Origin of the sequence: Nocardioides sp. (genome assembly GCF_047606145.1) — a bacterium.
GTDB lineage: Bacteria > Actinomycetota > Actinomycetes > Propionibacteriales > Nocardioidaceae > Nocardioides.
On sequence record NZ_JASGET010000139.1, the window covers coordinates 1 to 115,343 of the forward strand.

Genomic DNA, 115,343 nt, shown 5'->3' on the forward strand with positions numbered 1-115,343 from the left:
GGCCGAGCGGGCCCCCGGCGAGCGCCTCGAGACCGAGCTCGCCGGTGCCGCCGGCGGGACCGGCGAGCACGGTGCTGTCGGCGGCGCCGGCCGAGTGACCAGTGCCGCTCATCTGGAGCAGTACCTGGCGATGCCGCGGGTGCGGCTGATCATCGACGGCTACAACGTGAGCAAGGCCTGGTGGGCCTCGTCCCCGCTGGAGGCCCAGCGGATCAGACTGCTGCAGTCCATCGCTCCGCTGGTCGCGCGCACCGGCGCGGAGACGACGGTGGTCTTCGACGCCGCCGGCACGACGACCCGGCCGGTGGCGGCCGCGCCCCGCGGCGTCAAGGTCGTCTTCAGCCCGGTCGGCGTGATCGCCGACGACGTGATCCGCGACCTGGTCGCGGCCGAGCCGGTGGGCCGAGTGGTGCTGGTGGTCACCGACGACCAGGAGATCATCGGCGACGTACGCCGCGACGGTGCCCGCGCCGTGCCGGTCGCCGCGTTGCGCGGGCTGCTCTGACCCGCTCGGACAGGGCCGCGGGAGGACGCGACACGCCGGTTCGACACGCCGGAGCAGAACTGTCGGCGGTGGCTGGGAGCGTCACCGCCATGACGACACGAATCGACTGCGACACCTGTGTGGTGCGCGGAGCGGCCTGCCACGACTGCGTGGTCACCGTGCTGCTGGGGCCGCCGCCCGAGCTGGTCATCGACGAGGACGAGCGGCGTGCGCTCGACGTGCTCGCCGGCGGTGGGCTGATCCCGCCGCTGCGGCTCGTCGAGCCGGTGACCGCTCCGGCCCACCTGGCCGATCAGACCCTGGCCGATCAGACCCTGGCCGACCCCGATCTGCCCGGCACCATGCTGGGTTCCTGAGAGCCGGGCCGAGCGGCCAGGCAAATCTTCGTCCACAAAACGCCGGAGGGGATTGGCGGGCACGTGCCCCACTCGGTTACGGTGGTCGGCACCTGGTGCTCGTGGAAGTGGACAACCCGTCCGCGCGGGCACCGCGTCGAGTCTCGGCCCAACTTGGGGTGGGCCGGGAGCCGGGGAACCAACGGTGCCGCCAGCGGCACCATCTGGGGTGAATCCGCCACAAGGGGCTTCCGGTCGGTCCGAACGGGCCGGCCGAGGCAGGGAGTGGCGGTAGGGCAAGTCGTGTCCGAATCCGTCAGCTCACCCGGTAGACGTACGACATCAGCAAGGAGACCGCCCGCTCGTGGTGAACGAACGGAAGCGCCTGCTCGTCGGCCTCGCCGGCGTCACGGCGCTCGGTATCGCCGGCTTCATCCCCGCATCGTCCCCCGCTCAGGCGGCGCCCTCGATCACGGATGTCCAAGACCGCGTCGATACCCTCTACCACCAGGCCGAGGAGGCGTCGGAGAAGTACAACTCCGCTCGCCTGCGCCTCGCCGACCTGCGTAGCCAGCTGCACGACCTCAAGGCCGACCAGAAGCGGCAGGAGAAGAAGCTCAGCGGCGTCAAGTCCCAGCTGCGGGACTCGGTGCTGCAGGACTTCGAGGGCTCGACCGGTTCGCCGATCAGCCAGGCCGTCGTCTCCGACGACCCGAAGAGCTTCCTCTCCGACCTGAGCACCGCATCGTCGTACTCCGATCTGCAGAACGACCTGCTGGAGAACTACAACAGCCAGGTCGAGGCGCTCAACGTCCGCCGGAAGGCGACCGAGAAGCGCGCCGACGAGGTGGCCGACACCAAGACGGAGCTGAAGTCCACCAAGGACACCATCAACTCCCGGCTCGACGACGCCAAGGCGCTGCTGTCGAAGCTGAAGGACAAGGAGCGCGAGGAGATCCTCTCCCGCGACTCGACCCGGGTGCCGACCGACACCACCGCCTCGGCCAGCGGCCGGGCGAAGGCCGCGATCGCCTACGCGATGGCCCAGGTCGGCAAGGCCTATGTCTACGGCGCCGCCGGCCCGAGCGCGTTCGACTGCTCCGGCCTGACCATGCGCGCCTGGGGTGCCGCCGGCGTCTCGCTGCCGCACTCGTCGTCCGCGCAGTACAGCAGCGGCACGCACGTCGCCGAGTCCGACCTGCAGCCCGGCGACCTGGTCTTCTACTACTCGCCGATCAGCCACGTCGGGATGTACATCGGCAACGGCCTGATCGTGAACGCCGAGAACCCCTCGGTCGGCGTGAAGGTCACCTCGCTGCACTCGATGCCGTACGTCGGCGCGGTTCGCCCGGGCTGACCGGATCGGACCAGGCTTGGCCCAAGCTCCGCGGTTGGCCGGCCGCCCACGCTGGTGGGCGGTCGGCCTTCCGCTGTTCGGGGTGCTGGTGGTCGCGCTGCTGGTCTGGCGGCTCCACGCCGGGGACGAGTACGTCGCGCCCTCGCCGGCCCACAGCAGCGCCGGCGTCGCAGACCAGGCCGGAGCCACCGAGTCCTTGAACCGGGTCGTCTCCGGCGTCGCGCATCACCGCGCGCCGACCGGCGCGGGTGAGGTGGCCACGGTGCTGCGCAACGCCGCCGCCCTGCATGTCACCGACTTCAGCCTGCGCTACCTCTCGGCGGACAGCGCGGTCGCCGCCGACGGCAGCTGGACCGGAGCGGTCGCCGCCACCTGGCGCTTCGCCGGGTTCGACACCAGCACGATCAGCGAGGAGATCGACGTCGACTTCGCGCCCGCGGCCGACGGGGGCGTCGCGATCACCGGCTTCGGCGGTGGTGCGGACCGCACCCCGGTCTGGCTCTCCGGTCCGGTGCGGGTGGCCCGGACTGCCGACTCGCTGGTGCTGGTCCGCGGCGGCGCGAAGGAGACCGCGGGCTATCGTCACCTGGTCGCCCGCGCCATCGAGGCGGTACGCGCCGTGGTCGCCTGGCGGCACCCGCGGCTGGTGGTCGAGGTGCCCGCCGACCAGAGCGGTCTGGAGCAGGCGCTCGGCGCCGACTCCGGATCGGACAGCGAGGTCGCCGCGGTGACGGCCACCGTCGACGGGTCCGGCAAGAGCGGCGTACCGGTGCACGTCTTCGTCAACCCGCAGGTCATCGGGCCGCTGCACGATCCCGGCGCCCAGGTGGTGCTCAGTCACGAGGCCACCCACGCGGCCACCGGGGCGGCCACCAACACCCACCGGCCGATCTGGCTGAACGAGGGCTTCGCCGACTACGTCGCGTTGCGTGACACCACGCTGCCGCTGACCACCACCGCCGGCCAGATCGCCAAGCAGGTGCGTCGGCACGGGGTGCCCACCCACCTGCCGACCACGGCCGACTTCGACTCCACCTCGGACAGCTTCGGCGCCGAGTACGAGGCGGCCTGGCTGGCCTGTCAGGAGGTCGCCGACCTGGCCGGCCAGGACGCCCTGGTCGCGCTCTACGACGAGTCCGGCCGGGGCGTGCCACTGGCCAAGGCCCTGCGCCGGACGACGGGGCTCGGCGTCGCGGAGGTGGTCCGGGCCTGGCAACAACGCCTGTCAGACTTGGCGTCGTGAGTCGGCCCCGAGACCCAGCCGACCCGCCCGACCCGGCCGACCCGGTGGTGCGCCGCACGGCCTGGTGCGTGCTCGGGGCCGGGGTGACCGCGTTCGTCCTGCTCGCGATCCTGCTGGTGCCCTGGCATCCCTATCCGGGCGGAAGACTCACCCTGCCGGCCGCGTCCTCGATCTTCACCCACGACGAGCTCGCCCGGGCCACCGAGTACTCCCATGTGGCCCGCTGGCTGGCGCGCGGCTCCCTGGTGGTCTCGCTGCTGGCCGCCGCGCTGCTCGGCTTCACCGGTCTCGGTCGCCGGCTCGACCGGCGGCTGCCCGGACCATGGCCGGTCCGGACCGTGCTCGCCGCGCTGCTGGTGGTCCTGGTCGGACGGCTGGTCACGGCGCCGTTCGCGGTGGCGCTGCAGCGACATGACCGCAGCGACGGACTCTCCCGGCAGTCCTGGGCCTCCTGGACCCAGGACCAGCTCGTCTCGACGGGGATCTACCTGGTCGCCGCCTCGCTGGCGCTGGTGGCGCTCTCGTGCTGCACCCGGTGGGCGCCGCGCCGCTGGCCGCTGGTGGCCGGTGCCCTGCTCGCGGTGCTGGTGGTGCTCGGCTCCTTCGTCTACCCGGTGCTGGTCCAGCCGCTGTTCAACGACTTCACCTCGCTGCCCGACGGTCGGCTACGCGACCAGGTGATGGCGCTGGCCAGGCAGGAGGGCGTCACCATCGACGACGTGCTGGTCGCCGACGCCTCCAAGCAGACCACCGCCATCAACGCCTACGTGACGGGCTTCGGCAGCACCCGTCGGATCGTGCTGTACGACACCTTGGTCGACTCGCTCCCGCGAGCCGAGACGCTCGCCGTGGTCTCCCACGAGCTCGCCCACGCCAAGCACGAGGACGTCGCCACCGGGACCGTCCTCGGCGCGGCCGGGGCCCTGGTCGCGGTCGGCCTGGTCGGCGTACTGGCCGGACGTCGGTACGACGGCCTGCGCAGCCCGGCGGCGGTTCCGCTGCTGCTCGCCCTGTTCGCCTTCGGCAGCGCGCTGGCCACCCCGGTGGAGAACGTGCTCAGCCGGCAGATCGAGACCCGCGCCGACGTCGACGGCGTGCGCACCACCGGGGACCTCGACGCCTTCATCGCCCTGCAGCGCGAGCTCGACGTCCGCTCCCTGACCGACCCGACCCCGCCGGCGCTGTCGCAGTGGTGGTTCGGCTCGCATCCCACCTCGCTGCAGCGGATCGCGATCGGCGAGCGGGTGCTGGCCGACTCGGACGGCTCCTGAGCGTCCGGATCAGGCCGTTCAGGCTCAGGGGCTCAGCGGTAGAGCGCCTCGACGTCCTCGCGGAACTCCCGCATCACCACGCCCCGCTTCAGCTTCAGGCTGGGGGTGAGCTGGCCGCCCTCCTCGGTCCAGGCGTCGGGGATGACCACGAACTTGCGGATCGACTCGGCGTGCGAGACGGCCTTGTTGGCGTCGTCGATCGCCGCCTGGACCTCGGCGCGCAGGTCGGGATCGTCGACCAGGTCGGCGATCTGCTCGGACTTGCCGTGCTCCGCGGCCCAGGTCGGGATCGACTCCGGGTCGAGGGTGACGATCGCGGCGATGAACGGCTCGCCGTCGCCGACCACCATGCACTGGTCCACCAGCAGATGGGCCCGCACCCGGTCCTCGAGCACCGCGGGGGCGACGTTCTTGCCGCCGGCGGTCACCAGGATCTCCTTCTTCCGGCCGGTGATCCGGACGAAGCCCTCGTCGTCGATCTCGCCGAGGTCCCCGGTGTGGAACCAGCCGTCCGCGGTCAGCGCCTGGGCGGTGGCCGCCTCGTTGCGCCAGTAGGCGGTGAAGACCTGGTCGCCACGGAAGAGCAGCTCGCCGTCGTCGGCGACTCGTGCCGAGGTGCCCGCCAGCGGCCGGCCGACGCTGCCGATCTTGAGCGCGTCGGGCAGGTTCACGGTCAGCGCCGCGGTGGTCTCGGTGAGGCCGTAGCCCTCCAGCACCGTCAGTCCGATCCCGCGGAAGAAGTGCCCGAGTCGCTCGCCGAGCGGGGCGCCGCCGGAGACGGCGTACCGGCAGTTCCCGCCGAGCGCGGCCAGCAGCTTGCTGTAGACGAGCCTGGCGAACACCGCGTGCTGCAGCCGGACCTTGAGCGGCATCCGGCCGCCCTCGAGCGCCCGGGAGTAGGCGATGGCGGCGTCGGTCGCCATGTTGAAGATCCGGCCCTTGCCGTCCGCGGCCGCCTTCTGTGAGGCCGAGTTGTAGACCTTCTCGAAGACCCGCGGCACCGCGAGGATGAAGGTCGGCCTGAACGAGCCGAGGTCGTCGAGCAGGTTCTTGATGTCGGGGGAGTGGCCGAGCCGGGTCCGGGACCGCACGCAGCCGATCTGGATGATCCGGGCGAAGACGTGGGCCAGCGGCAGGAAGAGCAGCGTGCTGGCGTCCTCGGTGTCGAAGAGCCGGTCCAGCTCGTCGACGGCGGCGCCGATCTCGAACATGAAGTTGCCGTGGGTGAGCAGGCAGCCCTTGGGCCGGCCGGTGGTGCCGGAGGTGTAGATGATCGTCGCCGGGGCATCCGGCCCGGCCGCCGTACGCCGCTCCTCGACCGCCGCGTCGGAGATGTCGGCGCCGAGCTTGATCAGGATCTCCACCGCGTTGTCGGCGAAGGACCACACGTGCTCCAGGTCCGGCAGCCGGTCGCGCACCTCGGCGATCCGGGCGAGGTGGTCACCGCCCTCGGCGACGATCGCCCGGACGCCGGCGTCGGCGAGGATCCACTCCACCTGCTCGGCCGAGGAGGTCTCGTAGACCGGCACCGTGACCGCGCCGGCGAACCAGATCGCGTAGTCGGTCAGGGTCCACTCGTACCGGGTCTTGGAGAAGAGCGCCACCCGGTCGCCGGGCTCGATCCCGGCGGCGACGAGCCCCTTGGCCACCGCGATCACCTCGGTCAGGAAGCCGGCCGCGGTCACGTCCTGCCAGCCGCCGGCGCCCGGCCGGTTGAACACGACCGCGGTCGGTGCCTCGGTCGCATTCGTGACGACGTCGTCGGTGAGGTTGCCGGTCTCCGGCAACCGGTACGACGCTGGCGTGGAGAACTCGCGCACAAGGGCCTCCGTACTCATCAGTAGTGTGCTCACCGGGAGGTTACCCGCACCCCGACCTGGCCGGTGATGCATGTCCCATCCGGTACGCTCGCGGAGCGGTCTCTTCCGGCCTCGACGAGGCGCCGGGCAGGGCCGCTGGCACCAGCCTATGACCAGACCACCCGGCCGCGGCCGGGCGTCCGTCCCGGACCGGCCGGGCCGGCGGATCCGGTCGCGACCCGACCTGACCTGAACCCCGACCCGAATCTGGACAACGAACCTAAGGACACCGATGGCCGACCAGACCACCTCCGCGATCGTCGTCGACGCGCCGCCGGCGAAGGTGATGGCGGTGATCGCGGACTTCGAGGACTACCCGGAGTGGGCCAAGGGGATGCGCTCGGCGACGGTGCTGAGCAAGGGCGCGGACGGACGCGCGGAGCAGGTCCGGTTCGTGCTCGATGTCGCGCCGATCAAGGACGAGTACACCCTCGCCTACGACTGGGACGAGGACCGGGAGGTGCGCTGGTCGCTGGTCGAGGGCAAGCTGTTGCGGATGCTCGACGGTGCCTACACGCTGCGCCCGGCCGGTGCGGGCACCGAGGTCAGCTACCGGCTCTCGCTGGACGTCTCCATCCCGCTGATCGGCATGCTCAAGCGCAAGGGCGAGAAGGTACTGATCGACACCGCCCTGCGCGGTCTGAAGACTCGCGTCGAGTCCCTCGGCTGAGCCGGCGACGCCGATCGGGACAGACGTGCGGATCCTGCTGTTCACCGGAAAGGGAGGCGTCGGGAAGTCGACGGTCGCGGCCGGGACGGCCGCGCTCTCGGCGGCCTCCGGTCGCCGTACGCTGGTGCTCTCCACCGACGCCGCGCACTCGCTGGCCGACGCGTACGGCGTGGGCGAGGTGGGCGGGGAGCTGGACCGCTCCCACGGTGAGCCGGTGCGGATCGCCCCCGGCCTCTCGGTGGCACAGGTCGACGCCCAGCGCCGTTTCGAGCAGTCCTGGTCCCAGATCCAGGGATACCTGCTCTCGGTGCTCGACGCCGTCGGCGTCGATCCGATCGCGGCCGAGGAGCTGACCGTCATCCCCGGTGCGGAGGAGGTCTTCGCGCTGCTCGAGCTGCGGCGGCAGGCCGCCTCGGGCGCGTGGGACGCCATCGTGGTCGACTGTGCGCCGACCGGGGAGACGCTGCGTCTGCTGGCGTTGCCCGAGGCGCTGGGCTGGTACATGCAGCGGGTGCTGCCGATGGAGCGTCGGCTGGTGCGTGCCCTCAAGCCGGTGCTCACCCGGGCCGCCGGCGTACCGATGCCGACCGACTCGGTCTTCGACGCGGTCCTCGGCCTGCACCAGGAGCTGACCGAGGTCCGGGACCTGCTCAGCGGCCCCGATGCCTCGGTGCGGCTGGTGCTCACCCCCGAGCAGGTGGTGCTCGCGGAGGCACGCCGGAGCTGGACGACGCTGTCGCTCTACGGCTACCGCGTCGACGGGGTGGTGGCGAACCGGGTCTTCCCCGAGGCGGGTCCGGATGCGTGGCGCGCCGGCTGGGTGGCCGCGCAGCAGCGGATCCTCGGCGAGGTCGCCGAGTCCTTCGACCCGCTGCCGGTGTGGCGCTCGATCTACCGGGACGCCGAGCCGGTCGGCGTCGAGAGCCTGCGAAGCCTCGCCGCCCAGGTCTACGGCGACCTCGACCCGCTCGCACCGCCGAGCTCCACCAGCCCGTTCTCGTTGACCCGTCGCGACCGCGCGGCGCTGCTGCGACTGGCGCTGCCGGGAGTGGAGCGGTGGTTCGCCAAGGACGAGGTGGCGCTGGCCCGTCACGGCGACGACGTGGTGATCACCGCCGGGTCCTATCGCCGGCTGCTCACCCTGCCCGAGGGGCTGTCGCGCTGGCAGGTCAGTGGAGCCCGGGTGGAGGCCGGTGAGCTGCAGGTCCGCTTCACCGCGCCCGAGTCGAGCGCGGGTGGAGGGGAGGACCGATGACCGAGCGACCGGACGCAGCCGGCGATGCGGGCGATGCGGGGGAGCCGGACGAGCTCGGCAGTGTTGCCGAGGAGGCGGCCAAGCTGGTCGCGGCGCTCGGCGAATGGGCCAAGGAGCATCGCGCGGGAGCAGGACTGGGCTCGCTCGGCGCCGCCTGGTCGGGACTGGCCGACGCGGTGGGCCAGTCCGGGTTGTCGGGGCTGTCCGGGTTGTCCGGGTTGTCAGGGCTGGCCGGCCTGGCGGCGCACTCGGGCGCCGAGCTCAACCGCAGCCTGGAGGAGCACCTGGCCACCGGTGCTCCGGAATGCCGGTACTGCCCGATCTGTCGCACGGTGCAGGTGCTCCGCGAGGCCGCGCCGGAGGTCCGCGCGCAGCTCGGCATCGCCGCGACCGCACTGCTGCAGGCGGCGGCGAGCGTGGCCGCGGCGGCGCGGCCGCAGCGGACGGCCGACGTGGAGCGCATCGACCTCGATGCCGAGCAGGATGCGAGCGTGTTCGAGGGGTTCGAGGACCCACCCGAGGCTTGGAACGATCCAACAGATGGTCCCGCCGATGACCCGGACGGTCGGGGGCGAGAAGATACTCCCCGACCGCGACCCGAGCCGGGGATCGGGGACCCGCACCAGGACCAGCATCACGAGGAGGACAAGTGAGCGCAGCTCTCGCCTGCGGCGTCGACGTCGGAGGGACCAAGATCCTCGGCGGTGTCGTCGACGAGTCCGGTGAGATCGTCGAGGAGGTCCGGGTCGTCTCGCCGGCGACCGACCCCGACGCGATCACCGCGGCGATCATCACCGTGGTCTCCGAGCTCAAGCAGCGCCGTCGGCTCTCCCACGTCGGCGTCGGTGCGGCCGGCTACATCGACAAGACGCGCAGCACCGTGCTGTTCGCACCCAACATCGCCTGGCGCGACGTCGACCTCAAGGCGATGATCGAGAAGGAGGTCGAGCTCCCGGTCGTCATCGAGAACGACGCCAACGCGGCGGCCTGGGGGGAGTTCGTCTTCGGTGCCGGCGCCGACGTGGACGACCTGCTGCTGGTCACCGTCGGGACCGGGGTGGGCGGCGGCTTCGTGCTCGACGGGGAGCTCTACCGGGGGGCGTTCGGGGTGGGCGCGGAGATCGGCCACATGCGGGTCGTCCCGGGCGGTGTGCTGTGCGGCTGCGGGAACCGCGGCTGCCTGGAGCAGTACGCCTCCGGATCCGCACTGGTGCGCGACGTACGCACCGCGGCGCAGGCGGGGTCGCTGCTGGCGGCCGGGCTGCTCGATCGTGCCGGGGGGGACCCGCAGGCGATCACCGGGCCGCTGGTCACCGAGGCCGCCCGGGACGGCGATCCGTTCGCGGTCGAGGCGCTGGCCAACCTCGGCACCTGGCTCGGCGAGGGCATCGCCTCGCTGGCCGCCGTACTCGACCCGGCGGTGGTGGCGATCGGTGGTGGAGTGGCGGACGCGGACGAGCTCCTGCTCGACCCGACCCGGGCGGCGTTCAACGCCCAGCTCACCGGCCGCGGCCACCGGCCGGCGCTGGAGATCCGCAAGGCCTCGTTGGGCAACCGCGCCGGGCTGATCGGCGCGGCCGATCTGGCGAGGCGCTGAATCGGGTGGGCTCACCGGCCGAGCTCTACATCGGGGTGGACATCGGCGGCACCAAGGTCCTCGCCGCCGAGGTCTCGGCCAGTGGCGAGGTGCTCGCCACCGCGCGCCGCACGACGCCCGGCCGCCGGGTGCGGGTCGAGCTGGTCGAGGACGCCCTGACCGAGGCGGTGCACGAGGTGGCCGACGGACGCCCGATCACCGGCGTCGGCCTGGCCGCCGCGGGCTTCGTGGACAACGCCGGCGAGCGGGTGATGTTCGCCCCGCACCTGCCCTGGCGCGGTGACCCGACCCGATCCCGGCTGGAGGCGCGCTGGGGCACCCTGGTGGTGCTCGACAACGACGCGAACTGTGCCGCGCGGGCGGAGCTCGAGCTGGGAGTGGCTCGCGGCGCGGGGGACGCGCTGCTGGTGACGATGGGCACCGGGATCGGCGGCGCCGTGGTGCTCGGCGGGACGCTGTTGCGCGGTCGCAACGGGATGGCCGGCGAGTTCGGCCACATGCAGGTGGTGCCGGCCGGGCTCCCGTGCGAGTGCGGTGGCACCGGCTGCTGGGAGCAGTACTCCTCGGGCAACGCCCTGGTCCGCTTCGTCCGTGCCCGGATGGACGTGCCGCATCACTCGCCGAGCATGCTCGAGGAGCTGTGCGGCGGCGACCCGGCGGGGATCACCGGACCGTTGATCACGCAGGCGGCCCGGGCCGGCGACCGACTCTCGCTCTCCGCCTTCGCGTCGGTCGGGGAGTGGCTCGGCATCGGCCTGGCCAACCTCGCCGCGGCGTTCGATCCCGAGCTGCTGGTCATCGGCGGGGGCGTCTCGGCCGCCGACGACCTGCTGCTCGACCCGGCCCGCGAGGCCCTCGCGGACTCGCTGGTCGCCGGCAGACACCGGGTCATCCCGCCGGTGCTCCGGGCCGCGTTCGGTCCCGAGGCCGGCGTGATCGGCGCCGCGGCCATGGCCCGCACCGGCTTCTGAGCGGCGCCTGCCGTCGGCGGGGTCTGTGCGATCTCCGGCCCGCTGCGCGAGTCAGACCCGGGCGCCGTCGTCCCACGGGTCGTCGGGCTCGCGGGGCATGGTCGCCACCAGATAGCCGAAACCGCCGAGGAACGCCACCACCAGGAAGCCGGTGAGCAGGGCCGGGATCTCGAGACCGGTGAGCATGTGGACGACGACCAGCACCACCGCGGCCACCGGCGCGCCGAGCACCCCGATCCAGGCCGCTGCTCGCTCCGGGGTCGTCCGCGGCAACGGTGGAGGCGGCGGCGGGACATACCGCTCGCTGTCCTCCAGATAGATCGGGGCGGGCTCCTCGTCCTCGTCGAACTCGACCACGAACAACTGCTCGAGCCGGCGCTGGCGCTCGTCGTCGGCCGCGGGGTCGTCCGCAGGCTCGGCGGTGCCGGTGCCGGTGTCGGTGTCGGTCAACACCGCCCGTTCGCCGTAGTTCTCCACGATCTCGCGCCAGGCCGAGTCCTCGTCCGACCCTCCGGCACCGGACCGGTCGGCACCCGCCTCGCCCTCGCCGCGGTCGTCGCTCTCATGCACGTCCTCAGCGTAGCCCGGATCCAGGCGCCACACCGGCCGGCGAAAGACGGGCACGGTCCGACCCGGCCCGGGCACGCGGAGACCGGCCTCGGCGGGGACGCCGTACCAGTCGTCTAGGCTCGGTCCCGGCGCGACCCGTGCGGCCGCCGTGGCATGTGGTGATTCCGTAGCGCCGATCAGAGAGGGGAAGCCCGGTGTCAGCCCGGATCTTCTACTGGCTGTTGAAATGGGTCTTCGTCGGCCCGTGGCTGAAGCTGGTCTTCCGGCCGAAGGTGGTCGGGCGGGAGCACGTCCCCGCCGAGGGGCCGGCGATCCTGGCCAGCAACCATCTCTCCTACGCGGACTGGCTCTTCATGCCGCTCTACCTGCCGCGGCCAGTCACGTTCGTGGCCAAGGCGGAGTACTTCACCGGCACCGGGATCAAGGGCAGGCTGCAGCGGATGTTCTTCTCCGGCGCCGGTCAGGTGCCGATCGAGCGCGGCGGCGCGACCCAGGCCGAGGGGGCCATCATCTCCGCACGTCGAGTGCTGGACGGCGGCCAGCTGTTCGGCATCTATCCCGAGGGCACCCGCTCGCACGACGGGAAGCTCTACCGCGGCCGCACCGGGATCGCCCGGATCGCGCTGCAGACCAAGGCGCCGGTGGTGCCGGTCGCCGTACTGCGCACCGACGAGATCGCGCCGCCGGGCAAGACGTTCGGCCGGCTGGTCCGGCCGACCGTCATCTTCGGTGAGCCGCTGGACTTCTCCCGCTACGAAGGGCTGGAGAACGACCGGTTCATCCTGCGAGCGATCACCGACGAGATCATGTACGAGATCCTGAAGCTCTCCGGGCAGGAGTACGTCGACATGTACGCCACCGACGCGAAGAAGGGCACGCCGAAGGATCCGAAGGCCGCGTGACCATCCACGCCGGCGATCCGTTCGAGCTGCCCGACGATCCGGTACGGCGGCTTCGCGGCCGTCTCGGCGGGCGCGTCTCGTTGTGGACGGCGGGTGAGGTCACCGCCGGCACCGGCGTCGTCGGAGAGCGGGCCGGACTGACGGTCACCTCCCTGATGATCGCGGGTGGCGAGCCGGCACACGTCCTCGGGCTGATCGACCCGGACAGCGATCTGCGGGAGGTGGCCGAGGAGACCGGAGGCGCGGTGGTCTCGTTGCTCGAGTCCCGACACCGACACCTGGCGGAGGCGTTCGGCGGCACGATGCCGGCCCCGGGCGGGCCCTTCCGGCTCACCGAGTGGACACAGACCCGGTGGGGGCCGCATCCGGCGGAGGTGTCCACCTGGGCCGGGATCCGGATCGAGTCGCTGGTCCCGGTCGGCTGGTCCCTGCTGGTCACCGGCGCGATCGAGGAGCTGGCGGTCGGCGACGACGCCGTGCCGCTGTTCCACCGGCGCGGCCGGCTGATCGGAGAGCAGAGCGGTGCCACCGGCGATGAATGAGACCGACGAGGCGAACCGGCTGGCCAGGTCGCTGTCGATCGCCGAGCGGCTCTACGGGCTGCCGCCGGCCGAGTTCACCGCCGCCCGTGACCTCGCCGCGAGGGACGCCAAGGCCGCCGATCCGAGGCTCGCCGCCGCGATCAGGGCGCTGCGCAAGCCGTCGACCGCTGCCTGGGTGGTCAACGTGCTGGTGCGTTACCGGACCGACCAGGTCACCGAGATGCTCACCGTCGGGGAGGCGCTGCGAGCCGCCCAGCAGGGCATGGACGCGGCCCGGCTGCGCGAGTTGACCAAGCAGCGCCGCCAGCTGACCGCGGCCGTCACCACCCAGGCCCGCGCGCTGGCCCGGCGGCACGGCCTGCGGGTCACCGACCAGGTGGCCGCGCAGGTCGAGGCCACGCTGAGTGCCGCCATGGTCGATCCCGGGGCCGCGGTGGCGGTACGCAGTGGCCTGCTGATGGCACCGATGAGCGCCACCGGCGTGGGCGAGGTGGATGCCGGCGCGGCGGTCGCCCTCCCCGGGGCGCTGAGCTTCGAGGGCCGCGGCTTCGCGGCGAGCCCGGTCGCCGAACCGCCAGCCGAGCCGCCAGCCGAGCCGCTGCACGCCGTACCGGACCTCGTCGCCCCCGATCCGGCCGAGCGTGCCGCCGCGGACCAGGCTCTGGCCGAGGCCGAGGAGGCGCTCCTCGCGGCGACCGAGGCACGCGACCGAGCCTCGACCGAGCACTCCCGGCGTCAGCGGCAGGTACGTGAGGCGCGCACCGAGCTGGACGAGGCACGTCGTCGCGTCGCGGAGCTCGAGCGGCGCCATGCGGCCGTCGAGGCGGCGCTCGCCGCAGCCGGCGACGAGCTCGACCGGCACCGGCGAGAGCTGCGGGAAGCCTCGGCCGCCGTCGAGCGCGCCCGGGACCGGCTCGCCGGTCTGCGCTGACCGAGCGGCGTTCGCTCGGTCAGCGAGGCGATGGCCGCAGGTCTGCGGAGACACAGCGGCCTGTCGGCGCCGGTCGAGTAGCCCGCGTGAGGAGCGAGGGGCGTATCGGGATCACGTCGCCGCGGGGGTCTCGATACGCTCGGCTCGCTACTCGACCGACGGCGGCCCGGGCTCGGGGGTGCGCTCGGCGGCGCGCATCGCGTCGGGGGCCTCCAGGGCGATGACCCGACCCGTCGCGACGATCTCGGCGTCGGCCGTCATGGTCAGCTCGACGGTGACCTTGCGGCCCTTGACCTCGGCGATCCGGCCGCGGACCACCAGCTCGGGGCCGAGCGGGGTGGGGGCACAGAACCGCACCTCCAGCGTGCCCGTCACGAACCGGACGGCGCCGTCGGCCCGCGGGTCCCGGCCGCGCTCCCGGGTCGCCGCCAACGAGGCCGAGCCGGTGCCGGAGCAGTCGAGCACCGAGGCGACCAGCCCGCCGTAGACATAGCCGGGCATGGCGGTGTGCTCGGGCCGCGGCACGAATCGGGTCTCGGTCTGCGCGCTGTCGTCCGGCGCCCACCAGGTCCGCAGCCGGAGCCCGGCCTCGTTGAGGCGGCCGCAGCCGTAGCAGGCGGCGGCCCGGTCGTCGTAGAAGTCCTGGATCGCGGGCCCGGGCATACGCATGAGGTGACCGTACGACACCGCGGAGCGCCGCTCGTCGGCTCCCCGCCGAGCCGGGCTCAGGCCCAGGCCTTGGCGCGCTCCACCGCCCTGCTCCACCGGGCGTAGTCGGCATCCGCCTGCGCCCGGACCGCGGGGTCCGGCTCGAAGGTCGCCGCCAGCGCCCAGGTGTCACGGATCTCGTCGAACGAGGACCACACCCCGGCGCCGAGCCCGGCCAGGAACGCGGCACCCAGCCCCGTCGTCTCCACGAACCTCGGCCGGGAGACCGGTACGCCGAGCTGGTCGGCCTGGAGCTGGCAGAGCAGGTCGTTGGCGGCCGCGCCACCATCCACCTTCAGCGGGCCGGGCGGCATCGGCAGGGTCGCCATCACGTCGCGCACCTCGAAGGCGATCGCCTCCAGGGTGGCCCGGACCAGGTGTGCCCGGGTGGTGCCCCGGGTCAGCCCGAGGATGGTGCCCCGGGCGTCCGGGTCCCAGTGCGGGGCGCCGAGGCCGGTCAGGGCGGGCACGAACACGACACCGTCGGAGCTGGTCACGGTGGCCGCGATGGCCTCGGACTCGGCCGCGGACCCGACGATCTGGAGCCCGTCGCGCAGCCACTGCACCGCCGCGCCGGTGACGAAGATCGAGCCCTCCAGGGCGTAGCTGAGCTCGCCGTCCGGGGAGCGCCAGGCGGCGGTGGAGAGCAGCCCCGCGTCGGAGCGCTCCGGCGTGGCGCCGGTGTTGACCAGGATGAACGACCCGGTCCCGTAGGTGCACTTGGCCTCGCCGACCTCGAAGCAGGCCTGGCCGAAGAGCGCCGCCTGCTGGTCACCGGCCATGCCCGCGATCGGCAGCCGCAGGTCGAGGAAGGCTCGGGGCTCGGTGACCATCGCCGTGCCCCAGTTGGGCACCAGCTCGGGCAGCGCGTCGGTGGGCACGCCGAACAGATCGCACAGCTCCTCCGACCACGCACCGAGCTCTAGGTCGAACAGCAGGGTGCGGCAGGCGTTGGAGGCGTCGGTGACGTGCCAGGTGCCGCGGGTCATCCGGGCGATCAGGTAGGAGTCGACGGTCCCGACGGCGTACCGGCCGGAGGCCACCAGCGCCCAGGTGTGCGGCTCGTGCTCGGCGATCCAGGCGAGCTTGGTGGCCGAGAAGTACGGGTCGAGCCGCAGGCCGGTCAGCTCGCGCACGCGCTCCTCGTGCGCGGCCATCTCGGTACACAGCGACGCCGTCCGCCGGTCCTGCCACACGATCGCCCGTCGCGGGGAGCCGAGCGTCTCCCGGTCCCACAGCACCACCGTCTCGCGCTGGTTGGTGATCCCGATCCCGACCAGATCGGTGCGATCGATGCCGCGCAGCGCCACCCGGCACGCCTCGAGCGTGGCCTGCCAGATCTCCTCCGGCACGTGCTCCACCCATCCCGGCCTCGGGAAGTGCTGGGCGAACTCCTGGTAGCCGCGGGCGACGATGGCGCCCTCGGCGTCGACCACCAGCGCGGTCACGCCGGTCGTGCCGGCGTCGATGGCGAGGATGCTCACCGCTCGCCCCGCACGATCGCCAGGATCCGCCGGTCGATCCAGGACAGGTCGTCGGCGACCCGCATCTCGAAGTTCTCCCGGCCGACCCAGGCGTGCACGTCGCGCGCGCCGGCGGCCGCCGCGAACGCCGCCAGATCGGCCTCGATCTCGGGGGTCACCGGCACCCTCTCCTCCTCGGTGGAGGCGGTGAGGTAGAGCTCGTTGAGCTCCAGCAGCCGGGCCAGCTCGGCGATCGGCTCGGGATGGTCGTCGACCCGCAGGTCCACCGCGATGTCGTCCCGACCGCCGTACCCGGCCCCCTCCCGTACGACGAGCAGCGCGGCGCTCTGCCGGCCGCGGCTGTCGCCGCCGGCCTCGTCGCCGGCGGCGAGGGCCGTCAGCAGCCGGTGTGCCAGCGGCTCGGCCGGGTCGCTCTCCCGCCAGGTCTGCTCGATCGCGTCGAGCACCTCCGGACCGGCGAGCACGTTGCCCTGGGCGGCGTACCCCTCGCCGATGGCCGAGCCGGCCCACTCCAGGCAGGCGGCCCCGGTGTGCGAGGCGGACCGGCCGTCCAGGTCGACGACGCCGACCTGGCGGTGGTCGCGGCCCTCGTCCTCCTCGAGCAGCCGTTGCAGCGCCACCTCCGCGGTGGCGCCGTCGTCCAGGTGGGCGAGGGCGAGCCCCTTGTAGGCGACGTTGGCCTCGGCCTGGGTCGCCACCGCGCCGACGCCGGCCACCGCGGCCGGCACCACCGCGCCGACGGCGAGGAACTTCGAGGCCACCGCGACTCCCCAACACGGCTCGGCGGTATCCGGGTCGATGGCGCGCGCCACGATCGAGAAGGTCATGAGGCGACCATAGTGAGGCGTGCCCGGGATGTGCACCCACGACGCGGCCCGGACGAATCGGGTGGGATCAAGCGGGACCGCGCACCGGGGTCGCCGGCCAACGTCCCCAGGCGCCCACCAGCGTGGGCGGCTTGACCAGGGCGCCGGCCGCGAGCTGGTCCGCGGCGAGCCGGTCGGTCAGGCTGTCGATCCCGACCTCGTCCGCGGTGGCGATCCCGGTGCTCTCGATGGCCGGCAGCAGCGAGCGCAGGGTGGCGCTGAGCAGTCGTGGCCCGGCGGGGTCGTCGGCGGCGAGGTAGACCTGCAGGCCGAGGCAGGTCGCGTCGGCTCCGGCCGAGGCGAGCACGCCGCCCACCCGGGCGCCGAGGCACGGGTCGTGGCCGGTGCGGCGGAAGGCCTCCACCAGCCAGTGCGCGGCGCGGGTGCTCAGCGGCAGCGGAGGCAGATTGCCGACCGCGGACATGTCGTACTCCAGGGCGAGCAGGACGCCGCCGGGTCGCAGCAGGCCGGCGTAGCGCCGCACCACCGCGGTCGGGTCGTCCACGTAGAGCAGGATCAGCCGTCCCACCACCGCGTCGAAGGTGCCGGCGAGCTCGGCGGTCAGGAGGTCGCCTTCCACGAACGAGACGTTGCCGACCTTGGCCCGGTTGGCGCGCCATCGGGCGAGGTGGAGAGCCTCCGCGGCGGCGTCGATCCCCACCACGGACCCGGTCGGTCCGACCCGGCGCGCGACCAGGAAGGCGACGTCGCCGGCGCCGGTGCCGAGATCGAGCACGCGCATGCCCGGCTCGATCCCGGCCAGGGTCAGGAACGCGGTCGTCGCCGGCGCCAGGACCTGGGCCTGCTGTTCGAGTCGCCGTAGCTCGTCCTCGCGGTGGCCGAGCAGGTACTCCCGTGTGGTGGGTGTCGCGGATGTGGCCGGTGTCGCGGGCGTGGCCGGTGTCGTGGTCATGACGGCAGCGTGCTCCGTCCCGGGCGGGAACGCTTGACGCCGGCATCTGGGCGGGATGGAGAGATCATCGGGATCCTCCGGGATTCCCTCCGCCCGAGGACGGGTGCATCATCAGCACGGAGGAGGACCGATGGCCTCGACGTACCGCTTCCTCGACTACGAGCTCGACGTGGCGCGGTTCGACCTGCGCCGCGATGGCCGCGTCGTGCACGTCGAGCCGCAGGTCATCGAGGTGCTCGCCTATCTGCTCGAGCACCGCGACCGGCTGGTCAGCAAGACCGAGCTGCTCGACGCGGTGTGGGGCGACCGGTTCGTCAGCGAGTCGGCGCTGGCGAGCAGGCTGATGCAGGCCCGCCGGGCGATCGGGGACGACGGTCATCGCCAGGAGATGATCGTGACCGTGCACGGTCGCGGCTACCGATTCGTCGCGTCGGTCTCCTCGACGCCGTCTGCGCCGGTGCCGTCGGCACCGACGTCGTCGGCAGCGACGCCGACGCGGATGGATCAGGAGGTCCGCTACTGCGTGGCGCCCGACGGGACCCATGTCGCCTACGCGTGCGCCGGCACCGGCCCGCCGCTGGTCAAGGCGGCGAACTGGCTGACCCACCTGGAGGTGGAATGGTCCAGTCCGATCTGGACGCACTGGCTGCATGAGCTGGCTCGTGACCACCGGTTGGTCCGCTACGACGAGCGTGGCTGCGGGCTCTCGGACTGGGACACCGCCGCCTTCGACGTCGACAGCTGGGTCGCCGACCTCGAGCTGGTCGTCGCGGCCGCCGGGGTGGAGGGTGCCTTCCCGCTGCTCGGCATCTCCCAGGGTGGCGCGGTCGCGATCGCGTACGCCGTGCGACATCCCGAGCGGGTCTCCCGGCTGGTCCTGGTGGGCGCCTACGTGCGCGGCCGGCTGGTCCGGGCGGCGAGTCCCGAGGAGCGGGAGGAGGCGGCGCTCGACCTCGAGCTCGGCAAGGTGGCGTGGCGGCGCGACGAGGACACCTTCCGGCAGGTCTTCGCCAGCCAGTTCCTGCCGGACGCGACCCCTGACCTGTGGCGCGCGTTCAACGACCTGCAGCGCGCGACCACCTCGACCGAGAACGTGGTCCGGTTCCTCGAGGTCTTCGCCCACATCGACGTCACCGCCCTGGCACCACGGGTGCGATGCCCCACCCTGGTCGTCCACGCCCGCGGCGACCTGCGGGTGCCGCGGGCCCAGGCCCAGGAGATCGCCGGGCTGGTCCCGGACAGCCGGCTGGTGACGCTGGAGAGCCGCAACCACATCCTCACCGCCACCGAGCCGGCCTGGCCGGGGTTCCTCGAGGAGGTGCGGCGCTTCCTCGCCGGCTAGCAGCTAGCACCCGGTAGGACGGCGACGGTGCCTCGTGCGGAGTTGTCGGGAGCCGCCACCGAACCATTCGTCGTCGGTGTGCGTAGGAGTACTCGACAGGGTCGCGACCGAGGATCCGGAGCGACCGACACCGACAGGGAGGTGGGCAGCATCGACGCCGACGACTTCGACGAGTTCGCGGTGGCCGCCTGGCCACGGCTGCGCTGGGCGGCGTACCTGCTCTGCCATGACAGCCATCTCGCCGAGGATCTGGCCCAGGCCACCCTGGTGCGCACCTATGCCTCCTGGCATCGGGTACGGCGCCGGGACGCCTACGCCTACGCCCGGAAGGTGCTGGTCAACCTCAACGTCGACCGGCTGCGGCGGCGCCGGCCCGAGGTCGGCCTCCCGACCGCCGACCCCGGTGACCACGCCGTCACGGCCGCGGACCGTGACGAGGTCGTCCGGCTGCTGCGGCCGTTGACCGAACGCGAGCGGCGGGTGGTGGTGCTGCGGCACTACTTCGACCTCAGCGAGGCCGAGACCGCCACCGAGCTCGGCATCGCCCGCGGCACCGTCAAGAGCACCCTGTCCAGGGCGCTGACCAAGCTCCGCGCCCACCACCCGACCACAGCCGAGACCACTCAGCGAGGACAGTCATGACCACGCCGTTCGACACCGAACTGCTCAGCCCACCCGCCGGAGCCGACCTCGGCACTCCGGACCTGGCCCGCATCCACGAGATGGGCCGGGCGCGCCGCCGGCTCCGTCGTGGCGGCATCGCTGCCGCGGCCGTCGCGCTCTCCACCGCCGGTATCGGCATACCGGTGCTGATCGGGAACGTGACCGATCGAGCGGACGACGTGCCGGTGACCACGTCGCCGGACCACGGCGCCCTCCTCGTCCGGGCCGGTCAGAGGCATCGACTCTCCGGCTGCGTCGTGCGTCTGAACGGTGAGCGAGTCACGGTCCGATTCTCGCGGGACGGGTCCACCGCCACCATCGTCACCGTCGATGGGACGGTCGTCCACCGGATGGACGTGCCGGTCGCCATCGCGACCCGGACCGGAGAGCACGGGCGGAAGATCTGCACCGTGGTGACCTCGGCACGACCGAAGACCAAGCCCTGAGGCACGGTGCCGGCCGGGCGGTCGGCCGCCGTACGCCGCCATCCGGAGAGCTTCTCCCTGACCCGCGCCTGACCTGCGCAGAAGCACCGGATCGGCCCGGGATCAACATTGGCAGGCGATGCATGCTGGCGCGTGCGGGCCGCGGTGTGTCTGGATAAGAGGCACACCTCGTCCACTCGGCGACGAGACCGGCACCGGGAGCTGACATGACCGATCTTGCGGAGCACCCCTCGACCCCGGCCAGTCCGGGCGCCTCCGAGCTCAGGAGGGTGATGGGCCCGGGCCTGCTGTTGCTGTTCATCGTGGGCGACATCCTCGGGTCCGGCATCTACGCCGTCACCGGCCGGCTGGCCGGGCAGGTCGGCGGCATCGCGTGGCTGCCGTTCATCGTGGCGTTCGTGGTCGCCACGCTGACGGCGTACTCCTATCTGGAGCTGGTGACCAAGTATCCCCAGGCCGCCGGCGCGGCGCTCTACGCCCACAAGGCGTTCGGCATCCACTTCATCACCTTCCTGGTGGCCTTCACCGTGGTGTGCTCCGGCATCACCAGCGCCTCGACCGCCTCCGGCCTGCTCTCCTCCAACCTGCTGCTCGGCCTCGGCGTCGACGCACCCGGCACCGGCGTGACGCTGGCGGTGGCGCTGGCGTTCATGGTCGTCCTGGCGCTGATCAACCTGCGCGGCGTGGGGGAGAGCGTGAGGTTCAACGTCGTGCTCACCCTGGTCGAGATGACCGCGCTGGCGATCGTGATCGGGATCGGCGTCTACGTCATCGGCCGGGGCGACTCCGACCTGCACCGGATCACCGTCTTCGACAGCCCCGAGGACAAGGGCCTGTTCATGGCGGTGACGGTGGCCACCGCGATCGCATTCTTCTCGATGGTGGGCTTCGAGGACTCGGTCAACATGGTCGAGGAGACCAAGGATCCCGAGCGGATCTTCCCGAAGATGATGCTGACCGGCCTCGGCATCGCCGCGATCATCTACGTGCTGGTGGCGGTCTCGGTGATCGCGGTGATCCCGGCCGGAGACATCGCCGACCCCTCCAACCCGGAGGCGGGGATCCTCATCGACGTGGTCAAGCTCGGCGCCCCCGGACTGCCGGTCGACGACATCTTCCCGTTCATGACGGTCTTCGCCGTCGCCAACACCGCGCTGATCAACATGCTGATGGCCAGCCGGCTGATCTACGGCATGTCCAAGCAGGGGGTGCTGCCGGCTGCGCTGGGCCGGGTCTCGCGCCGCCGGTCGCCGTACGTCGCCATCGCCTTCACCACACTGCTCGCCCTCGGGCTGATCACCTACGTCCGGCTCGGCTCGGAGAGCACCATCGTCGGTGCCCTGTCGGGGACGACGGCGCTGCTCCTGCTCGCCGTCTTCACCGTCGTCAACGTGGCCTGTCTGATCCTGCGGCGCGAGTCCGGCGGAAGCTTCCGGGCGCCCACCTGGATGCCGGTCCTCGGGGCCGTGCTGTGCGCCTACCTGCTCGGCCCGTGGGCCCGGCTGGAGGAGGACATGATCCAGTACAAGATCGCCGCCGGGCTGTTGGCCATCGGGATCGTCCTGTGGGGTCTCACCCGGCTGGTGCACAAGCCCGAGGGCGGCCACTTCGCCGACATCGAGCATCTCGAGGACGACCCCGCCGACTGAGACACAGTGAGACACCTTGAGACACGCTGAGACATGCCGGGTGCTCACGGCTTCGCCACCACGGTGGCGTCCGCCCGCGATCCGGCGGCCGCGCGCGGCGTGCGTGGCGTGCGCGGCAGGAAGTAGAGCGGCACGAAGGCGGTGAGCATCAGCACCGCGGCGACCAGATAGGCGTGCCCGAAGGCATGCACGAGGCCGTGTCGGAGGGCATCGTTGGCCAGCAGCGTCGACATGAGCGCCACTCCGCACGAGGTGGCGAGCTGGCGAGAGATGCTGACCATCGTCGTGCCGTGGGCGACCTCGTGGTGGCGCAGCGTGTGCAGTGCCGCGGTGAACAGCGGCATCATCCCGGTCCCCATGCCCAGGCCCATCACGAACAACGCCGGGATCAGATAGGTCCAGTACGGGGAGTCGGACGAGACCCAGGTCAGCGACAGCATCCCGATGGCGCTGAGCGCCAGTCCGAGCGGCGCGATCCGGCCGATCGGGATCCGGTCCGAGAGCCGTCCGGAGACCGTCATCGCCACCATCGCGCCGAGGCCCTGGGGCGCGAGCAGCAGACCGGACGTCAACGTCGTCTCGCCCCGGACCTCCTGGAAGTAGGTCGGCACCAGCAACAGCCCACCGAAGAACGCGGCGCTGAACAGGAACAGCGCGCCGACCGATGCCGACAGCTCACGATTGCGGAGCAGACGCAGGTCCAACAACGGCCCTCGGGAGCGCAGCGTGCGCACCACGAACGCCGACATGAGGGCGGCGCCGGCGATCATCGGCCAGTAGACCTTCGGGCTCGCCATCGTGTGATGATCCGGGACCGACGAGACGCCGTAGAGGAACAGCGCGAGTCCGGGAGACATCAGCACCAGGCCGACGAGGTCGAGCGACTCGGCCGCGTTCGCCCGGTCGGCGGGGAGCGCGAACCAGGCACAGACCAGGGTCACGACCCCGAGGGGGAGGTTGATCAGGAAGATCCAGTGCCACGACGCCGTCTCGATCAGCCAGCCGCCGAGAATGGGGCCGGCGATCGGGCCCAACAGCATCGGTACGCCGAGGATCGACATCAGCCGGCCGATCCGGCCGGGGCCGGCGGCCCTGGTGACGATGGTCATGCCGAGCGGCATCAGCATCCCGCCGCCGAGTCCTTGGAGCACCCGGAACCCGATCAACACCTCGATCGACGGGGCGCACGCGCACAGCACCGACCCGGCGGTGAAGAGGGCGACGGCGAGCATGAAGGGCCGCTTCGTGCCGAATCGACCGGCGGCCCACCCGGTCAACGGGATCACCGCCGCCATCGCCAGCGTGTAGGCCGTGACGGTCCAGGCCACCGCGGTGTACGAGGCCGGCCGGCCCGCGTCAGCGAAGGTGTGCTGGAACGTCGGCAGTGCGACGTTCACGACGGTGACGTCGAGGATCGACATGATGACGCCGAGGACGACGACGCCGGCGATCCGCAGCAGGGCGGCATCGATCGGCTCGGCCTCGCCGGACGGGGCGGTGGGCTCGGCTGGGACTGTGGGTGGGGACGGGACTGTGGGTCGGGACACCGATCCTCCTCGGGTTCGTGGTCATCCCAGCCTCGACCGATCGATCGCCGCAGTCGTCAGGCGTGGGGAGTCACTTCGGTCTGCGGAGGCGGTCGATCCCAGGCGGTCGGTGTCATCGTGGGGGAGTACGCCGGACGTCATCCTCGACGACGATGTCGCCCGGCGCGCTCCGCTCCTAGAGTGACCTCATGGGCCTCGACCGCAGACTGACCGCGCTGTACGCCGCGGGGTGGGCGGTGTCCGCCGTCCTGATGGCGGCGGTCTACCGGCAGTGGAAGGCACGACTTCGCGAGGCGGAGGAGCGGGCGGCCGAGATCGAGCGCACCCACCAGGAGGCGATCCGGCGCGAGTCGGCGGAGGAGCGGGTGCGCATCGCTCGCGACCTGCACGACTCCCTGACCCACAGCATCTCGGTGGTGAAGATCCAGGCGGCGGTGGCGGCGCATCTCGCCCGCAAGCGCGGCGAGGAGGTGCCCGAGCCGCTCCGCGCGATCGAGGAGGCGGCCGGGGAGGCGGCACGCGAGCTCCGCGCCACCCTCAGCGTGCTGCGCGAGTCCGCGAGCGATCACGGGCTCGAACGGCTCGGTCAGCTCGTCGCCCGCACCACCGCCGCCGGGGTGCCGACGACCCTGACCACGGTCGGGCTCCCCGACGGCTCGGCGGACCTGCCGAGCGAGATCAGCACCACGGCGTACCGCATCGTGCAGGAGTCGCTGACCAACGTCGCCCGGCATGCAGGGAACGCCTCGGCCTCGGTCACCGTCTCGCGCACCGACGGACTGCTCGTCGTGGAGGTGCGCGATGACGGCGACGGGTCTGCCGGCACCCCGCTGACGCCGGGACACGGGATCATCGGCATGCGCGAACGAGCCGCGGGTGTCGGCGGATCGCTGCACGTCGGCGGCGACGCCGAGGGGTTCACCGTGCGCGCCGAGCTGCCACTCGGGAGCCCCACGTGATCAGGGTGCTGCTCGTCGACGACCAGGCACTGATCCGCAGCGGACTGCGGGCTCTCCTCGACGCCGACGACGACATGTGCGTGGTCGCGGAGGCGGCCGACGGCCAGGCCGGACTGGCGGCGGTCCTCGAGCATCGACCGGACCTGGTGCTGATGGACATCCGGATGCCGGTGCTCGACGGCATCGAGACGACCCGGCGGATCGTCGCCGACCCGCGGCTGTCCGCGGTGCGCGTGGTCATCCTGACCAACTACGGGCTCGACGAGTACGTCTTCATGGCGCTGCGCGCCGGCGCGAGTGGCTTCCTGGTCAAGGACACCGAGCCGGAGGACGTGCTGCAGGCCGTGCGCGTCGTCGCCGGTGGGGAGGCGCTGCTCTCGCCGGCCGTGACCCGCACCTTGATCAGCGAGTTCGTCTCCCGGCCACCCACCACCGTCTCGACGAGCGCACGGGAGGCGCTCACCGCTCGGGAGCGCGAGGTGGTCACGCTGGTCGGCCACGGGCTGAGCAACGACGAGATCGCGGATCGGCTCGTGGTCAGCCCGGCGACCGCCAAGACGCATGTCAGCCGGGCGATGCTCAAGGTGTCGGCGCGTGACCGGGCCCAACTGGTGGTGTTCGCCTACGAGAGCGGGCTGGTCCAGCCCCGGGTCGAGCGAGGCTGAGGGCGGTGCCACCGATCCGGTCAACGGGATCAGCCTCGGTGGCCACCACCGCCGCGCCCACGATCCGGCCCACACACCCGCATGACCAACGGCACCCTCCGATTCCACCCACGAAGGTGAGTTCGGTGGCGCTCGCCGGACTCGTCATAGCGTCCGCTTGAGCCCGGCGTGGCTCTCCTGGTAGCCGAGCCGGGCGTAGAACGCCCGCGCCCGGTCGCGGGCCAGGTCGGTGGTGAGCTGGGCGAGGGTGGCGCCGCGGGCACGGCCGTGGTCGTGGGCCCAGGCGAGCATCGCCGTACCGAGGCCGTGGCCACGCGCGCCCGGCGCGATCCGCACCCCTTCGATCTGCAGCCGGGTGGTGCCGCCCCGGGAGAGCCCCGGGATGATGGTCAGCTGCATCGTCCCGACGATCTCCTCGTCCTCGTCGCGGACCACCGCCAGGTAGTGCGAGGAGTCGTGGGCCACCGCGTCGTAGGCGGCCTCGTAGCGGGCCAGTTCGGCGCCCTCGCGGGCTCGGCCGATCGGGTCGTCGCTGAGCAGCGCCACCAGCGCCGGTACGTCGGCCCGGGTCGCTCGCTGCACCCGGTAGGTGCGGCCGCCGAGCCGGAGTCGGCCGCCGACCGAGGCGCGGGCCCGGGCCCGTAGGCGGGAGACGAGCGCGTCGAGCCAGGCGCCGACATGGCGGCGGGCCTCGTCGGTGTCGGGGTAGCGACAGCGCAGGTGCAACCCGGTCTCGTCGAGCATGAACCACAGCATCACGCCGTCGGTCAGGATCCGGGCGCTGACGTACTGCGCCTCCAGCCCGGTCGCGTCCACCCGGACCGGGAGCCGGCGCAGGTCCAGCCAGGAGATCGCGAACATCCCGGGCGGCTCGGGCATGCCGCCCCAGGGACGCAGGATCTCCTCCAGCGGCCACGAGCCGAGCGCGACCGCCTCCCTGACCGCGGCGGCGCTGGCGGACGGGTCCGGATCACCCGACTCGAGCACCGAGTTGGTGATGAACCAGCCGACCGAGTCGTGCCAGATGGCGTCGTACCTGCTGTGCACCGGGAAGACCGCGCGTAGCGGCGTACCGGCGAGATCGTGGGTGACCGCGGTCATCGCGGCGACCACCAGCGCCAGCGTGGAGACGCCGTCCTCGCGCGCCTGCGCGGCGAACGCGGCGCTGTCGTCGACGTCGAGGACGTCGCGGACCTCGACCCGCTCACGCTCGGGGCCGCTCGTTCCCGGATCCGAACCGAACAGCGGCAGCGGGAAGCGCGGCATCGTGTCGCCGCTGGCGGCCAGCACCTCGGCCCAACGGCGGTGGATTTCCGGCGGTGCCGGGGGACGCTCGCGCAGCGCGAGGGTGTGCTCGGCGAACGCGGGCGTCGCGGCGAGACCGGGCTTCCGCCCGGAGCGCACCGCGCCGAGCGCGGTGAGCAGGTCCCGCGCGATCACCAGCATCGACCACATGTCCACGTGCGAGTGATCGGCCGCGACCACGATGGTCGGCTCGGTGGCCGTCTCGATCATGCACAGCCGATGCGAGGGCCGGTGGTACGGCGTACAGGCCCGGTCCAACACGTCGCGGAGCGCATCGTTGACCGCCTGCCCGGGCGCGATCGGATGCTCCACCCAGGCGCCGGCGGAGACCTCGACCTGATGGAGGGCCGGCTCGCCGTCGTCTCCGGGCACGAAGACCGAGCGCAGTGTGCCGTGTCGAGCGATCACCGCCAGCCAGGCGGCGGCGAGATCATCGGGTGGCACCGGCTCGGGCAGTCGCAGCGAGAGCGCCATCCACGATCCGGCCCGCTCGCCGGCACCGACGTGGCGGCGCTGGTCGAAGGAGACCGGCAACGATGCGCCGAGAGGACCCACCGTCACGTCGTAGCCGATCAGGCGACCGAACGGCACTCGGAGGTGGGCGACGTTGGTCAGCCGCATGTCGGTAGCCTAGTTGAGAAGTCATCCGGTCGACCCCGCCCCGCCGGGGCCGACCCGTCCGGGGCCGGTGGCCCTCGAGGAGTCGCCGTGTCTGTCTTCTCAGTCCCAGGTGCCGAGCTCGACGTCGAGCTGAGCGACGAGGGTGGCCATCCGGTGGTCCAACTGCACGGGCTGACCTCCTCGCGCAGGCGGGACCGATTGCTCAACCTCGACCTCGGTCGGGGGCTGTCCGGCACCCGCCTGCTGCGCTACGACGCCCGCGGCCACGGCCGCTCGACCGGCCGCCCGGTGTCCGACGACTACCGGTGGCCGGTGCTGGCCGAGGACCTGTTGGCGCTGCTGGAGAGCTGGTTCCCCGGCGAGCGGGTGCACGGCGTCGGTCCGTCGATGGGGTGCGCGACGCTCCTGCACGCGGCGGTGCTGGACCCCGACCGGTTCGCCGGCTTCACCCTGATGCTGCCCCCGACCGCGTGGGCGACCCGGGCGGCGAGGGCGACCACCTATCGCGCCGAGGCCGACGCCGTCGAGCGGGATGGGATGAAGGCGTTCCTCGCCGCGGACCGCGAGGAGAAGCCTCCGCCGGCCACCGTCGGCCGACCCGTCACGTTGCCGGAGATCCGCGAAGCGCTGCTGCCGAGCGTGCTTCGCGGAGCCGCCGCCAGCGACCTCCCGGACGCCGCCCGGATCGCGGCGATCGCCGTACCCACCACCGTCCTGGCCTGGATCGACGACCCCGGACACCCGGTCTCGACCGCGCAGGAGCTGGTCCGGCTGATGCCGTCGGCGGCTCTGGAGATCGCCGGTACGCCGGCCGAGGTCGACCGCTGGCCGGAGACGCTGCACGACGACGTCGCCAGGCACGGGTAGCGGCGCACCCGCGGCGTATCCGTGGAGCCTGGACTCCTGGCAGCTGCTTGGACCTGATCACGGTGGACCCGCTGATCTGCCACGGCGCCCCCACGGTCGGTGGCATGCGCATCCGAGTGCAGGACGTCTTGGAACCGCTCGCCTCCGGCATGACGTATGAGGAGATCCTCGCCGACTGCGACGAGTTGAGGCCGCGTCCTCGGCTTGATGGGCCTACTCCTTGTGAACGAGCGCCCCGACCGTACTGGGTCCGTGGTCGAGGAACCACCCGAGCTTGAGGCGGCCGGTCGCGTCGGGCAGGGCAAGTTGCATCGCGAAGGTGAGGCTGCCGCCGGGTGGGATCCTGCGGTGCCCGGCGCAGTTGAGCCGATACGTCTGGGTCGTCTTGCCCTTCCCGTACACGTTGGCGCTCTGGGTGTAGGAGGGGCAGGTCCGGAAGGTGATCGCCTTCCTCGATGCGTTCGACAGCGTGACGGTGTAGTCCAGCGTCGAGCCGGTGGCTGTCTCCGGGAGAGTCACATCGGCCCTCAGGCCCGCGTAGGTCGTCTCGTCGTCCTCGCTCGGGGCGATGAGGTCCACGCCCGAGCAGTTCGTGAGCGCGTCGGGGAGGGACGTGCCACTGACCGGGATGTCGTCGCCGCCAAGGCTGAGGGCGACGGGGTTGGTTGCCTGCTGGGCGTCGGCGGCATCGGTGCAGGTGGTGTCGAATCCGACGGAGAAGTCGAGACTCTTGCCCCGTGCGACCTGGCGCACCAGGTGTGGCGTGTCGCCGGTCGCGGCCGCCATCGTCACCGCGGCCTTGTCACCGATCGTGCTGGTGAGGGTGATCTCGTCGTTGGGCATCGAGCAGTCCGGGCCGTTGTCGGTCACGGTGATGTGGAGTCGGTACTGACCCATCACGACTTCGGGTGGTGTGCTGGAGGCCGCGAGCGAGGCGGCGCTGCAGGTGGCGGTGTCGCCTGTCTCTGCCCCGTCGTCCGAGGTTGCGGCCAATGGCTTCCAAGCGATAGCCGACTCGGTGGTCGGTGTCGTCGCCGGTGGCGTGCTGAGGTGGGCCGGACCGAGGTTCACGGCGATCACGACCCCTGCCCCCACCGCGACGACGGCCACAGCCGCGGCGGCCGTCTTCCGCACGCGTGCTTCGCAAGCCCTGACCGACCCCATACGGGTGAGATTGGTTCGGCCACTTGTTTGTTGCCGTGTCGAGTGACGGGTCCTCAGAACCCTTGGATGGTGAAGTCGAGTTCGGCCAGGGTCCGCACACGCGGTACGTCGGCCCCCGAATGACGACCGTGCCGGTCGAGCAGCACGCCGGCCATCCCCGCATCCCGGGCGCCGTGGACGTCCTGCTCGAGCGAGTTGCCCACCATGACGGCCTCGTCTCTGGTGACCCCGACCAGGGCGAGAGCGTGGGCGAATGAGCGTGGATCGGGCTTTCCGGCAGGAAGCATCGACGAGGCGACAAGTACGCCGACTTCCGCACTGAGGCCAAGACTGTCCAGCTTGAAGCGTTGGTGTTCCTCGTCGCCGTTGGTGAAGACGGCCGCGACGAGCCCCGCGGCGCGGGTGCGGCGCAGCGCCGGAACGGCGTCGTCGAAGACGGTCCAACCGGCTTCGTAGCGCGACAGGTATCCGGCGAACAGGTCGTCCGCCCGGACATCGTCGACGGTGACGCCCAGGAAGTCACGGACCCGTTCGCGTCGTTGTTCGGTGAAGGTCAGCTCACGCCGCTGGTAGCGCGCGTAGTTGCGGGCGGAGACGGCGACCCACCTCCCCGCCACGTCGTGGTCGGTGACCCCGAGTTCGGCCGCCCAGTCGATGACGGCAGCGGCCGAGGCCGTCGCCTGGTCCACCAGAGTGTCATCGAGGTCGAAGAGGACAGCCCGGAGCACTGGCAGAACCTAACACCCCGCCGAGTCTCGCCGTACGTTATTGATGCCCGGCCCCCGACGCCGCGCGCGTACCCTGGAGCGGTGACCGGCGACATCCCCACCCTTGAGCAGCTGCACGCCCTCGGAGCCGCCCAGCAGCCGACGTACGACGACCCGACCGCCCTGGCCGCGGCCGTGGCTCGGCTGCGGACGCTGCCGCCGCTGGTCTTTGCCGGCGAGTGCGACGAGCTCAAGGAGAAGATCGCCGCCGCGAGCCGCGGCGACGCGTTCATCCTGCAGGGTGGGGACTGCGCCGAGACCTTCGTCGACGCCACCGCCGACAACACCCGCAACAAGCTCCGGGTGCTGCTGCAGATGGCGGTCGTGCTCACCTACGCCGCCTCCGTGCCGGTGGTCAAGATCGGCCGGCTGGCCGGGCAGTACGCCAAGCCGCGCTCCAGCAACGACGAGACCCGCCAGACGCCCGACGGCCCGGTGACGCTGCCGGCCTACCGCGGCGACGCGGTCAACGGCTACGACTTCACCCCCGAGTCCCGGATCCCGGATCCGCAGCGGATGGTCGAGGTCTACCACCGCTCCGCGGCCACGCTGAACCTCGTGCGTGCCTTCACCACCGGTGGGTACGCCGACCTGCGCCAGGTGCACGCCTGGAACTCCGAGTTCGTCCGCAACTCACCGGTCGGCGCCAAGTACGAGGCGATGGCCGCCGAGATCGACCACGCGTTGCAGTTCATGCAGGCCATCGGCGCCGACCCGGACGAGTTCCACCGGGTCGACTTCTACTCCAGCCACGAGGCGCTGCTGCTCGAATACGAGCACGCCATGACCCGGGTCGACTCCCGCACCGAGCGGCCCTACAACGTGTCGGGCCACTTCGTCTGGATCGGCGAGCGCACCCGTCAGCTCGACGGTGCCCATGTGGAGTACTTCCGCCACCTGAGCAATCCGATCGGGTGCAAGCTCGGGCCGTCCGCGACCGCCGACGACGCGCTCGCGCTGGCCCGGCGGCTCAACCCCGACAACGAGCCCGGCCGGCTCAGCTTCATCACCCGGTTCGGCGCGGCCAAGATCCGTGACGGGCTGCCCGGGCTGGTGGAGAAGGTCACCGCCGAGGGGGTCAACGTCACCTGGATCAGCGACCCGATGCACGGCAACACCTTCTCCGCCTCCACCGGCTACAAGACTCGCCGGTTCGAGGACGTGCTCGACGAGGTCCAGGGCTTCTTCGACGTGCACCGCTCGCTCGGCACCGTGCCCGGCGGCATCCTGGTGGAGAACACCGGCGACGATGTCACCGAGATCATCGGCGGCGGCGAGGAGCTCGACGAATACGGGCTCGCCCACCGCTACGAGTCGGTCGTCGACCCGCGGCTCAACCGGGTGCAGTCGTTGGAGATGGCCTATCAGGTCGCCGCCATGCTTCGCCGACGCTAGCGCCCGCTGGCGGAGCTCCGCGGCGTCTTGCGTGCGGCCTGGGCGGAGTAACACGCTGTCCGATGCGCTACCGGGCCACTGCAACAGGCTGCCAGTGCTCCGAACAACGTGTGACCGCGCGTGACCCTCGATGACCGCCTCGCTCACCCCGCCGACCAGGCGAACTGCATGATCTCGTCGCCGTCCTGGAGCGCCGACCGGTTGCCGGTGTCGGTGAACCCGGTGCTCAGGTAGAGCCGCTGTGCGCGCCGGTTGTCGGTGCGGGTCCACACCGACAGACCGTCGAACTCCCGGTTCTGCAGGTCCCGGACCAGACTCGATCCCACTCGTGAGCCCCAGACCGCCGGGTCGACGAAGACCATTGAGATGTGACCGATCCCGGGCAGCGGTACGCCGTCCTCCAGATAGGTCTCGGCCAGCAGCATCCCGGCCGGCCGCTCCCCGTAGTGCGCCACCAGCAGCAGTTCGGCGGAGGAGATCTTCTCCCGGACCCGGGTCGCCCGCAGCTCGCCCGCCGGCCGCCAGCGAGCGGCGTTGGCGAGCCCCCAGATGCGCACGGCGAGATCCCGGTCGAGGTCGGTCTGCGCGCGGGAGACCAAGATCCGGGGCACCGTGTCACGATACCGGGTCCCGGACGCGGTCCTGGCCCGGCCTCAGCGGCTCAGCGGGCGAGCAGCCACACGCCCGCGGCGAGCATCACGATCAGGAAGCAGAGCAGCACCCACAGCGAGACCACCCACGCCGAGGGCTGGTCGGCGCGCTGGACTCGCACGGTGGCGTCGGCGGGCGGTGCCGCCGGCAGGTAGGTGTGGTCGGGGTGCGCGCTCGGCCGGATCGCGCTCTCGGCCAGCGAGCCCATCACCCGGTGCTCGCCGGTCCGAATGGCCGGACGCACCTGGGTCCGGTCCTCGGCGTACGACGCCGGGCCGGCCGCCGACTGCTCGTCGGCGAACAGCGGATAGCGCGCGCCACGCGGAGCGGAGGTGACCGGGGGCGCCACCACGGGTTCGCTCGGTGCTGGGTTGGCCGGTGCTGGGTTGGCCGGTGCTGGGTTGGCCGGTGGCGGGGTGCTCGGCGGCGCGCTGCTCGGCGGCGCGCTCGCCGTCTGGGCCCGGTCAGCCCGGTCGGTCGGGTCGGTCAGGCCCGCTGGGATCGGACGGATCACCGTCTCGTCACCGGCCGGTGCCGGCGCACTCGACGTGACCGGCGGCGTCCCGGCGTCCTGAGGGCGCGCGTCGGCGCCGCAGTAGGCGCAGAACCGGCCTGTCCCCAGCCGTTGGCCGCACTGTCCGCAGTAGGTCGCGCTCACGTCGCCTCCCTCACCTCGAGCCACCACCCTAAGGCTGGATGCCCAACCGACCCGAATGCCCGCCAGCCGAGTGCCGCATGACCGCGACGACCGAGCCCTGGCGAAGCCGAGCGGGCCCCGACCCGAGCCCTGGCCCGGGCCCCGACCCGAGCCCTGGCCCGAATCCCCTGGCCAACGGCGCCGGAGGCCCGGACCGCGATCGGCCGTCTCAGCCGCTCGGATGCAGCACCTCGCCCTCGATGCTGCGTCGTGGGCCGAGCTCGCTGAGCAGCATCGCGCCGAGCACCAGCAGTCCGCCGACGACCAGCCGGACGGTGGCCTGCTCGCCGCCGAAGAGCACCGCGAACGCGGCCGCGAACACCGGCTCCATCGACATGGTGATCGCGGCCGGCGTCGGGGCCAGGTGCGCCTGCGCCCAGGTCTGGGCGAGCAGGCCGAGGCCGCCCACGACGAGCGCCATGTAGAGCAGTGCAAGCCAGTCTGCCCTCCGGTCGGGCAGCACCACCCCGTTCCAGCCGGTGACCAGCAGGCACAGCGCTCCGATCACCAGCAGCTGCACGATCGAACTGCCCAGCGCCGTCTGCGGTGTGGACCAGGCGCTGAGCGCGACGATGTGCAGCGCGTAGAGCACCGCGGCGGCCAGCGTCAGGGCCTCGCCACCGCCGATCGAGACCCCGCTCAGGGTCAGGATGCCGAGACCCACGACGGCCACCATCGCGGCCAGCCAGGTCGGTCGTCCGATCGAGGCGTGCCAGAGTGCCGCGGCCAGCAACGGAGTGAGCACGACACAGCTGCCGGTGATGAAGCCGGAGACGGTCGCCGGGGTGCGCACCAGGCCCTCGGTCTGCAGGATCTGGGCGAGCCCGTACAGCAGGCCGAGCGCCACCGACCGGCGCAGGGCGGGCCGGGGGAGTCGCCGTACCGCGCCCGGTGCGATGGCCAGCAGGACCAGGCCGGCGATGGCGAAGCGCACGCCGAGGAAGTCGAGGGTCGGGATCCGCTGCACCAGGTCGTGGATCATGAAGAACGTCGAGCCCCAGCAGGCTGCCAGTGCCAGCAATGCCAGCGTCGCCCAGGTCGAGGTGGACGGTCGGGCGCGCATCACGTCCCTCGGCGAGGAGGTGGTACGGCGCTCATCGGGCGGAGTGGGCGCGCAGCTCGGCGAGCAGCGGCAGGTCCGGGTTGCCGACCTCGCCGGAGCCGGGGGTCTCCAGGATGAACGGCACCGACGCCGTCGCCGGATGGGCGAACAGCTCCCGGAAGGCTTCGGTGCCGATGTGGCCGGCGCCGATCCGCTGGTGCCGGTCCAGGTGGGCGCCGCGGACGTCCATCGAGTCGTTGGCATGGATCAGGCGCAGTCGGCCGGGCCCGCCGAGCTCCACGATCCGGTCGACGGTGGCGGTCGTCCCGCCCGGTTCGTCCAACGGGGCGCAGGCGGCGAAGACATGACAGGTGTCGAGGCAGATCCCCGCTCGGGGGTGCCGGTCCAGAGCGTCCAGATAGGCCGGCAGGTCCTCCACCCCGGCGCACAGCGAGCGGCCCTGGCCGGCGGTCGGCTCCAGCAGCAGCCAGGGCGCGGCCGGGTCGTCCGGATCGCAGAGCTCGGTGAGCAGCGGCAGCAGTCCCGCGCGCACCTGATCGAGCGCGGCGGCGTACCTCTCGGCCGAGGTGGCGGGGTCGGGATCGACGAAGGAGCCGGTGTGCACCACCACGCCCTCGACGCCGAGCTCGGCGGCGCGACGCAGGTGGTGCGCCACCATCGCCACCGACTTCTGATAGGTCGCCGGGGTCGGAGAGCCGAGATTGACCAGGTACGGCGTGTGGATGAAGGCGCGCAGGCCGCGATCCTCGAGCTCACGGCGGAAGTCCTTGTCCTCGGCCGGCCTGCCCGCCGAGAGCGCCCAGCCTCGCGGGTTGCCGACGAAGACCTGCAGGGTCTCGCAACCGAGCTCGTCGGCGGTCGCGAGCGCACCCCTGACCAGGCCCTTGCCGACCCGGACGTGGGTTCCGATGGGGTTGCGCTGACGAGGATCCACGGGGGCGGAGTCTAGACGGGACGAGGTGGGCGGTCTCGGGGCGGTCGCGGCACGACTCAGCTGATCCACACCGTGATGGTCGAGCCGTAGGGGAGCTTCTGGCCGGCGGAGTCCTGGTCCATCACGAACCCGAGCCCGAAGTAGGGCGTGTAGTGCCTGACGTCCACCGTGAAGCCGTCCGACTCCAGCTCGGACCTGGCGCTGTCGAGGCCGTGCCCACGCACCGAGGGCACCTCGACCAGATGCGGTCCCTTGGAGACGGTCAGGGTCACGGTGTCGCCGCGATGCAGCGTGCCTCCGGTGGGGTCCTGGCTGATCACCAGGCCGGCGGCCACATGGTCGTCGTACCGGTTGATCCGCCGGACCTCCAGGTGGCGCTTGCTCAGCGTCGCCTCGGCGTGATCGGCGTCCTCGCCCTGCCAGTGGCCGACCTTGATCGGCCGGCGGCCCTTGCTGACCACCAGGGTGACGGTGTGCCCGGGCCGGAGCACGGTGCCGGCCTTGGGCAGGCTCCGGATGACGTGCCCGGCCGGCACCGTCTCCGACCAGCGCTCGACCGCGGGCGCGACGTCCATCTTGACGGCCGTCAGCCTGTCCTGGGCCCGGTCGGTGGTCAGGCCGGCGACCTTCGGCAGCGGATACTCCTCCACCCCGCGGCTGACCACCAGCGTGACGGTGTCGCCGGAGAGCACCTTCGCCCCGCGGCCGGGCTCGGAGGAGATGACGCTGCCCTTGGCGATGCTGTCGGAGTAGGCGTGCTCCACCCGCACCGACAGTCCGTCGGCCTCGAGCCGCCGGGTGGCGTCGGCACGGGTCAGATCGGCCACCCCGGTGAGCCGGTCGTAGCGCCCGTCGGTGTACCACCAGCCGCCGGTCACGGCACCGGCCAGCACCACCAGAGCGAGCAGGACCAGGGCGAGTCGCCGTCGTCGCCGCGGGCGGCCGGCGCCACCGCGGGCAGGCATCGAGCCGTCGCCTCCGCCCCCGCTGCGGCGGTCCCCGGTGCCTCCGTCGGTGTCTTTGTGGGCGTCGTCATCGGTGGCCCCATCGGCGAGGGGGATACGACGAAGCTGCTCGGTGACGAACGCCGGCGATGCCAGCTCGTCGGCGCGGAGGTCGTGCTCCCGGGTCGCCTCGCGGGCCAGCTCCAGGGTCGACTCGGCTGCGCTCTCGCCTGAGTCCCCGGTGCCGTCGGAGCCGGTCCGGGCGGCGGGCCTCAGGTCGGCGGTCAGCTCGGGGTCGTCGGCGAGTCCCGCGGCGAGCGCCTGGGCCACCCGCCAGGCGAGATGCGCGAAGACGCCGGCGTCGGCCGGCCGGAGCGCCCGGTCTCGTGCGGTGGCGCGGGCGACCAGGGCGTCGACGTACGGCGGGATCCCCGGGACGAGGGTGGACGGCGCGGGCACGTCGGTGTGGACGTGCTTGTAGGCGACCTGGATCGGGGTCTCGCCGAGATGTGGCTTGCGACCGGTGAGCAACTCGAAGAGCAGGACGCCGGCGCTGTAGACGTCGGCACGGGCATCGGCCCGACCCTCGGTGACCAGCTCCGGCGCGATGTAGGAGACGGTGCCGATCAGCACGCCGGTGGAGGTGTGCTGGGTCTCGGCGCTCACCGCGCGGGCCAGACCGAAGTCGGCCACCTTGACCTGACCCGGGCGGGTGCCGACCAGGACGTTCTCCGGCTTGACGTCGCGGTGCACCAGTCCCGCCTGGTGCGCCGCGGCGAGTGCGCTCAGGACCGGCTCGAGCCGGGCCAGGGCCGCGGCCGGCGGCATCGGGCTGTGCCGGGTGATGATGTCGCGCAGGGTCTGCCCGGGGACGTACTCCATCGCCAGGTAGACCACGCCGTCGTCGTCGCCCTGGTCGTAGACCGCCACCACGTGCGGGTGGGAGAGGCGGGCCGCGGCGCGGGCCTCGCGCACGAACCGGGCGGCGAAGGTGTCGTGCTCACCCATCCCGGGGTGCATCACCTTGATCGCGACGGTCCGGTCCAGCCGGAGGTCGTGGGCGACGTACACGCTGGCCATCCCGCCGCGGGCGATCCGCTCGGTGAGGCGATAGCGGCCCTCCAGCACCCGTCCCACCAGGGGGTCGGGTGCGTTCGCCGCGCGTGGCGCGGCGGCTGAGCGGGCGTCCCGTTCAGTGCGCACGTCGGTCCTCCTGCGTCCGGCCGGGGCTGAGACCGGTCTCCCATGGTACGAACCGGAGGGCGGGAATCCCGGCTTCGACCCGCACGCCCGGGAGATGTCACAGTTGGACCATGACCGACAAGCCGCTCGCGGAGCAGGACCTGGGCACGCTGGTGACCGACTGGATCGACTGGGCCGAGGCCGCGCGCCGGCTGGGCGTCACGGTCGGCAAGGTGCGCACCATGATCCGCGACCACGAGCTCGCCGCGGCGGTGCCGCCCGGGGTCCGGGGACAGCGGATCCCGGCCGATCTCATCGTCGACGGGCTGCCGGTCAAGGGGCTGCCCGGGCTGCTGACCGTGCTGCACGACGGCGGGTACGACGACCGGGAGTGCATCGCCTGGCTGTTCCTGGACGCCGACCTGCCCGGCCGGCCGATCGACGCGCTGCGGGAGAACCGCGGCTCGGAGGTCAAACGCCGTGCCCAGGCGATGGCGTTCTGAGCACGGTTCTGGGTCCAGAGCATGACCAGGGACTGAGACCGCTGACTGCGATGTGAGATTCCCGGTGGTGGACGGCGGCTCGTGGTGCCGTCCCACCTGCCTAGAATGGCGGGCATGACCGAGCAGCCCACCCGCATCTCCGACCTGCTCGGCAGCGGGCAGCGGTCGTTCTCGTTCGAGTTCTTCCCGCCCAAGGACGAGGCCGGCACCGACCAGCTCTGGGACGCCATCCGGGCCCTCGAGCCCTACCGGCCGACGTTCGTCTCGGTGACCTACGGTGCCGGCGGCAGCACCCGCGACACCACCATGCGGGTCACCAGCCGGATCGTGCGGGAGACCGGCATGACGCCGTTGGCCCATCTGACCTGCGTGGGCCACACCGTCGCCGAGATCGAGCACGTGCTCGACGCCTACGCCGAGGCCGGCGTCGAGAACGTGATGCTGTTGCGCGGCGATCCGCCCGAGGGACCGCGCGCGGAATGGACGCCGACCCCCGGGGGCCTCACCTACGCCCAGGACCTGGTCGAGCTGGTCGCCGCGCGTGGTGGCTTCGACATCGGAGTGGCGGCCTTCCCCGAGGGCCACCCCGGCGCCTCGTCGCGGGACGCCGACGCCGACGTGCTCGTCGCCAAGGCGAAGGCGGGCGCGGACTTCGCGGTGACCCAGATGTTCTTCCGGGCACAGGACTACTTCGACCTCGTCGAGCGAGTCCGGGACCGCGGGGCCGACCTGCCGATCCTGCCCGGCATCATGCCGATCCTGAACCTGGCCGCGATCCGTCGCCAGGGTGAGCTCATCGGTGCCGCCGTCCCCGATGACGTGGTCGCCCGGCTCGCCGCTCACGGCGAGGACCGAACCGCGGTCCGCGCCGCCGGGATCGAGCTGGCCGCCGAGCTCTGCGAGGAGCTGCTGGCCGGCGGGGCACCCGGCCTGCACTTCTACACGCTCAACCGGTCGAAGGCGACGCTGGAGATCTTCGGTCACCTCAACGTCGCCGTCTGAGCCGGACCGAACGGGACCAGACCGAACGGGACCAGACCGGCTCGCGGACCGGCTCGCGGACCGGCTCAGGCGGACCGGCTCAGGCGGGGCCGGCTCAGGCGGGGCCGATCGCCTGAGCGACCAGGGCCGCCGACAGCCCGACGTAGGGCAGTCCCGCGCCGGGGTTGGCATGGGCGCCGGCGGCGTAGACCCCGGGGATCGGCGTGGACGGCCCGAGCCGCCGGAACACGGTACGGCGACCCGCCCATCGCACCCCGTACGGCGACCCGCCCCAGCGCCGGACCAGCTCGGCCGGCCCGAGGTCGACCCGGGTGATCACCAGGTCGCGCACGTCCAGCGACCGGCCGTCGATCCGGTGCCGGGCCAGGGCGAGGAGCACGTCTTCGAGCAGGGTGCCGTAGGAGTGCACCGTCCAGGCCGGTCCGGCAGCGGTCCGGGCGGTGCGCAGCACCAGCGTCGGGTCGCCGTGCAGCACCAGCTCGGCCGGCAGCCCGGCCAGGTGATCGGGCGGCTCGGCCAGGCCGACATGGGTGATCGCCGGCGGCAGGGCGGGCAGCGTGGCCGCGACCTGCGCCCGCAACGCCGGCAGCCGCCGGGGGTCGATGGCGACCACCACCGCGTCGGCATCGATCTCGCCGGCGCTGGTGGCGACGGCGGCGACCCGGCCGGCCCGGACGACCAGGTCGAGCGCGGTGGTGGCGGTCAGCACCTCCACCCTGCGGGTGGCCAGCCGGGCCTCCAGCGCTCGCGCGAGTCCGGCCATGCCGCCGACCGGCCGCCAGCCGCCGAAGCGCTGCTCCAGATAGGCGCTCAGCCCGGCCCAGGCCGGGACATCGCGCAGCGCGTGCCCCTCGGCCAGGAACGGGTGCGCCGCCACCAGCCGCGCTCGCTCGTCCTTGAAGGCGCGCCGCAGCCGCCTGGCCAGGGTCTGGCGGGAGCCGAACCGCTCGGTCAGCTCCCGGGGCAGGCCGGCCGGGTCCCAGGGCACCTCGAAGTAGTTCTTGCGCAGCACCTCCCAGTCCTCGGCGTACCCGGCGACGTAGTCGGCCCAACGCTGGCCCAGCCCGTCGGCGAGCTCCTCGAAGGCGGCGACCTGGGCGCCGCGGCCGCCGGCCAGCCGCAGCGTGCTGCCGTCGGCGAAGTGATGCTGCCGCAGGACCGGCAGGGGCTCGAGGTCGAGCTCGCGCTCGAGCGGCCGGCCCGACTTGCGGAACAGGTCACGCATCACCGCGGGCAGCAGCGTCGAGGTCGCCGAGGCGTCCCAGACGAACCCGTCGCGCCGTACCGGACGCAGCGCGCCGCCGACCGCGTCGGCGGCCTCGACCAGGCTCACCCGGTGTCCGAGCTTGGCCAGTCGCACCGCGGCCGCCATGCCGCCGTACCCGCCACCGATCACCACCGCCCGCACGCAGCGAAGGGTAGAGGACCGGCCGGATCGGGTCAGGTCGGGTCAGGTCGGGTCAGGTCGGGTCGGGTCAGGTGGTGGTACCGCCCGCGCCCAGCTGGGCGGAGGCGTCCTTGAGCCGTACGCCGGTGGCGCCGAGCTGCCGGGCGCCGACGATGAGCGAGGCGATGGTGCGAGCCGCCGTGTCGTAGTCGAGGCCGCGCGGCGGGCGGATGTTGGAGATGCAGTTGCGGGCCGAGTCGAGGATCCCGGGGCGGGGGTCCCAGGTGAGGTAGGCGCCGAGTGAGTCGGCCGAGGAGAGTCCCGGACGCTCGCCGATGAGGACGAGGACGAGGCGTGTCCCCAGCGCCGCGCCGAGGTGGTCGCCCAGCGCGAGCCGGGCCTGGGTGGCGACGACCGGGGGTGCGACCGTCGTGGTCGCGTCGAGCAGCGGGAGCAGCGCCTCGAGCAGTGCCGCGGCATGCGCGTGGACCGCGGTCGCGGAGAGCCCGTCGGCCACGACGACGGCAAGCTCCGCACCGGCGTTCGCCGGGAGCGGTGAGCCCGGCTGCCGCCCCAGGTCGGGTCGGGTGAGGTAGGTGGCGCGATCGGGCGCCGCCGAGGCGACGAGGACCGGCTCGCCCATGCCGAGCCCGGTGAGCTCCGCGACCACCCGATCGACATCGAGTGGCAGGTGGACCGCATCGCGCGCGGCCGCATGGGCGGCGCCCGCGGCCAGGACGGCGGCGGTCGGCTCTCCCGACCCCGCCCGTCCGAGGCCGACCCGGGCCGGCGTCGTACCCCTCAGGGTGTCCCAGAAGTCGCTCACCGCGGGCCGGCCACCAGTTCGCGCAGCGCGGTCGTGGCCGGGTCGACCGCACGGACGCCGCCCTCCGGGGTGAGCAGGCCGATCCGGTCGAGCCAGTCCTCGAACTCCGGCGCGGGTCGCTTCCCGAGCACCTGCCGCAGGTAGAGCGCGTCGTGGAAGGAGGTCGACTGGTAGCCGAGCATCACGTCGTCGGTCCCGGGGATGCCCATCACGTAGCTGCAGCCGGCGACGCCGAGCAGCGTGAGCAGGGTGTCCATGTCGTCCTGGTCGGCCTCGGCGTGGTTGGTGTAGCAGACGTCGACGCCCATCGGTACGCCGAGGAGCTTGCCGCAGAAGTGGTCCTCCAGGCCGGCACGGGTGATCTGCTTGCCGTCGTAGAGGTACTCCGGGCCGATGAAGCCCACCACCGTGTTGACCAGGAACGGCTCGAAGGCGCGCGCCACGCCGTACGCCCGGGCCTCGAGGGTCTGCTGGTCGACCGGCCGGCCGCCGGTGCCGAGATGGGCGTCGGCGGAGAGCGCCGATCCCTGGCCGGTCTCGAAGTACATCACGTTGGCGGTCCCGGGATCGCCCACCGTGGCGCGTCGCAGCGACCGGGCGGCCTCGTTGGCCTCGTGCAGCATCGACAGCTCCACCCCGAACCCCTCGTTGGCGCGCTGGGTGCCGGCGATCGACTGGAACGGCAGGTCGACCGGATGGCCCTGCGCGATCAGGTCGATGGTGGTCGTGACGTGGGTGAGGACACAGGACTGGGTGGGGATGTCGTAGCGCTGCCGGACGTCGTCGATGAGGTGGAGCAACCGGGCGACGGTGGCCGGGCTGTCGGAGGCCGGGTTGATGCCGATGACGGCGTCGCCGGAGCCGAGCAGGAGTCCGTCGAGGATCGAGGCGGCGACGCCGGTCGCGTCGTCGGTCGGGTGGTTGGGCTGCAGCCGGGTGGCCAGCCGCCCGGCCAGGCCCACCGTGGTCCGGAAGCGGGTGACCACCTCGGTCGCGGCGGCCACGGCGATGAGGTCCTGGTTGCGCATGATCTTCGAGACGGCGGCGACCATCTCGGGGGTGAGACCCGGCGCGAGGTCCCGGAGTGCCGTCGTGTCGCGACGGGCCGCGGCCTCGAGGAGCCACTCCCGGAAGGCGCCGACGCTGAGCTGCCGTACGCCGGCGAAAGCCTCGGCGTCGTGTGACTCCAGGATCAGCCGAGTGACGTCGTCCTCCTCCGGCGGGACCACCGGCTCGTCGAGGAACGTGGCGAGCGGGACGTCCGCGAGCGCGAGCCTGGCCGCCGCCCGCTCGCCGTCCGTCTGTGCGGCGCAGCCCGCCAGCACGTCGCCGGAGCGTAGCGGGGTCGCCTTCGCCAGCAGGTCGACCAGCCCGTCGAACTCGTAGGTGCGACCGTGAAGGGTCTGCAGGTAGCGCATGGCGCCACGCTAGCCACCCCGGATCACGCGGGCGTTACCTCCGAGCATCCGGCTAGACCACGTCGAGCTCGGTGGCGCCGGTCAGCGCGGTCAGCTCGGTGAACGTGGTGGAGAAGACCGCGGCCGGATGGCCGGCGGCCGCCCAGAGCTCGGGGTACCGGCGCAGCCAGCTGTCCAGATAGGTGGGCACCGGGGTCGGGTGGCCGATCGGCGAGACCCCGCCGATGACCTGTCCGGTGTGCGCCCGGACGAAGTCGGGGGAGGCCCGCGTCAGCCGCGGTACGCCGATGGCGGCGGCCGCCGTACCCACGTCGACCCGATGCGCCCCCGAGGTCAGGATCAGCACCGGTGCGCCCTCGGCCTCGAAGAGCAGGCTGTTGGCGATCGCCCCCACCTCGCAGCCGAGCGCGTCGGCGGCGAGTGCGGCGGTGTGCACCGAGTCAGGCAGAATGACGATGCGTCCGGTCCCGCCGCGCTCGGCGTGGGCCGCGCGGAATCTGGCCACGGAGGGATGCTCGTCCATGGCCCGACCCTAGCGGTGGGGCGCGGATCGTTCGGGCGCGGACTGAGAGGCAGGGATGAGGCGAATGACACGCGGCGACGTCGAACCGGGGGCCACTGTCCCGGTGACCCCGGTCGCCGGAGCGGCTGCGTCCACCGAGGTCGTCGGGTCCGCTGGGTCCGCTGGGACCGCTGGGACCGCTGGGACCGCCGACCGTCCGGCCACTCTGGTGTGGAGCATGCGACTGCTCGGTGTGCTGATCGCGCTCGGCGCGGTGGTGACGCTGGTGATCGTGCTGCGAGTCGACGACCTGGTGCGCACCTGGGCCGAGGGCAGCACCGCGGCACGCCGCATCCTGGACACCTACGGCCTGCACTTCCTCAAGGACCCGCCGAAGTTCTGGCCCGGCACCAACGCGGAGTACACCGGCGCGCGAGCGCCCCGGATCGTGCCGGTCGCCGTCACCCTCTACGTCGTGCTCGCCGGTCTGTACGCCGTGCTCGCCGTCTTCGTACGCAACGGCTACGAGTCGGCACGGATCAGCTTCACCGCGCTGGTCCTGTTCGCCTGTGTGGCGGCGATCGGTGGGATGGCACGTGACCTGCCGGCGTTGATCGTCGTGCTCGGCGCCGTCGAGGTCGCCGTGGCGGTCGCGATGCTGGTCCTGCTGTGGCTGCCGGCCAGCACCCGATTCTTCCATCCGGGACCGGTCGAGCCGGCGAGTGTCCCGTCGGTCGAGTAGCGAGCGCCAGCGAGAAGGCCGTCGGCCGGGTAGCGAGCCGAGCGTCTCGAGACCCTCCTCCGCACCGGTGGCCCGGCCATGGCGGCGTACCCCGGGCTGGTACGACGGCTCGGGTCCGTACGGGTTGAGCCGCCCGGCGGATGGGTGTAGCGTCTTGGATAGAACATATGTTCGAACAGTGCCGAGATGACCACGCCGAGACGACTGCCCCGACCGATGGGTCGAGTGAGCCGGAAGGAACAGCGCATGCACGCCCTGCCCGCGACCACCCACTCCTATCTGCAGCGCTCGGCGGCGTCGCTCGCCGAGGCGATCTCCGAGCCGGACGTGCCCCACCGGTATGCGTTCGCCCACGTCGCGGCGCTGCGGGCCGCAGCCGCGTTGATCGCGGCCCGCGCGACGCCGGTCGCCGCCACGCGACGGCGGCCACAGCGCAACGCCTGGGTGCTGTTGGCCGAGCTCGCCCCGGAGCTCGGCGAGTGGGCGAGCTTCTTCGCGGCCGGGGCGGACAAGCGGGCCGCCGCTGAGGCCGGGCTCTCCCGGGCCGTCACCGAGCGTGAGGCCGACGATCTGATCCGCGACGCCGACCGCTTCCTCGCGGTGGTCGAGAGCAGCCTCGGGCTGGTGCCGCACGACTCCGCCCGGACCCAGCCGCTGGCCGCCGAGCCGGCCCGCCGCGCCGGCTGAGCCCGCGGTGGTGGTTCGAGCTCGGTGGGTGGGCGGATCCCATTAGGCTGAGGCCATGCCAGGGACAACAGTGGGGCCCGCTCGACACTCCGGTGGTGCGCCTTCGGTGCGACGCGCCAACGCTCGGTCCGCCGTGGTCTGGGAGGACCTCGATCCGCTGCTCACCGATGGGCAGCGGCTCGAGGTGCTCGACATCGGCGGCGGCACCGGCGTCTCCGCCGTGCGGATCGCGGAGCTCGGCCACCGGGTCTCGGTCATCGACCCGAGCCCGGACGCGCTCGCCGCGCTCGCCCGCCGGGCCCGAGAGGCCGACGTCGAGGTGACGGCGCACCAGGGCGACCTGGCCCTGCTGGGGGACGCCGTCGCCGCCGGGGACATCGCGCCGGTGGACCTGGTGTTGTGCCATGGCGTGCTCGAGGTGGTCTCCGACACCGCCGCCGCACTGACCGGCATCCGCGATGCGCTTCGCCCCTCGGGCGCGCTGAGCCTGCTGGTCGGCCAGCGCAGCGCCGCGGTGCTGGCTCGGGCGATGGCCGGACACTTCGGCCAGGCCCGTGACCTGCTCGACGACACCTCCGCGCTCGGCCGCTCCGGGCGTCGGTTCACCGTCGACGAGGTCACCTCCGCGGTCCGGTCGGCCGGTCTGGAGGTGCACAGCGTGCACGGGGTCCGGGTCTTCACCGATCTGGTGCCCGGGTCGCTGCTCGACCTGGAGCCGGGTGCCGCGTCGGCGCTGGTGGATCTCGAGCTCGCGGTGGCGGCCAGGAGCGACTACCTGCCGATGGCCACCCAGCTCCACCTGATCGCCACCCGCTGAATCCGGGGACGCGGCGCGACCGGATCATTTTCGGCCGCGCCCTACCGTCCGCGACGTGTGCTGCCTATCCTTAGAGGCATCCCCACGTAACCGGGAGGAACGGTGCCACTCTCCGAGGAGGAGCTGCGAGCGCTCGAGCAGATGGAGCGCGCGCTCTCGCTCGAGGACCCCAAGTTCGTCTCCACGCTTCGTGGGACGAGGTTGCGGCAGGCACAGCAGCTCCGTGCGGTCGCCTCGGGACTGTGCTTCCTCGCCGGCGTCGCGCTGCTGATGGTGGGCGTCATCACCACCTACTGGGTCATCGGCGTGGTGGGCTTCCTGGTCATGCTGGCCTCGGCGAGCGCCGCCATCTCGGCGACCAGCGGCGCACACGTCAGCCCGCCGCTGGACGGCGAGGACGGCCATGGCTCGGTGTCGAGCCGCAGCGACCGATGGCGTCGCCGTCACCACGACGACCAGGAGTGGTGACCCGGATCGATCCGCGGGTGACCCGGGGACCCCGGTGGGCCGAGCCGTTCCTGGTGTCCCTCTCCCGCTGATGCGTCCCCGCGACCGGGTGGACGGCCGCGTCGTGGTCGTGGGCTCCGCCCAGCGGTCCATCAGGTCCATCAAGAGGCCGGGTCAAGGGCTGGGGGCCGGTCAACGGATGTGGTCGACCAGCTCCGAGGTCTCGCTCGGTGGGGCCGTCACCGTCGGCCGCCGGCGACGCGTGGTCGAGCGGGGCCACACCGCCGCGCGTCGACGCACCCCGGGGCCGGCGATGGAGCTCAGCTCGGCGATCACCATCGCCGCTTCGTCGCCGACCGACTCCTGGCTCGGCGTGCGCGCGTAGCGGTTGCGCTCCACGGCCGTGACCACGCGACCCAGCGCCTCCTTCGACTCGGCCGAGACCAGCTGGTCGGCCAGCACCGAGCCGATCTCGCGCGGTGAGCGCTCCGGTGGCCAGGGGACGTCCAGGTCCAGCGCGGTGTCCTGCAGCTCGGCCCAGGCCTGGTCGGGGTCGCCACCCAGCCGGCGGCGCCGGCGCCGGCGCCGTACCAGACCGGGGAGGGCCAGCGCGACCGCGATCGCCAGTCCCGCGGCGGCGAGGACCGGTGCGAGCCAGCCAGCCGACCCGCTCGACGACCCGGTCGTGGTGGCCGTGTCGGGGGTCGGGGTGGGAGTCGGCGAGGTGCTCTTCCGGCTCTCCGGCTGGTTGGCCTGATCGTCCTGGGTCGGCCCGCTCTGCTCGGTGCCGCCATCCCCGCTCGTGGAGTCGTCGGTCAACACGCCACTGGTGTAGCTCGGCGCGGTGGTGTCGGCCGCGGCCGGCGTCGGCTCGAAGCTGACCCAGCCGACGCCGGAGAAGTACAGCTCCGGCCAGGCGTGCATGTCCTCGCCGCGGAACACCCAGTCGCCGTCGGCGGTCTTCTCGCCGTGCAGGAATCCGACCGCGACCCGTGCCGGGATGCCCAGCGAGCGGGCCATCGCCGCCATCGCGGTGGCGAACTGCTGGCAGTAGCCGATCTTCTGGTCGGTGATGAAGTGCAGCAGGTCGTTGCCGCTGGTGCCGCCCGGCCGGCGCAGGCTGTAGGTGAAGCCGCCGGTGTCGCGGAACCAGTTCTGCAGCGCGACGGCCTTCTCGAACGGAGTGAACGCCTCGGCGGTCACCCGGGTCGCGATCCGGCCGACCTGGTCCGGCACGTCCGGCAGCGCGGTCAGCTGGGAGGAGAGCCCGCCGCTGCCGTAGCCCGCCGCGAGCAGCTGTTCCTTGGTCGGGGTGAGCGGTGCCGAGGTCGCGGTCCACCGTTCGCCGGCCGTGTTCAGGTTGCCGTCCCGGTCGGCCGCCAGGAAGTCCTGCGTGCTGGAGTCGTAGCGCCACTCGCCGTCGGCATCGATCCGGGTGGTGTAGACGAACGTCGGCAGCCAGCGGGACTCGAAGTCGTTGCTGGCGGTGAAGGTGTAGGTGGTCGAGTCGCCGAGCATCTTCTTGTCGCCGTTCGGCGGGCTGAACCTGGCGTGTCCGGTGTTGCTCGCCGGGATCCGGCGGTTGCCCGGGGTCCACTCGTTGCCGTTGAACGAGGTGAGGGTGGCGATCCGGAGGTACGACGGGGTGACGTCTGCCCCCGAGGTCCGGGTGAGGGTCATCAGCACCTTCGGGGACTGACTGCGCAGGTCGTCGTACATGCCCACGGTGGGGTTGCTGACCCGGATCGGCCCGGAGCCGTTGCCACCCGGGCCGAGGCCGGTCAGGTCGAGATCGAGGGTGGGGATGAAGACCGGTACGACGAGCGCGAGCGCGGTCGCGGCCACCCCGATCGCTCCGGGGCCGGTGTCCCAGAAGCCGTGCGGTCGGGCATCGCCGTCGGCCGTCATGCCGGTGCTCGCACCCGGGTCGAGCCGGCGGCCCCAGTGGGCCAACCGGTCGGCCTGGTGCAGGGTGAGCAGGACGAGATAGGCGGCGGCGGTCAGCACGAAGACCCACCAGGCGATGCCGCTGTCGGCGAGCCCGAAGGTGACCGCGAAGCAGGTCAGTGCGACCAACCCGACCAGCGGCGGCCGACGCCGTGAGCACCACTCCGCGAGCAGCACGGCGAGGGTGCCGCCGTAGATCAGATACGGTCCGATCCCGCCGCTGACCTGCATCGGCAGGTCATAGCGGTAGGCCTCGTCGTAGGCGTGGTTGAGGACCAGGACGAGGTGGTCGCGTTGAGCGGCGGTCACCGGGACCAGGAAGCCGTAACAGGCCAGGTTGGCGAGCAGGGCCGCGACCAGCAGTTGGACGAGCGCCACCATCGCCCACGGCATCCGGGCGGCCCGGCCGAGCACGCCGAGCAGGATGACCGCCAGGCCGATGCCGATGACCGCGGGGAAGAACCCGTTCGGGTCACCCGCGAAGCTGCGCCAGCCGAGCAGTGCCATCGCGACGGTGGCCAGGGAGGCGACCGAGATCGCGACCCGACGCCCGCGGGCGGTCGAGACGCTCATCGGGTCGCCTCCGCCGGCCGGGCGGGCGGCGTCCCACCATCACGTGCACCATCACGTGCACCGTCTTGCACACCGTCCCGGGTGGCGCCGCGTTCTCCGCGAGTGGCGAGCGAGATCCAGGCGGCGTCGAGTGAGTCGGCGGGCCCCAGGCCGATCGCCTTCCAGCCCTTCAGCTGAGTGAGGCGGGGAGAGTCCTCGGGACGGCCTCTGCGCGGGGCGGTGGCACCGATCATGCCGGCCGCATGGCTACCCGGACCATCCCAGGCGGAGACGTCCAGCACGAACGCGAACGCGGCGCCGGCCTGATGCCGGACGCGGCGCAACACGCCGAGATCGCTGTCGTCGACTGCCCCCAGGACCGCCACCGTCAGTCCGCTCTGACCGGCCTCGCCGAGCCAGGAGTCGTCGATCGCGGTGGCCGGCGTCGCGGCCAGGACGGCCAGGGTGTCGAGCAACGTGACCGCGTCCAGCTCGCGCGCGTGCCACGCTCCGCTGATCTGTCCCGACGAGGTGGTCAGCCGCACCGAGAAGCCACGCTGGCTCAGGTGGGTGGCGATCGAGGCGGCGGTGGAGACGGCGGCCTCGAACGAGGAGGCGGAGCCGTGGCCACGGTGGGCGATCTCGCGGTTGTCGATGAAGACCGTGGCGCGAGCCTGCCAGGGCTGCTCCTCGCGGCGCACCATCAGCTCCCCGACCCGCGCGGAGCTGTGCCAGTGCACCCGCCGCAGGTCGTCGCCGCGGCGATACTCCCGGACCGTGACGTCCTCGGCGCTGCCACCGGAGAACGCCCGTGGTCTGCTGTCGCCCGATGCGGTGGCGCTGCCGGACAGGTTGACCGGCGAGAGCGGCACGGTTCGAGGCGTGACGGTCAACGCGGAGCTGGTCTGGAACGATCTGCCGAGCTCGACCAGGCCGAACGGATCGGCCACGGTGACCCGCATCGGACCGATCTGGAACCTGCCGCGCAGATCCGAGCGCAGCCGGTAGCGCACCCGGCGTCGCCAACCGTGCCCGATCCGGTCCACCACGAACCGCGGCCGGCTACCGAGGGTGTAGGGCACCTGCTCCTCGAGCATCAGCGTGCCGGTCGGGATCCAGCCTTCGTTGACGATCGTCACCTCGACCGTCGTCGGTTGGCCGATCTCGACATGGTCGGGCTCGACCACCCGCACCAGCGAGACCCGGTAACGCCCGCGCCCGACCACCATCGCGGTGACCAGAGGCAGCGCGATCAGCAGGACGCCGACGCGCAGCAGCGACCGCTGGTCGATGATGATCGCGCAGACCAGCGCGGTGACTCCGGCGCCGAGGAAGGCGCGCCCGCGGATGGTCAGCCCGGAGAGTGCCTCGCGCATCGGTTCACCTTCCGCTAGGTGGTGGCCGGCACCGGGATGCCGGCCACCACGGCGGCGAGCAGGTCGGCGACGGAGCGCCCGCTCAGCGCTGCCTGGGTGGAGGGAAGCAGTCGATGGGCGAGGACCGGGACCGCCAGCCGGCGTACGTCGTCGGGCAGGACGAAGTCCCGGCCCTGCAGCGCGGCCGAGGCCTTGGCGGCCCGCAGCAGGTGCAGACTGGCGCGGGGTGAGGCGCCGAGTGCGAACTCGGTGGTCGCCCTGGTCGCCGAGGTGAGCCCGACCGTGTAGGTGCGCACCGCATCGGCGACGTAGACCTGGTTGACGATGTCGATCAGCTTGCGGATCTCGGTCCCGTCGGTGACCGGCTCGAGGTCGTCGAGCGGGTTGGTGCCGGTGTGGTTGGCGAGCATCGCGATCTCGGAGGAGTGCTGCGGGTAGCCCACCGAGACCCGCGCCATGAACCGGTCCCGCTGCGCCTCCGGCAGCGCGTAGGTCCCCTCCATCTCGATCGGGTTCTGGGTCGCGATCACCATGAACGGGGAGTCGAGCTGATAGGTCACGTTGTCGACCGTGACCTGGCGCTCCTCCATGCACTCCAGGAGCGCGGACTGGGTCTTGGGGGAGGCACGGTTGATCTCGTCGCCGACCACGATGTTGGCGAAGACGCCGCCCGGTCGGAACTCGAACTCCCGGCTGTTCTGGTTGAACACCGAGACGCCGGTGACGTCGGAGGGCAGCAGATCCGGGGTGAACTGGATGCGACGCACCGAGCAGTCGATCGAGCGTGCCAGCGCCTTGCTCAGCTGGGTCTTGCCGACCCCCGGCACATCCTCGATCAGCAGGTGCCCCTCGGCCAGCAGCACCACCAGCGCGGAGAAGACGACGTCCGGCTTGCCTTCGATGACCCGCTCGATGTTGGCGCGGATCTGTCCGGCGACCCGAGCCACCGTCTCCAGGTCTGCTCCACCGCCACCCGCGTGCGTCGACGTCGTCGTCACCCCGTGTCCTTCCCGTCCCAGCTAGATCCCACCGTACGGCGTCCGTGGTCACCGCGTCTCGTGGCAGCCGAATCGGTCCTCCGGACGGTCGAGTAGGTCGTACGCACAGCCGAGTAGGTCGTCCGGACAGCCGAGTGGTGAGTTGGGTCGTACCTCGGTCCGAACACGCCACTCGCCTGTTCCCAGGACCGACTCGCCTGTTCCCGAGACCGACTCGACCGTCCTGGGGACCGACTCGACCGTTCCCGAGACCGACTCGACCGTCCTGGGGACCGACTCGACCGTTCCCGAGACCGACTCGCCTGTTCTAGGGGCGGATTCGGCCGGTGAGTGGGTACTTGTGGTTGACGGTGGGGGAAAGTGGGGTACTGTGGGGCAAAGTGGAGGAGGATCCCACCGATCGGTCGACGTGGAGGCGCCCGCATGTTCTTCATGGGCACGTACACGCCGAAGCTCGACGAGAAGGGGCGGCTCTTCCTCCCGGCGAAGTTCAGGGAACGACTGGCGGAAGGGGTCGTCGTGACACAGGGTCAGGAGAACTGCCTGGTCGTGTGGCCCGAGGACGTCTTCATGACCGAGGCCCAACGGGCGCAGCAGACGCCGCTGACCTCGCGAGGCGCTCGCGACTACGCACGTGTGCTGTTCGCCGGCGCGGAGCAGTCCTCGCCGGACAAGCAGGGTCGGATCGTGATCCCGCCCCTGCTGCGGGCCTACGCCGGCATCACCAAGGACGTGGTGGTGATCGGCGTGATGGACCGGATCGAGATCTGGGAGCCGGATCGCTGGACGGAGTACTCCACCGGTGCTCAGGCGAAGTTCGCCGAACTCGACGAGGACTGAGCAGCACCCTCGCCCGGCGAGACACGAAGTGAAAAGCGGATCCGCAGGACGAGGTCTCAGTCCCGCTCTCAAGCCCTTCCGGAGCAACTTCCCCGGTTCCGGACGGGTCGCGGGAGCGGGCGTGAGACCTGGCTCTGCGGATCCGTTGCATTGTCCGAGACACCACTAGTCACTTCAGTCACATCAGTCACACGCGCAGATCAGCAACACCACAGCCGCACCGATGGGGGTCGACACCGTGGCAGGCCAGCAGCACGTTCCGGTCATGCTGGACCGGGTCGTCGAGCTGCTGGCTCCCGCCCTGGACCGCCGGGGCGCCGTCCTGGTCGACGGCACCACCGGCCATGGCGGCCACGCCGAGGCGGTGCTGTCCCGGCTGCCCGGGGCGCGAGTGATCGGCATCGACCGGGACACCACGGCGCTGGCCCTGGCGGGGGAGCGGCTCGCCCCCTTCGGCGAGCGGTGGGTCGGCGTACACGCGACCTACGACGACATCGCCGCCGTCCTGGCCGGACAGGGCCTCGCCCCGACCGGCGGCGCCGACGCCGTGCTGCTCGACCTGGGCGTCTCCTCGATGCAGCTCGACCAGCGCGAGCGCGGGTTCGCCTACGCCGAGGACGCCCCGCTGGACATGCGGATGGACGCCTCCACCGGCCGGACCGCGGCCGACGTGCTCAACACCTACGCCGTCGCCGAGCTGGCCCGGGTGCTGCGTGAGTACGGCGAGGAGAGGTTCGCCACGAAGATCGCCGCGGCCGTCGTACACCGCCGCGAGCGACAGCCGTTCACCACCAGTGCGGCGCTGGTGGAGCTGCTCTACGCCGAGATCCCGGCGCCGGCGCGCCGTACCGGCGGCCACCCGGCCAAGCGCACCTTCCAGGCGTTGCGGATGGAGGTCAACGACGAGCTCGGTGGTCTGCGCCGCGCGCTGCCGGCGGCCCTGGACGCGGTCGGCGTCGGTGGCCGAGTGGTGGTGGAGTCCTATCACTCGCTCGAGGACCGGATGGTCAAGCGCGGCTTCGCCGCGGCGACGGCCGTGGCCGCCCCACCCGACCTGCCCTTCGTGCCTGCCGAGGCCGAGCCCGACTTCCGCTCGCTCACTCGCGGCGCGGAACAGGCCCCGGAGACCGAACGCCTCGTCAACCCGCGCGCCGCCTCGGTGCGGCTGCGCGCCGTCATGCGCGTCAAGCAGTCCAGCCCCGGCAAGGAGAACCGACCATGAGCAGCTCCGCGGCACCCAAGATCCGCACCACCGCGCTACGGAATCGTCTCCAGCCGTTGCTGGACGGGGTGGCGCTCCAACGGGCCTGGCTGCGGGTCGTCCCCGACCAGCGCCGGGCGGCGTCCCGGTTGCCGTTCGTGGTGCTGGTCAGCCTGCTGTTGGTCGGTGGCGTGGTCGGCCTGTTGATGTTCAACACCTCCATGCAGCAGGCGGCGTTCGCGGAGCAGCGACTGCAGGACCAGGCGACCAATCTCGCCGCCCAGCAGGCGAGCCTCGACAGCGAGCTGGAGGCGCTGCAGGATCCGCAGACGATCGCGGCCAAGGCGCAGAAGCTCGGGATGGTCATCCCCGGCACGCCCGCCTTCCTCAGCGTCCCGAGCGGGAAGGTGACGGGGGAGGCGACGGCGGCCGATCGGGACGCGACGCCGCCGCTGTACCCACACATCACCAAGCCGCGCGGTGCCGCCACGACCAAGTCGAGCACCCTGAAGACCCGCTGAGTTCTCCCGCCGGTGACCGACACGCCCGCCCGCCAGCCGGGTGCGGGTGGTGCGACGCGATAGACAAGTACCAGCAGTCACAGGGCTCGCTCCTGTCACTGACCACCAGCGCAGCGACGGCTGCCGACATGCCATGCCGGGAGAGGTGACCTGTGGCCCGAACCACCCAGCCGAAGGGTCCCGTCGGTGGATCGCGGTCGACCCGGGGACGGGTGCATCTGCGCCTGCGGATCGGCTTCGTGGTGATCGCGATGGTCCTCTCCGTGTTCGGCGCCCGGCTGGTGCAGCTGCAGGGCTTCGACCCGAACTCGTACGCCGCCGCGGCGGCCGCCGAGAACGAGGTCGACGTCACGCTGCCGGCCGAGCGGGGTGAGATCACCGACCGCAACGGCCAACCGCTGGCCGACTCGGCCGACGGGCTGGCCGTCATCGCCGACCCGACGCTCACCGAGCAGCATGCCGCCGCGCTGGCCACGCTGCTCACCCGGCGACTCGACCTCGACTACGCCACCGTGCTCGCCGCGCTGCGCAAGAAGGACACCCGCTTCTCCTATGTCGCCCGGCAGGTGCCGGCGGCCAAGGCGAACGCGGCGCTGCAGGCGGCGGAGAACAAGGGCTTCGACGGACTCACCACCGAGCGCGACCCGATCCGGGAGTACCCGGGTGGCGACGTCGCCGCCAACGTGGTCGGCTTCATGGGCACCGACGGACCGCTGGCGGGGCTGGAGATGTCGTTCAACTCCGAGCTCGCCGGCGTCGACGGGCATGCGACCTACGAGTACGACAGCGGCTCCGGTGGCGCCCGCATCCCGCTCGGCAAGTCGACCCGCAAGGATCCGGTCAACGGCACCGACATCACGCTGACCATCGACCAGGAACTGCAGTGGTACGTGCAGCGCACGTTGATGAAGGCGGTCCAGTCCTCCGGCGCCGAGTCCGCCTCGGCGGTCGTGATGGACACCAAGACCGGCGAGATCCTCAGCCTCGCGGACTATCCGACCTACGACGCCAACGACCCGGGCGCCAGCGCTCGCAAGTACCGCGGCGCGCCCTCGGTCTCCGACCCCTACGAGCCGGGGTCGGTGCAGAAGGTCCTCACCCTCTCCGCGCTGATCGACGCCGGCAAGGTGAGCGACAAGACCCGCCTGACCGTCCCGGGCTCCTACCAGAGTGGCGACTCGGCCATCCACGACTGGTGGAGCCACGGCGACATCCGGCTGACCCTGGCCGGCGTGATCGCGCAGTCCTCCAACATCGGCACGGTGCTGGCGTCCAACAAGTTCAAGCAGGGCCAGCTCCGGAAGTACCTGGTCAAGTTCGGTCTCGGCCAGAAGACGAACATCGGCCTGGACGGTGAGTCGGCCGGCCTGCTGACCTCCAAGGCGGACTGGACGGCCGCCGACGAGGACCGCATCGACTTCGGTCAGTCGGTCGCCGTCAACGTGGTCCAGGAGGCTGCCGCCATCAACGCGGTCGCCAACGGCGGCGTCCGGGTGGACCCGAGCCTGGTCATCGGCAAGGCCACCACCGACAGCGGCCAGACCGTCGGCACCGACACCACCACCCGGCGGCGAGTGGTGAGCAAGAAGGCCGCCCACCAGATGGAGCTGATGATGCAGCGGGTCGTCGACCCCGTGGCCGGGACCGCACCCGGCGCGGCGGTCAAGGGCTATCTGGTGGCGGGCAAGACCGGCACGGCGCAGCGGGTCAACACCGACTGCGGCTGCTACGACGGGACCTTCGACGTGTCCTTCGCGGGCTTCGCGCCGGCTGACAACCCCCGGTTCACCGTGTACGTCGTGGTGCACAACCCGCGCAACGGCGGTGGCGGCGGCTCGGTGGCCGGCCCGGTCTTCTCCAAGGTGATGGGCTTCGCGCTGCGGCGCTACGGCGTCGAGCCGACCAACACCGCCGCCTCGACCCTGCCCACCACCTGGTGACCGACCCCGCCGGGTCCGCGGCGGGTTGCGTTACATAAGCTCGTTATGTTATAACGAACTTATGCAACAAGCGGTGTCGCGCCAGGTCGAGGCGCGCGAGCTGAGCGCGGTGATCGAGCGGCTGGTGCGGTTCGTCCGCGAGCTGACCCTCGGCACGGAGCTGTCGCCCACGGCCGCGGCGGTGCTCAGCCGGTTGCGCCGGCTCGGGCCCCAGCGACTGACCGAGCTGGCCCGCGCCGAGGGCGTCTCCCAGCCGGCGATGACGCAGTTGGTCACCCGGCTCGAGCGCGACCGGCTCGTCCGTCGCCAGGCGAGCGAGGGCGATCGGCGAGGGGTCGAGGTGGCGATCTGCGATCGCGGCGTCGAGCTGTTCGACCGGCGTCGCAGCCAGCGAGTGGCCGAGATCGCCCGGCTGCTCGACGGGCTCTCCGCCGAGGACCGCGCCGCACTCGCCGCCGCCCTCCCCGCCCTCGACCGACTGCTCGACAGCGCGCTCGACTGAGAACGTGCGCCTCGACCCGGTGCGGTCGACCACGCTCCACGACTACAGAAGAAGGATCCGCACATGAGTGCATCACACGGCGCCACCGCGTCGCCGTTCAATCAGCCACGAGCGGTGTGGGCGGTAGCGTTCGCCTGCGTCATCTCGTTCATGGGGATCGGGCTGGTTGACCCGATCCTGCCCTCGCTGCGGGAGAGCCTCGGCGCCTCGCCGTCCCAGATCTCGCTGCTGTTCACCAGCTATCTGGTCGTGACGGCGGTGATGATGCTGGTGGTCGGCTGGTTCTCCAGCCGGGTCGGCCCCAAGGCGACGCTGGCCATCGGCTTGGTCCTGATCGTCGTCTTCGCCGCGCTGGCGGGCGCCTCCAACAGCATCGGCGGCATCGTCGGCTTCCGGGCCGGCTGGGGCGTCGGCAACGCGCTGTTCATCTCCACCAGTCTGGCGGTCATCGTCGCCTCGGCGACCGGCGGCTTCGCCGGCGCCATCATCCTCTACGAGACCGCGCTCGGCGTCGGGATCGCCGTCGGCCCGCTCCTCGGTGGCCTGCTCGGCAACATCAGCTGGCGCGGCCCGTTCTTCGGGGTCTCGGTGCTGATGGCGATCGCGATGATCGCGACGCTGCTCTTCGTCCCGTCCATGCCCAAGCCGAAGAAGAAGACCGAGCTGCTCGCGCCGATCAAGGCGCTGCGCCACCGTGGGCTGCTGATCATGGGGATCATGGCCCTGCTCTACAACTGGGGCTTCTTCACCCTGCTCGGCTACGCGCCCTACCCGATGAACCTCGACGCGATCCAGCTCGGCCTGGTCTTCACCGGCTGGGGCGCGCTGGTCGCCCTCTTCTCGGTCTGGGTCGCACCCCGGCTGCAGGCCCGGTTCGGCACCGTCAAGGTGCTCTACGCCAACATGGCCTACCTGGCCGCGCTGATGGTGGTCATCGCGGTCGGCTCCGGTACGCCGGCCGTCGTGATCGTCGCCGTCATCGCCTCGGGTGCCGGCATCGGCCTGAACAACACCCTCACCACCCAGGCGGTGATGCTGGTCGCCCCGGTCGAGCGCTCGGTCGCCTCCTCCGCGTACGGCTTCGTCCGGTTCATCGGCGGCGGCCTGGCGCCGTTCGTCGCCGGCAAGATCGCCGAGGGGATCGGCAGCGCCGCCGACCCGGCCTACGGTCCGCCGTTCTTCCTGGGCGCCTTCGCGTTCGTGCTCGCCATCGTGGTGCTCGCCTCGGGGGCCAAGCTGGTCACGGCCGCGGAGAAGCAGCTCGACGAGCCCGAGAAGGTGACCCCGACCCTCGAGCCGGTGGGCGTCGCGGTGGGCGCCGCGGCTCGCCCGATCGTGGTGGCCGTGGGTGCCCTGACCGACGCCGGCAGCGTGGTCGGCCAGGCGGCCGAGCTGGCCACCCGCGAGCAGGCGGCCCTGGAGATCGTGCACGTGCGCCAGACCGAGGTGATCGAGGACCTGGCCATCGACGCCGAGGACGCCGAGAGCGCCCGGGCCGCCGTGCGCGCCCACCTGGACCGGCTGGCGAAGATCGGCGTCCAGGCCAGCGGCGTCGTGGTGCACAGCGTGGGCGACCACGCCAGCATCGGTCATGCGATCGCCGACCACGCCCGCGCGGTGGACGCGCGCGCGATCGCGCTGGGTCGCTCCAGTCGGGGCGCGCTCGCCCAGTTCGCGGACGGCAGCATCACCTCCACCCTCGCTCAGCAGGCCGAACGTCCGGTGCTGCTCCTGGTCCCCGGCGAGGAGCCGGCGGACATCTCCGGCAGCGCCCTGGCCGAGCTCCGCAAGAACGCCTGACGAGAACGCCCGACGAGAACGCCCGACAAGAACGCCGGGCCGAGCCGCCGAAGCCGCGCGGCGGCCCCGTCCTGGGCTACTCTGCCCGGCGTGACCAGCCCGTACGACGGCCTCGATCGGCCCAGTGAACGGCCCAGCGTCGCCACCCGGCCCCGCCACCCCGGGCGGACCGAGCTGGCGGCGCTGGCCGTGGCGGGCATCGAGCTGCGCGGACCGGGGGAGACGACCGTGGCCGGGATGTCGCTGAGCTCGCAGCGAGTCCTGCCCGGCGACCTGTACGCCGCCCTGCCCGGGCGCCGCGCACACGGCATCGACTACCTCGCCGAGGCCCTGGCGGCCGGTGCGGTCGCGGTGCTCACCGATCCGGCCGGGGCGTCCCGGACGCCGGCCGGGGTGCCGCTGCTGGTGGCGGCCGAACCGCGCCACGTGCTCGGCGAGGTGGCCGCCCGGGTCTACGGTCACCCGACCCGGGAGATCGCCATGGTCGGGGTCACCGGCACGCAGGGCAAGACGACCACCACCAGGCTGTTGGAGGCCGCGCTCAGCGGTGCCGGTCGCCGCTCGGCGGTGGTCGGCACGGTCGGCACCCGAGTCGCCGGCCGTGATCTGGCGACCGCCCTCACCACTCCCGAGGCACCGGACCTGCAGGGCCTGTTCGCGCTGATGGTCGAGGAGCGGGTCGCCTCCTGCGCGATGGAGGTCTCCAGCCACGCGCTGGTGATGGGCAGGGTGGACGGGATCGTCTTCGACGTCGCGGTCTTCCTCAACCTCGGTCGTGACCATCTCGACTTCCACCGCGACCTGGAGGACTACTACCTGGCCAAGGCCTCGCTGTTCACCCCGGACCGGGCCCGCCTGGGCCTGGCCTGTGTCGACGACGAGCACGGTCGACGGCTGTGGGCGCAGGCGCCCGTCGAGATGCGCAGCTTCTCGGTCACCGGTCGTCGAGCGGACTGGATGGCCGTCGACCTGGCCCTCGGTCCGAACGGCTCGGAGTTCACCCTGCGGGGGCCGGGCGTCGAGCTGCGGGCCCGCTGCCACCTGCCGGGAGACTTCAACGTGGCCAACGCGACCGCGGCGCTGGCGGCCGGGATCGAGGCGGGCCTGGCGAGCCCCGAGGAGCTGGTGGCCGGACTGGATCGCGCCGGCGGTGTCCCGGGCCGGCTGGAGCGGGTCGATGCCGGCCAGGACTTCACCGTGGTGGTCGACTACGCCCACAAGCCCGACGCGGTCGCCGCGGTGCTGCGCACCCTGCGGCCGCTCGCCTCCCGCCGACTCATCGTGGTGCTCGGTGCGGGTGGCGATCGGGACACCGGCAAGCGCCCGGTGATGGGCGAGATCGCGGCTCGTGCCGCCGACCTGCTGGTGGTCACCGACGACAACCCGCGCTCCGAGGACCCGGCCGCGATCCGGGCCGCGGTGCTGGCCGGTGCGGCCCAGGTGCCCGCGGCCGAGCGGGCGACGGTGATCGAGCACGGCGACCGCCGTACCGCCATCGAGGAGGCCGTTGGTCGCGCCGGCCCGGGCGACATCGTGCTGATCGCCGGCAAGGGACACGAGACCGGCCAGGAGGTCGCCGGCGTGGTCCATCCCTTCGACGACCGGGTGGTCGCCGCCCAGGTGCTGCGTGAGATCGCTCGCACAGGTTCGTGAGGCTCTCGCGGCGGGGGAGCGCGCGGATCCGGGTCGGTTGGGAGAGAATGCCGAGGGCCGATCGGTGAGGTGTGCGCGCCGACCCGGCCGAGATCTCACGGGAGCACACCACAAGGAGGACAGCCGGCTGCCATGAGAGCAATCCTGCTGAGCGGCGCCATCGCGTTGCTTCTCTCGTTGCTCGGCACCCGCCTGGCGATCCGGCAGTTCACCCGGTGGGGCTACGGGCAGGAGATCCGCGACGACGGCCCGACCAGCCACCACACCAAGCGCGGCACTCCCACCATGGGCGGCGTGGCGATCGTGCTCTCCTCGGTGCTGGCGTACTTCGCCGCCAAGCTGATCACCGGCTCGGCTCCGTCGGCCTCCGCCCTGCTGCTGCTCTTCCTCTACGTCGGGATGGCCCTGGTCGGCTTCCTCGACGACTTCATCAAGGTCTACAAGCAGCGCAGCCTCGGGCTGCGCTCCAAGGCCAAGATGGTCGGCCAGACGGTGATCGCCCTCGTCTTCGGCATCATCGCGCTGCTGCCCGAGATCAAGAACGACCGAGGCCTCGAGCCCGCCTCGCACGCGCTCTCCTTCATCCGCGACCTCGGCTGGACGCTGCCGACGGTGGTGGTGCTGGCGCTGATCTGGCTGATGGTGACCGCGACCAGCAACGCCACCAATCTCACCGACGGTCTGGACGGGCTGCTGACCGGCTCCAGCGTGATGGTCTTCGGCGCCTACACCCTGGTCAACATCTGGCAGAACAACCAGCGCTGCGGGCGGCCGTCGGTCGAGATCGGCACCTGCTACAACGTCCGCGACCCGCTCGATCTCGCGATCGTCTCGGCGGCCATCACCGGCGCCTGTTTCGGCTTCCTGTGGTGGAACGCCGCTCCGGCGAAGATCTTCATGGGCGACACCGGCTCGCTCGCCCTCGGCTCGGCGTTGGCCGGCCTCGCCATCCTGTCCCGGACCGAGATGCTGCTGATCGTGCTCGGCGGCCTGTTCGTGGTCGAGACGCTCTCGGTGATGCTCCAGGTCAGCTTCTTCCGCCTCACCAAGGGCAGACGCATCCTGCGGATGGCCCCGATCCACCACCACTTCGAGATGCTCGGCTGGGAGCAGATCACGGTGGTCATCAGGTTCTGGATCATCACCGGGCTGTGCGTGGTCACCGGGCTCGGGATCTTCTACGGCGAATGGGTGGCGGGCATCTGATGGGCGGCGCCACGCCGCCGAACCGGCCCGACCCCACCGCCCTGGGCCGGCACGACTCCTGGGACGGGGTGCGCGCGGTGGTCGCCGGGTTCGGCGTCTCCGGCTTCGCCGCCGCCGACAACCTGACCCACCTCGGCGCCAGCGTGACGGCGCTCGACGAGTCCGAGGCCGACGCCGAGCGCGGCGAGAAGGCCGAGCTGCTGCGGATCCTGGGGGCCACGGTGCGGCTCGGCGAGGGCGTCACCGCGACGCTGCCGGACGACGTCGACCTGGTGGTCACCTCGCCGGGCTGGAAGCCGACCGCGCCGCTGCTCGCGCAGGCGGCCGCCCGCGGCATCCCGGTGTGGGGCGAGGTCGAGCTCGCCTGGCGGCTGCGCGATCCCGATCATGCGGCGCCGTGGCTGGCCGTCACCGGCACGAACGGCAAGACCACCACCGTGCAGATGCTCGATGCCATCCTGCGGGCGGCCGGGCTGCGCTCGGTCGCGGTGGGCAACGTCGGGCTGCCGATCGTCGAGGCGGTGATGGACCCGGCGCCGTACGACGTCTTCGCGGTGGAGCTCTCCAGCTTCCAGCTGCACTACACCGACTCGATGTCCGCCGAGTCCGCGGCGGTGCTCAACGTGGCCGAGGACCACCTGGACTGGTATTCCTCGCTGGATCCGCGCTCGCAGGCGGGCAGCGGCGAGGAGCGAGGAGCTCGCGCGATGTCGCGGTACGCCGCCGACAAGGGCCGCATCTACCAGCGTGTCTCGCGGGCCTGCGTCTACAACGTGGCCGACCCCGTCACCGAGCAGCTGGTGCGGGACGCGGACGTGACCGAGGGGGCCCGTGCGATCGGCTTCACCCTGGGCATGCCGGCCATCGGCATGCTCGGTCTGGTCGAGGACATCCTGGTCGACCGGGCCTTCATCGCCGAGCGGCACTCCAGCGCCGCCGAGCTGTGCCAGCTGCGCGACCTGGCCAGCCAGGCGCCGCACTACGTGCAGAACGCGCTGGCCGCGGCGGCGCTCGCCCGGGCACACGGGGTGAGCCGGGCCGCGGTCCGCGACGGTCTGCGCGACTTCCGCCCCGACGGCCACCGGATCGAGGTGGTGACCGTCGCCGACGGCGTCACCTGGGTGGACGACTCCAAGGCCACCAACCCGCACGCCGCCCGGTCCTCGTTGCAGGCCTACGACCCGGTGGTGTGGGTCGCCGGCGGACTGGCCAAGGGGGCCGGCTTCGACGAGCTGGTCCGGGCCGTGCGGGACCGGCTGCGGGGGGTCGTACTGATCGGACGCGACCGGGAGGCGATCGCGGCCGCACTCGTGCGACACGCGCCGGATGTGCCCCGGATCGAGGTCGCCGACGGCGAGACTGGTCGCGCAGTCATGGAGTCGGCCGTGCGGGCCGCCGCCGGGCTCGCTCAGGCGGGTGACACCGTCCTCCTGGCTCCCGGATGCGCCTCGCAGGACCAGTTCCGCGACTACAAGGCTCGTGGCGAGGCGTTCGCCGCGGCCGTGCGGGGCCGAACCGGTCCCTAGGCGACATCGACCGCGGAAGGGGCAGGCGCACAGTGACCACCGCGAACCCCGACGAGCTGGCTCGGCCCTCGCTCGGGGAGGGTGCCGATCACGGGGACGGCGCCGATCGGACCGGGTTCACCGGGCGAGTCGCACGCCTCACCTGGCTCGGCACGGTGCGCGAGGCTCTCGACCGTCCGCTGACCGCCTACTACCTGTTGCTCGGCTCGTCGGCGCTGCTGCTGACCATCGGCCTGATCATGGTGCTCTCCGCCTCCAGCGTGTGGTCCTACACGACCTACGGCAACTCCTACGCCATGGTCGAGCGGCAACTGATCTGGGTCGCCATCGGCATTCCCTGCGCCGTCATCGCCTCCCGGCTGCCGCTGCGCTGGGTACGGCGCTTCACCTGGCCGGCGTACCTGGTCTCGTGTGTGCTGCTGCTGGCCACCGCCTTCCTCGGCCACGAGGTCAACGGCAACAAGAACTGGCTCGGCGTCGGCGCGCTGTCGATCCAGCCGTCCGAGATCGCCAAGCTCTCCCTGATCCTGTGGGCGGCGCACGTCTACGCGCACAAGGAGCGGCGGCTGGAGAGCCTGCACCACGTCATCATGCCGGTGGTGCCGGGCATGCTCGCCGCCACCGGGCTGGTGCTGCTCGGCCGGGACCTGGGCACCGCGCTGGTCTTCTTCGCCCTCATGCTGGGCCTGTTGTGGGTGGTCGGTGCCCCCGGCAAGCTCTTCGGACTGTCCGCGTCGGTGATCGGCGTCGGCGTGCTGTTCTTCATCGGCACCAGCCCCGAGCGGCTCAAGCGGATCACCAACTTCGTCGACCCGTTCAAGGACTTCCACGGCGCCGGCTGGCAGTCCGGACACGGGCTGTACGCGCTCTCCTCCGGGGGCTTGTTCGGTCAGGGCATCGGCGCCTCCCAGCAGAAGTGGGGCGACCTGCCCGAGGCACACACCGACTTCATCTTCGCCGTCCTCGGCGAGGAGCTCGGCCTGGTCGGCACGTTGCTGGTGATCGGCCTCTTCGCGGTGCTCGCCTACGCCTGTCTCAAGATCGCCCGGGACGCCCGCGACCCGTTCGTGCGCTACGCCACCTGGGGTGTGATGGTGTGGCTGGTCGGACAGATGATGATCAACGTCGGGATGGTCCTGGCCCTGCTGCCGGTCATCGGGATCCCGCTGCCGCTGGTCTCCTACGGTGGCTCCTCGCTGATGCCCACCCTGGTGGCGCTCGGACTGGTGGTCGGCTTCGCCCGCCGCGAGCCGTCCACCGCGGCCGCGCTGGCGGAGCGGAAGGCCCGCCGTGCCGCCGCTGCCCGCACTCGCTCCGCCCGCACTCGCCGGGGCTCGGCTCGGTAGCGGCGATAGATTCCCGTCATCATGAAGGTCCTCCTCGCCGGCGGCGGTACCGCCGGACACACCTCGCCCATGCTCGCCACCGCGGATGCGCTGCGACGCCTCGACCCGGAGTGCGAGATCACCTGCCTGGGCACCCCGCGCGGCCTGGAGACCACGGTCGTGCCGGCGGCCGGCTACCCCCTGGAGCTGGTCCCACCGGTTCCGCTGCCGCGCCGGATCTCCGGCGAGCTGGTGCGAGTGCCGGCCCACCTGCGCCATGCGGTCAAGGCGACGTACGCCGTCCTCGACAAGGTGCGGCCCGACGTCGTGGTCGGGTACGGCGGCTACGTCTGCGTGCCCGCCTACCTGGCCGCGCGGCGGCGCGGGATCCCGGTGGTGGTCCACGAGGGCAACGCCAAGCCGGGCCTGGCCAACAGGGTCGGCGCACGGCTCGCCGCCCGGGTCGCGACCAGCTTCCCGGACACCAGGCTGCCGCACGCCAGCTATGTCGGCCTGCCGATCCGCCGGATGATCTCCACGCTCGATCGCGCCGCGCTACGCGCCGAGGCCCGGGCCTTCTTCGGCCTCGAGCGCGACCGTCCCACCCTGGTGGTCACCGGCGGCTCGCAGGGGGCCCGGCGCCTCAACGACGCCGTGATCGGAGCCGCCGGTGCCCTCGCCCAGGCGGGCGTCCAGGTGCTGCACGTGGTCGGACCGAAGAACGACGTGGCCGCCCCCGAACCACTGCCCGACACCCCACCGACGCCGTACCTGGTGGTGAACTACGTCGATCGGATGGACTACGCGCTCGCCGCCGCCGACCTGATGGTCTGCCGGGCGGGGGCGAACTCGGTGACCGAGGCCGCCGCGGTCGGCGTGCCGGCCGTGTTCGTGCCGCTCCCGATCGGCAACGGCGAGCAGCGGGTCAACGCCCAGCCGGTCGTCGAGGCCGGTGGGGCGCTGCTGGTGGAGGACGCCGAGCTGACCCCGGCCTGGGTCGCCGAGCACGTCACCGCGCTGGCCACCGACCCCGACGCGCTGGCGCGGATGTCGGCGGTCGCCTCGACGGTGATCCATCGAGACGCGGACGAGCGGCTGGCCCGGATCATCGTGGAGGTCGCCGGTCGATGAGGATCCCGGTCCCGGACACGATCCTGCCGGCCAGCGAGCTGGGCCGGATCCACTTCGTCGGCATCGGCGGCGCCGGCCTGTCCGCGATCGCGCGGATCATGGCACGCCGCGGTCTGCGGGTCAGCGGCAGCGATGACCAGGAGACCCCGTTCCTCGCCCAGTTGCGCGAGCTGGGCGTCGAGGTCTTCGTGGGGTACGACGCCCGGCACCTGCGCGATCTCGGACCGGCCGACACGGTGGTCGTGACCACCGCGGCCCGCGACGACAACCCCGAGGTGGGCGAGGCCCGCCGGCGGGGTGCGCGGCTCTATCCGCGCTCGGCCGGGCTGGCGGCGGTGATGGCCGGCCAGCGGGTGCTGGCGGTGGCCGGGACACACGGGAAGACCACCACCACCTCGCTGCTCACCGTCGCGCTGCAGGCGGCGGGGGCCGACCCCAGCTACGCCGTCGGCGGCGTGCTGAGCGCGACCGGCCGCAACGGCGACGCGGGGACGGGGCCGGACTTCGTCGCCGAGGCCGACGAGAGCGACGGCGCGTTCCTGGTCTACTCGCCGTACGCCGCCATCGTCACCAACGTCGAGGCCGACCATCTCGACCAGTGGGGGAGCGAGCAGGCCTACCGGGACGGCTTCGCCGCGTTCGTGGCGCGGCTGGACCGGGAGGGGTTCCTGGTCGCGGTGGTCGACGATCCCGGTGCGGCCCGGCTGGCCGCGGTCGCGTCCGCGCTCGGGCGGCGGTTCGTCGGCGTGGGGGAGAGCGAGGCGGCGGAGATCCGGGCGGTGGACGTCGAGCTGGTCGGCACCACGTCCTCGTTCACCGTGACCGATCGCGGCCGCGAGCTCGGCCGGGTCACGCTGCGGATCCCCGGCCGGCACTACGTCGCCGACGCGCTGGCCGCGCTCGCCGTGGGGCTGCGGCTCGGCTACGACTTCGCCGACCTCACCGCCGGCCTGGCCGGCTTCACCGGCACCCAGCGCCGGATGGAGCCGAAGGGCGAGGTGGCCGGGGTGCGGGTCTACGACTCCTATGCCCACCACCCCGCCGAGATCGCCGGTGACCTGGTGGCCGCTCGCGCCGTCGCCGACCAGGGCCGGGTGCTGGTCGCCTTCCAGCCGCACCTGGTCTCCCGGACCAGGATCTTCGCCTCCGCGATGGGCGAGGCGCTCGGTGCGGCCGACCAGGTCGTCGTACTCGATGTCTACCTCGCCCGCGAGGATCCCGATCCGGAGGTGACCGGACGCCTGGTGGCCGACGCCGTCGCGTTGCCGGCCGACCGGGTCGCCTTCGCTCCCGGGCTGGCGGAGGCGGCGGCCGAGCTCGCTCGGCGTGCGCGCCCCGGCGACCTGGTGCTCACCCTCGGCGCCGGCACCGTCACCCAGGTCGGTGGCATGGTCCTCGACCTGCTGGGCAGCGGGAGCGACGGTGCCTAGGCTGCCGAGGTTGCGCCGTCGGCGCGGGGAGGAGCGGTCGAGCGACACGGCGGTGGCCGAGCCGTCGGTCTCGTCGGCGTCGCCGAGACCGGGTGCCGACTCCCCGTCCGCTGAGATCGGCGAGTCCGCTGCGATCGACCGGCTCACCAAGAGGAGCCGGAAGAGCTTCGCCCGCCGGCAGTGGCGCCGCCGCTGGTTGGCCTGGAAGTACGTGATCGCGCTGGTGGCGGTGATCGTGCTGCTCTGCGCCGCCATCTGGGCGGTCTACTTCTCCAGCTGGCTCTCGGTGAAGGGCGTCACCGTCGAGGGCGAGCTGACCATGGCCACCGACGCCCAGGTCGTCAGGTTCGCCGACGTCCCGGTGGGCGATCCGCTGGTCACCGCCGACCTCGGCGCCATCCGGACCCGGGTCCTGGCCGGGCTGCCGGTGGTCAAGTCGGTCGACGTCTCCCGGTCCTGGCCGGACAAGATCCTGATCAAGGTCACCGAGCGCACGCCGGTCGCCGTGGTCTCCATCGGGGGCAGGCTGCGCGCGCTGGATGCCACCGGCGCCGTCTTCTGGCACTACCGCACCGCGCCGGCCGGGCTGCCGCTGGTCACCGCCACCTCCACCGACTCCGAGGCGCTGGGCGAGGCGGCGAAGGTGGCGGCCGCGCTGCCGGCCGGCCTGGCCCGTCGGGTCGACCACCTCCAGGTCGCCTCGGTGGACTCGATCTCACTGATCCTGCGCAGCGGCCAGCAGGTCGACTGGGGGAGCTCCGCCGACTCGGCCCTCAAGGTCGAGGTCTTCCGGGGGCTGCGCAAGCACACTCCGGACGCCGCGCTGTACGACGTCTCCACCCCGGGTCAGCCCTTCACCCGCGGCACCAGCTGAGCGGCACCTCCGGCGGCACCAGCTGAGCGCCGGCTCCGGGCGGGCCGTCCCGCGGCACTCGTCGACGGGTTCGGGACACCGATGTGTGACACGCCGCGTGTCGTACCGAATCGAGCCGGGTGGTCTGACAGTGTTCTCAACACGGCGAGGTTGACATAACTATAACCCTCAGGCTGAGGGTCAGAGTTGAGGGACACGCCGGATGGCATCGACAAGCAGAGCTAAGGGGCGGTCGTGGGAGCTGCACAGAACTACCTGGCGATCATCAAGGTCGTGGGCATCGGTGGCGGTGGGGTCAACGCCGTCAACCGGATGATCGAGGTCGGCCTCAAGGGGGTCGAGTTCATCGCCATCAACACCGACGCACAGGCGCTGTTGATGAGCGACGCCGACGTCAAGCTGGACATCGGGCGGGAGCTGACCCGAGGTCTGGGCGCCGGCGCCAACCCCGGTGTGGGGGAGAAGGCCGCCGAGGATCACGCCGACGAGATCGAGGAGGTCCTCAAGGGGGCCGACATGGTCTTCGTCACCGCCGGCGAGGGCGGTGGCACCGGCACCGGCGGCGCACCGGTGGTGGCGCGGATCGCGCGCAGCCTCGGTGCGCTGACCATCGGCGTGGTCACCCGGCCGTTCGCGTTCGAGGGGAAGCGACGCGCGAACTCGGCCGAGGAGGGCATCGCCAAGCTGCGCGAGGAGGTCGACACCCTCATCGTCATCCCGAACGACCGGCTGCTCTCCATCAGCGACCGCAGCGTCTCGGTGATGGATGCCTTCCGGCAGGCCGACCAGGTGCTGCTGCAAGGTGTCTCGGGCATCACCGACCTGATCACCACCCCCGGTCTGATCAACCTCGACTTCGCCGACGTCAAGTCGGTGATGTCCAACGCCGGATCGGCGCTGATGGGGATCGGGTCGGCCCGCGGCGACAACCGCTCGGTGGAGGCGGCCGAGATGGCGGTGAGCAGCCCGCTGCTCGAGGCCAGCATCGACGGCGCGCACGGCGTGCTGCTCTCCATCGCGGGCGGCTCGGATCTCGGGCTGTTCGAGATCAACGAGGCCGCGGCGCTGGTGGCCGACGCGGTGCACCCGGACGCCAACATCATCTTCGGCGCCACCATCGACGACGCGCTCGGTGACGAGGTGCGGGTCACCGTGATCGCGGCCGGGTTCGACGGTGGCATGCCGAAGCGACGCGAGGGCCAGACCGCGCTGGGCACCCCCGTCGGGCAGGGCGCGTCGGCGTCGCGGCAGACCCAGGAGGAGGCCAGGGCGACCGTGGGCGCGGTCGCGACACGTCGCGAGGCCGCTCCGACCCAGGCGCCGCCGAGCGCCCAGCCGGTCCCGCAGCAGGCGCATCAGCCCGCCGAGCAGCCGGCGCAGCCCTCGGCGCCGCGGCAGGCACCCTCGGTCGACTTCGCCGACGACGATCTCGACGTGCCCGACTTCTTGAAGTAGCACCGCGTCCCGAGGCAGCGCCACCTTCCGGAACGGCGCCGCCGTCCGACGTCGTACTGACCCACCCACCGCGAGCGAGGCACGAGCCGGTTTGTACTCCTACCGCACCGTCCACGGCCCCGTCGACCTGGCGTTCACCGACAGGCTCGGCGGGGTCAGCGCGGCGCCGTACGACGAGCTGAACCTGTCAATCGCGGGCCTGGACGACGAGGCCGCGACGGCGGAGAACCATCGCCGGCTGCTCACCGACTTCGCGCCGGGGGTGCCGTACGCCGACCTGTTCCAGGTGCACGGTGACGAGGTGGTGCTGGCCGACCCGCGCAGTCGTCCACCGGCGGACGGCATCGTCACCGACCGGGCCGACCTGGTGCTCATGGTGCGCACCGCCGACTGCGTCCCGGTCTTGCTGGCCGACGCGGCCGCCGGGGTGATAGGCGCCGCGCACGCCGGCCGTCGTGGCATGGCCGCCGGGGTGGTGACGGCGACGGTGGCGCGGATGCGAGGGCTCGGCGCCGACCGGATCCTGGCCTGGCTCGGGCCGTCGGTGTGCTCGAAGTGCTATGAGGTGCCGGCCGAGATGGCCGAGGAGGTCGCCGCCATCGAGCCGGTCACCAGGGCGAGGACCGCCTGGGGCACCGCGTCGCTGGACATCGCCGCCGGTGTGCGTGCCCAGTTGCAGCGGGCCTCGGTCGAGGTGAGCGTCGACGCCGAACGCTGCACGCGGGAGTCGCTCGACCTCTATTCCTACCGGCGGGACGGCCTCGGCGCCTCGCTGGGCGCGGTGATCCGGCTCCGCAGCGGGGGTGCCGCATGACTCGGCCCGAGGTGCGGCCGCCGAGTGCGGAGCGGGTCGCCGAGCTGGCCGACCGGCTCGCCGCCGTCCGGGAGCGGATCGAGCTGGCCACCCGGGCCGCGCGGCGCGCGGACCAGGTGGGCCTGGTGGCGGTCACCAAGTTCTTCCCGGCCAGCGACGTGCTCGCCCTGGCCGACCTCGGCGTCCACGACCTCGGCGAGAATCGTCATCAGGAGGCGCAGGACAAGGCCGCCGCGCTGGCCGGCCGCGACCTGCGCTGGCACTTCATCGGCGGTCTGCAGAGCAACAAGGCGGCCGCGGTGGCCGGCTATGCGGCGGTGGTGGAGTCGGTCGACCGGGCCAAGCTGGTCGCGCCGCTGGACCGCGGCGCGGTCGAGCACGGCCGCCGGGTCGACGTACTCCTCCAGGTCAGCCTCGACCCTCCCGGCCGTGACCAGCGGGCCGGTGCCGCGGCCGAGGACCTGCCGGCCCTCGCAGAGCGGGTCGCGGCGGCCTCCGCGCTGCGGTTGCGCGGGTTGATGGCGGTCGCGCCGCTCGACGAGGACCCGGCCGCGGCCTTCGATCGACTGGCGGCGATCAGGGAGCGATTCCTGGTCGACCACCCGGCCGCGGGCGTGCTCTCGGCCGGGATGAGCGGCGACCTGGAGCAGGCGATCGCCGCCGGTGCGACACACGTGCGTGTCGGGTCGGCGGTGCTCGGTTCGAGGCCGGTCCTCAAGTAATGTCCCCAACAGATCCAGCTAGGGCGGAAGAGAGACACTCATGAGCGGTGCGATGCGCAGGATCGGTGAATACCTCGGCCTGCTCGAGGACACCGGGCAGTACGACGAGTACGACTCCTACGACGAGGATCCCCGTGGTGGTGAGCCCGCCCGCGCTGCGGCTCCCGCGCGCCGGATCAAGGATCAGCGGCCGGCACCGGTCGCCGACCTGGCCGAGCGCCGCCGCCCGACGGTGGTGAGCTCGGTGGACTCGGTCGCGGAGCTGTCTCGCATCATCACGCTGACCCCGACGACGTACAACGAGGCGCGGGCGATCGGGGAGAACTACCGCGACGGCACCCCGGTGATCATGAACCTCACCGAGATGGACGACGCCGACGCCAAGCGCCTGGTGGACTTCGCGGCCGGGCTCATCTTCGCCACCCACGGCAGCATCGAGCGGGTCACCAACAAGGTCTTCCTGCTCTCGCCGGCCAACGTCTCGGTGACCGCGGAGGACAAGGCCCGGATCGCCGAGGGCGGCTTCTTCAACCAGAGCTGAGCCGAGCCGGCCGAGCGCCGTCTCCGACCCGTCGGAGCGGTGCTCCCGGGCAGCGGCGACGTCTCGCCGACCGCTGGGACGGGTGTGCCTGCTGTGGTCGGAATGTCCGGCTGTGAGATCAAGCGCTACAGTTTCGACTTGCGCAATGGTGTCGCCCTCGGGCGGCACACCACGACGTACGACACATCGAGCAATGAATGGGTGAGGTCATGCCGCTGACGCCAGAGGACGTGAGCAACAAGCGCTTTACTCCTGTCCGGCTCCGCGAGGGCTATGACATGGGTGAGGTGGACCAGTTCCTCGACGAGGTGGAGGCCGAGCTGGCGCGCCTGACCAAGGAGAACGACGACCTGCGGGCGAAGCTTGCCGCGGCGCAGTCGGCTCAGCCGGCTCAGTCTGCCCCGTCGGCCGGCCCGGTCACCGCGCCTGAGCCGCAGGTCGCGCAGGCGCCGGCGGTGGCGCCCGCCCCGGTCGAGCAGGCACCGGCGCCGGTCGCCCAGGAGCCGACCGTCACCTCGACGGCCGCGGCGCCCGGCATCGAGACCATCCGGGTCGAGACGGTGCCGCAGGCGTCCAACGCCGCCGCGCGGCTGCTGGAGCTGGCCACCCGTAACCACGACGCCCTGATCGAGACCGCGAAGAACGACGCGGACAAGATCGTCGGCGAGGCCCGCACCAAGGCCGAGCGGCTGGAGAACGAGTCCAAGGGCAAGGCCGACCGGCTGGAGAGCGACGCCCGCACCCGGGCGCAGATGCTCGACTCCGAGACGGCCGAGCGGCGTCAGCAGCTCTTCGGCGACCTGGAGCGCGAGAAGGAGAAGCTGACCGCCGAGGTGGAGAACCTGCGCTCCTTCGAGCGGGAGTACCGCTCTCGCCTGAAGAGCTACTTCACCCAGCAGTTGGACGCGCTCAACTCCTCCGGGGAGGCGAGCGTTCCGGCGCCGGGTGGCGGCGACGCCCCCGCGCCGAAGCGGCTGCGCTCGATCCTCGGCGAGGAAGAGGGCTGAGCCCAGGCTCGGCAGGCACCTCCGGCCCGGCCGGTCACCGGCGGCAGTACGCCGTCGGCGGCCGGCCGGTTGCGGGTGCTGCGATTCGGGTACAGCGATTTCGGTACGACCAGCGAGCGCGCTAGATTCCGCGGCACGCTGTGCATTCGGCCCCCGAGCGGTCGGGGACCTTCGAAAGAAAGCGAGTCGGGGTGGCGAAGAAGGCGACGAGGGCGGTTGTCCCTCCCGAGGCCTTGAAGGTCAAGGATGGCGAGGACCCCTGGACCCAGGCCGAGCTCGACGAGGTCGTCGGTGAGCTCACCCAGATGCGCGCCCACAGCCTGGAGGTGCTGGCGGACCTGGAGGCCGACCTGGACGGCCTGATGCGGGATGCAGGCGACGGGGCGGGCCACGACCAGGCCGACATCGGTTCGACATCCTTCGAGCGCGACCACGAGCTGACCGTGGTCAACAGCGAGCGGGACAAGCTGGCCCAGATCGAGCGGGTGCTCGGCTACCTGGCCGACGGCTCCTACGGGATCTGCGAGTCGTGTGGTGAGCCGATCGGCAAGATGCGGTTGATGGCGTTCCCGCGTGCCACCCTGTGCATGACGTGCAAGCAGCGCGAGGAAAAAAGAGGCGCTTGGTGAGCGTGGCTCATGCTTGGGTCGGCCATCTCTCTCGCTAGCCTGCCCTGCATGCCTCTCTCCGGAGCAGGCCTGGCCTGAGTGGGGTGTGTGCGGCTCAGCGCGCGCTCGAACTCGGACGCTCGGCGTCGTCCTGCTGGCCGTCGAGGAAGCGCGCCGTTCCTCGCACCTTGGCCGGAGATCGGCGTTGCAGTACACCGAGCGTGTCCGTACACTTGTCCGTACGACGAGAGGGGTAGGGATGTCAGCTGCGAGTGAGCGTCTGGAGTTCCGGGTCCAGGCGGAGAAGAAGGCCAGAATCACGCGCGCCGCAACAATCCTTCACCTTCCCGTGGGGGAGTTCGCTCGCTCGGCTGCCGAAGAGAAGGCAGACCGGATCATCCGTGAGCACGAGGCGACGACCGTGGTGCCCGCGGAGTTCTTTGACGACATGCTGGCCGCCCTCGACATGCCCGCTCAGCCGACGCCGGCCCTAGTCGAGGCGATGCGCCGTGCCCGCGACATGGTCACCCAGGACTGAGGCTTGAGCTACACCTCTGAGCCGTTCGACCCCGACCACCACGACGTCTCCGGATTCGACTGTGGCGAGGAGAGCCTCAACACATGGCTCCGCGAGCAGGCCGGCACTGCCGAAGTCCGGCGTACGGCGAGGACCTGGGTCTGGGTCGACCAGGACGGCTCCATCGCTGGCTACTACGCGCTCGCCTCCCACCGCGTACGGCGTGAAGAAGTCCCGAGCAGGATCGGCCGCGGGGGTCCGGAAGAGATCCCGGCCGTCCTCCTGGCGAGACTGGCACTCGACCAACGACTCCGGGGCCAGCAGCTCGGGCCCGTCCTCGTCGCCGATGCTCTGACCCGGATTGTCGCTGCATCCCGGATCGTTGCCGCGCGCCTGGTCGTCGTCGACGCTCTGCACGAGAAGGTCGCCGGCTTCTACGAGCAGCTCGGCTTCCGCCGCGTACCCGGCAGTCTGACGCTGGTCTTGAAGATCTCCGACGCCGAAGCCGCCATCGAGCACGCGAACTAGCCGACGCCTGGCCGGGCTCACCCGAGGACGGTAAGCACCTCAACGGGTTCCCGGCCCCCGGGCCGGCCGGCAGGGCTGCAATAGCGCGCTATGGACGCTATAACGTGCTCTGAGCCCCTTCCTGGGGTTGCTCTGGCGCTTCGAGCTCGGCTGCCCGCTGCCTTGGCGGTGATGTAGCCGGCCATCGCGGGCGTGGGGAGCTCGACGATGCGGTGCCTGGGGGAGTGGATGACCCCGCGGCGTAGCACCTCTTGATGCAGGTAGGACAGGTCGCTTGCGCCGTGTACTCCCAGTGCGTCGGTCAGCTGGGCTGTCCGCGCCTGTCCACCGAGGAGCGCCACGGTGTGGAAGTAGCGGCGTTGCGCGGCGGGCAGGGAGTCCCAGATCTCGGCGGGGTTCGAGACCTCGATGCTCTCCAGCGCAACGGCGATGCCTGTTTCCGCGTCGGCCAGGCTGATCTCGGTGGTGCCTTCCGCGGCGTTCCCCCGGCTAGGCAGAATCCCGATGATGTGGCTCTGGGTGCCAGCGGGCGGCGCCCAGGGGTTCAGTCGAAGTCCTGGTCGAGCTGGGCGTCTTCGTCCTCCCTCTTGGCATCGCTGGCGTAGGAGTCGGCGATCGCCCGCAGCGCGCGGGCGGTGCGCGGCCATTGAGCCTGGGTGAGTGAAGCCGCCTGCCGGAACTGGTCAGCGAGGGCGCGCTCCTGAGCACCGCCTTCGTAGGCTCCGCGTGTTGTGATTCCGCGGCTGTTGAGCTTCCCGTTGATGAGGCCGGCTTCAAGGTGGTGACTGCCAATCGTCTCCAGCAGATCGCGGACAGCCTCGGTCGGCCACGCACCGTCTGAGCCTTCGGGCGCGTACGCGAACGTGCGTCCGATGAGCTCGTCACCGATGTCTGCGCGGTCGAGTTCGGAGAGCTGCAGGCGCGCTTCTTGCACCCAGCGGGTCATCACGTCGACGTCGAACTCTCCGTCCGCTTGACGTCCAGGGAAACTGTGCCAGCCTTCGAGTACCCACCAAGCGTGCTCGGCGTAGGGATCGGGCTCCTTGTTGCGGTGACGCGGCTCGGTGGTGCCGCGATAGGTTCGCTTGACCAGGTCAACGAAGAGCGACGGGTCTGCCGCTAGGGCTTGGTTGAGCGCCTTTGGCTCCCGCTCGTGCTGAAGCACCCGGAAGTAGGCGAACTCCAGCGCCGAGACCGTGTTTACGTCGACATCTTCCGCCATGAGGTAGTCGAGTAGGTTGCCGATGTAGTGACTGGTCATCTGCGGTATTCCGCCAACGCCAGGATCCTCCGTGACGGCTTGCTGCAAGACCCTCAGAACAGCTCCCGAGGAAGGGGGAGTGGCTTGGGTGTCGCGCCCGGCTTTGTGAAGCCCGAAGCTTGCGACCGGGATGGCAGTCCACGCCCGGTTCCGCGCCAGCAGTGTCTCGATCGCGCGAGTCACATCCTCGCTGGGAAGGACGTCGAGGGGAGCGTTCGACCAGTAGTAGTCCTCGGCATCGGGGAAGCCCTTGAGGGCGTCCCAAGAAGCGCTGCGATGCGGGATATTCAGCAGGAAGATCTGCAAGCCCTCATCCGAGATCGCCCGGGTTTCAAGGGCGCGCACGAGATCGGCGGTGCCGTCGTTCCATAGATGGCGGTTCGTCCAGGCCGCCGCCGCTTGTCGGAGGGCGGGGTTCGCCGAGTTCAGCCAGTTGAGAGCGACCTCAAGAACGTCCTCTCGACCGTAGTTGGCGAGCGCCGAGCCGACCTCCGTGGGGGCGTCCGCGCGCTCGATGACAACGGCGAGCTGCTCCCATGCATCTGGCTGGGCGAGCAGCACATCCAGCGCGGCCTGGCGCTGCCTGCCTAGTTCGGCGGTGTACGTCTCATAGTCGGTCTGCTCCACGCCTGGCAGGTCAGGGTGCCAATCGAAGAGGTACGCGAATCGGCGTAGGTCATCATCGGGCTGCAGGACTGTGCATAGCTCCTCCAGCCGCTGGCGGCGTTCTGTCGGCATCGCCCAATCTGCCGTCTGGAACCGCTCATGGCGCGCGACAAGATCGCGCGTTCGCTCGTACAGGCTCAGCCGCACGTCAGGCTCCAGGGTTCCAGAGGCGGCGTGCTCTTCCAACAGGGAGAGAATCCGGTCGGCGTTGTTGAGTCCTACCCGTGTCTGAGCCTCAACCAGCCACGGCATTTCATGCGGATCTGACTCGACCCAGAGCAGTGCCCTATCGACGAGACCTCGCATGAAGGCTGCCCACTCGCTGTTGGGAACGCCGGAGGTTGCGGGACGCCAGAGCTGATAGCGCGGCTCCGCAGCCGGCATCAGCATGGCGTGACTGTTCGGCCAGAGATCCTTGAGCAGTTCCCATGCCGCCGCGGCGTCTGTGACCCGACAAGCATCGAGCGCCTGCAGCCGGGTCGGTACGTCTGCGCTGGTGTTGCGTACCCAGCCACAGAGGACGGTGGCTAGTGTGATGATCGGCTTGTTGCCGAGGTTCTTCGGCAGCTCGTACTGGCACAGCCTGGTCAGGATCTGAGTGGCTCGTATGAGGTGCTCGGGCGACCAGCACAGCACCTCAAGCGCCCACATCAGCTGCGGGTGCTGGCTAGCTGACCCAAATGCGAGCGGATCGTCGTTCGCCCGGAAGAGCGCACCCACGGTTGGCTCAGCAGTACGAAGGTCATCTTCGAGGGCGGTCAGGAAGGAATCGGGTGAAGCCTCGGCGAGTAGCGAAAGCACGTCCGAGATCGAGTGCCACACGTGGCCGGTGGGATCTGAGGTGGCGCAGCGTAGAACCTCGCGAACGACCCGATTCGCCTGCGGCGGTGCCCACTTGGCATCTCCGCCGTCCTGCCCGATAGCGCCGGCCAAGGCGAGGCTGTCGGCGATGCCGCGTCGAAGCGCGGCCGAGTACATCCGGCGCTCGCCCTTCATCTGAGCAGCCAGACGCTCAGTGGTGGTCAAGCCCGTGTAGGGATCAGGATCGACCAGAACCTCGATGGCGAGGTTGCCCCACTTCTGTGCAAGATCGGGGGACACCCAGTTGCGTAGTTCGAGGAAGGCCTCCTCCGGATTCACAAACATCCAGGTGCTCTTCACGTTGCGGATCGCTCGATCAGCCATTGTGCTTGCTTCCTTGATCGAACGGCTCAGATCAGAGGAGGAAACGCCGGCAAGGTCTTCGAGAACCTTTTTGTCCTCGGGTTGGTCTGTCCAGCGACCAGCGAGCATGAGGGCGGCGAGAGTGTCGGCAAGGGGCGGCTGAGCCCACGTCGGCTTGCCGCCCGGCAAGGCGCGGGAGAGCTGTCGATACAACGCAGGCATGCTTCGCCGCCCTAAGACAGCGAGCCGATCTGCTTGTCGCCATTCGACCTTCGCGGCGCGAAGTACCTCGCTGGCCTCGATGCGGCCAAGACGGGGGAGTCGAATGTCCGTGCTCCGCCGTGCCGGGTCGATGGTTACGTCAAGGATCGATACGACGTGTCTCCCGCTCGCGAGCGCCCGAGCGACATCCGCACCGTTGAAGAGCGGCAGCAGGATCCCGGTGCCCGGGAGGGCGGTGATCCGATCCCAGACCTCCGCGGAGTCCACGACGACCGGAGCGAGCAGCTCGTCGCTCGACTCTGCGTCCGCGGTGAGAGCGGCGTACAGGAAGGCCAGACCGTCATCAGCCCACTCCGTCTCGATCACAGTCAGCCGTGCCTCTCCAGCCAACAGTGAGCGCAGACGCTGAGCCTCCGTAACCCTGCCCGCCAGGAAGAGCCCTGCGGGAAGAGCTGGGTCGGTAGCCGTAGAGAACCGATTCCACCAAGTCTCAAGGGTCACGGCATTCCGCGGACGGAGGCCAAGGTACTCCGAGATCCAGAGGTGAGCGCCCGGGGCAAGCTGCAGCCACGCCTCAAGGTCATCGGCGTCTAGGACGACTACGTTCTTGAAGAGCCCGTCGGTTCGGCGCGCAGCAGCCCATGCCTCTTTACCCTGCCAGCGGCGCGGTGTAGCGAAGACGAAGGTGGTGTTCTTATCGGCATCGCTCTTACGTGCTTCGTAGTCCTTGGTGGCCTTGCTCTTGGAGTCCTTGTTGGTTCCGAACTCGAACTGGATCTGGCCGGCAGGCAGCACCTGGGTCGGCCGCTCAAGGATGGCAGTGCCGTCGTTGCCGGCGAGGGCTACGCCGTCTCCGGTGCGGATGGAGATCTGACTCGCGCCAGGCGTCTCCGCAAGTAGCCGTCGCATCAGCTCGGGGAACCTTCCTTGCGCATCCCGGGCGCTTAACTCTGGCCAGTGGGCGAGCTGGCTCGCGCTCACAAGCTCAGGGCTGGCCATCTGCCGTTCGGCTGTAAGGCTCACCGCAGGCGCTCCTCTCTGTGACTTGAGCCGCTCCACGTCACTTGCGCGGAACTTGTAGAAGGACGTCCCTGGCACTCGGGCATCCGCGAGGATCCCCTGCTTCGCGTATGCGCGCACGGTGTTCTCATGCACGCCGAGGCGACGCGCCGTCTCGCGCACGGTCAAGAGGTCAGATACATCATCCATAACTTTAGAGTAGCAAATGTTGACTTTCAGCACTGCGGTGATAGGCCGGCCCCTGGACCCGGTGGTGTTCATCGACCCTATCCATGTCAAGGTGCGTGACGGGCAGGTCGCCAACCGGCCCATCTACATCGCGCTCGCGGTCACGGTCGAGGGCAATCGCGACATCCTGGGCCTGTGGCTCGGGGACGGCGGTGATGGTGCGAAGTACTGGCAGCAGGTGCTGACCGAGATCAAGAACCGTGGTGTCGAGGACGTGCTGATGCTGGTGTGCGACGGGGCTCAAGCACCTGCCCGACGCCGTCGGCCGGGTCTGGCCCCAGACCGTGGTGCAGGCCTGCATCGTGCACCTGATGCGCAACAGCTTCCGCTACGCCGCACGGCCGGACTGGGACGCCATCTCCCGCGGTCTGAAGCCGGTCTACAGGCCGCCACCGCCGAGGCCGCTGAGGAGGGCTTCTTGGAGTTCTCCGAGGAGTGGGGCAGAAGTACCCGGCGATCATCCGGCTGTGGTCCGACACCTGGGCCGAGTTCGTGTCCTTCCTCGCCTTCGACCGCGAGATCCGGCGGATCGTGTGCACCACCAACGCCATCGAGTCCGTGAACGCCAGGATCCGCAAGGCCGTCAAGGCCCGGGGGCCACTTCCCCAACGAGCAGGCCGCCCTGAAGTGCGTCTACCTCGCCGTCATGGCACTGGACCCCACCGGCAAGGGCAGGGCCGATGGACCCAACGTTGGAAGCAGGCCGTCAACGCCTTCGACGTCACCTTCAACGGCCGGCTCTCAGCAGCCCGCCGCTAACCCCAACAACAAGATGAGATGCTGGATGCTCAGGGTGCGTGTGAGAACATCGGCGGCGTTATGGGCGCAGCGCGGGAAGACGAGGGGCGGTCCTCCGGGCGGAGAGCCACTGTGCATGACATGCACAAGACAGGATCGAGTGTGCAAACATCGCGAGGAGCGTCGCCGAGCGACGGGCAGGCCGGCCTCTCGCACGCCTCGGACAGGACGGGCCGGACGCGCGCGCTGTTCGCGCTCTTCGCCCTGGTGCTGCTCGCGATCGACCAGCTCACCAAGGCCTGGGTGGTCGCGAAGGTCGTCCCCGGTGAGACCCACGACCTGATCGGGTCGCTGTTGCGCATCAACCTGATCCGCAACCCGGGCGCCGCCTTCAGCACCGGCACCGGGCACACCGAGCTCTTCTCCGCGCTCGCGATCGTGGCCGGTGTGGTGATCCTCTGGGTCGCGTTCAGGGCCCGTAGCCGGGCGTGGGGGATCGCCCTGGGGATCCTGTTCGCCGGTGTGGTCGGCAACCTGATCGACCGGGTGGCCCGAACCCCGGGCGGGTTCCGCGGGCATGTGGTCGACTTCCTGCAGCTGCCGCACTGGCCGATCTTCAACGTGGCCGACATGTGCATCAACGTGGCCGCCGTACTCATTCTGCTGCTGGCCTACCGCGGCGTCCGGCTCGGTGGCCAGCCGGCGGGCGTCGACGAGACCGATGCCGATCGGGCCGCCGGGGTCGACAGTGGGGTCGACAGTGGGGTCGACAGTGGGGTCGACGACTCTGACGACCGGGCTGATCCTGGCGACCGGGAGGAGCGGCGGTGAGCGCCGGCGGGTCCGAGCAGCGCACGCTGCTGGTGCCCGACGGGTTGGAGGGGGAGCGGATCGACACCGCGCTGGCCCGGCTGTTCGGCCTGTCGCGTACCAGGGCGGCCGATCTGATCGCCGCCGGCCAGGTCTCGGTGGACGGCGCCGACGTCGCCAAGAGCGACCGGGTCACCGCCGGAGCGATGCTCGACGTCGTCATTCCCTCGGCGGCCGATCCTCTCGAGGTGGTGCCCGAGATCGTCGAGGGCATCGGGATCGTCTACGACGACGACGCGATGGTGGTCATCGACAAGCCGGTCGGCGTCGCGGTGCACCCCTCGCCCGGGTGGACGGGGCCGACGGTGGTCGGGCATCTCAAGGCCGCCGGCTTCCGGATCTCCACCTCCGGCGCCACCGAGCGCGAGGGCATCGTGCAGCGGCTCGACGTCGGCACCACCGGACTGATGGTCATCGCCAAGCAGGAGCACGCCTACTCGGTGCTCAAGCAGGCCTTCCGGGACCGCACCCCGCGCAAGGTGTACCACGCGCTCGTGCAGGGCCACCCGGATCCGCTGGAGGGCACCATCGATGCTCCGATCGGGCGGAACCCGAAGTACGACCACAGGTTCGCCGTCCGTGCCGACGGACGGTCCTCGATCACGCACTACTCCACCCTGGAGGCGCACCGGTTCGCCTCGCTGCTGGAGATCCACCTCGAGACCGGTCGCACCCATCAGATCCGGGTGCACATGAGCGCGACCAAGCACCCCTGCGTCGGCGACCTCACCTACGGCGCCGACCCCACCCTGGCGCGCCGTACCGGCCTGTCCCGGCAGTGGCTGCACGCCCGCCGGCTGGGCTTCACCCATCCGGAGACCGGGGAATACGTCGAGTTCTCCTCGCCCTACCCCGACGATCTGCAGCACGCGCTCGACGTCATCCGCGAGGCGCACTGAGATGCTGCTGCGGCCCGCGGCGGCCGAGGACCGACCGGCCGTCGGTGAGCTGTTCTGGATCGCCCGCACCGTGGCGCGGGCCTGGATGCCGCCGCCGGTCCATCCTCGCGAGGAGGTGCTCGACTTCTATCGCGGTCTCGACCTGGCGGACGGTCGCGAGCTGTGGGTCGCCGAGGACGCCGGCGAGATCGTCGGCTTCGCCGAGTTGAGGGACGACTGGCTCGATGACCTCTACGTGCATCCCGATCACCAGCGCGCGGGCATCGGCAGCATGCTGCTCGACCTGGTCAAGACGATGCGGCCCGATGGCTTCGGCCTCTGGGTCTTCGAGACCAACACCCCCGCACGGGCCTTCTACGCCTCCCACGGCCTGGTGGAGGTCGAGCTCACCGACGGTTCCGGCAACGAGGAGCGTGCCCCCGACGTCCGGATGATCTGGCCTCCGTCGACCTGAGCGCGGCGGGCGACGGGCGCGACAGGCGCGACAGAACTGTCGGCGGCGAGGTCCACCATGGCAGTGACGCGGGAGGGATGACACGCTCGGGCGGTGGTCCGGGGCGAGGTCGCGGACGGGTAGGCTGAGGCCCTTCCCCCAGGACGCTCGTCGCGGCGCACTCAGGTGCCGGCTGACGCCCTGCCGCACCGCCGTAGGAACGACCTCGAGGAGGCAACCGCCAGATGTCGGCAGGATCGAAGGACTCGTTCGTCCACCTGCACGTGCACACCGAGTATTCGATGCTTGACGGGGCCTCGTTGCTGGACGGGCTCTTCCAGCGGACCAGCGAGCTGGGCATGCCCGCGATCGCCATGACCGACCACGGCAACCTGCACGGCGCCTTCGACTTCTACTCCAAGGCCAGGAAGTACGGCGTCAAGCCGATCATCGGCATCGAGGCCTATCTGACCCCCGGGACACATCGCTCGGAGAAGCGCCGGGTCCGCTGGGGCAAGGGTGCCGAGGGCAACGGGGCGGGCGCCGAGGAGGGCGGAAAGGACGTCGCGGGAGGGGGCTCCTACACCCACATGACGATGTGGGCGGCGACCACCGAAGGCATGCACAACCTGTTCCGGCTGGCCAGTCTGGCCAGCATGGAGGGCTACTACTACAAGCCGCGGATGGACCGTGAGCTGTTGCAGACCTACGCCAGCGGCATCATCGCCAGCACCGGGTGCCTCTCCGGGGAGGTCCAGACCCGGCTGACCCTCGGGCAGTACGACGAGGCGCTCAAGGCCGCCGGCGAGTTCCAGGACATCTTCGGCAAGGAGAACTTCTACCTCGAGCTGATGGACCACGGCATCGCCGCCGAGCGGTCGACTCGCGAGGATCTGCTGCGGATCGGCAAGACCCTCGGCCTGCCGACGATCATCACCAACGACACCCACTACAGCAACCCCGAGGACGCCAGCGCCCAGGACGCGCTGATCTGCGTGGCCTCGGGCAAGCGGCTCTCCGACACGAATCGGCTCAAGTTCGACGGCGGCGGGTACTACATCAAGTCCGCCGCCGAGATGCGCGAGCTGTGGTCCGACTTCGGTCAGGCCTGCGACAACACCCTGGAGATCGCCGAGCGCTGCGAGGTCGAGTTCGTCGAGTCCACCGGCGGCTACATGGCGCGGGCCGAGATCCCCGCCGGGGAGACCGAGGAGAGCTGGTTCCGCAAGGAGGTCTGGCGCGGCATCGAGACCCGCTACCCGGGGGACCGACTCACCCAGGAGGTCAAGGACCGGGTCGAGATGGAGCTCGGCGTGGTCTCGGCCAAGGGATACTGCGGGTACTACCTGGTGGTCGCCGACTTCATCGGCTGGTCCAAGCGCAACGGCATCCGGGTCGGCCCGGGGCGCGGTTCCGGCGCCGGCTCGATCGCGGCGTACGCGTTGCGGATCACCGATCTCGACCCGCTCGAGCACGGCCTCTTCTTCGAGCGCTTCCTCAACCCCGAGCGGCCCTCGATGCCCGACTTCGACATCGACTTCGACGACCACCGCCGGGGCGAGGTGATCGCCTACGTCACCGAGAAGTACGGTGCCGAGCGGGTCGCCCAGATCGCCACCTTCGGCCGGATCAAGGCCAAGCAGGCGATCAAGGACGCCGCGCGCATCCTGGACCACGGCTTCGCCATCGGCGACCGGATCACCAAGGCGCTGCCCGCCGACGTGATGGGCAAGGGAGTCCCGCTCAAGGAACTGTTCAACGCCGATCACAAGCGGTACGGCGAGGGTGGCGACTTCCGCTCCCTGCACGACACCGATCCGGACGTGCGCACGATCTACCAGACCGCGCTCGGGCTCGAGGGACAGATCCGGCAGACCGGCGTCCACGCCGCGGGCGTGATCATGTCCAGCGAGCCGCTGCTGGACATCGTGCCGTTGATGGACCCCAAGCAGGACGGGTCGGTGATCACCCAGTTCGAGTACCCGACGTGCGAGGCCCTGGGCCTGGTCAAGATGGACTTCCTCGGGCTGTCCAACCTGCACACCCTCGAGGACGCGCTGGCCAACATCAAGGCGAACCGCGACCTCGACCTGGTGCTGGAGGAGCTGCCCTTCGACGATCGGGCCACCTACGAGCTGATGGGGCGCGGGGACACCCTCGGCGTGTTCCAGCTCGATGGTGGTGGCATGCGAGCCCTGCTGCGCTCGATGCTGCCGGACAACTTCGCCGACATCACCGCGGTCAGCGCGCTCTACCGGCCGGGGCCGATGGGCGCCGACTCGCACAACAAGTACGCGCGCCGCAAGAACGGCCGCGAGCCGATCGAGCCGATCCACCCGGCGCTCGCCGAGGCGCTGGAGCCGGTGCTCGGCGAGACCTACGGCCTGATCGTCTATCAGGAGCAGGTGATGGCGATCGCCCAGGTGCTCGCCGGCTTCTCCCTGGGCGCCGCAGACAACATGCGCCGCGCGATGGGCAAGAAGAAGAAGGAGGAGCTGGACAAGCAGTACGCCGGTTTCGAGTCGGGGATGCTCGAACGTGGGTATCCCAAGGACGCGGTCAAGACCCTGTGGGAGATCCTGGTCCCGTTCGCCGACTACGCGTTCAACAAGTCGCACTCGGCGGCGTACGGCGTGGTCACCTACTGGACCGCCTATCTCAAGGCCAACTACCCCACCGAGTACATGGCGGCGCTGCTCACCTCGGCGAAGAGCGACAAGGACAAGATGGCGGTCTACCTGGGCGAGTGTCGCCGGATGAAGATCGCCGTGCTCCCGCCGGACGTCAACGAGTCCTCCCACGACTTCACCGCCGTCGGCAACGACATCCGGTTCGGGTTGACCGCGGTCCGCAACGTGGGCAGCCAGGTGGTCGACGGCGTCGTCGAGGCACGCACGCAGAAGGGTCGGTTCGAGGACTTCAACGACTTCCTGGCCAAGGTGCCCGACCGGGTGTGCAACAAGCGCGTGATGGAGTCGTTGATCAAGGCCGGTGCCTTCGACGACCTCAAGCACAAGCGCCGGGCGCTGGTGGCGGTGCACGAGACGGCCGTCGAGCAGTACGTCGACATCAAGAAGAACGAGGCGATCGGCCAGGACTCCCTCTTCGGCGGCCTGGACGACGAGGGTGGCAGCGGGTTCGGGGTCAGCGTGCAGCTGCCGGACATCGAGGAGTGGGACAAGCAGACCCTGCTCGCCCACGAGCGCGACATGCTCGGCCTCTACGTCTCCGACCATCCGCTGCTCGGCCTCGAGCACGTGCTGTCCAACGGCACCGACTGCACCATCGGCGAGCTGATGCTCGACGAGGCACGGCCACACAACTCCACCGTGACGGTCAGCGGCCTGGTGACCGCCGTCAACCGGAAGATCACCAAGCGCGGCGATGCCTGGGCGACGGTCACCGTGGAGGACCTCGAGGGCGCCATCGAGGTGCTCTTCTTCCCCAGCTCCTACCAGCTGGCGGCGCCGTACCTGTTGCAGGACGCGATCATCAGGGTCAAGGGCCAGCTGTCCCGGGACAAGGATCAGCCGGAGCTGCGCGGGCAGGAGGTCACGGTCCCCGACCTCACCGCCGGCGCGGGAGCGAGCGGGCCGGTGGTGATCAGCCTGCCCTCGACCAGATGCACCCCGCCGGTGGTCTCCTCGTTGCGCGACGTGCTGTCCACCCACCCGGGGATGACCGAGGTCCGGCTACGGTTGCTCACGCGCGAGTCCACCCGGGTGATGCGACTCGACGACCGGCTCCGGGTGACACCGACGCCGGCCCTGTTCGCCGACCTCAAGCAGCTGCTGGGACCTGGATGCCTGACCAACTGACCTCCGACGCGATGCTCGACGCCCCCGAGCCCTCCGGTCGCGCGATCTCGCCGCTCCGCATCGAGTGGAACCGGGCCACCGTGCTCTTCGCCCTCGCCGCCGCCGGCCTGTTCGTGCTGGGCGGGATCGTGGCCGGGCTGGTCCAGCACTGGCGGTGGAGCCCTCCCGACGGGATGGTGACCCAGCACAGCTGGTATCGCGGGCTGATCTCGCTCGACCCGCTGACGCTGGCGCAGAACGTCGACCAGGGCGTCTTCGATGGACTGGGGTGGTACATCGCGAGCTGTGCGGTGGTCGGCCTGGTGCTCGGCCTGGTGGTCGCGCTGCTGCTGGTGCGCTCGGAGCTGCTCAGCGTGGCCGCGGTGGTGCTCGGCGGCCTCGCCGGGGGCGTGGTGGCGAGGCTGATCGCCGTCGCACTCGCGCCGGCCGATCCGACCCCCCTGGCGAAGAGCGCGTCCGACGGCACGGTGCTGCCGGACACGCTGCACCTGGGTTCCTGGTGGACCATCGTGGTGCTGCCGGGCACCGGGCTGCTCGCACTGACGGCGCTCTTCCTGCTGATCACGCCGAGGCGCGCGCGGCATCTCTGATCTTCTCTGACCTTCTGTGGCCTTTCTCGGCGCTCCGGACCTGCTCGGCCCGTCCCGAGGTCGGAATCCGGCGGCTTCGACGTTTTCGGCGGCCGGCCCGGGGTAGGCTCGCCGTCGACTCACAGGTGACGTACAGGCCGCCCGGTCGACGTGAAGACGCAACGGCAGGTCATGCGAGCGCGTCATGAGAACAGGCCCTCAGAACAGGTCATCAGAACAGGGGAGATGCCTTGTCCGAGCAGCAACCGCCCTACGGCCCGCCGCCTGCGCAGCCCGCGCCGCAGTACGGACCACCGCCTACCCAACCGCCGGTGTACGGGTCGCCTCAGGTTCCGCCTGCTCAGCCGACCCAGCCTCCGACCCAGCCGGCGGGCTACGGGCCGCCACCCGGACAGCCGCCGTACGGCGGCCCGCCCTACGGTCCCGGCGGCCCCTACGGTCCGTATGGCTCTGGCGGTCCCGGTGGTCGGGCGGGCGGCAGCGGCCGGCGCAAGTGGTTGATCGGCGGCGGTGCGGTGGTGGCCGCCGCGGTGCTGGTGGGTGGGGGTGCCTTCGCCGCGGCCTCGCTGCTCGGCGGCGACAGCGACCACGGTCCGCAGGCTGCGGAGGCGTTGCCGGCCGACACGTTCGCCTACGTCGGCCTCGACCTCTCCGACGCCCAGGACGCGATCGCGACGCTGATCAAGTTCCCGGCGATACGCGACGGCCTGGACCTCTCCAGTGGGGACGACCCACGGCAGAAGATCGTGGAGTCGATGCTCACCGACGACAACAGCTGCGGGCTGACCTGGGCGGACGACTTCGAGCCGTGGCTCGGCAACAGGTTCGGCTTCGCGGGCGTGGAGGTGGGTGACACCCCGACCCCGGTCGGGGTGGTGCAGGTGACCGACGACTCGGCCGCCGAGAAGGCGCTGGAGAAGTTCTCCTCCTGCGACGGCGACACCGACGAGGGCGGCTTCGCCGTCTCCGACGGCTGGGCACTGATCGGGGAGAACCAGAGCGACATCGACCAGATCTCGGACCAGGCCGGCGACGGCACCCTGGCCGACGACAGCGACTTCAAGAGCTGGACCGGCGAGGTCGGCGACCAGGGCATCGCCACGGCGTACGCCGCCCCGTCCGCCGCGAAGCTCCTCACCAAGGTGATCGAGGAGCACCCGGAGATGTTCGAGGACGGCTCCAGCGACTTCTCCGGGTACGACGACTACGCGAACCCGCTGGCCCAGATCTGCCCGGGACTGGATGACCCGTCCGCGTCGGCGCAGTACTACACCGACGAGCTGAAGGACTTCGCCGGCGCGGCCGCCACCTTGCGGTTCTCCGACGGCGGCGCGGAACTGGAGGCGGCCAGCGACCTGGGGCAGACCTCCTCGGTGACCGACGAGGCGGGCGCCTTGGTCGCCTCGCTGCCCGACGACACCGGGGCGGCCCTCGGCCTGAGCCCGGGCAAGGGCTGGTTCGAGAGCGCGCTGGGCAGCTTCGGCGCCGTTTGCGGCGACGGCTTCGACGCCGGCCAGATCGAGGATCAGCTCACCAGCCTGACCGGGATCGACTTCCCCGAGGACATCGACACCCTGTTCGGCGACGGGCTGGCGCTCTCGGTGAGCGGCGACTTCGACCCGAGCAGCATCACCGGACCGGCCTCGATCCCCGCGGCGATCAAGATCAAGGGCGACCCGGACGCGATCAAGAGCGTGCTGGACAAGATCAGCAACCGCCTCGGGAGCACCTACGGCCTGCTCGATACCGACTCCGACTCCGACAACGTGGTGATCGGGCCGAGCTCGTCCTACCGTCAGTCGGTGCTCGGCGACGGCGGCCTCGGCAACAACGCGACCTTCCGCAACGTCGTTCCCGACGCCGACAAGGCCAGCGCGGTGCTGTTCATCAACTTCAACTCCTTCGACAAGCTGGTCGACAGCTTCGGCGACAGCGAGGCCTCGGAGAACTTCCACGTTCTGGACGGCCTGGGGGTCAGCACCTGGCTGGACGGCACCACCCAGCACACCTTCGTCCGGATCAGCACCGACGACTGACCGCGAGTCGGCGCCAACTGCTCGCTCACAAACGCCGAGTCGGCGCTTCTTGGTCCGATAAGCGCCGACTCGGCGTCGTACGGCGTACAACAAGCGCCGACTCGGCGACGGTTGGGGACAAGGTCAGACAAGGTCAGTTGGGTGACCAGCGGGTGCGCGCCACGTCGGTGGCCGGCAGCGAGGGGATGACGTTCATCGCGCGCAGCTCCTTGCGCAGCATCTCGGTCACCATCTCCAGCCGCACCAGCGCGTCGGGTGCCTCCAGCAGCGCCTGCCGGTCGCTCATCGGCAGCGGAGTGGTGGCGGCGAGTGTCCAGGACAGGTACTCGGGGTCGCGCGGCAGGCTGCCGCTGTAGGGATCGCTGCGGAACTCGATCAGCGCCGCGCGGTAGGCGGTGAAGGTCGCTCGGGCGTGCCCCACCACCTCCTCTGGTACGTCGACCGACGGCTCCGGAAGGGCGTCGATCTCGCCCACCGGATAGGTGCCCGATCCGTCGAGCCGCTCCATCCGGATGCGCTCGGTCGCGGTGGCGACCACCTCGAAGGAGCCGTCCGGCTGAGCCTCGACCTCGGACAGCTGGAGCCGCACCCCGATCCGGAACAGCGACTGCGCGCCCTGGTCGCCGACCTCGAAGCCCTCCCTGATCCCGACCGAGCCGAACGTCCGCTCGGCCGGGTCGAGTCGGAGCAGGTGGTGGACCAACGCCCGATAGCGGTCCTCGAAGACGTGCATCGGCAGCGAGACCCCCGGGAACAGCACCGCGTTGAGCGGGAACATCGGCAGCCGGCTGGTCACGCCTCCAAACCTACCGGCGACCGAGTCCGGGCCTCGGCCAACCGACGGGGCGCGGCGTGTGCGCGTCTCGCGACGCGCAGCGGGCGGCGCTCGCCACCCGCGGAGTCTCCTAGAATCGAGTCATGATCCGCCGCATCGACCTTCGAGGGGCAGCAGCCGCTGTCGACTATCGCGCCGCCGTGCCGCGCGCCGAGTTCGACATCGAGGCCGCCAGCCATGCGGTGACCCCGATCATCGAGGCGGTCCGGGAGCGTGGTCTGGAGGCGATCGTCGAGTTCGGCGAGCGCTTCGACGGCGTACGCACCGAGCAGATCGCCGTCCCGGTCGAGACCACCCGGGCGGCGTTGGCCGAGCTCGATCCCGAGATCCGGGCCGGCCTGGAGGAGTCGATCGCGCGACTGCGTGCGACCTGTGCGCGCGAGCTCGAGGTCGATGCCGTCACCGATCTCGGCCCCGGCGCCCGGGTGACGCATCGCAAGGTGCCGGTCGGCCGGGTCGGGCTCTACGTGCCCGGTGGCCTGGCGCCGCTGGTTTCCAGCGTGCTGATGAACGTGGTGCCGGCCCAGGTCGCCGGCGTCGGCTCGATCGCACTGGCCAGCCCGCCGCAACGCGAGTTCGCCGGCCTGCCGCACCCGACGATCCTGGCCGCGTGCGCCCTGCTCGGCGTCGAGGAGGTATACGCCGTCGGCGGGGCACAGGCGATCGCCATGTTCGCCTACGGCGCCGCCGGCTGCGACCGGGTCGATCTGGTGACCGGGCCCGGGAACATCTACGTCGTCACCGCCAAGCGGCTGCTCAAGGGCCAGGTCGGGATCGACTCCGAGGCCGGTCCGACCGAGATCGCCGTCCTGGCCGACGACACCGCCGAGGCGAGCTTCGTGGCCGCCGACCTGATCTCCCAGGCCGAGCACGACCCGCTGGCCGCGGCGGTGCTGGTGACCCCCTCGGAGCGGCTGGCCGACGAGGTGACCGCCGAGCTGGACAAGCAGGTCTCGGTGACCAAGCACGTCGAGCGGATCACCACCTCGCTGGGCGGCAGCCAGTCCGGCATCGTGCTGGTCGACGACGTCGCCCAGGGCATCGACGTGGTCAACGCCTACGCCGCCGAGCACCTGGAGATCCAGACCGAGGACGCCGAGGCGGTCGCCGGCCGGATCCGCAACGCCGGCGCGATCTTCCTCGGCTCCTATGCCCCGGTCTCACTCGGCGACTACTGCGCCGGCTCGAACCACGTGCTCCCCACCGGCGGTTGCGCGTGCCACTCGTCGGGACTCTCGGTACGGGCGTTCACCAAGTCCGTGCACGTGGTCGACTACGACCGCGCCGGACTGGCCGCGGTGGCCGACCACGTCACCACCCTGGCCGAGGCCGAGGATCTGCCGGGTCACGCCGCCGCGGTCCGGGTCCGGTTCGGGGGTTCGGCGTGAGCTTCCCCCCGATCCGACCCGAGCTGGCCGGCATCGAGCCGTACGGCGCACCCCAGCTCTCCACGGATGCGGCCCCCGTCCAGCTCAACGTCAACGAGAACCCCTACGGCCCCTCGCCGGCCTGCATCGCGGACATCGCCACCGCCGTCGCCGAGGCGGCCGCGACCCTCAACCGGTATCCCGATCGCGAGTTCGTCGAGCTGCGCACCGCGCTGGCGGCGTACCTCTCCCGCGACGTCGGCGCCGGGCAGCGGCCGATCGTGGCCGAGCAGGTGTGGGCGGCGAACGGCTCGAACGAGGTGATGCTGCAGCTGCTGCAGGCCTTCGGCGGGCCGGGGCGGCGGGCGATCAGCTTCGCGCCGACCTACTCGATGTATCCGGAGTACGCGCGCGACTCGATGACCGGCTGGGTGGCCGGTCGCCGGGAGAGCGACTTCTCCCTCGACCTCGACGTGGCCCGCGAGACGGTGCTGCGCGAGCGGCCGAGCGTCGTGCTGCTGCCGAGTCCGAACAACCCCACCGGCACCGCCCTGCCGCCCGAGGCGGTCGCGGTGCTGTGCGAGGCGACGGCGAGCGTCGACGGGCTGGTGGTCGTCGACGAGGCGTACGGCGAGTTCCGCCGCGCTGGGGTGCCGAGCGCTGTCGAGCTGCTGCCGCGCTACCGGAACCTCGTCGTCACCCGCACGATGTCGAAGGCGTTCGCCGGCGCCGGGCTGCGGCTGGGCTATCTCGCCGCCGATCCGGCCGTCTGCGACGCCATCCGGGTCGTCCGGCTGCCCTACCACCTCTCCGCGGTCACCCAGGCCACCGCGCTGGCGGCGCTGCGGCACGCCCCCGAGCTGCTCGGCAGGGTGGACGAGCTCCGCGCCGAGCGCGACGAGCTGGTCGACTGGCTGCGCGAGCAGGGTCTCGAGGTCGCGGACAGTGACGCGAACTTCGTCCTCTTCGGCCGGTACGCCGACCGGCACGCGGTCTGGCAGGGACTGCTCGACGCCGGGGTGCTGATCCGGGAGACCGGGCCGGACGGCTGGCTGCGGGTCTCGGTCGGCACCCCGACGGAGACGAAGGCCTTCAAGGCAGCCCTGGTCGAGGTGAACGGAGAACGCGCATGAGTGCCACCCAGTCGGTTCGGACCGCCCGCATCGAGCGGCAGACCAGCGAGTCGAAGGTGGTCGTCGAGGTGAACCTCGACGGCACCGGCCGCCACGACGTCTCCACCGGGGTCGGCTTCTACGACCACATGCTCATCTCGTTCTCCCGGCACTCGCTGGTCGATCTGACCGTGCGCAGCGAGGGCGACACCCACATCGACGCTCACCACACCACCGAGGACACCGCGATCGTGCTCGGCGAGGCACTGCGCGAGGCGCTGGGCAGCAAGGTGGGCATCCGCCGGTTCGGCGACGCGACGGTGCCGTTGGACGAGGCGCTGGTCCAGGCCGTGGTCGACGTCTCCGGTCGCCCCTACTGCGTGCACACCGGCGAGCCGGAGGGACAGGCCTATGTCGCCCTCGGCGGCGGCACGCCCGGCAGCGTGCCCTACCTCGGCTCGCTGACCCGGCACGTCTTCGAGACCATCGCCTTCCACGCTCACCTCGCGCTGCACGTCCGGGTGCTCGCCGGGCGCGAGCCGCACCACCTCGTCGAGACCCAGTTCAAGGCGTTCGCCCGGGCCTTCCGCGACGCGATCGCGTTCGACCCACGGGAGACCGGGATCCCGTCCACGAAGGGCAGTCTCGGTGGTTGAGGCGCGAGCGGAGCGAGCCTCGAGACCCGCCGTCGTCGTCCTCGACTACGGCTCCGGCAACGTCCGATCCGCCGTACGGGCGCTGGAGCGGGCCGGCGCCGACGTCGAGCTCACCGGCGATCTGGCGGCGGCGATGGCGGCCGACGGTCTGGTGGTCCCCGGGGTGGGCGCCTTCGAGGCCTGCATGAAGGGACTGCGGGCGATCCGCGGAGAGCGGATCATCGCGCGCCGACTCTCCGGGGGCCGGCCGGTGCTGGGGATCTGTGTCGGCATGCAGATCCTCTTCGAGCGCGGCATCGAGCACGGCGTGGAGACCGAGGGCTGCGGCGAGTGGCCCGGCGTGGTGGAGCGGCTGCGCGCGCCGGTGGTCCCGCACATGGGCTGGAACAGTGTCGAGGTGCCGGCGGGATCCCGGCTGTTCGCCGGAGTCGAGGAGGACCGGTTCTACTTCGTGCACTCCTACGGCGTCCGGGACTGGACGCTGGTCACCAACGATCGGACGCCGGAGAGTCACCAGCCACTGGTGACCTGGACCGAGACCGGCGGCGACCGGTTCGTGGCCGCGGTGGAGAACGGACCGCTGGCGGCGACCCAGTTCCACCCCGAGAAGTCGGGTGACGCCGGGGCGAGACTGTTGCGCAACTGGGTGGAAGGACTCCCACGTGGCTGACTATCTGGAGCTGCTCCCCGCGGTCGACGTCAAGGCCGGCCAGGCGGTGCAGCTGGTGCAGGGCGTCGACGGCACCGAGAAGCGGTTCGGCGACCCGATCGAGGCGGCCCTGCGCTGGCAGGAGCTGGGCGCGGAGTGGATCCATCTGGTCGACCTCGACGCCGCCTTCGGCCGCGGCTCCAACGCCGACCTGCTCGCCGAGGTGACGGCGGCGGTCGACATCAAGGTCGAGCGCAGTGGCGGGATCCGCGACGACGAGTCGCTCACGGCGGCGATGGACTCCGGCTGCCGCCGGGTCAACATCGGCACCGCCGCGCTGGAGGACCCCGAGTGGTGCGCGCGGGCCATCGCGAGCTACGGCGACCGGGTGGCCGTCGGCCTCGACGTGCGCGGCCGGACGCTGGCGGCCCGGGGCTGGACCAAGGACGGGGGAGACCTGTACCAGACCCTGGCGCGGCTCGATGCCGAGGGCTGCGCGCGTTACGTGGTCACCGACGTGAACAAGGACGGGATGCTGCAGGGGCCGAACCTGGATCTGCTGCGCGCGGTCTGCGAGGCGACCTCACGTCCGGTGGTGGCCTCCGGCGGGGTGACCACCATCGACGACATCGCGGCGCTGATGGGGTTGGTCCGGCCCGGCGAGGACGGCGGCGTGGAGGGCGCCATCGCCGGCACCGCCCTCTACACCGGCTCGCTCTCCCTGGTGGACGCGCTCGACCTGACGCGGGGCCGGACCCGCGAGGACCTCTCGTGAGCCTCGCGGTACGGGTCATCCCGTGCCTGGACGTCGACGCCGGCCGGGTGGTCAAGGGGGTCAACTTCACCGAGCTCCGTGACGCCGGCGACCCGGTCGAGTTGGCGCGCGTCTACGACGCCGAGGGGGCCGACGAGCTGACCTTCCTCGACATCTCCGCCTCGTATCAGGGACGTGAGACTACGCTGGAGATCGTCTCCGCCACCGCCGAGCAGGTCTTCATCCCGCTGACCGTCGGCGGCGGGATCCGGTCGGTCGAGGACGTCGACCGGATGCTGCGGGCCGGTGCGGACAAGATCGCGGTCAACACCGCCGCCATCGACCGACCCGAGCTGATCTCCGAGATCGCCGACCGATACGGCAACCAGGTGCTGGTGCTCTCCGTCGACGCTCGCCGGGTGAACGGCGGACCGAGTCGGGAGTGTCCCTCCGGCTTCGAGGTGACCACCCACGGCGGCCGGAAGTCGGCCGGCCTGGACGCGCTGGCCTGGGCACGGCGGGCCGCCGAGCTGGGGGCAGGTGAGATCCTGCTCAACGCGATGGACGCCGACGGCACCGAGGACGGCTTCGACCTCGAGCTGATCCGGCGGGTCCGCGCGGAGGTGACGGTGCCGGTGATCGCATCGGGCGGCGCCGGTCGCGCCGAGCATTTCCCGCCGGCGATCGAGGCGGGCGCGGACGCGGTACTCGCCGCGACCGTCTTCCACTTCTCCCAGGTGCGGATCGGCGAGGTCAAGGACGCGCTCGCGGCCGCCGGGCATCCGGTACGGCGCTGAGGCCTCGCTGCTCCCCAAGACCCCGGTGAGCCAGAACCCGGCGGTGAGCCAGAACCCGGTGGGCTAGAAGCCCAGTGAGGCGTGCTTGACCTGGGCGACCCGATTGCGCGGGCCGTCGAACTCCAGCCCGCGCACCTTGCGGCGGCCGTAGAGGTAGAGCGTCAGCTCGGAGACCTGGCCGGTGATGGTGACCGGCCAGTCGCCGCCGCGCAGCCTCAGGGTGGTCGTCCCGTCGGTGATCTCGACCGGCACCTTCGCCGGACGGACCAGGAGGCGGCCGAGCAGCTTGAGCGAGCGCCACAGCTCGGCCCGCTGGGCGGGGTCGAGCTCCCGGATCTCCCAGCCGGGCTGCTCGCGCCTGATGTCCTCGTGATGGACGAAGTACTCGACGGTGTTCATCGCCCGGTCCAGCCCGGTGACCAGGCGCAGCGCCAGCGGCGGGGTGGACACCTGCGTCAGCAACTCCTCGAAGCCCGCCGCCGACCGCTGCCGGAGCTGCGGCACTCGCAGCCAGGGCCGCTCCCGGAGAGCCAGGTGGCGCACGAGGTCCTCGACGGTCCAGCCCGCGCACAGGGTCGCGGCGTCGGGGCCAGCGGCGCGGGCGGTGTCGACGAGGGCTGCACGTTCGGTGCTCGCGAGGCTGACCACCGCTCCAGGCTACGTCGACGCCGGTCGGGCCGGTCTGTCGGTGGCTGTCGGTGGCTGTCGGTGGCTGTCAGGGATTGTCGGTGGCGGGCGAGATGCTGCGCCGTGATCGCGGCACCGGCGAGGCCGGTGGTGTCACAGTGACAGGAGGATCGACGTGGCGGTCGGAGCGGAGGACGCCATGGCAACGGTGGCCGACCGGATCGAACGGCGCCCGATGGCGTTCGAGGACTATCTGGCGCTGCCCGAGGGTGTGCGCGCCGAATACGTCAACGGGCGGGTGCTGACGATGCGCGCGGCGCCACGATCGTCGCACCAGCGGATCGCCCACCGTCTCGCCGCGATGCTCGAGCATCACCTCGATCTCCAGGTGGTGGAGGCGGCCGGCGTGTGGACCGGGGAGCGGCGCAGCCGGATTCCCGACGTGCTCGCGACGGCGGCGCCGGCATCGCGCAGTACTGGCTGGTGGACCCGGACGAGCGCACCCGCACCGTGCTGCGCGACGCCGGGCCCGAGTGGGAGATCGCGCTGGAGCTGGACGACCAGCGGCCCGCAGGCCGGGTCGAGGTGGCGTCGTACGGGGTGGTCGAGGTGGAGCTCGACGCGCTGTTGGCGACCTGAGGTCAGCCGTTGTCGCCGCCGATCAGGTAGCTGACGTCGACCGAGAGCGCGGCGGCGAGCCGGAAGATCGTGTCGAGGCGGGCATTGCCCGGACCGGGCTGGCCGGTCTGGGGATCCCGGGAGTTGTTCCGGTTGTTCTCGATGTTCTGTATCTGGTTGCGCGAGATGCCCGTTCGCTCGGCCAGCTGCTCCTGGGTGAGACCGAGATCCCGGCGCCGTTCGTGTACCCGGCGCCCCAAGGTCGCAGCCGCCGCGAAGTAGGCGGCTGGTGGGGGCGAACTCGGCACGGCTGCCAATCTGTCGGTCCGTGGGCCTAGAGTCCGCACAACGGATTGGGCAATTCGGAGGTCTGGTTGCGACTCGAACAGATGGCACCGGGGATGCGCGTGGACGGCATCGTTCCGGGCGAGCAGGTGGAGGTGCTCGGCGTGCGGTGGAACGGTGTCGACGCGGTCACCGTGACCTTCGAACGACCGGGTGGGGATCTGGCGCGCAGCGTGCTGTTCCGCGGTGACGAGGACCGATTGAGCGAGGCGGACATCGTACGGCGAGGCTTCGACGCGCCTGCCGCCGAGTTCCGGCTGGTAGCGGAGGCTCAGCGGATCCAGCTGGCCGGTCTCTACGATCCGATGCTGGCGGTGGCGACCAGTGACGTCCAGCCGCTCCCGCATCAGATCCGTGCCGTCTACGGCGAGATGCTGCCGCGAACACCGCTGCGGTTCCTGTTGGCCGACGATCCCGGCGCGGGCAAGACGATCATGGCGGGCCTCTACGTCAAGGAGCTGATCCTGCGCGAGGACGTCCGGCGGTGCCTCATCGTGGCGCCGGGAGGTCTGGTCGAGCAGTGGCAGGACGAGCTCTGGTTCAAGTTCGGTCTCGAGTTCGAGCTGCTCACCACTGCCGCCGCGGAGGCCGGTCTGGCCCGGTCGGTCTTCGCGCAGAACGACCTGCTGATCGCCCGGATGGACCAGCTGGCGCGTAGCGAGGAGCTGCTCGCGCAGCTCGCCGAGTCCGAATGGGACCTGGTCGTCGTCGACGAGGCGCATCGGATGAGCGCGCACTACTTCGGCGGCAAGGTGCAGCGCAGCAAGCGATTCCAACTCGGGGAGCTGCTCGGACGCAGGACCCGCCATCTGCTGCTGATGACCGCCACCCCTCATTCCGGCAAGGACGAGGACTTCCAGCTGTTCTGTTCGCTTCTTGACGCCGACCGGTTCGAGGGAAAGTTCCGGCGTGGCGTGAGCGGCACCGACACCTCCGACCTGATGCGGCGGATGGTGAAGGAGGACCTGCTCACCTTCGAGGGCACGCCGCTGTTCCCCGAGCGGGTGGCGCAGACGGTGCCCTACGACCTCAGCGACTCCGAGGCGCGGCTCTACGAGGAGGTCACCTCGTATGTGCGCGAGGAGATGGGGCGCGCCCAGAGCCTCGACGGGCAGCGCCGGAGCTCGGTCGGATTCGCCCTCACCGTGCTGCAGCGCCGGCTCGCCTCCAGCCCGGAGGCGATCTATCAGTCGCTGCGCCGGCGTGCCGAACGGCTCGAGCGCCGACGCCGGGATCTGGTCAACGGCGTGGGCGTCGCGGACCCGGACTGGGAGCCGGCGATGGCGGGAGACGCCGAGGACTATCTCGCCGACGAGATCGAGGTGGTCGAGGAGGAGCTGGTCGACGCCGCGACGGCGGCGCGCACCGTCACCGAGCTGGAGGCCGAGCTGGTCGTGCTCAGGCATCTGGTCGAGCGCGCCCGCGAGGTGCGAGCGCTCGACACCGACCGGAAGTGGGTCGAGCTGCGGGCGATCCTCGAGGACGGAGTCATCGGCCAGGACGACCATGGCGTGCCCCGCAAGCTGATCGTCTTCACCGAGCATCGCGACACCCTCGACTACCTTCAGCGCCGCATCGCCGCGCTGCTCGGCCGCTCCGACAGCGTCCAGGCGATCCATGGCGGGGTGCGCCGAGGTCGGCGGCGCGAGATCACCGAGGAGTTCACCCACAATCCCGACTGTCGGATCCTGGTCGCCACCGATGCCGCGGGCGAAGGTCTCAACCTCCAGGCCGCGCACCTGATGGTGAACTACGACCTGCCGTGGAACCCGAATCGGATCGAGCAGCGCTTCGGTCGGGTGCACCGGATCGGACAGCGTGAGGTCTGCCGATTGTGGAACCTGGTGGCCCGCAACACCCGGGAGGGAGCGGTCTTCACCCGGCTGCTGGAGAAGGTGGAGGAACAACGGGCCGCCTACGGCGGGCGCGTCTTCGACGTCCTCGGAGCGGCCTTCGACGAGCACCCGCTGCGCGAGTTGTTGATGGACGCCATTCTGTACGGCGAGCAGCCAGAGGTGCGAGCCCGGATGGAGCAGGTCATCGACGACCGGGTCTCCGCCGGACTGCGCGAGCTGCTCGAGGAGCGTGCCCTGGCGCGCGAGTCGCTCGCCGAGGCGGATCTGGCGGCGCTACGCCGGCAGATGGAGGAGGCGCGGGCCCGCCGCCTGCAGCCACATTTCATCGCGGAGTGCTTCACCGCCGCCTTCCGTCACCTCGGTGGCCGGCTCGCGCCGAGGGAGGCGGGACGCTTCGAGATCACCCACCTGCCGGCGGCGATCCGTGCCGCCGCACGAGGACCGGTCGCCTCTCGCTACGAGCGGGTGACCTTCGGCCTCGACCGGATCGAGGTCGACGACCTGCCGCGGGCCGAGCTGCTCGCGCCCGGGCATCCGCTCCATGACGCGGTGCTGACGATGGTGGTGGACTCGGGAAGGGGAGTCCTGGAGCGTGGGGCCACCCTGGTCTCCCCGCATGTCCAGGAGCCCTCGCTGCTGGTGGGCGTCATCGAGGAGGTGGTCGACGCCTGCGGTGAGACGATCGGCAAGCGATTCGGGTACACCTACGCCGCGGCACAGGGTCAGCTGCGTGAGGCCGGGCCCGCGCCGTACCTCGACTGCGTGGCGGTGCCACCCGGACACGCCGCCGAGGGCGGTGCGGAGTCGGGATGGGTCGAAGCCGGTGAGAGGACGGCACTGGATTGGATCGTCGCCGAGCGCCTTCCGGCGTACCTCGCCGAGGTCGGCAGCCGTCGTCGGGTCGAGGTGGAGCGTGCCCGCGGCCAGGTCACGCAGCGGATGAACCTCGAGATCAACCGGCTCGCCGGTGCCGCGCTGGAGGCACGGGAGCGCGAACGGATGGGGAAGCGAGTGCGGGAGGGATCGCAGAGCCTGTCGCGCAAGAGCCTGGATCTCGAGCGGCGGCTGGCCGAGCGGCTGGCGAGGCTCGACCTGCAGGCGAGTCTGTCGACGAAGCCGCCGCGGGTCGTGACCGCGGCGCTCGTCCTCCCGCTCTCCGCGGTGCTCGACGAGCTGCCGCCGAAGGCTCCGCTGCGAGCGGTGGCCACTCAGGAGGTGGAGCGTCGCGGGGTCGACGCGGTGCTGGCGGCCGAGCGGGCGCTGGGACGCCAGCCGGAGGAGATGCCGCACAACAATGCCGGGTACGACGTCCGTTCGGTCCGGGGCGAGGAGCCACTGGTCTTCCTGGAGGTCAAGGCCAGGATCGCCGGCGCGGAGGACTTCTTCGTCTCCCACACCGAGATCCGATTCGGTCAGAACGCGACTCCACACCACCGCTTGGCCCTGGTGCGCGTCGACCCGCGCGGCCCGGCATACGACGAGGTGCGCTACCTCGCCGACGCGTTCCGGGGCGCCAAGCTGGGGAATCTCGACGCGGAGGGGATGGTGTTCCACTGGGCCAAGCGGTGGGGGCAGGGGAGCGCGCCGTTCTGAGCAGGTTCGGGCAAGGCCCGTCCGTCAGTGGCCGAGATATTCAGTGGCCGAGATATTCGGAGAGCGCATGAGCGATCGCGACGCAGGAGGCGGTGAGCGGGATCGCGAGGAGAAGGACCTTCGCGAGCGACGCGAAGGTGCGGGTCTCGCATCCGAGGGTGTAGGTGCACGGGCCGGTTCGGGGCAGATCGTCGGTCACGATTCGGCGGGCGAGCGCGAGGGCTTCTGCTTCGCGCTGGTCCAGCGGCACATCGGAGTCGCAAAGGCGTGCCAGTGCAGCGTTCGATCCGGCACGCTGGCGGACGCCTGCCTTGCCGAAGCGAGCGTTGATCATCGCGTCGGCAGCCGCGCCCGCCCAGCGCCGGAGGGCCGTGAGTGCGCGCTCGCGATCCTCGCGGGATGCGGTCTCGGTCACAGCGCTGAGTGTCGTTAGCCAGTCCCTGGCATCGATGGCCTGCTTGAGCGGCGTGCACCGGCGTATGCCTTCCGTGATGACCAGCCCGACTGCTCCGGTGGCCAGGAATGCGAGCACGCTCGGCGTCCGGTCGCTCGCAACCCCCGCGCCGAGGGCGAAGAGCGCCATGAACGCCAGCGTCAGGTAGCCGACCGAGTTGTAGCAGATGTAGGCACGGGAAGCCGAGGCCCCGGCGGCCTCCACCGCTGGCGATCGGGTGACGTTCTCCCATTCCGTGATCCGCAACGTCCAGCGCTCGGTGAGGAAGCGCCACCGAGCAAACCACCAGCCGAGCATGAACACATATCCCCCAAGCACGACCCAGACGAGGCAGGTCCGAGCGTGTAGCGCCGCGAATACAAAGAGGATGACCGCCAACACCGCCGAGAGGGGCGCGATGACGACCAGCAGAACCTGCAGGACGGCACGACCGAACGGCTTCGCGTCTACCCTCAGCCATTCGATCAGCAGCAACTCCGCGGCCAACGCGGCACCGCCGGCCGCACCCGCGCCGAAAGCTCCGGCGATGTCCCAGACGGTTCCGATTCCGAACAGATCGTGCATGATGCGCCTCCGAGTTGGTTGTGGGCCACGACGGTAGTCGCCGGGTCCGACACAACTCGCCGGATTGAACCCGACTCCCGAGGATGACGGACCCAGAATCGCCACCACTTATCCACGGTCAGTGGAATATTCTGTGGAAAACAAGGCAGCGTCGAATCGCTTCCGTAAAGTCTTCGCTAAAGATGCAAGATTCCTTGATTGGAACACGTGTTCGTACTAGAATTGCCGTACGGCGTCACGCGGACGCTGGTCGCTTCTGGGGAGTGGTTGCGATGTCGCAGTCGCAGTCGCAGGATTCGGGGTTCGCGGTGCCGGGTGCGCCGCATCCGATCCTGCGCGCGGTCGCGGGCGTGAACGAGACGCTGGCCGGGATCGCCGAGCTCGGCGCGACCTTCCTGACGATGCGGGAGAAGGAGCAGGTGCTGCGCGAGGCACAGCAGGCCGCCGCGCGGCTCGAGGCGCTACGGCTCGCGGTGATGGCCGCCGCGTCGGACATCGCGGCGGAGTCCGGAGCGAAGGATGCCTCGGCATGGTGTGCGAGCGAGCTGCACCTCAATCGGGGCGAGGCGCGTGCGGACGCTCGACTCGCGGCCGCGCTCGACCGCCGTTGGACGGGGGTCGGCTCGGCATTGGCCGAGGGGCAGATCAGCCCGGCGCACACGCGGGTGATCGTCCGCGCGCTGGAGGACCTGCCCGACGATCTGGACGAGCTGACGCTGCGACGCGCGGAGAGCGACCTGATCGGCTACGCCGGCGAGTTCGCGCCGTTGGGCCTGGCTCGGTTGGGTAGGTGGATCCTGGAGAAGATCGACCCCGTGCGCTTCGAAGCCGAGGAGGCCGCGAGGTTGGCCGAGGACGAGGCTCGGGACGAGAGGTCGACCCGGCTCGGATTCCGTCGCAACGGCGATGGGACGACCGATATCAACGCATGCCTGCCGAGCGCGTCGGCGCATCGGCTCGCCACCGTCCTGGATGCGTTCACCCAGCCCCGCAGACAGCACCTCGAGGAGTCCGGAGAATTCGTCTCGGCCACCCGGAATTCCCGTCTGCGGGGGATGGCGTTCTGCGAGATCATCGAGCATCTCGATCCCGACACCCTGCCCGATCACGGCGGCGATACGACCATGGTCGTGGTCACCATCGCCCTGGAGGACCTGCTCAGGGACCTGGCGACCGCCGACCTGTCCGGGGCCGGTGGGTTCGAGGGAGAGAAGGTGACCGCCGACCAGGCCCGCCGGCTCGCCTGTGGGGCCGGGATCATCCCCGTCGTCCTCGGCTCCGAGGGCCAGCCCCTGGACCTGGGTCGCAGGACCAGGCTCTACTCCAGGGCGCAGCGTAGGGCGATCAGGCTGCGTGATGGCGGCTGCCAGGCGGAAGGGTGCGACATCCCGGCGGCCTGGACCGACGTCCATCACCTGTTGCCCTGGTCCGAAGGCGGTGCCACCGACCTGGAGAACGGGATCAGCCTCTGCGGGCACCATCATCGACGGGCGCATGATCCCGCGTACGAGCACACCAGGCTCGCGAACGGCGCGGTGAGGTTCCATCGGCGGACGTGAGGTCGGGCGCGTGCCGACAGGTCACGCTCCCTTGAACACGGTGTCGAGATGCCAGGTGATCGCGTCCCGGTCGGGATATTCGACCCGACGGTCGGGCAGGTCGATCGCCGTGCCGTCCCGTGCGTAGGACTCGCAGCCGTTGCCGAAGTCGCGGCGCAGCCGCTGGCTCACGACCGGTACCGGTCGGCTCTCGGCGTGCGCTTTCGCTGGTTCCATCTGGATGCTGCCGCGTGCATGGGGCAGCATCAGGACCGCCGTCCCCGAGTCGGCTCAACGTGTTGCGCGCGAATGTGTCGGTTCCGGCTGACATGATGCCGACTGCCCAATAAGTTGGGTAGTGGCGTGCGCCGCAGTAGCGACGCACGCCTTCGTCGAATCACGAAGACCCAACACGTTGGGCTAGATGGAGTGGATGTGGCCGATCGCAAGCGCAAGCTGATCGAGGTGGCGTTGCCGCTGGAGGCGATCAACCGGGAGTCGGCGCGGGAGAAGTCGATCCGGCATGGGCACCCCTCGACGCTGCACCTGTGGTGGGCGCGGCGGCCGTTGGCGGCGGCACGGGCGGTGCTCTTCGCCCAGCTCGTCGACGACCCGAGCGCGCGGCCCGAGGAGTTCCCGACCGAGGAGCTGCAGCGCAAGGAGCGCGAACGGCTGCACCGGCTGATCGAACGGCTGGTGGTCTGGGAGAACGTCCGCGACGAGAAGCTCTTCGCCGAGGCCCACGCCGAGATCCTGAAGTCGACGGACGGCAGCCCGCCGCTGATCCTGGACCCGTTCGCCGGCGGCGGCACCATCCCGCTGGAGGCACAACGGCTCGGGCTGGAGGCGCACGCCTCCGACCTCAATCCGGTCGCGGTGCTGATCAACAAGGCGCTGATCGAGATCCCACCCAGGTTCCGCGACCAGCCGCCCGTTTTCCCGGGCCTCGCCGACACCGAGATCCGCACCTGGAAGGGAGCCGAGGGTCTCGCCGCCGACGTTCGCGCCTACGGGCAGTGGATGCGCGACGAGGCCCAGAGGCGGATCGGACACCTGTATCCGAAGGCGATGCTGTCCGACGGCTCGGAGGCCACCGTGATCGCCTGGATCTGGGCCCGCACCGTCACCTGCCCGAACCCGGCCTGCGGCATCGAGATGCCGCTGGTCCGCTCCTGGTGGCTGGGCAAGAAGAAGGGCAAGGAGGCGTACGTCGTTCCCCGCGTCGTCGCCGACTCGACGCACCCGTCCGGACAGCGGGTGCGGTTCGACATCGGGCACGACCCGGCGGGCGCCCCGACCAAGGAGAGCGACGGGACGGTGGGGCGTACGGGTGCGACGTGCCTCGCATGCCAAACGGCCGTCGATCTCAAGTACGTCCGGGCCGAGGGGCGCGCTGGGCGCATCGGTAGCCAGCTGATGGCGGTTGTCGCTGAAGGGGAACGTCGGCGCGTCTACCTTCAACCGACTACGCCGCAGATTGAGGCAGCGGCGGTCGAACGGCCGGGCGATGCTCCCGAGGCACGGATTCCCCCGCAGGCACCAAGTTTCCGTGTCCAGGCCTACGGCATGACGACGTGGGCCGACCTGTTCACCAACCGCCAGCTCGTGGCACTCACCACCTTCAGCGACCTGGTGATGGAGGCGCGGGAGCGTGTACTGGCCGACGGGGGCACCCCGGAGTACGGCGATGCGGTAGCGACCTACCTGGGGCTGGGGGTGAGTCGCATGACCGACATAGCGAACGCACTGTGCCGATGGGAGAACACAAAGGAACAGGTTCGGAACCTGTTCGGCAGACAGGCAATCCCGATGCTGTGGGACTTTGCCGAAACACGTCCCTTTGGAAAGGCCGCAGGCGCTTTCGAGGTGAGCCTAGGGAATCTCGTGAAGGCGTTACGGGACACCGGTGGACCCCCGGCTGTCGTCCAGCAGGCGGACGCGTCGTCGCGGTCCTACGACGGTCTCGTGGTCAGCACCGACCCGCCGTACTACGACAACATCGGCTACTCCGACCTCTCCGACTTCTTCTACGTCTGGCTCCGGCGCTCACTGAGGGCGGTGCGCCCCGACCTGCTGTCCACGATGCTGGTGCCGAAGGCCGAGGAACTGGTCGCCAACCCGTACCGTCACGACGGCCGCGTCGGCGCCCGGGAGTTCTTCGAGGACGGCTTCCGGGAGGTGTTCGCCCGGGCGCGGGAGAGCGCGCGCGAGGACGTGCCGATCACGGTCTGGTATGCGTTCAAACAGAGTGAGTCGGACGCCTCGGGCGAGGCGTCAACAGGCTGGGAGACGCTGCTGGAGGGGATGATCCACTCCGGCTGGGAGATCACCTCGACCTGGCCGAATCGCTCGGAGCTCGGCAATCGGATGATCGCCAGCGGCACCAACGCCCTGGCCTCCTCGATCGTGCTCTCGCTCCGTCCGCGCGACGAGGCCGCGCCCTCCATCGACCGCCGTGGCTTCATCGCCGCGCTGGAGGCCGAGCTTCCCGACGCGCTCCGCAAGCTGCAGCAGGGCCAGATCGCGCCGGTCGATCTGCCGCAGGCGGCGATCGGGCCGGGCATGGCGGTCTTCTCCCGCTACTCCGGGGTGATCGAGAACGACGGCACCACGATGACGGTGCGCAGTGCGCTGGCGCGGATCAACGAGATCCTGGACGCCGTCCTCTCCGAGCAGGAGAGCGACCTCGATCCGGTCAGCCGGTTCGCGTTGGCGTGGTACCGCCAGCACGGCTACGGGCAGGGACTCTTCGGCGCCGCCGACAGCCTGGCCCGGGCCCGCAACACCAGTGTCACGACGCTGGAGCGAGAGGAGATCCTCACCAGCCGTGCCGGCGTGGTGAAGCTGATCGGCCCGGCCGAGCTGCCGGCCGACTACGACCCGGTCGCCGATCTGCACATCAGCAACTGGGAGGTTCTGCACCACCTGGTCAAGACGCTGGAGCGCGACGGCATCGGGCCGGCCGGCGACCTGCTGCGGCTCGCGCTCTCCCGCGAGGACCGGGTGATCGAGGCGGACCTGGTCAAGGAGCTCGCCCACCTGCTGTTCCGGATCGCCGAGGGCAACGGCTGGACGAAGGACGCGCTCGCCTTCAACGCCCTGGTCACCAGCTGGCCAGAGATCACCGAGGCCGCACAGCGGGCTCCGGCCGCGGCACCCGTCCAGGGAGCCTTCGACTTCGACGAGGAGGACTGATGGTCAGCACGCTCAGCGCACACGAGCACCCATTGCGGAAGGTGTTCTCGAGCGACTTCGAGTTCAACATCCCCGAGTACCAGCGTCCGTACCGGTGGGGCACCGAACAGGCGCTGCAACTCCTCGACGACCTGGAGGTGACCCTCGAGCGCGCGGACGATGAGCCGTACTTCCTCGGTTCGCTGGTGCTGGTGGAACAGCGCAGCGGTGCCTTCGACGTGATCGACGGGCAACAGCGGCTCACCACCCTGACCATCCTCTTCTCGGTGCTGCGCGACCTCGTCGAGGACGCCGAGTTCTCCCAGAACCTCGGTGCCCGAGTGATGGACCCCGGGAACAAGCTCGACGGCATCGCCGCCCGGCCACGACTCACCCTGCGGGACCAGGACGCGTCCTTCTTCCTCAAGTATGTCCAGGAGCCCGGCAACATCGAGTCCCTGATCGCGTTGAGCGATGCGGCCGCGACCACCGAGCCGCAGCGCGCGCTCCGGGACAACGCCGCCGCACTCTTCGGGCGGCTCTCGGAGTGGACCGACGCCAAACGCCAGAGTCTGGCCACGTTGGCCAGCACCCGCACGTATCTGGTCGTGGTGAGCACGCCCAACCTGGACAGCGCCTATCGGATCTTCAGCGTGATGAACGCGCGCGGTCTCGACCTGACCGCCGCCGACATCTTCAAGTCGCGGGTGATCGGCAAGGTGGAGGACCGCTCGACCTACGCCCGGCGCTGGGAGTTGGCCGAGGAATCGCTCGGCAGCGACAGCTTCACCGACCTCTTCCGAGATCTGCGCACCGTGGTCAGCGGCGAGCGGGTCCGCCGTGAGCTGCTCACCGAGTTCCCCCGCCAGGTGCTCGATGCCTACCTGGACACCGGCCGCGCGGAGGAGTTCATCGACGAGCTCCTCTTTCCCTACGCGCAGGCCTTCGAGTTCACCGTCGAGCGTGACTTCGGGCCGGGCGATGAGTGGGTGGCGGTCAATGACTGGCTCAAGCGGCTCGCCATGATCGACAACAAGGACTGGCGGCCGCCGGCGCTGTGGGCGCTGGCCGAGCACCCCGACGACGCCGCGTACCTGACGACCTTCCTGGGCAGGCTCGAGCGTCTGGCGGCCAGCTTCCTGCTGCGGCAGACCTACACCACCCCGCGCATCGGCCGCTATCTCGACCTGATCAACGAGCTCAAGGACGGCGCCGGCCTGGAGGCGCCCTCGTTCGAGTTGACCGAGGAGGAGAAGCGACTCTCGCTCGACGCGCTGAACGGCGAGGTCTACCGGATGCAGCCCCGACGGGCGCGCTACGTCATGCTGCGGCTCGACGAGCTGCTCGCCCGGGAGCCAGGAGCGACGTACAACCACAAGATCATCTCGATCGAGCATGTCCTTCCGCAGAACCCGAAGCCGGACAGCCAGTGGCTCCTCGACTTCACCGAGGAGGACCGCCAGCGGTGGACGCACCGGATCGGGAACCTGCTGCTGCTCAACCACCGCAAGAACAGCCAGGCCAACAACTACGACTTCGTCACCAAGAAGAAGCGCTACTTCGCCAGCCCGACCGGATCGGCCGTCTTCGCCCTCACCACCCAGGTGATCGAGCACGACGTCTGGACCCCGGAGGTGGTCGAGTCGCGGCAACGGGCGCTGACGGCACTGCTGGCCAAGGAATGGGGCCTGGACTGATGGCAACCAGCAACCGCGAGCGGATCGGGCAGCTCTTCGAGACGTTGGGTCCGGTCCTGGGCGACTTCATCACCGGGACCATCGCGCCCGAGATCGCCGCCGACAAGTCATGGACCGACATCTTTGTCGCGGTCAGTCGCAGCAACCACCCGGTCGAGGGCAGGGACCCCTCGATCCAGCTCAAGTTCCTCGCCGAGAACTACCCCGGCCGGTTCAAGCGCGGCTGGCAGCCGTTCAAGGCGTCCCTCGGCCGCATCGGGGAGGCCTACGCCGGCGAGCTGCTTCAGGTGCGTCACGCCTGGGCGCACATGAAGTCGTTCACCGACGACGACGCCTACCGGGCGCTCGACACCGCCGAGCGACTCCTGATCAGCATCGGTGCGCCGGATGCCGCCGACCGGGTGGCGAAGATCCGACTCGACCTCCGCCGGATCACCGCCGACAAGGACGACAGGCGCACCCTGCGCAGCGCCGCTGCCACCAACCCCGACTCGGCCGGGTTGCGGCCGTGGCGGGAGGTGCTGCAACCGCACGAGGACGTCGCCACCGGCAACTTCCACGCCTCCGAGTTCGCCGCCGATCTCTACAAGGTCGCCAGCGGCGATCCCGAGCAGGGCAGGGACTACGCCGACCCGATCGAGTTCTTCCGCCGTACCTATCTCACCGAGGGTCTCAAGGACCTCATCAGCCGGGCGGCCCGGCGGCTCTCCGGCGATGACAACGCCTCCCCGGTGGTCAACCTGCAGACCAACTTCGGCGGTGGCAAGACCCACTCGATGCTGTCGCTGTGGCACCTGGCCGGCGGGACGGCGGCGGGGGAGTACCCGCAGGAGGTCCAGGAGCTGCTCACCGCGGCCGGCGGCGTGCCGAGCAGGGTCAACCGGGTCGCGATCGTGGGCAACCACTTCTCGCCGGCCGGTTCGGTCAAGCCGGACGGCACTCAGGTCAACACCATCTGGGGTGAGCTGGCCTGGCAGCTCGGTGGCCGGGCGGCGTACGACGTCGTGGCCGATGCCGACCGCAAGCGGACCCCACCCGGTGCGGCGCTGCACGAGCTGCTGGCGGCGTACGCGCCGGCGGTGATCCTGATCGACGAGTGGGTGGCCTATGCGCGCTCGCTGGTCGGACGTCACGACCTCGCGGCCGGCACCTTCGACGATCAGTTCACCTTCGCACAGTCGCTCACCGAGGCGGCGAAGGGAACGCCGGGGATCCTGCTGGCGATCTCGATCCCGGCCTCCGACGTCGGCCCGGACGGCACCGGGCCGGGGGCCGACGGCAACGCCGAGGAGGTCGGGGGCGCCAACGGCATGGAGGCGCTCAAGCGGCTGCAGAACGTCGTACGACGCGTGGCCGATCAGTGGCGGCCGGCCTCATCCGACGAGGCGTATCACATCGTGCGCCAGCGGCTCTTCGTCACGCCGGACGCCGCTGCCCTGGCCGCCATCGGCGCCACCGCGAAGGCGTTCGTCGACCTCTACCGCAAGCATCCCGGGGACTTCCCCCGGGAGACCCGGGATGCCGGTTACGAGGAGCGGATCAAGCACACCTATCCGGTCCATCCCGAGCTCTTCGACCGGCTCTACGAGGACTGGTCGAGCCTCGAGCGCTTCCAGCGCACCCGAGGCGTGCTGCGCCTGATGAATGCCGTCATCCACGCCCTCTGGGTCGGCCAGGACGCCGGGGCGCTGATCCTGCCGGGCTCGATCCCGATCCAGATCGCGGCGGTCAACACCGAGCTCACCCAGTACCTGCCCGACCAGTGGAAGGCGATCATCGATGCCGATGTCGACGGTGCCAACTCCGAACCGGTCCGGATCGACACCGAGAAGCCGGTCTTCGGAACGCGATCGCTGACCCGACGACTGGCACGCACCGTCTTCTTCGGCGCGGCCCCGACGATCGGCTCGGCGCACAAGGGGATCGAGACCCAACGGGTCTTCCTCGGCGTCGCCACTCCCGGCGACGTGCCCGGGAACTTCCACTCCGCGCTCACCCAGCTCGGCGACCGGGCGACGTACTTCTACTCCGGCCAGGGCAAGTACTGGTACGACCTGCAGGCCAACATCTCGCGGCGGGCCAAGGACCAGGCCGAGCGGATGCACCTCGAGGACGTCTGGGCCGAGATCGTCCGGCGGCTCGGCGTCCAGAACCGCAGCCATGGCGACTTCGCCGCCGTACACGTGTGCCCCGAGGAGACCGGCGACATCCCGGACGTCGACGAGGCGCGTCTGGTGATCCTTCATCCCAAGCACCGGCACTCGCGCAAGGCCAGCGACACCTCGGCACGCACGTTCGCGACCAAGGCGACCGAGGCGAAGGGCTCCGGGCACCGCAGGTACCGCAACATGGTCGTCTTCCTCGCCGCCGACACCGACCGAATGGGTGAGGTCGTCGCCGCGGTGCGGGACTATCTGGGCTGGGCCTCGGTGCTCGCCTCACACGATCTCGACCTCACCCAGAACCAGCGCAACCAGGCCGAGGAGAAGAGGGGGCAGGCCGACTCGACGGTCGAGGCTCGGCTGCTCGGCGCCTATCAATGGGCGCTGGTGCCCGAACAGCCGGATCCGGGTGCGCCGTTCGTCATCGCGGAGTCCAAGGTCGACGGCGCCAGCGAGCGGCTCGCCGAGCGGGTCAGCCGCCGGCTCGGCAACGACGGCCAGCTCAACACCCGGCAGGCCGCGATCAACATCAAGATGGCGATCGCGCGGGCACCGCGGATCTGGGAGTCCGGCCACGTCTCGGTCGGCGAGCTGTGGGAGCTGTTCGCCTCCTACGCCTACCTCCCGCGGCTGCGCGACCAGTCCGTCCTCAACGCCGGCGTGGTCGACCAGCCGATGCTGTGGACCGTGGACGGGTTCGCCGTGGCCGAGTCGTACGACGGCCAGCGGTACGTCGGCCTGGTGCCGGGATCGGAGGCGGGCACCGTGGCGATCACGAACTCGGTGCTGCTGGTGCGCCCCGACGTCGCCGAGGCACAGCTGGCCGAGGAACGTGCGCAGGCCGCCGATCCCGCCGATCCGGACGGGCCCGACGATCCGGACGGTGCCGATGGAACCGACGGGGCCGACGGGGTGACCGGCGCTCCCGCGACGTCCAGTAGGCCGGATGTGTCCTGGACGCCGGCCGTCGAGCTTCATCACCGTTTCTTCGGCGTCAAGGAACTGGATCCGCAGCGCTATGCCGTCGACTTCAAGAAGATCGTCGACGAGGTGCTGGCTCATCTCGTGGCCGACGGTGTCGATCTGCAGGTACGGATCGAGATCAGCGCCACCGCGCGTGCGGGCTTCGACGAGGCGCGGGTGCGGACCGTCTCGGAGAACGCCACCACGCTCAGGTTCGAGACGTCCGGCTTCGAGAAGGAGTGAGACCGGCCACCGGGCTGCCGCTCGGCTCGCCTGGGTTTGGCCGCGCTACCGGTGGCTCGGCTCGGAGCTGCGCCGCGAGCTCGTCCTCCGGGGGTCGCGACGCCCCGGCCGGGCGGAGGCGCCGCCGGCGAGCAGGAACGGCTGACGCAGCCGACCGAGCATGTATCTCAGCACAGCCCCGGGTGCAGCGCCCGGCGCAGTGCCTCGCCGAGCTGCTCGGGCGTGGTCGCCGGGGAGGGGAAGCGGACGACCGTGCGGTTGCCGCCGTCGGCGGTGATCCACTGCACCTCGACGCTGCGGGCGGTCAGGTTCGCCAGCCGTACGCCGACCACGTGCCGCAACCGGGAGTTGGTGCGCCCCGCCACCGCCCGTCGCAGCTCCTCCTGATGACTGTGGTTGGCATGATCCACGGCGCGCTGGAGATAGCCCGGGTTGAGGTGGTGCGCCGGGTCGAGGAACGCCTCGACGGCGATGTCGGTCCGGCGCGCCTCCGCGGACCCGGACGCGGTCCTTCCGAGCTCACTGTCGAGATCCGCGCACTCGCGCAGCCGGATCATCTCCAGGTCGATGACCAGCCGGTCGCGCACCTCGTCGCAGCACTCGCAGTACTCCGGGCCGGTCGAGCGCAATCGGCCGGCCAGTGCCAGCTGGGTGCCGCGCAGGTCCATCTCCGCCGAGCGCATCGCGCTGCGCACCGTGACCACCACCGGCCGGCCCTCCTGCCCGGCTCGGGCGAGGGCGCCGTTCGGCGTACAGCTGAAGGTCGGTACGCCGGCGTGGTCCTGCAGCGGCAGGTCGGTGTCGTCGGCGAGCGGGTGGCTCACCCCGTCGATGACGAACTCGACCTCGGTCGGGCACGACAGGATGCTGCGGGCGAGTCTGGCCGGAGAGGTCAGGTCGTCTCCAACCGTGTCCCGTCCGGTGCTGCTGCCGGTACTGCTGTAGGGGGCGTCCATGCGCTATCTCCGATCGACTAAGGCGAGCCTAACCTAAAGCTAGCCCGGATGCGCAACCCGTCTCACGCGTCCCGCGGGTCCCTCGCCGGTCCCTCGCCGGTCCAGAGCCAGCCCATCGGCTGCCCCGGGCCCGCCGATCGACCGCCCGGCCGGGTCGCCGTCGGGCGCTCTTGGGTGGCCACCGGTTCCAGGGGATCGCTGGAGGCGGCCCGTTCTGACGGGCCCGTTCCGGGAGGCCCGTCATGTCGTCTTCGGGCGGGGCGCGGTGGCGGGTAGGATTGGCACTCGTTGATATTGAGTGCCAGCGAGCCGATGCCGACCAGCGCCCATGAGCCGAGGACGGCTCAGGGAAGGCCCAAGGAGGGCACAGGCACGAGAGAGCACGGCGAGAAGCGGAGGGGCGATGCAGAACGAGCGCAGGCTCGCGGTCCTTCGCGCCATCGTGGAGGACTACGTCCAGACCGAGGAGCCGGTCGGCTCCAAGGCGCTGGTCGAGCGGCACGGCCTGGGCGTCTCGCCGGCGACCGTCCGCAACGACATGGCCGTGCTGGAGGACGAGGGCTACATCGCGCAGCCGCACACCAGTGCCGGCCGGGTCCCCACCGACAAGGGCTACCGGCTCTTCGTCGACAGGCTGACCACGGTCAAGCCGATGACCAGCGCGGAGAAACGGGCGATCGCCAGCTTCCTCGAGGGAGCGGTGGACCTCGATGACGTGGTCCAGCGCTCCACCCGGCTGCTCTCCCAGCTCACCCGCCAGGTCGCGGTGGTGCAGTACCCGACGCTGAGCCGCTCCACGGTGCGGCACATCGAGCTGGTCGCGCTCGCCCCGCTGCGTCTGCTCGTGGTGGTCATCTTGAGCACCGGCCGGGTCGAGCAGCGCATCGTCGAGCTGCCCGACGACATCCCCGAGGACATCACCGACGCCTCGCTCGGCGAGCTGCGGGCGCGGCTCAACGTGGCCGCGTCGGGACAGCTCATCGGCACCGCCGTCGAGCAACTGCGCGAGGTCGCCGTACGACTCGACCAGCGGAGGCCGGATGGCACCCCGGGCGACGGCGGCATCGCCGCGGCGGTGGTCGACTCGCTCATCGAGGCGATGAGCGACCACCGCTCCGACGAGCGGGTGGCGGTGGGTGGGACCAGCAATCTGGCCCGCTTCGGTGACAGCTTCGACACCGCCGTGCGCCCGCTGCTGGAGGCGCTGGAGGAGCACGTGGTGCTGCTCAAGCTGATCGGCGAGGCGACGGCGGGTGGCCTGGTCACCGTGCGGATCGGCGCCGAGGGCCCCTACCAGGAGCTCGCCTCGACCAGCGTCGTCGCCACCGGCTACGGTCCGGGGGACGAGGCCGTCGCCACGCTGGGAGTGGTCGGTCCGACCCGGATGGACTATCCCGGCTCCATGGCCGCCGTGCGCGCGGTGGCCCGCTACCTTTCCCGGATCCTGGACGAGGCGTGAGGCACCCCTGCCGAACGCGTCATCCGATGCCCGCACCTGACCGTCAGAAACGATGAGGGAGAAGTTGGACCCCTACGAGCTCCTCGGCGTCGCCCGCGATGCGGACGAGGCCGCCATCAAGAAGGCGTACCGCAAGCTGGCCCGCCAGTACCATCCTGACGTCAACTCCGACCCTGACGCGCAGGAGCGGTTCAAGGAGGTCTCGCACGCCTACGAGATCCTCAGCGACCCGCAGAAGCGGGCCGCCTACGACCGGGGCGGCGACGTCTTCGGTGGCATGGGTGCGCAGGGCGCCGGCTTCTCCTTCACCGACATCATGGACGCCTTCTTCGGCGGCGCGGGCGGTGGCACCGCCGCCGGGCGGGGCCCGCGCCCGCGGGTCCGCCGCGGCCAGGATGCCCTGATCCGGCTCGACATCACGCTCGCCGAGGCCGCCTTCGGCGTCACCCGCGAGCTCAAGGTCGACACCGCGGTGCTCTGCGAGACCTGCCACGGCGAGGGTACGGCGGCCGGCAGCTCCCCGGTGCCGTGCGAGACCTGCCACGGCGCCGGCGAGGTGGCCTACGTCCAGCGCTCGTTCCTCGGCGAGGTCCGCACGCTGCGCCCCTGCACGGTCTGCCATGGCTTCGGCACCACGATTCCGGACCCGTGCCGGGACTGCGGCGGCGACGGCCGGGTGCGCTCGCATCGCACGCTGAGCGTCAAGATCCCCGGCGGGGTCGACAACGGGACGCGGATCCAGCTCAGCGAGGAGGGCGAGATCGGCCCGGGCGGGGGCCCGGCCGGTGACCTGTACGTCGAGATCCGCGTCGCGAAGCACGACACCTTCGTCCGGCAGGGCAACGACCTGCACTGCACCGTGGCCGTTCCGATGACGGCGGCCGCGCTCGGCACGACGCTCACCCTGCCCACGCTGGAGTCCGACCTGATCGCCGACGGCGCCGATGACCCCGACGGTGCCGAGAGCTCCGACGGGCTGGAGACCTCCTTCGTCCTCGAGATCAAGCCGGGCACCCAGTCCGGCAGCGAGCAGGTGCTGCGTGGCCGGGGTGTCCCCGGGCTGCGTGGTGGCCGCGGCGACCTGCGGGTGATGGTCAACGTCGAGACGCCCACCCGGCTGGATCCCGCCCAGGAGGAGCTGCTGCGCCAGTTGGCCGCCATCCGCGGCGAGGAGGCACCCGAGGGGCAGCTGAAGACGGCCGGCCGCGGCATGTTCGGTCGCCTCCGCGACGCGTTCAACGGCCACTGACGGCGGGCTGTCCACGCATGTCCCTCCCGGTGCATCTGGTGCCCGATCTGGCCGGTACCGCCGTCGGCGACACCGTGCGGGTCGAGGGCGACGAGGCGCATCATGCGGTCGCCGTACGTCGTCTGCGGGTGGGGGAGCGACTGGTCCTCACCGACGGCTCCGGGTACGCCGCCACCGGCGAGGTGGTCTCCACCGGGAAGCGGCTCCTCACCGTGCGGATCGAGGAGGTCCGGGCCGAGGAGCCGCCCCACCCCGCGCTGACGGTGGTGCAGGCGCTGCCCAAGGGGGAGCGCGGCGAGCTGGCGGTCGAGATGCTGACCGAGATCGGCGCCGCGCGGATCGTGCCCTGGGCGGCCGCCCGATCGGTGGCGGTGTGGAAGGGCGAGCGGGCCGCGAGGTCGCTGGCGAGGTGGCGGGCCACCGCCCGCGAGGCGGCCAAGCAGGCCCGGCGCAGCTGGTTCCCCGAGGTGACCGAGTTGGCCGACACGGCCGAGGTGGCCGCGCTGCTCGGCGAGTCCACCGGTGCGGCCGGGCCTGGGATCGCGGTGGTGCTGCACGAGGACGGCGCCGGCCGGTTGGCCGACCTCCGGTGGACTGACTCCCGCGCTGGCACCAGCACCGACTTCAGCGCTGACTCCCGCGCTGACACCAGTGTTGGTGGTCAGATCGTGTTGGTGGTCGGCCCCGAGGGCGGCCTCACCGACGAGGAGATCGCCGCCTTCGAGACGGCCGGCGCGACCACGGTCCGGCTGGGTGGTGAGGTGCTGCGCACCTCGACCGCCGGCGTGGCCGCGGCCGCGGCGCTGTTGGCCACCACGCCGCGTTGGGCGTGAGTCGACGGCTGGCCGTCGGCCCGGTCCGTTGAGCCCGGACTGTTGAGCCGGTCCGTGAGCCCGGGACTGTGAGGCTGGTTGTTGAGCCTGGTTGTTGAGGCTGGTCGTCAGGAGACGACGATGGTCGCGCTCACCTTCCCCGGGGCGTTGCCCTCGCCACCGGAGGGGTCGTCGGTGCGAGCGACGAACAGGTAGGTGCCGGCGCTCAGCGACGAGACGTCGATGGTGGTCCGCCACGGATAGAGCTTGTCCATCCAGCCGCTGGCGGTGGCGTGCCCGTGCAGCACCGTGTGGCCGTCGGTGTCCTTGATCAGCCACGGCACGTTCGCCTCCGGGGAGTTCGCCTTGCCGGCGGCGACGAAGGAGTCCGTCACGGAGGCACCCTCGGCGGGCGCGGTGAGCACGATGTCCTTGGCCTTGCGCTTGGTCGTCCACTGCGGCGTCGTCGAGTCACTTGGTGATCCGGTCGCCCCAGAAGAAGTCGCCCCAGAAGAATCCGACCCAGAAGAATCCGACGAGCCAGGAGAGCCGGACCCGCTGACCGGGCTCGCGGAGTCGGACGAGCTCGAGGTGTCGGTCGCGGTGTCCCCGGAGTCGTCGCCACAGGCCGCCAGAGCACCGGTCGCGAGCAGGAAGAGGGCCACGGCGGTCGCCGCACGGGTTCGGCGGGCGCGGTGCGGACGGGTCTGCGGACTCATGGACCAATCCTCACGAATCGGGTGCCGCCACGTCCGGCCCACACGCCGGGGATACCCGATCCGCCACGGGGCGCGCCCCCCTCTCATCGCCAGCCTCGTCGCCAGCGCCGTGCCCGGCGTACGCGTCAGTGCCCTCCCCGTCCGCAACTCCTTCGTCCTCTCGCGCGCCTCCGCGTAGCATGGGCGCAGGCAGTCAGGCCAGGCAATCCGAACAACCAGTCCCAGCAACCAGTCCCAGCAACCACGTCGAAAGGGCCCGCACGGGCGTCCATGTCAGATCGTTTAACAGCCGGCGACGAGCATCCGACCACCCGCCACACGGTGAGCGTGCCCAACAGCGTGGACATGGTCAGCGTCCTCGGACCGGGGGATGAGTACCTGGGGATCATCGAGAGCCACTTCGACGCCGACGTCCATGTCCGCGGGAATCGGATCACGCTGCACGGTGAGCCCGCCGAGATCGCCCTGATCGAGCGGCTGCTCGAGGAGCTGGTGCAGATCATCCGCACCGGTCAGGGCGTCACCGCGGAGACCGTCGAACGGGTCATCTCGATGCTGCGCGCCGAGACCACCGAGCGTCCGGCCGAGGTGCTCAGCTTCAACATCCTGTCCAACCGCGGCCGCTCGATCCGTCCGAAGACGCTGAACCAGAAGCGGTACGTCGACGCGATCGACAAGCACACCATCACCTTCGGGATCGGTCCGGCCGGCACCGGCAAGACCTACCTCGCGGTCGCCAAGGGCGTCCAGGCGCTGCAGTCCAAGCAGGTCAACCGGATCATCCTCTCCCGGCCGGCGGTCGAGGCCGGGGAGCGGCTGGGCTTCCTGCCCGGGACGTTGACCGAGAAGATCGACCCGTACCTGCGGCCGCTCTACGACGCGTTGCACGACATGATGGACCCCGAGGTGATCCCCAAGCTGATGGCCGCCGGGACCATCGAGGTGGCGCCACTGGCGTTCCTGCGTGGCCGCTCGCTGAACGACTCCTTCATCATCCTCGACGAGGCCCAGAACACCACGCCGGAGCAGATGAAGATGTTCCTCACCCGGCTCGGCTTCGGCTCCAAGATCGTGGTGACCGGCGACGTCACGCAGACCGACCTGCCGACCGGGCAGAAGTCCGGTCTGCGTGCGGTGGAGTCGATCCTCGACGACATCGACGACATCAGCTTCAACCGACTGACCAGCCACGACGTGGTCCGCCACAAGCTGGTCGGCAAGATCGTGGCCGCCTACGACGAGCACGACGCGCGGATCGATCCGGCCCGCGGGGGCGTCAGATGAGCGTCGAGGTGCTCAACGAGTCCGGCACCGAGGTCGACCTCGACCACCTGGCCCGGCTGGCCCGGTTCGTGATGGACCGGATGCGCGTCCACCCCCAGGCCGAGCTGTGCATCAAGGCGGTCGACGAGGCCACCATGGCCGAGCTCAACGAGCAGTGGATGGAGAAGGAGGGCCCGACCGACGTGCTCGCCTTCCCGATGGACGAGCTGCGTCCGGGGCTGCTCGACGTCGAGCCCGAGGAGGGTGTGCTCGGGGACCTGATCCTGGCGCCGACGGTGGCGGCCCGGCAGGGCGAGGCCGCGGGTCACGGGACGCTCGCCGAGATCGAGTTGCTCACCACCCACGGCATCTTGCACCTGCTCGGCTACGACCACGCGGAGGCGGAGGAGCACGCCGAGATGTTCCGGTTGCAGGCCGAGCTGCTGGCCGGGTGGGGCTCGCAGGCCAAGGCTCCGAAGTAGGCCGTGATGGGTAGCGCCTGGCTGCTCGTCGCGGCGGTCCTGCTGATCGTCCTGGCCGGTCTGTTCAGCTCCGCCGACGCGGCGCTCAGCTTCTTCTCCCGGGCCAGGGCGGAGGAGCTCGAGGACGAGGGCCGGGCCGGCGCCCGCCGGCTGGTCGCCGTACTCGACCAGCTGCCGCGGCACCTGAGCACCGTCCTGCTGCTCCGCCTGCTGTGCGAGATCGCCGCCACCGTCGCCGTCACGCTCTGGCTCTACGACGCCTACCACGG

Annotated in this window: 104 protein-coding genes, 1 pseudogene and 1 riboswitch (1 of these 106 running past the window's edge); of the genes and pseudogenes, 74 read left to right on the forward strand and 31 right to left on the reverse strand. The window is 71.1% G+C overall.

Annotation, left to right across the window (positions count from 1 at the left end; all coding sequences use genetic code 11):
• The 5 genes from QM638_RS18560 to QM638_RS18580 form a co-directional block, all read left to right on the forward strand.
• Window positions 1-505: NYN domain-containing protein (locus QM638_RS18560; protein ID WP_415144370.1), on the forward strand; the 505-nt coding region annotated here is incomplete at its 5' end.
• A gap of 89 nt (window positions 506-594) precedes the next feature.
• Complete coding sequence (locus QM638_RS18565; protein ID WP_415144372.1) at window positions 595-861, forward strand: hypothetical protein; 267 nt, start codon at window positions 595-597, stop codon at window positions 859-861.
• Between the two features lie 124 nt (window positions 862-985).
• Window positions 986-1,190: riboswitch (cyclic di-AMP (ydaO/yuaA leader) on the forward strand.
• A gap of 14 nt (window positions 1,191-1,204) precedes the next feature.
• Entirely contained in the window at window positions 1,205-2,197 is a 993-nt protein-coding gene (locus tag QM638_RS18570) for an NlpC/P60 family protein (protein WP_415144374.1), read from the forward strand.
• A gap of 16 nt (window positions 2,198-2,213) precedes the next feature.
• On the forward strand, window positions 2,214-3,440 hold the full coding sequence (locus QM638_RS18575; RefSeq protein ID WP_415144376.1) for a hypothetical protein: 1,227 nt from the start codon (window positions 2,214-2,216) through the stop codon (window positions 3,438-3,440).
• Window positions 3,437-4,711 (forward strand): M48 family metallopeptidase, encoded by a 1,275-nt coding sequence (locus QM638_RS18580; protein WP_415144378.1) that lies wholly within the window; start codon window positions 3,437-3,439, stop codon window positions 4,709-4,711. The genes QM638_RS18575 and QM638_RS18580 overlap by 4 nt, the downstream gene beginning before the upstream one ends.
• Before the next feature lie 32 nt (window positions 4,712-4,743).
• Here QM638_RS18580 and QM638_RS18585 read toward each other — a convergent pair whose 3' ends face one another.
• On the reverse strand, window positions 4,744-6,549 hold the full coding sequence (locus tag QM638_RS18585; protein WP_415144380.1) for an AMP-dependent synthetase/ligase: 1,806 nt from the start codon (window positions 6,547-6,549) through the stop codon (window positions 4,744-4,746).
• Window positions 6,550-6,802: 253 nt separating this feature from the next.
• Between QM638_RS18585 and QM638_RS18590 the strand changes: the two genes are divergently transcribed.
• From QM638_RS18590 to QM638_RS18610, 5 genes are read left to right on the forward strand one after another with little or no spacing between them, the layout of a single operon-like run.
• On the forward strand, window positions 6,803-7,240 hold the full coding sequence (locus QM638_RS18590) for an SRPBCC family protein (protein ID WP_415144382.1): 438 nt from the start codon (window positions 6,803-6,805) through the stop codon (window positions 7,238-7,240).
• Between the two features lie 25 nt (window positions 7,241-7,265).
• Window positions 7,266-8,495 (forward strand): ArsA family ATPase, encoded by a 1,230-nt coding sequence (locus QM638_RS18595; protein WP_415144384.1) that lies wholly within the window; start codon window positions 7,266-7,268, stop codon window positions 8,493-8,495.
• Window positions 8,492-9,148: a hypothetical protein gene (locus QM638_RS18600; protein ID WP_415144385.1), complete on the forward strand. Its 657-nt coding sequence runs from the start codon at window positions 8,492-8,494 to the stop codon at window positions 9,146-9,148. Before QM638_RS18595 ends, QM638_RS18600 begins: the two co-directional genes overlap by 4 nt.
• Complete coding sequence (locus tag QM638_RS18605; RefSeq protein WP_415144387.1) at window positions 9,145-10,092, forward strand: ROK family glucokinase; 948 nt, start codon at window positions 9,145-9,147, stop codon at window positions 10,090-10,092. The genes QM638_RS18600 and QM638_RS18605 overlap by 4 nt, the downstream gene beginning before the upstream one ends.
• A gap of 5 nt (window positions 10,093-10,097) precedes the next feature.
• On the forward strand, window positions 10,098-11,063 hold the full coding sequence (locus QM638_RS18610) for an ROK family protein (RefSeq protein ID WP_415144389.1): 966 nt from the start codon (window positions 10,098-10,100) through the stop codon (window positions 11,061-11,063).
• 51 nt (window positions 11,064-11,114) lie between these two features.
• Here the strand turns inward: QM638_RS18610 and QM638_RS18615 are convergent, their stop codons facing one another.
• The gene (locus QM638_RS18615) at window positions 11,115-11,633 is read right to left on the reverse strand and encodes a hypothetical protein (protein WP_415144391.1); all 519 of its coding nucleotides are present in this window, start codon (window positions 11,631-11,633) and stop codon (window positions 11,115-11,117) included.
• Window positions 11,634-11,827: 194 nt separating this feature from the next.
• Between QM638_RS18615 and QM638_RS18620 the strand changes: the two genes are divergently transcribed.
• From QM638_RS18620 to QM638_RS18630, 3 genes are read left to right on the forward strand one after another with little or no spacing between them, the layout of a single operon-like run.
• Complete coding sequence (locus QM638_RS18620) at window positions 11,828-12,535, forward strand: lysophospholipid acyltransferase family protein (protein WP_415144393.1); 708 nt, start codon at window positions 11,828-11,830, stop codon at window positions 12,533-12,535.
• Entirely contained in the window at window positions 12,532-13,077 is a 546-nt protein-coding gene (locus tag QM638_RS18625; protein ID WP_415144394.1) for a flavin reductase family protein, read from the forward strand. The genes QM638_RS18620 and QM638_RS18625 overlap by 4 nt, the downstream gene beginning before the upstream one ends.
• Window positions 13,070-14,008 carry a hypothetical protein gene (locus tag QM638_RS18630; RefSeq protein WP_415144396.1) on the forward strand — a complete coding sequence of 313 codons (939 nt, stop codon included), beginning with the start codon at window positions 13,070-13,072 and terminating at the stop codon, window positions 14,006-14,008. The genes QM638_RS18625 and QM638_RS18630 overlap by 8 nt, the downstream gene beginning before the upstream one ends.
• A 147-nt stretch (window positions 14,009-14,155) precedes the next feature.
• On the opposite strand, the gene QM638_RS18635 is transcribed toward QM638_RS18630, so the two are convergent.
• From QM638_RS18635 to QM638_RS18650, 4 genes are all read right to left on the reverse strand, one after another.
• Window positions 14,156-14,677, reverse strand: a complete 522-nt coding sequence (locus QM638_RS18635) for a PaaI family thioesterase (protein WP_415144398.1) — start codon at window positions 14,675-14,677, stop codon at window positions 14,156-14,158.
• A gap of 56 nt (window positions 14,678-14,733) precedes the next feature.
• Window positions 14,734-16,200, reverse strand: a complete 1,467-nt coding sequence (locus QM638_RS18640) for an FGGY family carbohydrate kinase (protein ID WP_415144400.1) — start codon at window positions 16,198-16,200, stop codon at window positions 14,734-14,736.
• Window positions 16,197-17,027 carry a DUF1028 domain-containing protein gene (locus QM638_RS18645; RefSeq protein WP_415144402.1) on the reverse strand — a complete coding sequence of 277 codons (831 nt, stop codon included), beginning with the start codon at window positions 17,025-17,027 and terminating at the stop codon, window positions 16,197-16,199. Before QM638_RS18645 ends, QM638_RS18640 begins: the two co-directional genes overlap by 4 nt.
• Window positions 17,028-17,094: 67 nt before the next feature.
• Complete coding sequence (locus QM638_RS18650; RefSeq protein WP_415144404.1) at window positions 17,095-17,979, reverse strand: class I SAM-dependent methyltransferase; 885 nt, start codon at window positions 17,977-17,979, stop codon at window positions 17,095-17,097.
• A 130-nt stretch (window positions 17,980-18,109) separates the two neighbouring features.
• Between QM638_RS18650 and QM638_RS18655 the strand changes: the two genes are divergently transcribed.
• The 4 genes from QM638_RS18655 to QM638_RS18670 all read left to right on the forward strand — a co-directional run bounded on the left by QM638_RS18655 (window position 18,110) and on the right by QM638_RS18670 (window position 22,079).
• Window positions 18,110-19,321 carry an alpha/beta fold hydrolase gene (locus tag QM638_RS18655; protein ID WP_415144406.1) on the forward strand — a complete coding sequence of 404 codons (1,212 nt, stop codon included), beginning with the start codon at window positions 18,110-18,112 and terminating at the stop codon, window positions 19,319-19,321.
• Between the two features lie 141 nt (window positions 19,322-19,462).
• Window positions 19,463-19,963, forward strand: a complete 501-nt coding sequence (locus tag QM638_RS18660; RefSeq protein WP_415144408.1) for a SigE family RNA polymerase sigma factor — start codon at window positions 19,463-19,465, stop codon at window positions 19,961-19,963.
• The gene (locus QM638_RS18665; protein WP_415144410.1) at window positions 19,960-20,430 is read left to right on the forward strand and encodes a hypothetical protein; all 471 of its coding nucleotides are present in this window, start codon (window positions 19,960-19,962) and stop codon (window positions 20,428-20,430) included. Before QM638_RS18660 ends, QM638_RS18665 begins: the two co-directional genes overlap by 4 nt.
• 206 nt (window positions 20,431-20,636) lie before the next feature.
• On the forward strand, window positions 20,637-22,079 hold the full coding sequence (locus QM638_RS18670; RefSeq protein WP_415144412.1) for an APC family permease: 1,443 nt from the start codon (window positions 20,637-20,639) through the stop codon (window positions 22,077-22,079).
• A gap of 44 nt (window positions 22,080-22,123) precedes the next feature.
• Here QM638_RS18670 and QM638_RS18675 read toward each other — a convergent pair whose 3' ends face one another.
• A complete protein-coding gene (locus QM638_RS18675; RefSeq protein ID WP_415144414.1) occupies window positions 22,124-23,626 on the reverse strand; it encodes a DHA2 family efflux MFS transporter permease subunit in 1,503 nt (500 codons plus the stop codon).
• A 188-nt stretch (window positions 23,627-23,814) separates the two neighbouring features.
• Here QM638_RS18675 and QM638_RS18680 point away from each other — a divergent pair, with 188 nt between their 5' ends.
• Complete coding sequence (locus QM638_RS18680) at window positions 23,815-24,585, forward strand: sensor histidine kinase (RefSeq protein WP_415144416.1); 771 nt, start codon at window positions 23,815-23,817, stop codon at window positions 24,583-24,585.
• Window positions 24,582-25,250 (forward strand): response regulator, encoded by a 669-nt coding sequence (locus QM638_RS18685; RefSeq protein ID WP_415144418.1) that lies wholly within the window; start codon window positions 24,582-24,584, stop codon window positions 25,248-25,250. The genes QM638_RS18680 and QM638_RS18685 overlap by 4 nt, the downstream gene beginning before the upstream one ends.
• Before the next feature lie 144 nt (window positions 25,251-25,394).
• On the opposite strand, the gene QM638_RS18690 is transcribed toward QM638_RS18685, so the two are convergent.
• A complete protein-coding gene (locus QM638_RS18690; RefSeq protein ID WP_415144420.1) occupies window positions 25,395-27,176 on the reverse strand; it encodes a GNAT family N-acetyltransferase in 1,782 nt (593 codons plus the stop codon).
• 87 nt (window positions 27,177-27,263) lie between these two features.
• On the opposite strand from QM638_RS18690, the gene QM638_RS18695 reads away from it, so the two are divergent.
• Window positions 27,264-28,043 (forward strand): alpha/beta fold hydrolase, encoded by a 780-nt coding sequence (locus QM638_RS18695; protein WP_415144421.1) that lies wholly within the window; start codon window positions 27,264-27,266, stop codon window positions 28,041-28,043.
• Between the two features lie 62 nt (window positions 28,044-28,105).
• A complete protein-coding gene (locus QM638_RS18700; protein WP_415144611.1) occupies window positions 28,106-28,321 on the forward strand; it encodes a DUF433 domain-containing protein in 216 nt (71 codons plus the stop codon).
• Here the strand turns inward: QM638_RS18700 and QM638_RS18705 are convergent.
• Window positions 28,257-28,940, reverse strand: a complete 684-nt coding sequence (locus QM638_RS18705; protein WP_415144423.1) for a hypothetical protein — start codon at window positions 28,938-28,940, stop codon at window positions 28,257-28,259. The genes QM638_RS18700 and QM638_RS18705 overlap by 65 nt on opposite strands.
• A 320-nt stretch (window positions 28,941-29,260) precedes the next feature.
• Window positions 29,261-29,935, reverse strand: a complete 675-nt coding sequence (locus tag QM638_RS18710) for an HAD family hydrolase (protein WP_415144425.1) — start codon at window positions 29,933-29,935, stop codon at window positions 29,261-29,263.
• 81 nt (window positions 29,936-30,016) lie between these two features.
• Here QM638_RS18710 and QM638_RS18715 point away from each other — a divergent pair, with 81 nt between their 5' ends.
• Window positions 30,017-31,369 carry a class II 3-deoxy-7-phosphoheptulonate synthase gene (locus tag QM638_RS18715; RefSeq protein ID WP_415144427.1) on the forward strand — a complete coding sequence of 451 codons (1,353 nt, stop codon included), beginning with the start codon at window positions 30,017-30,019 and terminating at the stop codon, window positions 31,367-31,369.
• Between the two features lie 143 nt (window positions 31,370-31,512).
• Here the strand turns inward: QM638_RS18715 and QM638_RS18720 are convergent, their stop codons facing one another.
• The 5 genes from QM638_RS18720 to pknB form a co-directional block, all read right to left on the reverse strand.
• Window positions 31,513-31,980: a GNAT family N-acetyltransferase gene (locus QM638_RS18720; protein ID WP_415144428.1), complete on the reverse strand. Its 468-nt coding sequence runs from the start codon at window positions 31,978-31,980 to the stop codon at window positions 31,513-31,515.
• Between the two features lie 50 nt (window positions 31,981-32,030).
• Entirely contained in the window at window positions 32,031-32,678 is a 648-nt protein-coding gene (locus QM638_RS18725; RefSeq protein WP_415144430.1) for a hypothetical protein, read from the reverse strand.
• 208 nt (window positions 32,679-32,886) lie between these two features.
• A complete protein-coding gene (locus QM638_RS18730; RefSeq protein ID WP_415144432.1) occupies window positions 32,887-33,780 on the reverse strand; it encodes a DMT family transporter in 894 nt (297 codons plus the stop codon).
• A 31-nt stretch (window positions 33,781-33,811) separates the two neighbouring features.
• Complete coding sequence (locus tag QM638_RS18735) at window positions 33,812-34,714, reverse strand: deoxyribonuclease IV (protein WP_415144434.1); 903 nt, start codon at window positions 34,712-34,714, stop codon at window positions 33,812-33,814.
• A 56-nt stretch (window positions 34,715-34,770) separates the two neighbouring features.
• The gene (pknB, locus tag QM638_RS18740) at window positions 34,771-36,861 is read right to left on the reverse strand and encodes a Stk1 family PASTA domain-containing Ser/Thr kinase (RefSeq protein WP_415144436.1); all 2,091 of its coding nucleotides are present in this window, start codon (window positions 36,859-36,861) and stop codon (window positions 34,771-34,773) included.
• A 110-nt stretch (window positions 36,862-36,971) separates the two neighbouring features.
• Here pknB and QM638_RS18745 point away from each other — a divergent pair, with 110 nt between their 5' ends.
• Both QM638_RS18745 and metF read left to right on the forward strand, forming a co-directional pair.
• Window positions 36,972-37,343 (forward strand): Rv2175c family DNA-binding protein, encoded by a 372-nt coding sequence (locus tag QM638_RS18745; protein WP_415144438.1) that lies wholly within the window; start codon window positions 36,972-36,974, stop codon window positions 37,341-37,343.
• A gap of 114 nt (window positions 37,344-37,457) precedes the next feature.
• A complete protein-coding gene (gene metF, locus QM638_RS18750) occupies window positions 37,458-38,345 on the forward strand; it encodes a methylenetetrahydrofolate reductase [NAD(P)H] (protein WP_415144440.1) in 888 nt (295 codons plus the stop codon).
• 94 nt (window positions 38,346-38,439) lie between these two features.
• Here metF and QM638_RS18755 read toward each other — a convergent pair whose 3' ends face one another.
• The 4 genes from QM638_RS18755 to QM638_RS18770 form a co-directional block, all read right to left on the reverse strand.
• A complete protein-coding gene (locus QM638_RS18755) occupies window positions 38,440-39,753 on the reverse strand; it encodes a phytoene desaturase family protein (RefSeq protein ID WP_415144442.1) in 1,314 nt (437 codons plus the stop codon).
• A gap of 67 nt (window positions 39,754-39,820) precedes the next feature.
• Entirely contained in the window at window positions 39,821-40,558 is a 738-nt protein-coding gene (gene eutC, locus QM638_RS18760) for an ethanolamine ammonia-lyase subunit EutC (protein WP_415144444.1), read from the reverse strand.
• Window positions 40,555-41,976 (reverse strand): ethanolamine ammonia-lyase subunit EutB, encoded by a 1,422-nt coding sequence (locus QM638_RS18765; RefSeq protein ID WP_415144445.1) that lies wholly within the window; start codon window positions 41,974-41,976, stop codon window positions 40,555-40,557. The genes eutC and QM638_RS18765 overlap by 4 nt, the downstream gene beginning before the upstream one ends.
• A gap of 52 nt (window positions 41,977-42,028) precedes the next feature.
• Window positions 42,029-42,499, reverse strand: coding sequence for a YbaK/EbsC family protein (locus QM638_RS18770; RefSeq protein ID WP_415144447.1), 471 nt, complete (start codon window positions 42,497-42,499; stop codon window positions 42,029-42,031).
• Window positions 42,500-42,716: 217 nt separating this feature from the next.
• Here QM638_RS18770 and QM638_RS18775 point away from each other — a divergent pair, with 217 nt between their 5' ends.
• From QM638_RS18775 to QM638_RS18790, 4 genes are all read left to right on the forward strand, one after another.
• On the forward strand, window positions 42,717-43,220 hold the full coding sequence (locus QM638_RS18775) for a hypothetical protein (RefSeq protein WP_415144449.1): 504 nt from the start codon (window positions 42,717-42,719) through the stop codon (window positions 43,218-43,220).
• Window positions 43,221-43,466: 246 nt separating this feature from the next.
• Window positions 43,467-43,907 (forward strand): SAV_6107 family HEPN domain-containing protein, encoded by a 441-nt coding sequence (locus tag QM638_RS18780; protein ID WP_415144451.1) that lies wholly within the window; start codon window positions 43,467-43,469, stop codon window positions 43,905-43,907.
• 106 nt (window positions 43,908-44,013) lie between these two features.
• The gene (locus tag QM638_RS18785) at window positions 44,014-44,724 is read left to right on the forward strand and encodes a methyltransferase (protein ID WP_415144453.1); all 711 of its coding nucleotides are present in this window, start codon (window positions 44,014-44,016) and stop codon (window positions 44,722-44,724) included.
• A 102-nt stretch (window positions 44,725-44,826) separates the two neighbouring features.
• Window positions 44,827-45,192 carry a DUF3040 domain-containing protein gene (locus QM638_RS18790; RefSeq protein ID WP_415144455.1) on the forward strand — a complete coding sequence of 122 codons (366 nt, stop codon included), beginning with the start codon at window positions 44,827-44,829 and terminating at the stop codon, window positions 45,190-45,192.
• Window positions 45,193-45,363: 171 nt separating this feature from the next.
• Here QM638_RS18790 and QM638_RS18795 read toward each other — a convergent pair whose 3' ends face one another.
• Genes QM638_RS18795 through QM638_RS18805 form a run of 3 tightly spaced genes read right to left on the reverse strand, consistent with a single transcriptional unit; the run spans window position 45,364 to window position 50,044 of the window.
• Window positions 45,364-47,691, reverse strand: coding sequence for a transglutaminaseTgpA domain-containing protein (locus tag QM638_RS18795; protein ID WP_415144457.1), 2,328 nt, complete (start codon window positions 47,689-47,691; stop codon window positions 45,364-45,366).
• Entirely contained in the window at window positions 47,688-49,046 is a 1,359-nt protein-coding gene (locus QM638_RS18800; protein ID WP_415144459.1) for a DUF58 domain-containing protein, read from the reverse strand. Before QM638_RS18800 ends, QM638_RS18795 begins: the two co-directional genes overlap by 4 nt.
• Window positions 49,047-49,060: 14 nt before the next feature.
• The gene (locus QM638_RS18805) at window positions 49,061-50,044 is read right to left on the reverse strand and encodes an AAA family ATPase (RefSeq protein ID WP_415144461.1); all 984 of its coding nucleotides are present in this window, start codon (window positions 50,042-50,044) and stop codon (window positions 49,061-49,063) included.
• Between the two features lie 423 nt (window positions 50,045-50,467).
• Here QM638_RS18805 and mraZ point away from each other — a divergent pair, with 423 nt between their 5' ends.
• The 21 genes from mraZ to QM638_RS18910 all read left to right on the forward strand — a co-directional run bounded on the left by mraZ (window position 50,468) and on the right by QM638_RS18910 (window position 72,185).
• Complete coding sequence (gene mraZ / locus QM638_RS18810; RefSeq protein WP_415144463.1) at window positions 50,468-50,884, forward strand: division/cell wall cluster transcriptional repressor MraZ; 417 nt, start codon at window positions 50,468-50,470, stop codon at window positions 50,882-50,884.
• A 223-nt stretch (window positions 50,885-51,107) separates the two neighbouring features.
• Entirely contained in the window at window positions 51,108-52,106 is a 999-nt protein-coding gene (gene rsmH, locus QM638_RS18815) for a 16S rRNA (cytosine(1402)-N(4))-methyltransferase RsmH (protein WP_415144465.1), read from the forward strand.
• Window positions 52,103-52,606, forward strand: coding sequence for a hypothetical protein (locus tag QM638_RS18820; protein ID WP_415144467.1), 504 nt, complete (start codon window positions 52,103-52,105; stop codon window positions 52,604-52,606). The genes rsmH and QM638_RS18820 overlap by 4 nt, the downstream gene beginning before the upstream one ends.
• A gap of 152 nt (window positions 52,607-52,758) precedes the next feature.
• Window positions 52,759-54,546, forward strand: a complete 1,788-nt coding sequence (locus QM638_RS18825) for a peptidoglycan D,D-transpeptidase FtsI family protein (RefSeq protein ID WP_415144469.1) — start codon at window positions 52,759-52,761, stop codon at window positions 54,544-54,546.
• Window positions 54,547-54,619: 73 nt separating this feature from the next.
• A complete protein-coding gene (locus QM638_RS18830) occupies window positions 54,620-55,048 on the forward strand; it encodes a MarR family transcriptional regulator (protein ID WP_415144471.1) in 429 nt (142 codons plus the stop codon).
• Between the two features lie 63 nt (window positions 55,049-55,111).
• On the forward strand, window positions 55,112-56,848 hold the full coding sequence (locus tag QM638_RS18835; protein ID WP_415144472.1) for an MFS transporter: 1,737 nt from the start codon (window positions 55,112-55,114) through the stop codon (window positions 56,846-56,848).
• 90 nt (window positions 56,849-56,938) lie between these two features.
• Window positions 56,939-58,501 (forward strand): UDP-N-acetylmuramoyl-L-alanyl-D-glutamate--2,6-diaminopimelate ligase, encoded by a 1,563-nt coding sequence (locus tag QM638_RS18840; protein WP_415144474.1) that lies wholly within the window; start codon window positions 56,939-56,941, stop codon window positions 58,499-58,501.
• 132 nt (window positions 58,502-58,633) lie between these two features.
• On the forward strand, window positions 58,634-59,707 hold the full coding sequence (gene mraY, locus QM638_RS18845) for a phospho-N-acetylmuramoyl-pentapeptide-transferase (protein ID WP_415144476.1): 1,074 nt from the start codon (window positions 58,634-58,636) through the stop codon (window positions 59,705-59,707).
• Complete coding sequence (locus QM638_RS18850) at window positions 59,689-61,233, forward strand: Mur ligase family protein (protein ID WP_415144477.1); 1,545 nt, start codon at window positions 59,689-59,691, stop codon at window positions 61,231-61,233. Before mraY ends, QM638_RS18850 begins: the two co-directional genes overlap by 19 nt.
• Window positions 61,234-61,265: 32 nt before the next feature.
• Window positions 61,266-62,579, forward strand: coding sequence for a putative lipid II flippase FtsW (gene ftsW, locus QM638_RS18855; RefSeq protein ID WP_415144479.1), 1,314 nt, complete (start codon window positions 61,266-61,268; stop codon window positions 62,577-62,579).
• Between the two features lie 21 nt (window positions 62,580-62,600).
• Window positions 62,601-63,689 carry an undecaprenyldiphospho-muramoylpentapeptide beta-N-acetylglucosaminyltransferase gene (gene murG / locus QM638_RS18860; protein WP_415144481.1) on the forward strand — a complete coding sequence of 363 codons (1,089 nt, stop codon included), beginning with the start codon at window positions 62,601-62,603 and terminating at the stop codon, window positions 63,687-63,689.
• The gene (gene murC / locus QM638_RS18865) at window positions 63,686-65,119 is read left to right on the forward strand and encodes a UDP-N-acetylmuramate--L-alanine ligase (RefSeq protein ID WP_415144483.1); all 1,434 of its coding nucleotides are present in this window, start codon (window positions 63,686-63,688) and stop codon (window positions 65,117-65,119) included. The genes murG and murC overlap by 4 nt, the downstream gene beginning before the upstream one ends.
• A gap of 10 nt (window positions 65,120-65,129) precedes the next feature.
• Entirely contained in the window at window positions 65,130-65,993 is an 864-nt protein-coding gene (locus QM638_RS18870; protein ID WP_415144485.1) for a cell division protein FtsQ/DivIB, read from the forward strand.
• Between the two features lie 234 nt (window positions 65,994-66,227).
• Window positions 66,228-67,448, forward strand: a complete 1,221-nt coding sequence (ftsZ, locus tag QM638_RS18875; protein ID WP_415144487.1) for a cell division protein FtsZ — start codon at window positions 66,228-66,230, stop codon at window positions 67,446-67,448.
• A gap of 91 nt (window positions 67,449-67,539) precedes the next feature.
• Complete coding sequence (gene pgeF / locus QM638_RS18880; protein ID WP_415144489.1) at window positions 67,540-68,262, forward strand: peptidoglycan editing factor PgeF; 723 nt, start codon at window positions 67,540-67,542, stop codon at window positions 68,260-68,262.
• Complete coding sequence (locus tag QM638_RS18885) at window positions 68,259-68,984, forward strand: YggS family pyridoxal phosphate-dependent enzyme (RefSeq protein ID WP_415144491.1); 726 nt, start codon at window positions 68,259-68,261, stop codon at window positions 68,982-68,984. Before pgeF ends, QM638_RS18885 begins: the two co-directional genes overlap by 4 nt.
• Before the next feature lie 40 nt (window positions 68,985-69,024).
• Window positions 69,025-69,525, forward strand: coding sequence for a cell division protein SepF (locus tag QM638_RS18890; protein WP_415144493.1), 501 nt, complete (start codon window positions 69,025-69,027; stop codon window positions 69,523-69,525).
• A 209-nt stretch (window positions 69,526-69,734) separates the two neighbouring features.
• Complete coding sequence (locus tag QM638_RS18895; protein ID WP_415144495.1) at window positions 69,735-70,532, forward strand: DivIVA domain-containing protein; 798 nt, start codon at window positions 69,735-69,737, stop codon at window positions 70,530-70,532.
• A 233-nt stretch (window positions 70,533-70,765) separates the two neighbouring features.
• Window positions 70,766-71,161 (forward strand): TraR/DksA family transcriptional regulator, encoded by a 396-nt coding sequence (locus tag QM638_RS18900; RefSeq protein ID WP_415144497.1) that lies wholly within the window; start codon window positions 70,766-70,768, stop codon window positions 71,159-71,161.
• Window positions 71,162-71,399: 238 nt separating this feature from the next.
• Window positions 71,400-71,678 carry a DUF1778 domain-containing protein gene (locus QM638_RS18905; RefSeq protein WP_415144499.1) on the forward strand — a complete coding sequence of 93 codons (279 nt, stop codon included), beginning with the start codon at window positions 71,400-71,402 and terminating at the stop codon, window positions 71,676-71,678.
• A gap of 3 nt (window positions 71,679-71,681) precedes the next feature.
• Window positions 71,682-72,185 carry a GNAT family N-acetyltransferase gene (locus QM638_RS18910; RefSeq protein WP_415144501.1) on the forward strand — a complete coding sequence of 168 codons (504 nt, stop codon included), beginning with the start codon at window positions 71,682-71,684 and terminating at the stop codon, window positions 72,183-72,185.
• 544 nt (window positions 72,186-72,729) lie between these two features.
• Here QM638_RS18910 and QM638_RS18915 read toward each other — a convergent pair.
• Complete coding sequence (locus QM638_RS18915; RefSeq protein WP_415144503.1) at window positions 72,730-76,707, reverse strand: helix-turn-helix domain-containing protein; 3,978 nt, start codon at window positions 76,705-76,707, stop codon at window positions 72,730-72,732.
• A gap of 46 nt (window positions 76,708-76,753) precedes the next feature.
• Here QM638_RS18915 and QM638_RS18920 point away from each other — a divergent pair.
• The 7 genes and pseudogenes from QM638_RS18920 to QM638_RS18950 form a co-directional block, all read left to right on the forward strand.
• Window positions 76,754-77,505 (forward strand): annotated as a pseudogene (locus tag QM638_RS18920) (IS256 family transposase); the annotation flags it as partial.
• 141 nt (window positions 77,506-77,646) lie between these two features.
• A complete protein-coding gene (gene lspA / locus QM638_RS18925; RefSeq protein WP_415144505.1) occupies window positions 77,647-78,315 on the forward strand; it encodes a signal peptidase II in 669 nt (222 codons plus the stop codon).
• Complete coding sequence (locus QM638_RS18930) at window positions 78,312-79,253, forward strand: RluA family pseudouridine synthase (RefSeq protein ID WP_415144507.1); 942 nt, start codon at window positions 78,312-78,314, stop codon at window positions 79,251-79,253. The genes lspA and QM638_RS18930 overlap by 4 nt, the downstream gene beginning before the upstream one ends.
• 1 nt (window position 79,254) lies before the next feature.
• Complete coding sequence (locus tag QM638_RS18935; protein ID WP_415144508.1) at window positions 79,255-79,707, forward strand: GNAT family N-acetyltransferase; 453 nt, start codon at window positions 79,255-79,257, stop codon at window positions 79,705-79,707.
• Between the two features lie 224 nt (window positions 79,708-79,931).
• Window positions 79,932-83,504, forward strand: coding sequence for a DNA polymerase III subunit alpha (dnaE, locus tag QM638_RS18940; protein WP_415144510.1), 3,573 nt, complete (start codon window positions 79,932-79,934; stop codon window positions 83,502-83,504).
• Window positions 83,489-84,094 carry a hypothetical protein gene (locus tag QM638_RS18945; protein ID WP_415144512.1) on the forward strand — a complete coding sequence of 202 codons (606 nt, stop codon included), beginning with the start codon at window positions 83,489-83,491 and terminating at the stop codon, window positions 84,092-84,094. The genes dnaE and QM638_RS18945 overlap by 16 nt, the downstream gene beginning before the upstream one ends.
• Window positions 84,095-84,612: 518 nt before the next feature.
• Window positions 84,613-86,130 (forward strand): hypothetical protein, encoded by a 1,518-nt coding sequence (locus tag QM638_RS18950; protein WP_415144514.1) that lies wholly within the window; start codon window positions 84,613-84,615, stop codon window positions 86,128-86,130.
• A gap of 133 nt (window positions 86,131-86,263) precedes the next feature.
• Here QM638_RS18950 and QM638_RS18955 read toward each other — a convergent pair whose 3' ends face one another.
• Entirely contained in the window at window positions 86,264-86,926 is a 663-nt protein-coding gene (locus tag QM638_RS18955) for an LON peptidase substrate-binding domain-containing protein (RefSeq protein WP_415144516.1), read from the reverse strand.
• Window positions 86,927-87,048: 122 nt separating this feature from the next.
• Between QM638_RS18955 and hisD the strand changes: the two genes are divergently transcribed.
• From hisD to hisF, 6 genes are read left to right on the forward strand one after another with little or no spacing between them, the layout of a single operon-like run.
• Complete coding sequence (gene hisD, locus QM638_RS18960) at window positions 87,049-88,353, forward strand: histidinol dehydrogenase (protein WP_415144518.1); 1,305 nt, start codon at window positions 87,049-87,051, stop codon at window positions 88,351-88,353.
• Window positions 88,350-89,465 carry a histidinol-phosphate transaminase gene (locus QM638_RS18965; protein WP_415144520.1) on the forward strand — a complete coding sequence of 372 codons (1,116 nt, stop codon included), beginning with the start codon at window positions 88,350-88,352 and terminating at the stop codon, window positions 89,463-89,465. Before hisD ends, QM638_RS18965 begins: the two co-directional genes overlap by 4 nt.
• Window positions 89,462-90,100: an imidazoleglycerol-phosphate dehydratase HisB gene (hisB, locus tag QM638_RS18970; RefSeq protein WP_415144521.1), complete on the forward strand. Its 639-nt coding sequence runs from the start codon at window positions 89,462-89,464 to the stop codon at window positions 90,098-90,100. The genes QM638_RS18965 and hisB overlap by 4 nt, the downstream gene beginning before the upstream one ends.
• Window positions 90,093-90,770 (forward strand): imidazole glycerol phosphate synthase subunit HisH, encoded by a 678-nt coding sequence (hisH, locus tag QM638_RS18975; protein WP_415144523.1) that lies wholly within the window; start codon window positions 90,093-90,095, stop codon window positions 90,768-90,770. Before hisB ends, hisH begins: the two co-directional genes overlap by 8 nt.
• The gene (gene priA / locus QM638_RS18980; protein WP_415144525.1) at window positions 90,763-91,524 is read left to right on the forward strand and encodes a bifunctional 1-(5-phosphoribosyl)-5-((5-phosphoribosylamino)methylideneamino)imidazole-4-carboxamide isomerase/phosphoribosylanthranilate isomerase PriA; all 762 of its coding nucleotides are present in this window, start codon (window positions 90,763-90,765) and stop codon (window positions 91,522-91,524) included. Before hisH ends, priA begins: the two co-directional genes overlap by 8 nt.
• Window positions 91,521-92,300 (forward strand): imidazole glycerol phosphate synthase subunit HisF, encoded by a 780-nt coding sequence (hisF, locus tag QM638_RS18985; protein WP_415144527.1) that lies wholly within the window; start codon window positions 91,521-91,523, stop codon window positions 92,298-92,300. Before priA ends, hisF begins: the two co-directional genes overlap by 4 nt.
• 63 nt (window positions 92,301-92,363) lie before the next feature.
• Here hisF and QM638_RS18990 read toward each other — a convergent pair whose 3' ends face one another.
• Both QM638_RS18990 and QM638_RS18995 read right to left on the reverse strand, forming a co-directional pair.
• Complete coding sequence (locus tag QM638_RS18990; protein ID WP_415144529.1) at window positions 92,364-92,948, reverse strand: TIGR03085 family metal-binding protein; 585 nt, start codon at window positions 92,946-92,948, stop codon at window positions 92,364-92,366.
• 67 nt (window positions 92,949-93,015) lie between these two features.
• The gene (locus QM638_RS18995; RefSeq protein WP_415144615.1) at window positions 93,016-93,303 is read right to left on the reverse strand and encodes a hypothetical protein; all 288 of its coding nucleotides are present in this window, start codon (window positions 93,301-93,303) and stop codon (window positions 93,016-93,018) included.
• Between QM638_RS18995 and QM638_RS19000 the strand changes: the two genes are divergently transcribed.
• On the forward strand, window positions 93,226-93,600 hold the full coding sequence (locus QM638_RS19000) for a hypothetical protein (RefSeq protein WP_415144613.1): 375 nt from the start codon (window positions 93,226-93,228) through the stop codon (window positions 93,598-93,600). The genes QM638_RS18995 and QM638_RS19000 overlap by 78 nt on opposite strands.
• Here QM638_RS19000 and QM638_RS19005 read toward each other — a convergent pair.
• Window positions 93,569-93,853 carry a helix-turn-helix domain-containing protein gene (locus tag QM638_RS19005; RefSeq protein WP_415144531.1) on the reverse strand — a complete coding sequence of 95 codons (285 nt, stop codon included), beginning with the start codon at window positions 93,851-93,853 and terminating at the stop codon, window positions 93,569-93,571. The two genes, QM638_RS19000 and QM638_RS19005, sit on opposite strands and share 32 nt — an antisense overlap.
• Before the next feature lie 66 nt (window positions 93,854-93,919).
• Here QM638_RS19005 and QM638_RS19010 point away from each other — a divergent pair, with 66 nt between their 5' ends.
• Window positions 93,920-97,339, forward strand: coding sequence for a helicase-related protein (locus QM638_RS19010; RefSeq protein WP_415144533.1), 3,420 nt, complete (start codon window positions 93,920-93,922; stop codon window positions 97,337-97,339).
• A gap of 40 nt (window positions 97,340-97,379) precedes the next feature.
• On the opposite strand, the gene QM638_RS19015 is transcribed toward QM638_RS19010, so the two are convergent.
• Window positions 97,380-98,357, reverse strand: a complete 978-nt coding sequence (locus QM638_RS19015) for a hypothetical protein (RefSeq protein ID WP_415144535.1) — start codon at window positions 98,355-98,357, stop codon at window positions 97,380-97,382.
• An 83-nt stretch (window positions 98,358-98,440) separates the two neighbouring features.
• Here QM638_RS19015 and QM638_RS19020 point away from each other — a divergent pair, with 83 nt between their 5' ends.
• Window positions 98,441-99,916 carry a DUF222 domain-containing protein gene (locus QM638_RS19020; protein WP_415144537.1) on the forward strand — a complete coding sequence of 492 codons (1,476 nt, stop codon included), beginning with the start codon at window positions 98,441-98,443 and terminating at the stop codon, window positions 99,914-99,916.
• 21 nt (window positions 99,917-99,937) lie between these two features.
• On the opposite strand, the gene QM638_RS19025 is transcribed toward QM638_RS19020, so the two are convergent.
• Window positions 99,938-100,132: a hypothetical protein gene (locus QM638_RS19025; RefSeq protein WP_415144539.1), complete on the reverse strand. Its 195-nt coding sequence runs from the start codon at window positions 100,130-100,132 to the stop codon at window positions 99,938-99,940.
• A gap of 198 nt (window positions 100,133-100,330) precedes the next feature.
• Here QM638_RS19025 and QM638_RS19030 point away from each other — a divergent pair, with 198 nt between their 5' ends.
• From QM638_RS19030 to QM638_RS19040, 3 genes are read left to right on the forward strand one after another with little or no spacing between them, the layout of a single operon-like run.
• Window positions 100,331-103,090 carry a DUF1156 domain-containing protein gene (locus QM638_RS19030; protein ID WP_415144541.1) on the forward strand — a complete coding sequence of 920 codons (2,760 nt, stop codon included), beginning with the start codon at window positions 100,331-100,333 and terminating at the stop codon, window positions 103,088-103,090.
• Window positions 103,090-104,766 (forward strand): DUF262 domain-containing protein, encoded by a 1,677-nt coding sequence (locus QM638_RS19035; RefSeq protein ID WP_415144543.1) that lies wholly within the window; start codon window positions 103,090-103,092, stop codon window positions 104,764-104,766. Before QM638_RS19030 ends, QM638_RS19035 begins: the two co-directional genes overlap by 1 nt.
• Complete coding sequence (locus tag QM638_RS19040) at window positions 104,766-108,134, forward strand: DUF499 domain-containing protein (RefSeq protein WP_415144545.1); 3,369 nt, start codon at window positions 104,766-104,768, stop codon at window positions 108,132-108,134. Before QM638_RS19035 ends, QM638_RS19040 begins: the two co-directional genes overlap by 1 nt.
• Before the next feature lie 167 nt (window positions 108,135-108,301).
• Here QM638_RS19040 and QM638_RS19045 read toward each other — a convergent pair whose 3' ends face one another.
• The gene (locus QM638_RS19045) at window positions 108,302-109,090 is read right to left on the reverse strand and encodes a hypothetical protein (RefSeq protein WP_415144547.1); all 789 of its coding nucleotides are present in this window, start codon (window positions 109,088-109,090) and stop codon (window positions 108,302-108,304) included.
• A 403-nt stretch (window positions 109,091-109,493) separates the two neighbouring features.
• Between QM638_RS19045 and hrcA the strand changes: the two genes are divergently transcribed.
• Genes hrcA through QM638_RS19060 form a run of 3 tightly spaced genes read left to right on the forward strand, consistent with a single transcriptional unit; the run spans window position 109,494 to window position 112,631 of the window.
• On the forward strand, window positions 109,494-110,549 hold the full coding sequence (gene hrcA / locus QM638_RS19050; protein ID WP_415144549.1) for a heat-inducible transcriptional repressor HrcA: 1,056 nt from the start codon (window positions 109,494-109,496) through the stop codon (window positions 110,547-110,549).
• 52 nt (window positions 110,550-110,601) lie between these two features.
• Window positions 110,602-111,798, forward strand: coding sequence for a molecular chaperone DnaJ (gene dnaJ, locus QM638_RS19055; RefSeq protein WP_415144551.1), 1,197 nt, complete (start codon window positions 110,602-110,604; stop codon window positions 111,796-111,798).
• Window positions 111,799-111,815: 17 nt separating this feature from the next.
• Window positions 111,816-112,631, forward strand: a complete 816-nt coding sequence (locus QM638_RS19060) for a 16S rRNA (uracil(1498)-N(3))-methyltransferase (RefSeq protein ID WP_415144553.1) — start codon at window positions 111,816-111,818, stop codon at window positions 112,629-112,631.
• 107 nt (window positions 112,632-112,738) lie between these two features.
• Here the strand turns inward: QM638_RS19060 and QM638_RS19065 are convergent, their stop codons facing one another.
• Window positions 112,739-113,329 (reverse strand): Gmad2 immunoglobulin-like domain-containing protein, encoded by a 591-nt coding sequence (locus QM638_RS19065; protein WP_415144555.1) that lies wholly within the window; start codon window positions 113,327-113,329, stop codon window positions 112,739-112,741.
• Between the two features lie 270 nt (window positions 113,330-113,599).
• On the opposite strand from QM638_RS19065, the gene QM638_RS19070 reads away from it, so the two are divergent.
• The 3 genes in view from QM638_RS19070 to QM638_RS19080 are tightly spaced (at most 6 nt apart) and all read left to right on the forward strand, a layout consistent with a single transcriptional unit that may run on beyond the window.
• Complete coding sequence (locus QM638_RS19070; protein ID WP_415144557.1) at window positions 113,600-114,613, forward strand: PhoH family protein; 1,014 nt, start codon at window positions 113,600-113,602, stop codon at window positions 114,611-114,613.
• Complete coding sequence (gene ybeY / locus QM638_RS19075) at window positions 114,610-115,074, forward strand: rRNA maturation RNase YbeY (RefSeq protein WP_415144559.1); 465 nt, start codon at window positions 114,610-114,612, stop codon at window positions 115,072-115,074. The genes QM638_RS19070 and ybeY overlap by 4 nt, the downstream gene beginning before the upstream one ends.
• 6 nt (window positions 115,075-115,080) lie before the next feature.
• A protein-coding gene (locus QM638_RS19080; RefSeq protein ID WP_415144561.1) for a hemolysin family protein crosses the window boundary here: on the forward strand, window positions 115,081-115,343 show its 5' end (the start). Its footprint extends 1,162 nt past the window's final position; the window shows 263 of its 1,425 coding nt (coding positions 1-263); it begins with the start codon at window positions 115,081-115,083; its stop codon lies off the right edge, out of view.

Excerpts from the sequence above, each read along its gene's own strand:
- QM638_RS19045 (WP_415144547.1), bottom strand. The coding sequence starts at position 109,090 with ATGGACGCCCCCTACAGCAGTACCGGCAGCAGCACCGGACGGGACACG.
- QM638_RS18775 (WP_415144449.1), top strand. The coding sequence starts at position 42,717 with ATGCGACTGCTCGGTGTGCTGATCGCGCTCGGCGCGGTGGTGACGCTG.
- QM638_RS18850 (WP_415144477.1), top strand. The coding sequence starts at position 59,689 with ATGGGTGGCGGGCATCTGATGGGCGGCGCCACGCCGCCGAACCGGCCC.
- QM638_RS18885 (WP_415144491.1), top strand. The coding sequence starts at position 68,259 with ATGACTCGGCCCGAGGTGCGGCCGCCGAGTGCGGAGCGGGTCGCCGAG.
- QM638_RS18890 (WP_415144493.1), top strand. The coding sequence starts at position 69,025 with ATGAGCGGTGCGATGCGCAGGATCGGTGAATACCTCGGCCTGCTCGAG.
- QM638_RS18705 (WP_415144423.1), bottom strand. The coding sequence starts at position 28,940 with ATGGGTCAGTACCGACTCCACATCACCGTGACCGACAACGGCCCGGAC.
- QM638_RS18945 (WP_415144512.1), top strand. The coding sequence starts at position 83,489 with ATGCCTGACCAACTGACCTCCGACGCGATGCTCGACGCCCCCGAGCCC.
- QM638_RS18780 (WP_415144451.1), top strand. The coding sequence starts at position 43,467 with ATGCACGCCCTGCCCGCGACCACCCACTCCTATCTGCAGCGCTCGGCG.
- QM638_RS19070 (WP_415144557.1), top strand. The coding sequence starts at position 113,600 with ATGTCAGATCGTTTAACAGCCGGCGACGAGCATCCGACCACCCGCCAC.
- QM638_RS18655 (WP_415144406.1), top strand. The coding sequence starts at position 18,110 with ATGGCCTCGACGTACCGCTTCCTCGACTACGAGCTCGACGTGGCGCGG.
- dnaJ (WP_415144551.1), top strand. The coding sequence starts at position 110,602 with ATGAGGGAGAAGTTGGACCCCTACGAGCTCCTCGGCGTCGCCCGCGAT.
- QM638_RS18590 (WP_415144382.1), top strand. The coding sequence starts at position 6,803 with ATGGCCGACCAGACCACCTCCGCGATCGTCGTCGACGCGCCGCCGGCG.
- QM638_RS18835 (WP_415144472.1), top strand. The coding sequence starts at position 55,112 with ATGAGTGCATCACACGGCGCCACCGCGTCGCCGTTCAATCAGCCACGA.
- murC (WP_415144483.1), top strand. The coding sequence starts at position 63,686 with ATGAGGATCCCGGTCCCGGACACGATCCTGCCGGCCAGCGAGCTGGGC.
- QM638_RS19035 (WP_415144543.1), top strand. The coding sequence starts at position 103,090 with ATGGTCAGCACGCTCAGCGCACACGAGCACCCATTGCGGAAGGTGTTC.
- QM638_RS18665 (WP_415144410.1), top strand. The coding sequence starts at position 19,960 with ATGACCACGCCGTTCGACACCGAACTGCTCAGCCCACCCGCCGGAGCC.
- QM638_RS19040 (WP_415144545.1), top strand. The coding sequence starts at position 104,766 with ATGGCAACCAGCAACCGCGAGCGGATCGGGCAGCTCTTCGAGACGTTG.
- QM638_RS18585 (WP_415144380.1), bottom strand. The coding sequence starts at position 6,549 with ATGAGTACGGAGGCCCTTGTGCGCGAGTTCTCCACGCCAGCGTCGTAC.
- QM638_RS19065 (WP_415144555.1), bottom strand. The coding sequence starts at position 113,329 with ATGAGTCCGCAGACCCGTCCGCACCGCGCCCGCCGAACCCGTGCGGCG.
- QM638_RS18650 (WP_415144404.1), bottom strand. The coding sequence starts at position 17,979 with ATGACCACGACACCGGCCACGCCCGCGACACCGGCCACATCCGCGACA.
- dnaE (WP_415144510.1), top strand. The coding sequence starts at position 79,932 with ATGTCGGCAGGATCGAAGGACTCGTTCGTCCACCTGCACGTGCACACC.
- QM638_RS18565 (WP_415144372.1), top strand. The coding sequence starts at position 595 with ATGACGACACGAATCGACTGCGACACCTGTGTGGTGCGCGGAGCGGCC.
- hisD (WP_415144518.1), top strand. The coding sequence starts at position 87,049 with ATGATCCGCCGCATCGACCTTCGAGGGGCAGCAGCCGCTGTCGACTAT.
- hisB (WP_415144521.1), top strand. The coding sequence starts at position 89,462 with ATGAGTGCCACCCAGTCGGTTCGGACCGCCCGCATCGAGCGGCAGACC.
- QM638_RS18680 (WP_415144416.1), top strand. The coding sequence starts at position 23,815 with ATGGGCCTCGACCGCAGACTGACCGCGCTGTACGCCGCGGGGTGGGCG.
- hrcA (WP_415144549.1), top strand. The coding sequence starts at position 109,494 with ATGCAGAACGAGCGCAGGCTCGCGGTCCTTCGCGCCATCGTGGAGGAC.
- QM638_RS18630 (WP_415144396.1), top strand. The coding sequence starts at position 13,070 with ATGAATGAGACCGACGAGGCGAACCGGCTGGCCAGGTCGCTGTCGATC.
- QM638_RS18690 (WP_415144420.1), bottom strand. The coding sequence starts at position 27,176 with ATGCGGCTGACCAACGTCGCCCACCTCCGAGTGCCGTTCGGTCGCCTG.
- murG (WP_415144481.1), top strand. The coding sequence starts at position 62,601 with ATGAAGGTCCTCCTCGCCGGCGGCGGTACCGCCGGACACACCTCGCCC.
- QM638_RS18730 (WP_415144432.1), bottom strand. The coding sequence starts at position 33,780 with ATGCGCGCCCGACCGTCCACCTCGACCTGGGCGACGCTGGCATTGCTG.
- QM638_RS18600 (WP_415144385.1), top strand. The coding sequence starts at position 8,492 with ATGACCGAGCGACCGGACGCAGCCGGCGATGCGGGCGATGCGGGGGAG.
- QM638_RS18745 (WP_415144438.1), top strand. The coding sequence starts at position 36,972 with ATGACCGACAAGCCGCTCGCGGAGCAGGACCTGGGCACGCTGGTGACC.
- QM638_RS18635 (WP_415144398.1), bottom strand. The coding sequence starts at position 14,677 with ATGCGTATGCCCGGGCCCGCGATCCAGGACTTCTACGACGACCGGGCC.
- QM638_RS19060 (WP_415144553.1), top strand. The coding sequence starts at position 111,816 with ATGTCCCTCCCGGTGCATCTGGTGCCCGATCTGGCCGGTACCGCCGTC.
- QM638_RS18820 (WP_415144467.1), top strand. The coding sequence starts at position 52,103 with ATGAGCAGCTCCGCGGCACCCAAGATCCGCACCACCGCGCTACGGAAT.
- mraZ (WP_415144463.1), top strand. The coding sequence starts at position 50,468 with ATGTTCTTCATGGGCACGTACACGCCGAAGCTCGACGAGAAGGGGCGG.
- rsmH (WP_415144465.1), top strand. The coding sequence starts at position 51,108 with ATGGGGGTCGACACCGTGGCAGGCCAGCAGCACGTTCCGGTCATGCTG.
- QM638_RS18905 (WP_415144499.1), top strand. The coding sequence starts at position 71,400 with ATGTCAGCTGCGAGTGAGCGTCTGGAGTTCCGGGTCCAGGCGGAGAAG.
- QM638_RS18645 (WP_415144402.1), bottom strand. The coding sequence starts at position 17,027 with ATGACCTTCTCGATCGTGGCGCGCGCCATCGACCCGGATACCGCCGAG.
- QM638_RS18765 (WP_415144445.1), bottom strand. The coding sequence starts at position 41,976 with ATGCGCTACCTGCAGACCCTTCACGGTCGCACCTACGAGTTCGACGGG.
- ybeY (WP_415144559.1), top strand. The coding sequence starts at position 114,610 with ATGAGCGTCGAGGTGCTCAACGAGTCCGGCACCGAGGTCGACCTCGAC.
- QM638_RS18895 (WP_415144495.1), top strand. The coding sequence starts at position 69,735 with ATGCCGCTGACGCCAGAGGACGTGAGCAACAAGCGCTTTACTCCTGTC.
- QM638_RS18670 (WP_415144412.1), top strand. The coding sequence starts at position 20,637 with ATGACCGATCTTGCGGAGCACCCCTCGACCCCGGCCAGTCCGGGCGCC.
- QM638_RS18935 (WP_415144508.1), top strand. The coding sequence starts at position 79,255 with ATGCTGCTGCGGCCCGCGGCGGCCGAGGACCGACCGGCCGTCGGTGAG.
- QM638_RS19025 (WP_415144539.1), bottom strand. The coding sequence starts at position 100,132 with ATGGAACCAGCGAAAGCGCACGCCGAGAGCCGACCGGTACCGGTCGTG.
- QM638_RS18795 (WP_415144457.1), bottom strand. The coding sequence starts at position 47,691 with ATGAGCGTCTCGACCGCCCGCGGGCGTCGGGTCGCGATCTCGGTCGCC.
- QM638_RS18800 (WP_415144459.1), bottom strand. The coding sequence starts at position 49,046 with ATGCGCGAGGCACTCTCCGGGCTGACCATCCGCGGGCGCGCCTTCCTC.
- mraY (WP_415144476.1), top strand. The coding sequence starts at position 58,634 with ATGAGAGCAATCCTGCTGAGCGGCGCCATCGCGTTGCTTCTCTCGTTG.
- QM638_RS19015 (WP_415144535.1), bottom strand. The coding sequence starts at position 98,357 with ATGCACGATCTGTTCGGAATCGGAACCGTCTGGGACATCGCCGGAGCT.
- QM638_RS18770 (WP_415144447.1), bottom strand. The coding sequence starts at position 42,499 with ATGGACGAGCATCCCTCCGTGGCCAGATTCCGCGCGGCCCACGCCGAG.
- QM638_RS18915 (WP_415144503.1), bottom strand. The coding sequence starts at position 76,707 with ATGGATGATGTATCTGACCTCTTGACCGTGCGCGAGACGGCGCGTCGC.
- metF (WP_415144440.1), top strand. The coding sequence starts at position 37,458 with ATGACCGAGCAGCCCACCCGCATCTCCGACCTGCTCGGCAGCGGGCAG.
- QM638_RS19020 (WP_415144537.1), top strand. The coding sequence starts at position 98,441 with ATGACGGACCCAGAATCGCCACCACTTATCCACGGTCAGTGGAATATT.